This window comes from Streptomyces sp. Ru72 (assembly GCF_002920635.1).
GTDB lineage: Bacteria > Actinomycetota > Actinomycetes > Streptomycetales > Streptomycetaceae > Streptomyces.
Genome location: NZ_PQSR01000005.1, coordinates 57,672 through 151,907, shown reverse-complemented (window position 1 = coordinate 151,907; position 94,236 = coordinate 57,672). Strand labels below are relative to the sequence as shown.

86 protein-coding genes, 1 tRNA gene and 2 pseudogenes (1 of these 89 cut by a window edge) are annotated in these 94,236 nt (G+C 71.8%); 41 read left to right on the top strand and 48 right to left on the bottom strand.

Annotated features, from left to right (window positions below):
• Positions 1-28: 28 nt before the first annotated feature.
• The 3 genes and pseudogenes from C3488_RS04430 to ssd form a co-directional block, all read right to left on the bottom strand.
• Positions 29-903 (bottom strand): annotated as a pseudogene (locus C3488_RS04430) (type II secretion system F family protein).
• 44 nt (positions 904-947) lie between these two features.
• Positions 948-2,210 carry a TadA family conjugal transfer-associated ATPase gene (locus C3488_RS04425; RefSeq protein WP_374955396.1) on the bottom strand — a complete coding sequence of 421 codons (1,263 nt, stop codon included), beginning with the start codon at positions 2,208-2,210 and terminating at the stop codon, positions 948-950.
• Entirely contained in the window at positions 2,207-3,304 is a 1,098-nt protein-coding gene (gene ssd / locus C3488_RS04420) for a septum site-determining protein Ssd (protein WP_103837955.1), read from the bottom strand. The genes C3488_RS04425 and ssd overlap by 4 nt, the downstream gene beginning before the upstream one ends.
• A 614-nt stretch (positions 3,305-3,918) precedes the next feature.
• On the opposite strand from ssd, the gene C3488_RS04415 reads away from it, so the two are divergent.
• Complete coding sequence (locus C3488_RS04415; RefSeq protein WP_103837954.1) at positions 3,919-4,743, top strand: HAD family phosphatase; 825 nt, start codon at positions 3,919-3,921, stop codon at positions 4,741-4,743.
• A gap of 379 nt (positions 4,744-5,122) precedes the next feature.
• Here C3488_RS04415 and C3488_RS04410 read toward each other — a convergent pair whose 3' ends face one another.
• A complete protein-coding gene (locus tag C3488_RS04410) occupies positions 5,123-5,947 on the bottom strand; it encodes a Fic family protein (RefSeq protein ID WP_103837953.1) in 825 nt (274 codons plus the stop codon).
• Between the two features lie 99 nt (positions 5,948-6,046).
• Here C3488_RS04410 and C3488_RS04405 point away from each other — a divergent pair, with 99 nt between their 5' ends.
• Positions 6,047-7,027 (top strand): ATP-binding protein, encoded by a 981-nt coding sequence (locus C3488_RS04405; RefSeq protein WP_103837952.1) that lies wholly within the window; start codon positions 6,047-6,049, stop codon positions 7,025-7,027.
• 16 nt (positions 7,028-7,043) lie between these two features.
• Here the strand turns inward: C3488_RS04405 and C3488_RS04400 are convergent, their stop codons facing one another.
• Positions 7,044-8,363: a hypothetical protein gene (locus C3488_RS04400; protein WP_258053288.1), complete on the bottom strand. Its 1,320-nt coding sequence runs from the start codon at positions 8,361-8,363 to the stop codon at positions 7,044-7,046.
• Between the two features lie 346 nt (positions 8,364-8,709).
• Here C3488_RS04400 and C3488_RS04395 point away from each other — a divergent pair, with 346 nt between their 5' ends.
• From C3488_RS04395 to C3488_RS04365, 6 genes are all read left to right on the top strand, one after another.
• Positions 8,710-11,094: a SulP family inorganic anion transporter gene (locus C3488_RS04395; protein WP_103837951.1), complete on the top strand. Its 2,385-nt coding sequence runs from the start codon at positions 8,710-8,712 to the stop codon at positions 11,092-11,094.
• A gap of 424 nt (positions 11,095-11,518) precedes the next feature.
• Positions 11,519-13,474, top strand: coding sequence for an acetate--CoA ligase (gene acs, locus C3488_RS04385; RefSeq protein ID WP_103837949.1), 1,956 nt, complete (start codon positions 11,519-11,521; stop codon positions 13,472-13,474).
• Between the two features lie 209 nt (positions 13,475-13,683).
• Positions 13,684-15,147: a Na+/H+ antiporter NhaA gene (nhaA, locus tag C3488_RS04380; RefSeq protein WP_103837972.1), complete on the top strand. Its 1,464-nt coding sequence runs from the start codon at positions 13,684-13,686 to the stop codon at positions 15,145-15,147.
• A gap of 64 nt (positions 15,148-15,211) precedes the next feature.
• Positions 15,212-15,691 (top strand): phage holin family protein, encoded by a 480-nt coding sequence (locus C3488_RS04375; protein ID WP_103837948.1) that lies wholly within the window; start codon positions 15,212-15,214, stop codon positions 15,689-15,691.
• On the top strand, positions 15,688-16,638 hold the full coding sequence (locus C3488_RS04370) for an alpha/beta fold hydrolase (RefSeq protein WP_103837947.1): 951 nt from the start codon (positions 15,688-15,690) through the stop codon (positions 16,636-16,638). The genes C3488_RS04375 and C3488_RS04370 overlap by 4 nt, the downstream gene beginning before the upstream one ends.
• Before the next feature lie 189 nt (positions 16,639-16,827).
• Positions 16,828-17,007, top strand: coding sequence for a hypothetical protein (locus tag C3488_RS04365; protein ID WP_103837946.1), 180 nt, complete (start codon positions 16,828-16,830; stop codon positions 17,005-17,007).
• Between the two features lie 39 nt (positions 17,008-17,046).
• On the opposite strand, the gene C3488_RS04360 is transcribed toward C3488_RS04365, so the two are convergent.
• The 3 genes from C3488_RS04360 to nth all read right to left on the bottom strand — a co-directional run bounded on the left by C3488_RS04360 (position 17,047) and on the right by nth (position 20,372).
• Entirely contained in the window at positions 17,047-18,246 is a 1,200-nt protein-coding gene (locus tag C3488_RS04360; protein ID WP_103837945.1) for a MarP family serine protease, read from the bottom strand.
• Between the two features lie 124 nt (positions 18,247-18,370).
• Complete coding sequence (locus C3488_RS04355; RefSeq protein ID WP_181138870.1) at positions 18,371-19,090, bottom strand: CoA pyrophosphatase; 720 nt, start codon at positions 19,088-19,090, stop codon at positions 18,371-18,373.
• 130 nt (positions 19,091-19,220) lie between these two features.
• On the bottom strand, positions 19,221-20,372 hold the full coding sequence (nth, locus tag C3488_RS04350) for an endonuclease III (RefSeq protein ID WP_103837944.1): 1,152 nt from the start codon (positions 20,370-20,372) through the stop codon (positions 19,221-19,223).
• Between the two features lie 275 nt (positions 20,373-20,647).
• Here nth and C3488_RS04345 point away from each other — a divergent pair, with 275 nt between their 5' ends.
• Positions 20,648-21,322, top strand: coding sequence for a Crp/Fnr family transcriptional regulator (locus tag C3488_RS04345; protein ID WP_103837943.1), 675 nt, complete (start codon positions 20,648-20,650; stop codon positions 21,320-21,322).
• A 96-nt stretch (positions 21,323-21,418) separates the two neighbouring features.
• On the opposite strand, the gene C3488_RS04340 is transcribed toward C3488_RS04345, so the two are convergent.
• The 4 genes from C3488_RS04340 to C3488_RS04325 all read right to left on the bottom strand — a co-directional run bounded on the left by C3488_RS04340 (position 21,419) and on the right by C3488_RS04325 (position 23,894).
• Positions 21,419-22,249, bottom strand: a complete 831-nt coding sequence (locus C3488_RS04340) for an MBL fold metallo-hydrolase (protein WP_103837942.1) — start codon at positions 22,247-22,249, stop codon at positions 21,419-21,421.
• 34 nt (positions 22,250-22,283) lie between these two features.
• Positions 22,284-23,153: an NUDIX domain-containing protein gene (locus C3488_RS04335; protein WP_103837941.1), complete on the bottom strand. Its 870-nt coding sequence runs from the start codon at positions 23,151-23,153 to the stop codon at positions 22,284-22,286.
• A 115-nt stretch (positions 23,154-23,268) separates the two neighbouring features.
• Entirely contained in the window at positions 23,269-23,736 is a 468-nt protein-coding gene (locus C3488_RS04330; RefSeq protein WP_103837940.1) for a RidA family protein, read from the bottom strand.
• Positions 23,733-23,894, bottom strand: a complete 162-nt coding sequence (locus C3488_RS04325) for a DUF4177 domain-containing protein (RefSeq protein ID WP_003981536.1) — start codon at positions 23,892-23,894, stop codon at positions 23,733-23,735. The genes C3488_RS04330 and C3488_RS04325 overlap by 4 nt, the downstream gene beginning before the upstream one ends.
• A gap of 199 nt (positions 23,895-24,093) precedes the next feature.
• Here C3488_RS04325 and C3488_RS04320 point away from each other — a divergent pair, with 199 nt between their 5' ends.
• Positions 24,094-25,071, top strand: a complete 978-nt coding sequence (locus tag C3488_RS04320; protein ID WP_103837939.1) for an ArsA-related P-loop ATPase — start codon at positions 24,094-24,096, stop codon at positions 25,069-25,071.
• Complete coding sequence (locus C3488_RS04315; RefSeq protein ID WP_258053286.1) at positions 25,068-26,534, top strand: ArsA family ATPase; 1,467 nt, start codon at positions 25,068-25,070, stop codon at positions 26,532-26,534. The genes C3488_RS04320 and C3488_RS04315 overlap by 4 nt, the downstream gene beginning before the upstream one ends.
• A 402-nt stretch (positions 26,535-26,936) precedes the next feature.
• Here the strand turns inward: C3488_RS04315 and C3488_RS04310 are convergent, their stop codons facing one another.
• The gene (locus C3488_RS04310) at positions 26,937-27,275 is read right to left on the bottom strand and encodes a WhiB family transcriptional regulator (RefSeq protein WP_181138869.1); all 339 of its coding nucleotides are present in this window, start codon (positions 27,273-27,275) and stop codon (positions 26,937-26,939) included.
• A 576-nt stretch (positions 27,276-27,851) separates the two neighbouring features.
• On the opposite strand from C3488_RS04310, the gene C3488_RS04300 reads away from it, so the two are divergent.
• Positions 27,852-28,466, top strand: a complete 615-nt coding sequence (locus C3488_RS04300; RefSeq protein WP_146067831.1) for a hypothetical protein — start codon at positions 27,852-27,854, stop codon at positions 28,464-28,466.
• Positions 28,467-28,471: 5 nt separating this feature from the next.
• Here the strand turns inward: C3488_RS04300 and C3488_RS04295 are convergent, their stop codons facing one another.
• Positions 28,472-29,710 carry an IS110 family transposase gene (locus C3488_RS04295; RefSeq protein ID WP_103837936.1) on the bottom strand — a complete coding sequence of 413 codons (1,239 nt, stop codon included), beginning with the start codon at positions 29,708-29,710 and terminating at the stop codon, positions 28,472-28,474.
• 587 nt (positions 29,711-30,297) lie between these two features.
• On the opposite strand from C3488_RS04295, the gene C3488_RS04290 reads away from it, so the two are divergent.
• On the top strand, positions 30,298-32,598 hold the full coding sequence (locus C3488_RS04290; RefSeq protein ID WP_181138868.1) for a transglycosylase domain-containing protein: 2,301 nt from the start codon (positions 30,298-30,300) through the stop codon (positions 32,596-32,598).
• An 82-nt stretch (positions 32,599-32,680) separates the two neighbouring features.
• Here the strand turns inward: C3488_RS04290 and C3488_RS04285 are convergent, their stop codons facing one another.
• On the bottom strand, positions 32,681-33,148 hold the full coding sequence (locus C3488_RS04285; RefSeq protein WP_103837934.1) for a GatB/YqeY domain-containing protein: 468 nt from the start codon (positions 33,146-33,148) through the stop codon (positions 32,681-32,683).
• A 155-nt stretch (positions 33,149-33,303) separates the two neighbouring features.
• On the opposite strand from C3488_RS04285, the gene C3488_RS04280 reads away from it, so the two are divergent.
• The 4 genes from C3488_RS04280 (at position 33,304) to C3488_RS04265 (ending at position 36,284) form a co-directional block, all read left to right on the top strand.
• Positions 33,304-34,242: a metallophosphoesterase gene (locus C3488_RS04280; protein WP_103837933.1), complete on the top strand. Its 939-nt coding sequence runs from the start codon at positions 33,304-33,306 to the stop codon at positions 34,240-34,242.
• Positions 34,243-34,309: 67 nt separating this feature from the next.
• Positions 34,310-35,086: a Pr6Pr family membrane protein gene (locus C3488_RS04275; protein ID WP_103837932.1), complete on the top strand. Its 777-nt coding sequence runs from the start codon at positions 34,310-34,312 to the stop codon at positions 35,084-35,086.
• A gap of 32 nt (positions 35,087-35,118) precedes the next feature.
• Positions 35,119-35,192, top strand: a tRNA-Pro gene (locus C3488_RS04270).
• Positions 35,193-35,888: 696 nt separating this feature from the next.
• Positions 35,889-36,284, top strand: coding sequence for a VOC family protein (locus C3488_RS04265; protein WP_103837931.1), 396 nt, complete (start codon positions 35,889-35,891; stop codon positions 36,282-36,284).
• Positions 36,285-36,377: 93 nt separating this feature from the next.
• On the opposite strand, the gene C3488_RS04260 is transcribed toward C3488_RS04265, so the two are convergent.
• Positions 36,378-36,788, bottom strand: a complete 411-nt coding sequence (locus C3488_RS04260; RefSeq protein ID WP_103837930.1) for a hypothetical protein — start codon at positions 36,786-36,788, stop codon at positions 36,378-36,380.
• A complete protein-coding gene (locus tag C3488_RS04255) occupies positions 36,785-38,758 on the bottom strand; it encodes a heavy metal translocating P-type ATPase (protein ID WP_103837929.1) in 1,974 nt (657 codons plus the stop codon). Before C3488_RS04255 ends, C3488_RS04260 begins: the two co-directional genes overlap by 4 nt.
• Positions 38,759-38,873: 115 nt before the next feature.
• Between C3488_RS04255 and C3488_RS04250 the strand changes: the two genes are divergently transcribed.
• The 7 genes from C3488_RS04250 to C3488_RS04215 all read left to right on the top strand — a co-directional run bounded on the left by C3488_RS04250 (position 38,874) and on the right by C3488_RS04215 (position 45,134).
• The gene (locus tag C3488_RS04250; protein WP_103837968.1) at positions 38,874-39,278 is read left to right on the top strand and encodes a metalloregulator ArsR/SmtB family transcription factor; all 405 of its coding nucleotides are present in this window, start codon (positions 38,874-38,876) and stop codon (positions 39,276-39,278) included.
• Between the two features lie 907 nt (positions 39,279-40,185).
• Entirely contained in the window at positions 40,186-40,377 is a 192-nt protein-coding gene (locus C3488_RS04240) for a hypothetical protein (RefSeq protein ID WP_146067830.1), read from the top strand.
• Between the two features lie 11 nt (positions 40,378-40,388).
• A complete protein-coding gene (locus tag C3488_RS04235; protein ID WP_258053285.1) occupies positions 40,389-41,738 on the top strand; it encodes a copper resistance protein CopC/CopD in 1,350 nt (449 codons plus the stop codon).
• Between the two features lie 60 nt (positions 41,739-41,798).
• Positions 41,799-42,878, top strand: a complete 1,080-nt coding sequence (locus C3488_RS04230) for a plastocyanin/azurin family copper-binding protein (RefSeq protein ID WP_103837927.1) — start codon at positions 41,799-41,801, stop codon at positions 42,876-42,878.
• Positions 42,879-42,989: 111 nt separating this feature from the next.
• Complete coding sequence (locus tag C3488_RS04225; RefSeq protein ID WP_103837926.1) at positions 42,990-43,541, top strand: hypothetical protein; 552 nt, start codon at positions 42,990-42,992, stop codon at positions 43,539-43,541.
• The gene (locus tag C3488_RS04220) at positions 43,529-44,254 is read left to right on the top strand and encodes a plastocyanin/azurin family copper-binding protein (RefSeq protein ID WP_181138867.1); all 726 of its coding nucleotides are present in this window, start codon (positions 43,529-43,531) and stop codon (positions 44,252-44,254) included. Before C3488_RS04225 ends, C3488_RS04220 begins: the two co-directional genes overlap by 13 nt.
• Before the next feature lie 40 nt (positions 44,255-44,294).
• Complete coding sequence (locus C3488_RS04215) at positions 44,295-45,134, top strand: EamA family transporter (RefSeq protein WP_103837925.1); 840 nt, start codon at positions 44,295-44,297, stop codon at positions 45,132-45,134.
• Positions 45,135-45,141: 7 nt separating this feature from the next.
• On the opposite strand, the gene C3488_RS04210 is transcribed toward C3488_RS04215, so the two are convergent.
• The 3 genes from C3488_RS04210 to C3488_RS04200 all read right to left on the bottom strand — a co-directional run bounded on the left by C3488_RS04210 (position 45,142) and on the right by C3488_RS04200 (position 47,309).
• Positions 45,142-45,552: a hypothetical protein gene (locus C3488_RS04210; protein WP_103837924.1), complete on the bottom strand. Its 411-nt coding sequence runs from the start codon at positions 45,550-45,552 to the stop codon at positions 45,142-45,144.
• A gap of 313 nt (positions 45,553-45,865) precedes the next feature.
• Positions 45,866-46,732 carry a zf-HC2 domain-containing protein gene (locus tag C3488_RS04205; protein WP_103837923.1) on the bottom strand — a complete coding sequence of 289 codons (867 nt, stop codon included), beginning with the start codon at positions 46,730-46,732 and terminating at the stop codon, positions 45,866-45,868.
• On the bottom strand, positions 46,722-47,309 hold the full coding sequence (locus tag C3488_RS04200; protein ID WP_103837922.1) for an RNA polymerase sigma factor: 588 nt from the start codon (positions 47,307-47,309) through the stop codon (positions 46,722-46,724). Before C3488_RS04200 ends, C3488_RS04205 begins: the two co-directional genes overlap by 11 nt.
• Positions 47,310-47,710: 401 nt before the next feature.
• Here C3488_RS04200 and C3488_RS04195 point away from each other — a divergent pair, with 401 nt between their 5' ends.
• Positions 47,711-49,837: a SpoIIE family protein phosphatase gene (locus tag C3488_RS04195; protein ID WP_103837921.1), complete on the top strand. Its 2,127-nt coding sequence runs from the start codon at positions 47,711-47,713 to the stop codon at positions 49,835-49,837.
• Positions 49,838-49,925: 88 nt separating this feature from the next.
• On the opposite strand, the gene C3488_RS04190 is transcribed toward C3488_RS04195, so the two are convergent.
• Positions 49,926-50,873, bottom strand: coding sequence for an MIP/aquaporin family protein (locus C3488_RS04190; protein ID WP_103837920.1), 948 nt, complete (start codon positions 50,871-50,873; stop codon positions 49,926-49,928).
• 254 nt (positions 50,874-51,127) lie between these two features.
• On the opposite strand from C3488_RS04190, the gene C3488_RS04185 reads away from it, so the two are divergent.
• From C3488_RS04185 to C3488_RS04175, 3 genes are all read left to right on the top strand, one after another.
• Positions 51,128-53,080, top strand: coding sequence for an NAD(P)-binding protein (locus tag C3488_RS04185; RefSeq protein WP_103837919.1), 1,953 nt, complete (start codon positions 51,128-51,130; stop codon positions 53,078-53,080).
• 131 nt (positions 53,081-53,211) lie between these two features.
• Entirely contained in the window at positions 53,212-55,062 is a 1,851-nt protein-coding gene (locus tag C3488_RS04180) for a prolyl oligopeptidase family serine peptidase (RefSeq protein WP_103837918.1), read from the top strand.
• Positions 55,063-55,111: 49 nt separating this feature from the next.
• Positions 55,112-55,939 carry an SURF1 family protein gene (locus C3488_RS04175; protein WP_103837917.1) on the top strand — a complete coding sequence of 276 codons (828 nt, stop codon included), beginning with the start codon at positions 55,112-55,114 and terminating at the stop codon, positions 55,937-55,939.
• Between the two features lie 60 nt (positions 55,940-55,999).
• Here the strand turns inward: C3488_RS04175 and C3488_RS04170 are convergent, their stop codons facing one another.
• From C3488_RS04170 to C3488_RS04150, 4 genes are all read right to left on the bottom strand, one after another.
• On the bottom strand, positions 56,000-57,352 hold the full coding sequence (locus C3488_RS04170; RefSeq protein WP_258053284.1) for a hypothetical protein: 1,353 nt from the start codon (positions 57,350-57,352) through the stop codon (positions 56,000-56,002).
• The gene (locus C3488_RS04160; protein WP_181138866.1) at positions 57,349-58,017 is read right to left on the bottom strand and encodes a SigE family RNA polymerase sigma factor; all 669 of its coding nucleotides are present in this window, start codon (positions 58,015-58,017) and stop codon (positions 57,349-57,351) included. Before C3488_RS04160 ends, C3488_RS04170 begins: the two co-directional genes overlap by 4 nt.
• A gap of 369 nt (positions 58,018-58,386) precedes the next feature.
• On the bottom strand, positions 58,387-59,466 hold the full coding sequence (locus C3488_RS04155; protein ID WP_103837913.1) for an aspartate-semialdehyde dehydrogenase: 1,080 nt from the start codon (positions 59,464-59,466) through the stop codon (positions 58,387-58,389).
• Positions 59,463-60,755, bottom strand: coding sequence for an aspartate kinase (locus C3488_RS04150; RefSeq protein ID WP_103837912.1), 1,293 nt, complete (start codon positions 60,753-60,755; stop codon positions 59,463-59,465). The genes C3488_RS04155 and C3488_RS04150 overlap by 4 nt, the downstream gene beginning before the upstream one ends.
• Before the next feature lie 337 nt (positions 60,756-61,092).
• Between C3488_RS04150 and C3488_RS04145 the strand changes: the two genes are divergently transcribed.
• Positions 61,093-61,827, top strand: a complete 735-nt coding sequence (locus C3488_RS04145) for a sulfite exporter TauE/SafE family protein (RefSeq protein WP_258053283.1) — start codon at positions 61,093-61,095, stop codon at positions 61,825-61,827.
• A gap of 54 nt (positions 61,828-61,881) precedes the next feature.
• On the opposite strand, the gene C3488_RS04140 is transcribed toward C3488_RS04145, so the two are convergent.
• The 3 genes from C3488_RS04140 to C3488_RS04130 form a co-directional block, all read right to left on the bottom strand.
• Positions 61,882-62,541 carry a DUF5063 domain-containing protein gene (locus C3488_RS04140; RefSeq protein ID WP_103837910.1) on the bottom strand — a complete coding sequence of 220 codons (660 nt, stop codon included), beginning with the start codon at positions 62,539-62,541 and terminating at the stop codon, positions 61,882-61,884.
• Complete coding sequence (gene recR / locus C3488_RS04135) at positions 62,534-63,133, bottom strand: recombination mediator RecR (protein ID WP_103837909.1); 600 nt, start codon at positions 63,131-63,133, stop codon at positions 62,534-62,536. Before recR ends, C3488_RS04140 begins: the two co-directional genes overlap by 8 nt.
• Before the next feature lie 139 nt (positions 63,134-63,272).
• Positions 63,273-63,611 (bottom strand): YbaB/EbfC family nucleoid-associated protein, encoded by a 339-nt coding sequence (locus tag C3488_RS04130; protein ID WP_103837908.1) that lies wholly within the window; start codon positions 63,609-63,611, stop codon positions 63,273-63,275.
• A gap of 388 nt (positions 63,612-63,999) precedes the next feature.
• Between C3488_RS04130 and C3488_RS04125 the strand changes: the two genes are divergently transcribed.
• The gene (locus C3488_RS04125; protein WP_103837907.1) at positions 64,000-64,764 is read left to right on the top strand and encodes an SLATT domain-containing protein; all 765 of its coding nucleotides are present in this window, start codon (positions 64,000-64,002) and stop codon (positions 64,762-64,764) included.
• Between the two features lie 12 nt (positions 64,765-64,776).
• On the opposite strand, the gene C3488_RS04120 is transcribed toward C3488_RS04125, so the two are convergent.
• Positions 64,777-66,678, bottom strand: a complete 1,902-nt coding sequence (locus C3488_RS04120) for a serine/threonine-protein kinase (protein ID WP_103837906.1) — start codon at positions 66,676-66,678, stop codon at positions 64,777-64,779.
• A 199-nt stretch (positions 66,679-66,877) separates the two neighbouring features.
• Here C3488_RS04120 and C3488_RS04115 point away from each other — a divergent pair, with 199 nt between their 5' ends.
• The 3 genes from C3488_RS04115 to C3488_RS04105 all read left to right on the top strand — a co-directional run bounded on the left by C3488_RS04115 (position 66,878) and on the right by C3488_RS04105 (position 69,849).
• Positions 66,878-68,233, top strand: coding sequence for an aspartate aminotransferase family protein (locus tag C3488_RS04115; RefSeq protein WP_103837905.1), 1,356 nt, complete (start codon positions 66,878-66,880; stop codon positions 68,231-68,233).
• 103 nt (positions 68,234-68,336) lie between these two features.
• Positions 68,337-69,041, top strand: a complete 705-nt coding sequence (locus C3488_RS04110; RefSeq protein ID WP_103837904.1) for a GntR family transcriptional regulator — start codon at positions 68,337-68,339, stop codon at positions 69,039-69,041.
• 157 nt (positions 69,042-69,198) lie between these two features.
• Complete coding sequence (locus C3488_RS04105; RefSeq protein WP_103837903.1) at positions 69,199-69,849, top strand: hypothetical protein; 651 nt, start codon at positions 69,199-69,201, stop codon at positions 69,847-69,849.
• Between the two features lie 45 nt (positions 69,850-69,894).
• Here the strand turns inward: C3488_RS04105 and C3488_RS04100 are convergent, their stop codons facing one another.
• On the bottom strand, positions 69,895-70,344 hold the full coding sequence (locus C3488_RS04100) for a hypothetical protein (RefSeq protein ID WP_103837902.1): 450 nt from the start codon (positions 70,342-70,344) through the stop codon (positions 69,895-69,897).
• Positions 70,341-70,607: a hypothetical protein gene (locus C3488_RS04095; protein ID WP_258053282.1), complete on the bottom strand. Its 267-nt coding sequence runs from the start codon at positions 70,605-70,607 to the stop codon at positions 70,341-70,343. Before C3488_RS04095 ends, C3488_RS04100 begins: the two co-directional genes overlap by 4 nt.
• A gap of 280 nt (positions 70,608-70,887) precedes the next feature.
• On the opposite strand from C3488_RS04095, the pseudogene C3488_RS41310 reads away from it, so the two are divergent.
• The 6 genes and pseudogenes from C3488_RS41310 to C3488_RS04065 all read left to right on the top strand — a co-directional run.
• Positions 70,888-70,989, top strand: a pseudogene (locus C3488_RS41310) (transcriptional regulator); the annotation flags it as partial.
• The gene (locus C3488_RS04085; RefSeq protein ID WP_103837901.1) at positions 70,986-71,189 is read left to right on the top strand and encodes a DUF397 domain-containing protein; all 204 of its coding nucleotides are present in this window, start codon (positions 70,986-70,988) and stop codon (positions 71,187-71,189) included. The pseudogene C3488_RS41310 and the gene C3488_RS04085, both read left to right, overlap by 4 nt.
• Positions 71,190-71,257: 68 nt before the next feature.
• A complete protein-coding gene (locus C3488_RS04080; protein ID WP_103837900.1) occupies positions 71,258-71,617 on the top strand; it encodes a hypothetical protein in 360 nt (119 codons plus the stop codon).
• Between the two features lie 8 nt (positions 71,618-71,625).
• A complete protein-coding gene (locus C3488_RS04075; RefSeq protein WP_103837965.1) occupies positions 71,626-72,150 on the top strand; it encodes a hypothetical protein in 525 nt (174 codons plus the stop codon).
• Positions 72,147-72,521 (top strand): peptidase inhibitor family I36 protein, encoded by a 375-nt coding sequence (locus tag C3488_RS04070; RefSeq protein ID WP_103837899.1) that lies wholly within the window; start codon positions 72,147-72,149, stop codon positions 72,519-72,521. Before C3488_RS04075 ends, C3488_RS04070 begins: the two co-directional genes overlap by 4 nt.
• A 117-nt stretch (positions 72,522-72,638) precedes the next feature.
• On the top strand, positions 72,639-73,370 hold the full coding sequence (locus C3488_RS04065; protein ID WP_146067829.1) for a TetR/AcrR family transcriptional regulator: 732 nt from the start codon (positions 72,639-72,641) through the stop codon (positions 73,368-73,370).
• Here the strand turns inward: C3488_RS04065 and C3488_RS04060 are convergent.
• Entirely contained in the window at positions 73,288-74,172 is an 885-nt protein-coding gene (locus tag C3488_RS04060) for a sigma-70 family RNA polymerase sigma factor (protein ID WP_258053281.1), read from the bottom strand. The genes C3488_RS04065 and C3488_RS04060 overlap by 83 nt on opposite strands.
• An 81-nt stretch (positions 74,173-74,253) precedes the next feature.
• Here C3488_RS04060 and C3488_RS04055 point away from each other — a divergent pair, with 81 nt between their 5' ends.
• Complete coding sequence (locus C3488_RS04055) at positions 74,254-75,051, top strand: SDR family oxidoreductase (protein WP_103837896.1); 798 nt, start codon at positions 74,254-74,256, stop codon at positions 75,049-75,051.
• Here C3488_RS04055 and C3488_RS04050 read toward each other — a convergent pair.
• Both C3488_RS04050 and C3488_RS04045 read right to left on the bottom strand, forming a co-directional pair.
• Positions 75,048-76,856, bottom strand: coding sequence for a bifunctional UDP-sugar hydrolase/5'-nucleotidase (locus tag C3488_RS04050; protein ID WP_103837895.1), 1,809 nt, complete (start codon positions 76,854-76,856; stop codon positions 75,048-75,050). The two genes, C3488_RS04055 and C3488_RS04050, sit on opposite strands and share 4 nt — an antisense overlap.
• Positions 76,857-77,003: 147 nt before the next feature.
• Positions 77,004-78,287 carry an adenylosuccinate synthase gene (locus C3488_RS04045; protein ID WP_103837894.1) on the bottom strand — a complete coding sequence of 428 codons (1,284 nt, stop codon included), beginning with the start codon at positions 78,285-78,287 and terminating at the stop codon, positions 77,004-77,006.
• 195 nt (positions 78,288-78,482) lie between these two features.
• Here C3488_RS04045 and C3488_RS04040 point away from each other — a divergent pair, with 195 nt between their 5' ends.
• Positions 78,483-79,355 (top strand): diacylglycerol kinase family protein, encoded by an 873-nt coding sequence (locus C3488_RS04040; protein ID WP_103837893.1) that lies wholly within the window; start codon positions 78,483-78,485, stop codon positions 79,353-79,355.
• Between the two features lie 11 nt (positions 79,356-79,366).
• Here the strand turns inward: C3488_RS04040 and C3488_RS04035 are convergent, their stop codons facing one another.
• The 14 genes from C3488_RS04035 to pyrE form a co-directional block, all read right to left on the bottom strand.
• The gene (locus tag C3488_RS04035; protein ID WP_103837892.1) at positions 79,367-80,587 is read right to left on the bottom strand and encodes a cytochrome P450; all 1,221 of its coding nucleotides are present in this window, start codon (positions 80,585-80,587) and stop codon (positions 79,367-79,369) included.
• Positions 80,588-80,646: 59 nt separating this feature from the next.
• Positions 80,647-81,321 carry a response regulator transcription factor gene (locus C3488_RS04030; protein WP_103837891.1) on the bottom strand — a complete coding sequence of 225 codons (675 nt, stop codon included), beginning with the start codon at positions 81,319-81,321 and terminating at the stop codon, positions 80,647-80,649.
• Positions 81,318-82,664 (bottom strand): sensor histidine kinase, encoded by a 1,347-nt coding sequence (locus C3488_RS04025; protein WP_103837964.1) that lies wholly within the window; start codon positions 82,662-82,664, stop codon positions 81,318-81,320. Before C3488_RS04025 ends, C3488_RS04030 begins: the two co-directional genes overlap by 4 nt.
• Before the next feature lie 163 nt (positions 82,665-82,827).
• Complete coding sequence (locus C3488_RS04020) at positions 82,828-83,502, bottom strand: response regulator transcription factor (RefSeq protein WP_103837890.1); 675 nt, start codon at positions 83,500-83,502, stop codon at positions 82,828-82,830.
• Positions 83,499-84,839, bottom strand: a complete 1,341-nt coding sequence (locus C3488_RS04015) for a sensor histidine kinase (protein WP_103837889.1) — start codon at positions 84,837-84,839, stop codon at positions 83,499-83,501. The genes C3488_RS04020 and C3488_RS04015 overlap by 4 nt, the downstream gene beginning before the upstream one ends.
• On the bottom strand, positions 84,839-86,047 hold the full coding sequence (locus tag C3488_RS04010; RefSeq protein ID WP_103837888.1) for an acyltransferase: 1,209 nt from the start codon (positions 86,045-86,047) through the stop codon (positions 84,839-84,841). The genes C3488_RS04015 and C3488_RS04010 overlap by 1 nt, the downstream gene beginning before the upstream one ends.
• On the bottom strand, positions 86,040-87,074 hold the full coding sequence (locus C3488_RS04005; RefSeq protein ID WP_103837887.1) for an alpha/beta hydrolase: 1,035 nt from the start codon (positions 87,072-87,074) through the stop codon (positions 86,040-86,042). Before C3488_RS04005 ends, C3488_RS04010 begins: the two co-directional genes overlap by 8 nt.
• A 156-nt stretch (positions 87,075-87,230) precedes the next feature.
• Positions 87,231-88,163 carry a S9 family peptidase gene (locus C3488_RS04000; RefSeq protein WP_103837886.1) on the bottom strand — a complete coding sequence of 311 codons (933 nt, stop codon included), beginning with the start codon at positions 88,161-88,163 and terminating at the stop codon, positions 87,231-87,233.
• A gap of 228 nt (positions 88,164-88,391) precedes the next feature.
• Positions 88,392-89,621, bottom strand: a complete 1,230-nt coding sequence (gene kynU, locus C3488_RS03995) for a kynureninase (protein ID WP_103837885.1) — start codon at positions 89,619-89,621, stop codon at positions 88,392-88,394.
• Positions 89,614-90,486 carry a tryptophan 2,3-dioxygenase family protein gene (locus C3488_RS03990; RefSeq protein WP_103837884.1) on the bottom strand — a complete coding sequence of 291 codons (873 nt, stop codon included), beginning with the start codon at positions 90,484-90,486 and terminating at the stop codon, positions 89,614-89,616. The genes kynU and C3488_RS03990 overlap by 8 nt, the downstream gene beginning before the upstream one ends.
• Before the next feature lie 153 nt (positions 90,487-90,639).
• The gene (locus C3488_RS03985) at positions 90,640-91,053 is read right to left on the bottom strand and encodes a DUF3151 domain-containing protein (RefSeq protein WP_103837883.1); all 414 of its coding nucleotides are present in this window, start codon (positions 91,051-91,053) and stop codon (positions 90,640-90,642) included.
• A 55-nt stretch (positions 91,054-91,108) separates the two neighbouring features.
• Entirely contained in the window at positions 91,109-92,614 is a 1,506-nt protein-coding gene (locus tag C3488_RS03980; RefSeq protein WP_103837882.1) for a DHA2 family efflux MFS transporter permease subunit, read from the bottom strand.
• Between the two features lie 126 nt (positions 92,615-92,740).
• A complete protein-coding gene (fbaA, locus tag C3488_RS03975) occupies positions 92,741-93,763 on the bottom strand; it encodes a class II fructose-bisphosphate aldolase (protein WP_103837881.1) in 1,023 nt (340 codons plus the stop codon).
• A 140-nt stretch (positions 93,764-93,903) separates the two neighbouring features.
• Positions 93,904-94,236: the 3' portion of an orotate phosphoribosyltransferase gene (gene pyrE, locus C3488_RS03970; RefSeq protein WP_103837880.1), read on the bottom strand. The gene runs 216 nt beyond the window's last position; the window shows 333 of its 549 coding nt (coding positions 217-549); its start codon lies off the right edge, out of view; it ends in the stop codon at positions 93,904-93,906.

Here is a 94,236-nt window from a genome sequence, read left to right as displayed (position 1 = left end):
ATCCCCAGCCTGTGGACAACGCCCTCGCTCACGCCGCCTCCGCTCCGCGAACGATCCGCAGCGCCCACCACAGCCCGGCCCCTCCAGCACTCCACCGGCCACCAGACACGCCAGCCCCGCCCCGGTGTGCAGCAGCACGTGCAGCGGCCGTGCGCCGAGCGCGGTGCCGAGCAGCAGTCCGAGGACCGGCAGCCCGGCGAGCAGGACCGCCGTCGACCGGGCGCCCGCCAATTGCGCCCGCAGATCGGCGCGCTGGTCGCGCTCCGCACGCAGCGCCGCCTCCAGCCGGTCAAGCCCGGCCGCCAGTCCCGCACCCCGGTCCACGGCCACCCGCCAGCACGCGGCGAGCCCCGACAACCCGTCGGCCCCCGGCTGTCGTGCCGCGTCCGCGAGCGCGCCCGGGACGTCGCCGCCGAACCGCGCAGCCGCCAGCACCGCCGCCTGGGCCTCGCCGAGCCCGCCCGAGTCACGAGCCGCCCGCAGCAGTGCCTCGCCCGGCTGACGTCCCGCGCGCACCTCCCCGGCGAGCGCTCCGCACAGCGCGATCACCCCCTCGCCACGCGCTTCCCGTGCCTGCCCCGCCTCCCGCGTCCGCCGCACCCGGCGCAACGCCGGCACGCCGGCGGCTCCGGCCACCAGGGGCAGCAGAGACGTCCCGAGCACCGCGACCACCGCGCCCACGGCCACCGACCACCACTCCACGGGCAACCGCCGCACCCGGAGCACGAACCGCTCCCAGAGCGGTGGACCGCCCCGCGTCGTGGCGCCACCGCCGGCGAACAGCGACCGGGCGCGGCGGGCCGCCGTGTTCGAGCCGCTCACCGTCCAGGCCGCCGCCCCGGCACACACCAGGCCCGCGCCGACCGCCAGATGACCGAGACCCGTCGCACCGCCGGCCGTCATCTGAGCGAGTCCCGCCCCACCGGCTGCCATCCGACCGATCCCGCTCACAGCACCTCCACCTCACTACTCCCCTCGCTTCCGTCCCGGAGCAGCTCCCGCAACCGCTCCCACCCCCGCTCGCGCGTGAAGGCCTCCGGGCCCCACCGCAGGGCGGGCACCGTCACCACGAGCCCCGACGCGTCCCGCTCCAGCACATGCACCTCGGCGATCCGGCGCCGCCCGGTCCGGTCGCGCACGAGGTGGAGGACCGCCGACAACGCCGCCGCGAGCTGGCTGTGCAGCGCGGCCCGGTCCAGTCCCGCCGCCGTGCCGAGCGCCTCCAGCCGGGCGGGCACCTGGGCCGCCGCGTTCGCGTGGAGCGTGCCGCAGCCGCCTTCGTGGCCCGTGTTCAGCGCGGCGAGCAGGGACACCACCTCGGGCCCGCGCACCTCACCGACGACGAGCCGGTCGGGTCTCATGCGCAGTGCCTGCCGCACCAGGTCCTGGAGCTCGACAAGTCCCACGCCCTCCTGGTTCGCGGGCCGCCCCTCCAGACGCACCACATGCGGGTGGTCGGGGCGCAGCTCAGCCGAGTCCTCGGCGAGCACGATCCGCTCGGTCGGCCCCACCACGCCCAGGAGCGCGCTCAGAAGCGTGGTCTTGCCCGAACCGGTCCCGCCACTGATCACATAGGAGAGCCGGGAGGCGATCAGCGCCCGCAGCACCCGGTCCCCGCCCGGCGGCACCGTTCCCGCCGCCACGAGTTCGTCGAGGGTGAACGCCCGGGGCCGTACGACCCGCAGGGACAGGCATGTCGAGCCGACCGCGACCGGCGGCAGCACCGCGTGCAGACGGGTGCCGTCCGGCAGGCGGGCGTCGACCCACGGCCGGGCGTCGTCGAGCCGCCGCCCGGCCACGGCCGCCAGCCGCTGCGCGAGGCGCCGTACGGCCGCGGCGTCCGGGAAGGACACCTCCGTCAGCTCCAGTCCGGCGCCCCGGTCCACCCACACCCGGTCCGGCGCGGACACCAGGACGTCGGTCACGGACGGGTCGGCGAGCAACGGTTCCAGAGGGCCGCTGCCGACCAGTTCGGACCGCAACTGCCGGGCCGCGCCCAGCACTTCCGCGTCCCCGAGCACCCTCCCCTGCTCCCGCAGCGCCTGCGCCACGCGCGCGGGGGTCGGCTCGGCCCCGCTCTCGGCCAGCCACTGCCGCACTCCGTCCAGCAGCCGCGAGCGCTCGTCGGGCCCGACCGCGCCGCCGGGCCCCACGTCCGCCCCGGCACCCGGCCCCGCTGTACTCGCCGTCAGGCCCCAGCCCGTGCTCATACGGGGTCACCCGCCTCGGCCAGCGCACGCTCCCAGAAGGCCGAGCAGAACCGGGCGAGCGACCCCCGCGCCGCTCCCCCGGGCGGTGACGAACCGTCCGCCGGCGATGTCTCGTACGGCACCTCGCCGACCAGCGGCAGCCCCAGCAGTCGCGCCACCTCCCGGTCGTCCAGCCCGGGCGTGTACGGCCCCCGTACCGCGATCCGCAGGTCACCGAGGACCATGCCGACCGCGGACGCCACCCGCCGCGCGGCCGCCATCCCCCGCAGTTCTCCGGGGACGACCAGGATCCCGACGTCCAGCTGCGCGAGAACCTCGGCGACCCCCTCGTCGACACGGCGCGGGAGATCGACGACGACAGCGCCGCCGCGCCGCCGCGCCGCGGCGAGGACCGCGCGGACCGCCTGGGGCGGGACGGCCACGGTGTCACCGCGGTCCCAGCTCAGCACCCGCAGCGCGTGCACCTGGGGCAGGGACTCCTCCAGGGCGCCGCTTCCCACCCGCCCCCGGGAGGCGGCGAACGCCGGCCAGCGCAGGCCCTCCGTGGTCTCCCCGCCGAGGAGTACATCGAGTCCGCCGCCCAGCGGATCCGCGTCCACGAGCAGGGTGCGCCTGCCCTCACGCGCGGAGGTGACGGCGAGGGCGCAGGCGAGCGTGGAGGCGCCGGCCCCGCCACGCCCGCCGATCACACCGACGGTGAGAGCGGGCCGGCCGACCCCCTCGGACACGTCGGCGATGCGGTCCACCAGCCACTGCTCGCCGTCCGGCAGCAGCAGGACGTGGTCGGCGCCGATTTCGACGGCGCGCCGCCAGACTCCGGGATCGTCCTGATCCCGGCCGACCAGCACCACTCCCCGTCTGCGTACGGCCCCGCGCACCCGGCGCGCCGCGTCGTCGCCGACCAGGACCAGGGGTGCCGCATCCCAGCCGCCCCGCTGCTCGGGCACTGCGGGGTGCACCTCCGCTCTGGCGCCCGCGGCCGCGCACAGGCGCAGCAGGTCGTCGAGGAGCTCGGCGTCCTCGGTGACGATCAGCGGTCCGCTCCGCCGCCCCTCGGCGGCGGCCGGTCCGTCGTGTGTGATGGCTCCCGCCACGGTTTCCAGCCCCCTTCGCTGCTTCCTTCGGGCGCGTCCGCAGGCCTGTCCGGCCCGCGCTTCCCAGCCCGGATGGAGAACCGGCAACCGGCCTCCATATGTCCGGCCGATACGAACCGGCCATACACGCCCGACAAACGGAACCGGCCGTGCACGGGCCATGAACTGGCTTGCCGTGAACCGGCGGGAACTCGCCGTCGGCCGGACGCGCTGGAATCAAGGTGCAGCGATCCCGGAAATCGTGTGGATCTTGGTCGATAACTGTGGACAACTCAGCGGTTGTGAATATCGCCTTCACCCATACCGGTGAGGGCTCGGCGGCATCCGCAGAGCAGCGCCATGACTACACAGGGTCACAGGTCGCGGACGTGCTCCATCGCGCTCGCAGCGCCGCCACAGGGCCGCGGAATCGCGTCGAAAAACAGAAAAACCCACCCGGACATGCGACGACCCCCGCCGGGGGGGAGAGCGGGGGTCGTCCCCACGGCCGACTCGGGGGGGAGGAGTCGGACCGGGTTAGCACGGTCGCGAACGATCCGTGACTTCCATGGTGTACCCGAGAGCCCTCTCAGGCAAACCCACACGCCCCACCTTACGCCGAATGGTGGGCCCCTATGCTCAGGCCCGTGGAAAACCACTCCTTGCCCCGCACAGCGGCCTTCTTTGACCTGGACAAGACGGTCATTGCGAAGTCGAGCACTCTCACCTTCGGCAAGTCCTTCTACCAAGGGGGACTGATCAACCGCAGGGCGGCGTTGCGTACCGCATATGCCCAGTTCGTCTTCCTGGTCGGCGGCGCCGACCACGACCAGATGGAACGGATGCGGGAGTACCTGTCCGCGCTGTGCCGCGGCTGGAACGTCCGGCAGGTGAAGGAGATCGTCGCCGAGACGCTCCACGACCTGATCGATCCGATCATCTACGACGAGGCCGCCTCCCTCATCGAGGAGCACCACGGCACCGGGCGCGACGTGGTGATCGTGTCCACGTCGGGAGCCGAGGTCGTCGAGCCGATCGGCGAACTGCTCGGCGCGGACCGGGTGGTGGCGACCCGGATGGTGGTGGGCGACGACGGCTGCTTCACGGGCGAGGTGGAGTACTACGCCTACGGGCCGACGAAGGCGGAGGCCGTCAGGGAACTCTCGGAGTCGGAGGGGTACGACCTGGCGCGCTGCTACGCGTACAGCGACTCGATCACCGATCTGCCGATGCTGGAGGCCGTCGGCCATCCGCACGCCGTGAATCCCGACCGGGCGCTGCGCCGCGAGGCACTCGCACGGGGATGGCCGATTCTCGACTTCCACCGCCCGGTGCGACTGAAGCAGCGGCTGTCGGTACCGCCACGCCCCGCGCTCCTCGCGATGGCGGCGATAGGCGCGGCGGCGGCCACCGCAGGACTCGTCTGGTACGCGAGCCGGCGCCGCACACCCCTCGTGTGAGCCTCCGGACGCCCCAGAGAAGCACAGTCACGCCCGAATCGCACCTCTTTGAACCTAAAAGTAAAGAACTGCATCAAGGGCTTCCGCTTGTCCGTGCCCTGGAGTACAAAGGGGTTAACGGCCCGCGAGACCAAAGGACATCCGAAAGGATCACCTTTTAAACGCAATTGGCCCCACGGGCCGAGCATGAACACCGGGCACCCACGCGACGTCGACCCGTCGATTACGGGCCAGCCGCACCAGGTGACGGGCAAAGTTCCCGACCTGATGGGCGACCATCGAGGACGCTTGGTAACTCGGTGAACATGCCAGCGGCGGTACGAGACTTCGTACCGCCGCAACCATTGCGAAAGGCCCCCGAGGGGGCCTTCTCCCATCCCTAGGCGGCCCCGCGCTGCAGCGCCTCGCAGACCGCCGTCGACTCGCGGACGCCGAGCTCCACCGCCTTCGCGCAGTGGGCGATCCAGGCCGCCATGCCCTCCGGGGTGCCCGACACATAGCCTTCCAGGGCGGCGACGTAGCCGGCCCGGCCCAGTTCCGCGTGGCCCACCTCCGCCGGGCAGATCGCCTTGGGGTCGAGTCCGCTCCCCACCAGGACGATGCGCTGCGCCGCGCGGGCGACGAGGCCGTTGTGGGACACGAAGGGGCGCAGGGCGAGCAGTTCACCGTGCACCACGGCGGCGGTCACCAGGGCGGGCGCGGAGCTGCCCGCGACGATCAGCTCCGACAGCCCCTCGAGACGGCCGGAGAGCTCGGCCGGGTCCGGCAGCGGCAGCTCGACGAGCGGCTCTTCGACGCCTTCGCCGTCCTGCCGGGGACGCCCCACACGCGGGTCGGGATCCGCCGCCGCCACCAGGTGCAGCCGCGCGAGCACCCGCAGGGGTGACTGCCGCCAGATGGACAGCAACTGCCCCGCCTCCGCGGTCAGCCGCAGCGCGGCGCCCACCGTACGGGCGCCGTCGTCACCGCTGAAGTCGGCACGCCGCCGCACCTCCTCCAGGGCCCAGTCGGCGCCGGACAGCGCGGCCGAGCCGCGCGCGCCACGCAGCGCCGCCTCGGAGGTGATCTCGTTGCTGCGGCGCCGCATGATCCGGTGCCCGTAGACCCGGTCCACGGCCTTGCGCACGGACTCCACGGACTCGGCGACCCCGGGCAGGGCCGCGAGGGCCGTCAGCGGGTCGGCGGACGCACCTGTCGTACTCATGGGTACGACCCTACGCACCCCGGGCCCCTCCTTCGAAGGGGTGGTCTTCTTTCCACAGGCATGCCACGCACAGCTACGACGACGCTACTCTTCGTGAATATGAAAATTGCTTTCGTCGGGAAGGGCGGCAGCGGCAAGACGACGCTGTCCTCCCTGTTCGTCCGCCATCTCGCCGGCGCCGGTGCACCCGTCATCGCCATCGACGCGGACATCAACCAGCATCTCGGGTCCGCGCTCGGGCTCGACGAGGACGAGGCCGCGGCGCTGCCGGCCATGGGCGAGCGACTGCCGCTGATCAAGGACTATCTGCGTGGCACCAATCCGCGGATCGCCTCCCCCGAGACGATGATCAAGACCACTCCACCCGGGGAAGGGTCGCAGCTGCTTCGGGTGCGGGAGGACAACCCGGTCTACGACGCCTGCGCGCGTCCGGTGGATCTCGACGGCGCCACCGTCCGTCTGATGGTCACCGGCCCCTTCACGGACGCCGACCTGGGAGTCGCCTGCTACCACTCCAAGACGGGAGCGGTGGAGCTGTGCCTGAACCACCTGGTGGACGGCCGCGACGAGTACGTGGTGGTCGACATGACGGCGGGCTCGGACTCCTTCGCCTCCGGCATGTTCACCCGCTTCGACATGACCTTCCTGGTCGCCGAGCCGACCCGGAAGGGGGTCTCCGTCTACCGCCAGTACAAGGAGTACGCGCGGGACTACGGGGTCATCCTGAGGGTCGTCGGCAACAAGGTGCAGGGCCGGGACGACATCGACTTCCTCCGCGCCCATGTGGGTGACGACCTGCTCGTGACGGTCGGCCACTCGGACTGGGTACGGTCCATGGAGAAGGGCCGCCCGCCCCGGTTCGAGTCCTTGGAGGACGCGAACCGCCACTCCCTCCGCGTGCTCCAGGCGGCCGCCGACGCGACGTACGAGCTGCGCGACTGGGAGCGGTACACACGCCAGATGGTGCACTTCCACCGGAAGAACGCCACCAGGTGGGGAAACGAGCGCACGGGTGCGGACCTTGCGGCCCAGATCGACCCGGGCTTCGTACTCAGCGAGGCCCTGACGGCCGCGGTGTGAGCGACGGCCGCCCCGTCTACCGCTTGGCCGGCGGTGCCCCCGGCACCCCCCTCGGTGCCGGGGCCGGTGACGAGGCCAGGAAACTCTCCCAGCCCTCGGCCGGGGCCTGCCCCACCTTCAGGGTGCGTAGTTTCTCCAGGACCTGCGGGTCCTGTGCGTCCAGCCAGTCGACGAGTTGGCGGAACGAGACGCAGCGCACCTCGGGCTCGTTGCAGACGTGCTCGACGACCTCCTGGACGGCACGCATGTAGGTGCCGCCGTTCCAGGACTCGAAGTGGTTGCCGATGACCAGGGGCGCGCGGTTTCCGTCGTACGCACGCCGGAAGCCCTGGTAGAGGCCGTCCCGCATCTGGTCGCCCCACTCCTCGAACTTGTCGGGGTCGCCCTGGGTCTGGGTGCCCGACTGGTTGACCATGAAGTTGTAGTCCATGGTCAGCTGCTCGTAGGTGTGTTCCGGAAACGGCACGAGCTGCATCGACAGGTCCCACAGCCCTTCCTTCTTCTTCGGCCAGACCTGCTCGTCGACGCCGGAGGTGTCGTAGCGGAAGCCCAGCTCCCGGGCCGCCTTCATGAAGTTCTGCTGCCCCTCCAGACACGGGGTGCGGCCACCGATGAGCTCCTTGTCGTAGTCGAAGGGCAGCGAAGGCTCCTGCTTCAGACCGGAGTTGGTCCTCCAGGACTTCACGAACGCCTTGGCCTGGGCGATCTCGTCCTTCCACTCCTCCACCGACCACTGACCGACCCCGCCCTCGGGGCCGCAGAAGTGGCCGTTGAAGTGGGTGCCGATCTCGTTGCCCTCGAGCCACGCCAGCCGCAGCTGCTCGACGGTGTCCTTGATTCCCTTCTCGTCGTTGAAGCCGATGTCCGAGCGGCCCGGCGAGTGCTGGGGCGGGCGGTACAGGTCGCGTTTCTCCTCGGGCAGCAGGTACACACCGCTCAGGAAGAACGTCATCGTCGCGTTGTTGGCCCTGGCGACCTTGCGGAAGTGCGAGAAGAGCTTCTGGCTGTCCTCACCGGCCCCGTCCCACGAGAAGACCACGAACTGCGTGGGCTTCCGGCCGGGCTTCAGCCGCTCGGGTCTCGGCAGATGCGGCTGGGCGCCCGTGTAGGCGGTGGAGCCGTCGCCGATCAGGCGGACCGCGCTGCCCGGAGGCCCGGCACCTGGGCCGGGCCCCTTCCGCGTTCCCGGCTCTGAACGGGCCGGTCCGAGGGAACAGCCGGCGAGCGCGGTGGCGCAGACGGCGGCCAGGGCGACGCCTGTGGAGGTCCTGCGGAAGGGTGTTCCGGTTCTCGGGGTGGCGGTTCTCGGAATGGCGGTTCTCCGGGTGGCGGTCATCTTCCACCCACCTTCTTCCTTCGGTCGGGCCACGCTGATCAGGTGTGGTGCGACGCGGCTGACACAAACAAACCCTGTGCTCCCGCGCGGCCGAATCAAGGTCACATGGACCACCGAAGGAATTTGTATGACAAGCCGATGAAATAGTCGGATTCACCCTTCTGGGTGATTTAATGCCCCGTTTGCCCCCATATCAGATACCTTTCCTTTACTGTCCATTACGATTCATTTACCGAAGCAGTGAGACATCCCGCCGCTTACGCCGTGACCCACGGCCGCGCCCGACCCCTGGCCCCCGCCGGGGCCACCAGATCCGCGACCGCGCCACACCGGAGGAGACGGGACCATGCCCGCCTGCATCCCAGCCCGCGCCGCCGACTCGACTCGGACGAAGCGCGTACACCCGCCCCACAGTCCCCCACCCACCCCGCCTCGACGCTTCCGCGTCGCGGGCGCCGATCTGTCCGCCTCCCTCGCCGTCTTCCTGATCGCCCTCCCCCTGTCCCTGGGCATCGCTCTCGCCACCGGCGCCCCGCTCCAGGCCGGCCTCGTCGCCGCGGCCGTCGGCGGAATCGTCGCCGGCCGGTTCGGGGGCTGCCCGCTCCAGGTCAGCGGCCCCGCCGCCGGCCTCACCGTGGTCACCGCCGACCTCATCCACCGCTACGGATGGCGTACGACATGCGCCGTCACCGTGCTCGCCGGCCTCGCCCAACTGGGCCTCGGCTGCCTGCGCGTGGCACGCACCGCGCTCGCGGTGAGCCCCGCCATCGTGCACGGCATGCTCGCCGGCATCGGCGCCACCATCGCCGTTGCCCAGTTGCACATCGTGCTCGGCGGCACTCCGCAGAGCGCCGTCCTCGACAACCTCCGGGCGCTGCCCGCCCAGTTGGCGCACCTGCACCCGGCGGCCGTGTCGGCGAGTGTGCTGACCCTGGCCCTGCTCCTGGCCTGGCCACGGCTTCCCGGACGGACCGGGCACCTGCTGCGCCGGGTCCCGGCCCCGCTCGTCGCCGTGGCCGGCGCCACCGCGACCGCCTCGCTCGCCGGGCTGACCCTGCCCAGGGTCGACCTGCCGTCCTGGGGCAGCCACGCACTGGCCGGGCTGCCCGAGGGCCCGGCGCTCGGCATCGCCGCCGCCGTCCTCACCATCACGCTGGTGTGCAGCGTGCAGTCCCTGCTCGGCGCCGTCGCCGTGGACAAGCTGGCGGCCCGGCGCCATCCGCACCTCGGCCGCTCCGACCTGGACCGCGAACTGCTCGGACAGGGCGCCGCGAACATCGTTTCCGGAGCGCTCGGCGGACTGCCGATCGCGGGCGTCGCCGTGAGAAGTACGGCGAACGTCAACTCCGGCGCCGTCAGCCGGAACTCCACGATGCTGCACGGCGTTTGGGTGGTGGTGGCCGCGCTCCTGATGGTCCCGGCGCTCGAGCTGATCCCCCTCGCCTCGCTCGCCGCACTGGTGATGGCCGTCGGCATCCAGATGGTGTCCCTGAACCACATCCGCACGGTCACCCGCCACCGAGAGGTGCTGGTGTACGCCGTCACCACACTCGGCGTCGTCCTCCTGGGCGTCCTCCAGGGCGTGGCGCTGGGCGTGGCAGCGGCCGTCGCCGTCGCCCTGCACCGCCTCACCCGCACCCGTATCACCCATGAGCAGCGGAAGGGAGTCCATCACGTACGGGTACGAGGCCAGTTGACGTTCCTCGCGGTTCCCCGGCTCAGCCGGGCACTGCACCTGGTGCCCGCCGGGGCGGAGGCCGTCGTGGAGCTGGACGGGTCGTTCATGGACCACGCTGCGCACGAGTCGCTGCAGGACTGGCAGCGCACCCACCGCGCGCGGGGCGGCACGGTCGCCCTGACCGGCCGGGACGGCTCCCCCGTCGCGGTGCCCTCGCTGAACTCGGCCCGGGCCGACTCGGGCGCGGAGCCCGCCGGGCCGGCGGCATGCCGGTGCCGGCCCTGGACACCGTGGCGCAACCACCAGTGCGAACGCCCACCGACCGCGCCTTCGGACGAGGGCCCGGAGGCACCGGGCGAGACCCCCGGACCGAGCGGGCGGCAACTCGCGCACGGCATCAGCGCCTTCCAGCAGAACACCGCCCCGCTGGTCCGCGGGGAGCTGGCCCGTCTCGCGCGTGAGGGGCAGCGGCCGTCGCAGCTGTTCCTGACCTGCGCCGATTCCCGGCTCGTCACCTCGATGATCACCTCCAGCGGGCCCGGCGACCTCTTCGTCGTCCGCAATGTCGGCAACCTGGTGCCGCTGCCCGGCGCGGAGAGCGGAGACGATTCGGTGGCGGCCGCCATCGAGTACGCGGTGGACGTGCTCAAGGTGCGCTCCATCACGGTGTGCGGGCACTCCGGTTGCGGCGCGATGCAGGCCCTGCTCACCTCGGACGCAGGGGGCGCCCAGACCCCGCTGAGGCGGTGGCTGCGGCACGGTCTGCCCAGCCTGGAGCGGATGGCCGACGACGAGCGGCCGTGGGCCCGGATCACCGGGCGTGAGCCGACCGACACGGCCGAACAGCTGTGCCTGACCAATGTGGTGCAGCAGTTGGAGCATCTGCGTGCGCACGAGTCCGTGGCCCGGGCGCTCGGCTCGGGCGCGCTGGAACTGCACGGGATGTACTTCCACGTGGGCGAGGCCCAGGCGTATCTGCTGGCCCCGTCCGAGGGCGGCGACGACGTCTTCAGCCGAGTGGGGGAGGCCGGGGACTTGCGCCACCCGGTGTGACACGGCATGGTGCGCGGCGCGGACCGGCCCGCGCCGCGCACCACCGCACCACCGCACCACCGCGCACCACCGCACCACCGCGCACCACCGCACCACCGCGCACCACCGCACCACCGCGCTCCACCGTGACGACGCCTGCTCCGGTCCCTCCCGATCCCTCCCGATCCCTCCCGATCCCCTGGATCTCCCCAGCCCCCGGATACCTCCTGGGGCTTCCGGCCGCCCTCCGGCGAGTGTGAGATGTGTCGCCGAACGAGCCCCCCATGTGAACCGGGCGGGCGGCCCGCACGTGACCTCGGGCAGAACGTCCGGCCGCGGACGCGACAGGTCTAAACCATTTTTCGGTCGGCCCTTGTCACCGGGCCCTCCGGTCTGGTGAGCTGTGGCCTGGGACACAACGGACACCCTGGGAAAGGGAGATGTCGTGAGCAACGAAAGCCTGGCCAACCTGCTCAAGGAAGAGCGCAGGTTCGCGCCCCCCGCCGACCTGGCCGCGAACGCCAACGTCACGGCGGAGGCGTACGAACAGGCCAAGGCTGACAGGCTCGGCTTCTGGGCCGAGCAGGCCCGCCGGCTGACCTGGGCCAAGGAACCTTCCGAGACACTGGACTGGTCGAACCCGCCGTTCGCCAAGTGGTTCAAGGACGGCACACTCAACGTCGCGTACAACTGCGTCGACCGGCACGTCGAGGCGGGTCTTGGCGACCGCGTCGCCATCCATTTCGAGGGCGAGCCCGGCGACAGCCGCTCGATCACCTACGCGGAGCTCAAGGACGAGGTCTCCAAGGCCGCGAACGCCCTCCTCGAGCTGGGTGTCCGCAAGGGCGACCGGGTCGCCGTCTACATGCCGATGATCCCCGAGACCGCGATCGCGATGCTGGCCTGCGCCCGCATCGGCGCCGCCCACTCCGTCGTCTTCGGCGGCTTCTCGGCGGACGCGCTCGCCACCCGCATCCAGGACGCCGACGCGCGGGTCGTCATCACCGCCGACGGCGGCTACCGGCGCGGCAAGCCGTCCGCGCTCAAGCCGGCCGTCGACGACGCCATCGCGCGCGTGGACAACGTCGAGCATGTGCTCGTGGTGCGCCGTACGGGTCAGGAGGTCGCCTGGAGCGAGGGCCGGGACGTCTGGTGGCACGAGCTCGTGGACCGGCAGTCCACCGAACACACGCCCGAGGCCTTCGAGGCGGAGCACCCGCTGTTCATCCTGTACACGTCCGGTACGACGGGTAAGCCGAAGGGCATCCTGCACACCTCCGGCGGTTACCTCACCCAGGTGGCGTACACCCACCACGCCGTCTTCGACCTCAAGCCCGAGACCGACGTGTACTGGTGCACGGCGGACGTCGGCTGGGTCACCGGGCACTCGTACATCGTCTACGGCCCGCTGGCCAACGGCGCGACCCAGGTCATGTACGAGGGCACGCCCGACACCCCGCACCAGGGACGCTTCTGGGAGATCGTGCAGAAGTACGGGGTCACCATCCTGTACACGGCGCCCACCGCGATCCGCACGTTCATGAAGTGGGGCGACGACATCCCCGCGAAGTTCGACCTGTCCTCCCTCAGGGTGCTGGGTTCCGTCGGTGAGCCGATCAACCCCGAGGCGTGGGTCTGGTACCGCAAGCACATCGGCGGGGACCGGACGCCGGTCGTGGACACCTGGTGGCAGACCGAGACGGGCGGCATCATGATCTCCCCGCTGCCCGGTGTGACCGAGGCCAAGCCGGGCTCCGCGCAGCGGCCGCTGCCCGGCATCTCGGCGACCGTCGTCGACGACGAGGCGAACGAGGTGCCGAACTCAGGCGGCGGCTACCTGGTGCTCACCGAGCCGTGGCCGTCGATGCTGCGCACCATCTGGGGTGACGACCAGCGCTTCATCGACACCTACTGGTCGCGGTTCGAGGGCAAGTACTTCGCCGGTGACGGCGCCAAGAAGGACGACGACGGCGACATCTGGCTGCTCGGCCGCGTGGACGACGTGATGCTGGTGTCCGGCCACAACATCTCCACCACCGAGGTGGAGTCGGCCCTCGTCTCGCACCCGTCGGTCGCCGAGGCGGCCGTCGTCGGCGCGGCGGACGAGACGACGGGCCAGGCGATCGTCGCCTTCGTGATCCTGCGCGGCACGGCCGCGGAGACCGAGGACCTGGTGGCGGAGCTGCGCAACCACGTGGGCACCACGCTCGGCCCGATCGCCAAGCCCAAGCGGATCCTGCCGGTGGCGGAGCTGCCGAAGACGCGCTCCGGCAAGATCATGCGGCGCCTGCTGCGCGATGTCGCCGAGAACCGCCAGCTCGGCGACGTCACCACGCTGACCGACTCCACGGTCATGGACCTCATCCAGGCCAAGCTCCCGGCGGCACCGAGCGAGGACTGAGGCTCCCGGCCTCGACGGGGCGCCCGGCAGTCCGGCCGGGCGCCCCGTTTTTCACGCCTCCCGCAGATCCCCACACCCGTCCCGGACCATTCAAGTGCAATGATCAGGTAAAATGGTCCATTCAAGGTGTGCCGGGAAGTCTGGTCGGCAAGCGGTCCTCACGTTCCCTGAGGCCGTCCGCCCGCCGTACCGATCCGGAGGTCCTCACCGTGGCTGCGCCCCGCACCCGCACCTTTCTCGGACGCCTGTCCCTGCCCGAGCGCACCTTCGTCGCGGACGCGCTGCGCACCGAGACCGTCGGCGGCGTGCTGCTCCTGCTCGCCGCGGTGATCGCCCTGGTGTGGGCGAACATACCCGGCCTCCACAGCAGCTACGAGAGCGTCGGCCACTTCCACCTCGGCCCCGCCTCTCTCGGCCTGAACCTGTCCGTGCAGCACTGGGCCGCGGACGGTCTCCTCGCGATCTTCTTCTTCGTCGCCGGGATCGAACTCAAACGGGAGCTGGTCGCGGGCGATCTGCGCGATCCCCGCGCCGCCGTCCTGCCAGTCGTCGCTGCGGTGTGCGGCATGGCCGCGCCCGCGCTCGTCTACGCCCTGACCAACGTGGCCGGCGGCGGATCCCTCACCGGCTGGGCCGTCCCCACCGCCACCGACATCGCCTTCGCGCTGGCGGTCCTCGCGGTCATCGGCACCTCCCTGCCCTCCGCCCTGCGCGCCTTCCTGCTCACCCTGGCCGTCGTCGACGACCTGTTCGCCATCCTGATCATCGCTGTCTTCTTCACGGACCACCTGGACTTCGCGGCCCTCGGCGGCGCCGCCGTGGGCCTCGCAGTGTTCTGGGTGCTGCTGCGCACGGGAGTGCGCGGCTGGTACGTGTACGTGCCGCTGGCGCTGGTCGTCTGGGGACTGATGCACCACAGCGGCATCCACGCCACCATCGCCGGTGTGGCCATGGGCCTGATGTTGCGGTGCCACCGGCGGGAGGGTGAGGAACGCTCCCCCGGGGAGCACATCGAACACCTCGTACGCCCGCTGTCGGCGGGACTCGCGGTGCCGCTGTTCGCCCTCTTCAGCGCGGGCGTCGCGGTCTCGGGCGGGGCGCTCGCGAACGTGTTCACCCGGCCGGAGACGCTCGGCGTCGTGCTCGGCCTCGTCGTCGGCAAGGCGGTCGGCATCTTCGGAGGTACGTGGCTGACGGTCCGCTTCACCCGGGCCTCGCTGAGCGAGGGCCTCGCCTGGGCCGACGTGTTCGCGGTCGCCACCCTGGCCGGTATCGGCTTCACCGTCTCACTGCTGATCGGCGAACTGGCCTTCGACGGCGATCCGGCGCTCGGCGACGAGGTGAAGGCCGCCGTCCTCATCGGATCGCTGATCGCGGCCGCCTGGGCGACCGTGCTGCTGAAGATACGCAACGCCAAGTACCGCGCCCTGTGCGCGGAGGAGGACCGCGACGACGACCTGGACGGCATCCCGGACGTCTACGCGGAGGACGACCCGGGGTACCACCTGCGCATGGCCGAGATCCACGAGCGCAAGGCCGCCGAGCACCGCAGGCTCGCGGCGCTGAAGTCGGCCGGGCGCGGCACGGACGCCGGTCCGCCTGCCGCGGGCGCTGACGGCACGCTTGCGGAAGTGGCGGGCAGGGCAAGCGAGCAGAACGAGCGTCCGGCATGATCTGACACATCACCACACTCCGCAGCGTCCGCGGAGCCCGTACGCAGAGAGCAGGGAGATCGCGATGAGCGCACCCGACGGCAGCCCGGTCGGCGCCGAACGCAGCATCGGCCAGCTGTTCGCCTCGGCGACGACCGAATTGTCCGCACTGGTGCACGACGAGATCGCGCTGGCCAAGGCCCAGCTCAAGCGGGACGTCAAGCGCGGCGCGATGAGCGGCGGCGCGTTCTCGGCCGCGGGCGCGGTACTGCTGTTCTCGCTGCCGATGCTGAACTTCGCGCTGGCGTACGGCATCCGGACGTGGAGCGGCTGGAACCTGGCCGTCTGCTTCCTGCTCTCCTTCGCCGCGAACGTGGTGGTCGCCGGCCTGCTCGGGCTCATCGGCCTGGTGTTCGCAAAGAAGGCGAAGAAGAGCAAGGGCCCGCAGAAGGTCGCCGCGTCGGTGAAGCAGACCGCGGGCGTCCTGCAGAACGCCAAACCGCACCCGCGTGAGCCCCAGCAGGCCGACAAGGCGGTCGAGCCTGTGGCACGCTCGTCCTCATGACGGACCCCGCCACCCCTTCGGCGCAATCCCCCTCGGTCGTACGACTTGACGTCCCCGGCGCGAGGAAGGTGACACACCGGGACGTGGCAGCCAATGGCGCGCGTTTCCACATCGCCGAACTGGGCGACGGACCGCTGGTCCTGCTGCTGCACGGCTTCCCCCAGTTCTGGTGGACCTGGCGGCACCAGCTGGTGGCGCTGGCCGACGCGGGCTTCAGGGCCGTGGCGATGGACCTGCGCGGGGTGGGCGGCAGCGACCGTACGCCGCGCGGTTACGACCCCGCGAACCTGGCGCTCGACATCACCGGGGTCGTACGGTCCCTGGGCGAGCCCGACGCCGCGCTCGTCGGCCACGACCTGGGCGGCTACCTGGCCTGGACGGCGGCCGCCATGCGTCCCAAGCTCGTACGGCGGCTCGCGGTCGCCTCGATGCCGCATCCACGGCGCTGGCGCTCGGCGATGCTCGGCGACGTCAAGCAGTCGTCCGCGAGTTCCCACATCTGGGGACTCCAGCGGCCCTGGATCCCCGAGCGCCGGCTCACCGCCGACGGTGCCGCCCTGGTGGGGCAGCTCATCCGGGACTGGTCGGGACCGCGGCTGCCGGACGACGAGGCCGTGGAGGTGTACCGGCGCGCCATGCTCATCCCGTCGACGGCGCACTGCTCGATCGAGCCGTACCGGTGGATGGTGCGCTCCCTGGCCCGGCCCGACGGCATCCAGTTCAACCGCCGTATGAAGCGGCCCGTACGGGTCCCGACCCTGCATCTGCACGGCTCGCTGGACCCGGTGATGCGGACCAGGAGCGCGGCCGGGTCCGGCGAGTACGTCGAGGCCCCGTACCGCTGGCGGCTGTTCGACGGTCTCGGGCACTTCCCGCACGAGGAGGACCCCGGCGCGTTCTCCGCGGAGCTGATCAACTGGCTGAAGGACCCCGAACCCGACCGCTGATCCGCCGCCCAGCCATCCGGAATCGGCCTGTCGGCCCGAACTCGCACGGACTCGGCCGGTGAGCCCGCACATCCGCCCGCTATCCGGACGAGAACCCCTGTTCCACGAACGGCCACATGCCCGACGCATAGGCCAATTGGACGGCCCGGATGCGGTTATCGACCTTGGGGCGGGGGCAGACGTCCGGGTATGGGCTGGACGCACGACTACAGTGACGTAGCACGCAACCGCCGCTCGGCCACCGCGCCGGGCTCCCACCAGAGGGGCACCCCGCAACTGGCGGGCACGGACACCCAGGTGGGGATCCCCCGCATTCTGCGCCGCCGGGCCCGCTGGGTCTCGGTCCGTCTGCGCCACCCGCGCGGCTGAACCGGCGCGCGTCAACGGCCGCTCCCGGCCCGCCGGGCATCACAGGGCGCAGTTGTCGCTGTCCACCTGCTGATTCGCCGCACGCCCCTGGGCGATGTCCTGACGGACCTCGTCCGCCGTCAGCGCGTACCCCGTGTTGGCGTCGTCCAGGGACTTCGCGAACACCACCCCGTAGACCCTGCCGTCGGGGGTGAGCAGCGGGCCGCCGGAGTTGCCCTGGCGGACGGTCGCATACAGCGAGTACACATCGCGGCGCACCGTGCCGCGGTGGTAGATGTCGGGGCCGTTGGCCGTTATGCGGCCGCGGACGCGCGCGGGCTGGACGTTGTACGACCCGTTCTCCGGGAAGCCCGCGACGATCGCGCCGCTGCCTCCGGTCGCGTCGGTGGACGCGAACTTCAGCGCCGGGGCGTCCAGGTCGGGCACGTCCAGTACCGCGATGTCGCGCCGCCAGTCGTACAGGACGACCTTCGCGTCGTACTTCCGTCCCTCGCCGCCTATCTGGACGGTGGGCTCGTCAACGCCGCCCACCACGTGCGCGTTGGTCATCACACGGCGGTCGCCGAAGACGAAACCGGTGCCTTCGAGGACCTTGCCACAGCTCTGCGCCGTGCCCATCACCTTCACGATGGAGCGCTGCGCGCGCACGGCGACCGCGCTCCTGGCGAGGGACGGGTCGGGCGGCTGGACCTCGTTGATGGGTTCGTTCGCGAATGGGCTGAAGACCTGGGGGAAGCCGTTCTGCGCGAGGACCGAGGAGAAGTCCGCGAACCAGGTGTCCGCCTGGGCGGGCAGGGCGCGGGAGACGCCGAGGAGCACCTTCGAGCCGCGGACCTCGCGGCCGAGCGTCGGCAGCGTCGTACCGGCCAGGGCGGAGCCGATCAGCCAGGCGACCAGGAGCATCGCCACCACGTTGACGAGGGCGCCGCCCGTGGCGTCCAGGGCGCGCGCCGGGGACCAGGTGATGTGTCTGCGCAGTTTGTTGCCGAGGTGGGTGGTCAGGGCCTGGCCGACGGAGGCGCAGACGATCACCACGACGACGGCGACCACGGCGACGGTCGTGCTCACCTTCTGGTCGCCCGTCGCCCGGTCCCACAGGAACGGCAGCAGATAGACCGCGACGAGACCGCCGCCCAGGAAGCCGATCACCGACAGGATGCCGACGACGAAGCCCTGCCGGTAGCCGACGACCGCGAACCAGACGGCGGCGACCAGCAACAGGATGTCCAGCACGTTCACTGCTTCAAGCCTCGCCTCGCCTCGTCACGTTCCGCTCGCCGTCGTCCGGCCGGGGACACGGCTCACCACGCGGCGGCATGGCGGCACGCGCTGCCCGGGAGAACACAGCACGGGGGTCACCTTGTCATGCGCGCCAGTCGAGCGGGACCTGCTTGTCGCGGTCCCAGGGGCGCTCCCAGCCGGCGTAGTGCAGCAGGCGGTCGATGACACCGGCCGTGAAGCCCCAGACGAGGGCGGATTCGACCAGGAATGCCGGACCTCGGTGGCCGCTGGGGTGGACCGTGGTGGCTCTGTTGGCCGGGTCCGTGAGATCCGCCACGGGCACGGTGAACACCCGCGCCGTCTCGTTCGGATCGACGACGCCCACCGGGCTCGGCTCGCGCCACCAGCCGAGGACCGGTGTCACGACGAAGCCGCTGACCGGGATGTAGAGCTTGGGGAGCACGCCGAAGAGCTGCACGCCGGCCGGGTCGAGCCCGGTCTCCTCCTCCGCCTCGCGCAGGGCCGCACGCAGCGGTCCCTCACCCTTCGGGTCGCCGTCCTCCGGGTCGAGGGCGCCACCGGGGAACGAGGGCTGCCCGGCGTGCGAGCGCAGCGAACCGGCACGCTCCATCAGCAGCAGCTCGGGGCCGCGCTCGCCCTCGCCGAACAGGATCAGCACGGCCGACTGGCGCCCCGCGCCGTTCTCCGGCGGCAGGAAACGGCTGAGCTGGAGGGGCTCGACGGTCCGTGCGGCCTTTACGACCGGGTCGAGCCAGTCCGGCAGGCCCTCCGTGCTCAGCCGCAGCCGGCCGCCGTCCGTGTCGTGTCTGTGGCCCGTGTCGCTCACGTGTGTCATCGCCATCCCCGTCCTGCCGATCCCAACGCCCGCGGTACCACGGATCGTTCCGCGCATCCCTCGTGTGGGTGTCGCGCCCCGCGGCCCGCCGCGACACGTCCCTCCCCCGGGTGGCGTGCCGCACCGCGCACGGCCGTCATCCGGCGCCCAGCGGCGGGGCCGGCTTTCCGCCCGCGTCCAGGTACGCCTGCGGGGGCTTGAGCCGCTGGCCGGGGAAGCCGCCCTTCTCGTACTTCAGCAGCCTCCTCGCCTTCTCCGGGTCGGTCTCGCCCTCGCCGTAGGCCGGGCAGAGGGGGGCGATCGGGCAGGCGCCGCAGGACGGCTTGCGGGCGTGGCAGATACGGCGGCCGTGCCAGATCACGTGGTGGGACAGGTCGGTCCAGTCACCCTTCGGGAAGAGCGCGCCGACGGCCGCCTCGATCTTGTCGGGGTCGGTCTCGTCGGTCCACTTCCAGCGGCGCACCAGCCGCTGGAAGTGCGTGTCGACGGTGATGCCGGGGCGGCCGAAGGCGTTGCCCAGCACCACGAACGCGGTCTTGCGACCGACACCGGGCAGTTTGACGAGGTCTTCGAGGCGGTCGGGGACCTCACCGCCGAACTGCTCCACCAGGGCCTTGGAGAGCCCTATCACCGACTTGGTCTTGGCCCGGAAGAACCCGGTCGGGCGCAGGATCTCCTCGACCTCCTCCGGATCGGCCGCCGCGAGGTCCTCCGGGGTCGGGTACTTGGCGAAGAGCCCGGGGGTGGTCTGGTTCACCCGGAGGTCGGTGGTCTGCGCGGACAGGACCGTCGCGACGATGAGCTGGAAGGGGTTCTCGAAGTCGAGCTCCGGATGGGCGTACGGGTACACCTCGGCGAGCTCGCGGTCGATACGGCGGGCACGGCGGACGAGGGCGGTGCGCGACTCGCTCGTGGGGGGCTTGGCGGACACGGTCTTCGCGGGTGTGTCCTTGACGGCGACGGTGCCGTCGGCTACGACGACCTCGGCGTGGGCGGGCTTCCTGGGGGCCCTCTTGGCCGGGGCCCTCTTCGCGGGGGCCGTCTTCGCGGGGGCCGTCTTCGTGGCCGTCTGCTTCGCCGGGGTGGTCTTCTTGGCGGGAGCCGCCTTCTTCGCCGTAGCGGCCTTCTTGGCGAGAGCCGCCTTCTTCCCCGCAGCGGCCTTCTTGGTCGCGGCCGTGGTCTTCCCGGTGGCCGTCCTCGCGGCAGGGCTCTGCTCCGGTGCCTCCTCGGGCGCCGTCTTCGCCGTCTTTGCCGTTCTCCTTCCGCCGCCGGAGCTCTGTTCGCCCATAGCGGAATCGCGACGCGCAACCACCCGTCCAGCCCCCTTGGCCTGTGCTCTCACCGGCGATTTGGACACCCGGCCAGCCTAAGGCCAGGCACCGACATCCGCCCCGCACCCGGAAGACCAGCATCCAATTGGACCCCTGCCGCGTACCCCGGCCCATCGGTGCGGCATCCTTGTGACAGATCACACTGTTTGGACCGTCCGGCAAAATGGGGAACACGGTCCCCTGGTATCCGGGGGAGCAAGATCCCCTGAGCAGGTCGACAAGGAGAGAACTCGTGGACGACGTTCTGCGGCGCGCCCCGCTCTTCGCGGCGCTCGATGACGAGCAGGCCGCGGAGCTCCGCGCCTCCATGAGTGAGGTGACCCTCGCCCGCGGCGACTCGCTGTTCCACGAGGGCGACCCCGGTGACCGCCTTTACGTGGTCATGGAAGGCAAGGTCAAGCTCCACCGCACGTCCCCCGACGGCCGCGAGAACATGCTGGCGGTCCTCGGCCCCGGTGAGCTGATCGGCGAGCTGTCGCTGTTCGACCCGGGCCCGCGTACGGCGACGGCCACCGCGCTGACCGAGGTCAAGCTGCTGGGCCTGGGCCACGGCGACCTCCAGCCGTGGCTGAACGCGCGGCCCGAGGTGGCCGCGGCGCTGCTGCGCGCGGTCGCCCGGCGGCTGCGCAAGACCAACGACCAGATGTCCGACCTGGTCTTCTCGGACGTGCCGGGCCGTGTGGCCCGCGCCCTGCTGGACCTCTCGCGGCGCTTCGGCGTGCAGTCCGAGGAGGGCATCCACGTCGTGCACGACCTCACGCAGGAGGAGCTGGCCCAGCTGGTCGGCGCGTCCCGCGAGACCGTGAACAAGGCGCTGGCGGACTTCGCCCAGCGCGGGTGGCTCCGCCTGGAGGCGCGGGCCGTGATCCTGCTGGACGTGGAGCGGCTGGCGAAGCGGTCGCGCTGACGCTCGGCCTCGGCCGTACGGCTCCGGGCCCCGCCTCCCGGTGAGGCGGGGCCCGTTGTCGTTGCCTCCATCAGGGCTGCCACCCCGCGGCAGGGCTCAGATCAGCCCGTGCTCCCTCAGGTAGTCCAGCTGTGCCCGTACCGACAGCTCCGCCGCCGGCCACAGGGAGCGGTCCACGTCCGCGTACACATGGGCGACGACCTCGCCCGGGGTGCGGTGGCCGTCCTCGACCGCCGTCTCGACCTGAGCCAGGCGGTGGGCGCGGTGGGCGAGGTAGTACTCCACGGCGCCCTGGGCGTCCTCCAGGACCGGCCCGTGGCCCGGGAGCACCGTGTGGACGCCGTCGTCGACCGTGAGCGACCTGAGGCGGCGCAGGGAGTCCAGATAGTCCCCCAGGCGGCCGTCGGGGTGCGCCACCACCGTCGTACCGCGGCCCAGCACGGTATCGCCCGTCAGCACCGCCCGGTCGGCCGGGAGGTGGAAGCACAGGGAGTCGGAGGTGTGGCCCGGCGTCGGCACGACCCTGAGTTCAAGGCCGCCGACCGTGATCACGTCCCCGTGGCCCAGCCCCTCCTCGCCCAGGCGCAGCGCCGGGTCCAGGGCGCGTACCTTCGTGCCCGTCAGCTCGGCGAACCGGGCGGCGCCCTCCGCGTGGTCGGGATGGCCGTGGGTGAGCAGGGTGAGCGCGACCCGCTTCCCGGACTTCTCGGCCGTGTCGATCACATTGCGCAGGTGGCCCTCGTCGAGCGGTCCGGGGTCGATCACCACCGCCTGCTCGCGGTCCGGCTCGGAGACGATCCAGGTGTTGGTGCCGTCCAGGGTCATCGCCGACGCGTTGGGCGCGAGGACGTTCACCGCGCGCGCGGTGGCCGGGCCGGAGAGGACCGCGCCGCGCGGCCGGCCGGGGAGGGCTGCGGCGTCCGTCATGCCAGGCCACCTTCCGTCGCGTGGGTCGCGTGGGTCATGCGGGCGCCTGGCCCGTCGGGATGTGCTTGGTGAACTCGTCGTGGCCGGGCCAGGACAGCTCGATCCGGCCGTCCTCCAGGCGGGCCGTGGCCAGGACGGGGGTCAGGTCGCGGCCCGGCGCGGCCTTCAGCGCCTCGGCGGCCGTCGCACAGCCGATCAGCTGGCGCAGGGTCGCGATGGTGGGCGGCATCATCAGCAGCTCGCCCTTGTCGTACGCGGCCGCCGCCTCGGCCGGGCGGATCCACACCGTGCTGTCGGCCTCCGTGGAGGCGTTGCGGGTGCGCTGCCCCTCGGGGAGCGCGGCCACGAAGAACCAGGTGTCGTAGCGGCGGGGCTCGAACTCCGGGGTGATCCAGCGGGTCCACGCGCCGAGCAGGTCGGAGCGCAGGACCAGCCCACGGCGCTCGAGGAACTCCGCGAACGACACCTCGCGGGCGACCAGGGCCGCGCGATCCGCCTCCCAGTCCGCTCCCGTGGTGTCGCCGACGACCGTGTCCGGGGCCGGGCCGGCGAGCAGCACGCCCGCCTCCTCGTACGTCTCCCGTACGGCGGCGCAGACGATGGCCTGGGCGGACGTCTCGTCGACGCCGAGGCGCTGAGCCCACCACGCGCGCATGGGACCCGCCCAGCCGATTCTCAGGTCGTGGTCGCGCGGGTCGACACCGCCGCCCGGGTAGGCGTACGCGCCTCCGGCGAACTCCATGGAGGCGCGTCTGCGCAGCATGTGGACGGCGGGTGCGCCACCGTCGTCCCTGAGGAGCATGACGGTGGCCGCGCGCTTCGGGGTGACCGGGGTGAGCGTGCCCTCCGCGAGCGCGCGGATCCGCTCTGGCCACTCCGGGGGAAACCACTGCCCATTCGCCATGGGCGGAGGCTATCCCGTAGTGAGCGGATGTTCGAGAGGCAACGATCGCCCGCCGAAGGACGTCGTCCGTGCCTTTCCGGGACGTCATCGCCCTCGCGTGGTCAGCGAGGGTCGATCACGCCTGCGTCAGCTCCACCTGGATCTCCACCTCGACCGGCGCGTCCAGCGGGAGCACCGCCACGCCGACCGCGCTGCGGGCGTGCACGCCCTTGTCGCCGAGGACCTCGCCGAGCAGTTCACTGGCGCCGTTGACGACGCCGGGCTGGCCGGTGAAGTCGGAGGCCGACGCCACGAAACCGACGACCTTCACCACGCGCGCGATGCGGTCGAGGTCGCCCGTCACGGACTTGACCGCCGCGAGAGCGTTCAGCGCGCACGTCCGGGCCAGTTCCTTGGCCTCCTCGGCGGTGACCTCGGCGCCCACCTTGCCGGTCACCGGCAACTTGCCCTCCACCATCGGCAGCTGCCCGGAGGTGTACACGTACGGCCCCGACTGCACGGCGGGCTGGTAGGTGGCGAGCGGCGGCACGACCTCCGGCAGGGTCAGGCCCAGTGCGGCGATCCGGGACTCGACCGCGCTCACGCCTGCTTCTCCCGCTTCAGGTAGGCCACCAGCTGCTCGGGGTTGTTCGGCCCGGGCACGACCTGGACGAGCTCCCAGCCGTCCTCGCCCCAGGTGTCCAGGATCTGCTTCGTGGCGTGGACGAGCAGCGGCACGGTGACGTATTCCCACTTGGTCATGGGGCCGACTGTAGCCGCTGTGGCCCAAGGGGCACTCGGTCGGCCACCATAGTGCCGACGACCTGGCGGAAAGCCGGGCGGAACGCCGCCGCGCGGGCCCGCCGGGACGGCGGAGGCGACCGGGCGGGAGGCCGACCGGAACCACGGTTGTCCACAGCCTCCCGCGTGGCCCGCGCGGGAACTGGTTAGGCTCGAGGACGTGAGCAGGCTCCAGGTCGTCAGCGGTAAGGGCGGGACCGGAAAGACCACGGTCGCCGCGGCACTCGCGCTCGCCCTCGCGACCGAGGGCAAACGCACCCTTCTGGTCGAGGTCGAGGGCAGACAGGGCATCGCACAGCTCTTCGAGACGGAGGCGCTTCCGTACGAGGAGCGGAAGATCGCCGTCGCCCCGGGCGGCGGCGAGGTGTACGCGCTCGCCATCGATCCCGAGCTGGCCCTGCTGGACTACCTCCAGATGTTCTACAAACTGGGCGGCGCGGGACGGGCCCTGAAGAAGCTCGGCGCGATCGACTTCGCCACCACCATCGCGCCCGGCCTCAGGGACGTGCTCCTGACCGGCAAGGCGTGCGAGGCCGTCCGCAGGAAGGACAGGAGCGGCCGGTTCGCCTACGACTACGTGGTGATGGACGCACCTCCCACCGGCCGCATCACCCGCTTCTTGAACGTGAACGACGAGGTGGCCGGCCTCGCCAAGATCGGCCCGATACACAACCAGGCCCAGGCCGTGATGCGGGTGCTGAAGTCGCCCGAGACGGCCGTGCACCTGGTGACGCTCCTGGAGGAGATGCCCGTCCAGGAGACCGCGGACGGGATCGCCGAACTGCGCGCGGCGAAGCTTCCGGTGGGCCGGATCATCGTGAACATGGTGCGGCCCACGGTGCTGGACCAGGCGGATCTCGACCTCGCGCACGCGGTGCCGCGGACGGCCATCGCCCAGTCCCTCTCGGGTGCCGGGCTCGGCGGCGCGCGGCGCGGCGGACTCGCGGAGCGGCTGGTGGACCCGCTGCTGAGGCAGGCCGGCGAGTACGCGGAGCGGTTCGGCCTGGAGCGCGAGCAGCGTGGCGTCCTCACGCGGCTGGGCCTGCCCCTGCACGAACTGCCGCTGCTCGCCGAGGGAATGGACCTGGCGGGCCTGTACGAACTGGCCACGGAACTGCGTCAGCAAGGGATCTCATGAGCTCGGACCCGGCCCCCACGCACGACGACCAGGCCCCCACCCAGGCCGACACGGCATCCACGCACGACGACACCGGCGACGACACGGCCCACCGGCACGCCGAGGCGGCCGATCCGGCCCACGACGCGCCGTACGCCCACGACACGGGCTCCACGCGCGTGTTGAACCCGGTACCTGTCCTGGAGATCGACCCGCTCCTGGACGACCCGCAGACCCGCATCGTCGTGTGCTGCGGCTCCGGCGGCGTAGGCAAGACGACCACGGCGGCGGCCCTGGGACTGCGCGCCGCCGAGCGCGGGCGCAAGGTGGTGGTTCTCACCATCGACCCGGCCCGCCGGCTCGCCCAGTCGATGGGCATCGACGCTCTCGACAACACCCCGCGGCGGGTGAAGGGCATCGACGACGCCGCGGGCGGCGAACTGCACGCCATGATGCTCGACATGAAGCGCACCTTCGACGAGATCGTCGAGGCGCACGCGGACCGCGAGCGGGCGGCCGCCATCCTGGGCAACCCCTTCTACCAGTCGCTCTCGGCGGGCTTCGCGGGCACGCAGGAGTACATGGCGATGGAGAAGCTGGGGCAGCTGCGGGCGCGGGACGAGTGGGACCTCATCGTCGTCGACACACCGCCCTCCCGCTCGGCGCTGGATTTCCTGGACGCCCCCAAGAGGCTCGGGTCCTTCCTGGACGGCAGGCTGATCCGGGTGCTGATGGCCCCGGCGAAGATGGGCGGCCGCGCGGGGATGAAGTTCCTGAACGTCGGCATGTCGATGATGACGGGCGCCCTGGGCAAGCTGCTCGGTGGTCAGCTCCTGAAGGACGTCCAGACGTTCGTGGCCGCCATGGACACCATGTTCGGCGGGTTCCGCACGCGCGCTGACGCCACCTACAAGCTGCTTCAGGCGCCCGGTACTGCGTTCCTGGTGGTGGCGGCCCCGGAGCGGGACGCGCTGCGGGAGGCCGCGTACTTCGTGGAGCGCCTGGCCGCCGAGGACATGCCGCTGGCCGGCCTGGTACTCAACCGGGTCCACGGCAGCGACGCCGCCCAGTTGTCGGCCGAGCGGGCGCTCGCCGCCGCGGAAAATCTTGACGAGTCCCGCATTGTGGATCAGCGGGGCGGGAAAGCTGGACTTCGTAACGCTCCCGACACGTACGGCAGTTCAGAATCGCCCTCTTCCGGAGCATCTGGCCCCGGCGCGGACTCCCCCACCGCCACGGACCAGGACCGGAGCGTCGAGCACCTCGCCGTGGGTCTGCTGCGACTGCACGCCGAGCGTATGCAGTTGCTCTCCCGAGAGCAGCGCACGCGTGACCGTTTCACCGCGCTCCACCCCGAGGTGGCCGTGGCGGAAGTGGCCGCACTGCCCGGCGACGTCCACGACCTCGCGGGGCTACGGGACATCGGTGACCGCCTCGCGGCCAACCAGCCCGATCGCCCCGAGGAGCGCGAGGCATACGCGTGAGGGGCCCGGCATGCTCGCCGGGACGCGGCGGAGACGGGTGTACGACCGCCGGGCGCCCGGGGCGCTCGGAGGACCGAGGCAGGCATACGGCCGAGTGTGAGCCCTTGGGCGCGGCTGTCAGCCTCGCAGGGTCGGGCAGGCAGGGCAGCTGACGCCCGCGCGCCGCCCGCGTCGGCGCACCCGCCCGGTCGTGCCGCGCCCCGCGTGGCACAGACGCGCGGTCCCGCAGGCCATGACACAACCGCGCCCGGCGGCGCCCTCCTTGAAGAGGGCCCTCGAACAGGACCGTCGAAGGACCCCTGCGAGAAGACCCAGGTCGGAGTGGATGGCACGCCGAGGGCACCATGAGGTGTCCGTTGCCCGCCGTCGGCGGCGGGCGCCCGCCTCGGACGGTGGCCGCCCTCAGCTCACCGCCGCGTAGTTCTCGTACGTCTCTTCCTCACCGAGGGGCAGCAGGCCCGCCCCGCGCTCGTATTCCGTACGCGCGGTCTCCAGCAGGCGACGCCAGGAGGTGACGGTCGGCCGCCTGCGCAGCAGTGCGCGGCGCTCCCGCTCCGTCATGCCACCCCACACGCCGAACTCGACGCGGTTGTCCAGCGCGTCCGCCAGGCATTCCGTGCGTACCGGACATCCGGTGCACACCGCCTTGGCCCTGTTCTGCGCTGCTCCCTGAACGAACAGTTCATCCGGATCGGTAGTGCGGCAGGCCGCCTGCGCACTCCAGTCGGTTACCCAGCCCATACCGGCGCCGTCCTCTCCCGAATCGAGGCTCCCCCACGGCGGCAGCGGCATATTCACCGCCGCCAGTTGAGGACGTTACGGAAGGAGGGGACAGCGCAACACCCCCTTCGGGCCCAATCTTGAATGGTCCGAACGGACTATGGGTAAACGGCAGATCACCCGTGGGAGTGAGCTGGTAACGAACGTTACTTTCCGGACAAACCAGGACAGTTCAGTGGCGTCACAACGGACGCCTGATGACACACAAGGCGAATCCGGGCACGCATCCGCCAAGAAAGTTCGAGGAACACCGGAACGATTCGGGGTCGCCGGACGTACTTGATACGTGGCCCTACCGCTGTGACAGTTGGGAGCAGCTTAGGCCAAGGCCTGTACGCGTGTCCGGCGAATGAGAACGTAGACACCTCACGTTGCTATGCCGTCAAGCCAGTCGGCCGTGAGGGCCGGGGGCTTCGAACAGCCCCGACCGCGCTTGGAGAGAATCCCGGCATGGTGATGGCACGGCACTGGTACTCCTCGTCGCCCGTCGTGGACGGGCACCCGCTCCTGGATGAGCCGGGGTTCTGGCCTGCGTACTTGGCGGACCTGGCCGAGGGGTTCGAGCCGGAAGCCTTCGGATCGGACGCGGGTGACGCGGACGCCATGCTCGACAGGCTCCACGACCCGTCGGCGTGGCCCATGTTCACGGTGCCATTGGCTGGCGGCTTCGCGATCGTCGTGCACTTCAACAGCGGCGAGGAGTTCACGACCACGGACTACTTCCTCACGCATCCCGACTGGAGCCAGGATCTCGTTCTGGCCAGCGACGATCAGGACCGCATCGGCCCGGGGCTGTGCTGGCCCGAGCTCGCCGCCCTGGTGGAGGCACCACCGGGTGCGGAAGGCGTCACCGACTCTCACGCCCGTCTCCTCCTGCTTCTGCCTGTTCTCGGCGACGCGGCGGTTCCGGACGAGGCAGTGACCGCCGTGGTCCAAGCGCTCATCGCTCAGGGTGCTCCTGAGTCGAGCGAGACGTTGGCCAGACACCTGCTCCAGGGACACCCGATGTGGGGCGCCGAGGACTGGTGGTTCGATGATGACGAACAGAGCTGGCTCTGCGAAGGCGAACACAGCCCCCGGAAAGTCCCCCTCGGCGACCACCTGCGCCCGCAACAGCGAGCCGCCCTCGAAGCCTGCCTCACTCCACGCTGACCAGCTCAAGCCGCTCTGACAACAGCCTCGGAGGAAGGGGCGCCGAAGGCGAGCGACTCGTCGTAAGTCCTGCCCTGCTTCAGGCAGTGGTAGAGCTGTCCGATCATGCGGTTGAAGAGGTTGCGCTGGGCGGCGGCGTGCCAGTCGCCTTGTTCGCGTCGGCGCCGGTAGTGGGCGTTGGCTCCGGTAGATGCCCGGAGTGAGGCGAAGGCCCAGAGGTAGCCGGCGTGGTTGAGGCGGTCGTTCTTCACCCAGCGTCTGGTGATGGCGGACTTCTTGCCGGAGGCGCGGGTGATGGGCGAGGAGCCGGCGTAGGCCTTCAGGCCGCGGGCGTCGGCGAAGCGGGTGCGGTCGTCGCCGATCTCGGCCAGGACGCGGGCGGCGAGCTGGATGCCGAGGCCGGGGAAGCTCAGCAGGATCTCGGCGTCCGGATGCTGGGGGAAGGCCTCTTCCACCGCCTCGGCGAGCTGGTCGGCGGCGGTGCAGGCAGCGTCCAGCTGGATGAGGAGGGCGAGCATCTGCTTGCCGAGCGCTTCCTCGATCAGTGGAGGCTGGTGGGCCCACTCGGCACGGAAGACTTCGCGGAGGCGCTCGGCCTCGGCTTCGATGCCGCGCTGGCGGCCGGCTCGCTTGAGCGCGGCCTGGATCTGGGTGCGAGTCAGGCGCGCGGCCCGGGCCGGGGTCGGGGCGGTCTTGAGGAGTTCGCGGGCCTCGGGACGGCACAGGCCGTTGGCCCAGGCGGCGAAGGCGGCCAGGGCGGCGGGGTAGTACTCGCGCAGCAGAGACCGGAGCTGGTTGGCGAGCTGCTGCCGGTTCCAGAGGGAGTCCTGCTGGGCGCGGGCCAGGACGCTGATCGCGCGGCCGATGTCGCTGTCGTCGGGCAGGGGCCGGTGGGCGTGCATGTCGGTGCGGAGGATGTTCGCCAGGACCAGGGCGTCGCCGGGATCGGACTTCTTGCGCGAGACGGAGTGCCGGTCGCGATAGCGGGCGGCGGCCATCGGGTTGATCGCGTACACCTTGCGCGTGCCGGTCCGCAGGACGGCCACCAGCAGGCCGCGGGAGGTCTCGATCGCGACCGGGATCGGGTCCTCCTCGCTGTCGCCGTACTCGGCGAGCAGTTCCAGCAGGATCTTGTAGCCGGCAGCGTCGTCGGTGATGTGTCGCTTGGCCAGCAGCTGGCCGGTGTCGTCGACCAGGGCGACATCGTGGGTTCGTTCCGCCCAGTCGATTCCGCAGTAGATCAAGGTTCCCCTCCCCAGAGTTCGGTGTTTGCGCTGGTCACGAGCGCATGCGGGCCACGCAGCGACCTAATCCCAGGCCTCGACCGCGTCGCGGTCGGGCCGCCACCTCACTAGCCGTTCGTGGCACCAGCGCATCCCACGGGCCTCGGTCTATGCGAGAGCTCAGACGGCTCGGGCGCATCGAGAGGTCACCGTGCGATGGGCTCGCACCACCACCACAAACGCGTGATCAAGTCGAGAGGTGTTGACGCGCGACGGCCCTGGACGCCGCCGCTCTCTTAATAGGCATCGATGCCGGGTGAGTTTTGGGCATACGTCCAGCGCCGACGGGCGCCAACACCGCTTGTGGTGGCGGCCACGGAGACGCCGGACGGCGCATTGTCTAGCCATAGGCATCTCGGGCCGGGCGCGTACGAAGCGTCCGCCCGGCGCCCACGTGACCGCCACCACAACTCGCACCAGACCGTGCACCGATCTACGTTGAGGCCTCCGCGGCCCGGCTGCACTTGGATGTCACGGTCTGGTACTCGAACGCCCCGAGAAGCACCCGCTCCGTCGGAACGCTCATAACTACGGATTAGGCTGCCCTCATGCCAAAAAAGCGCTCGGGCGGGGGGCAGTCCCCCGTGCAGCAGGCCGCCAAGTTCCTCGGAGTGAGTGTGCTCGCGGGGGCCGTGATGGCCGGCATCGCGCTGCCCGCCGCGGGTGCGCTCGGACTCGTGGCCAAGGGGTCGGTCCAGGGATTCGACGACATCCCGGCCAATCTGAAGAGCCCCCAGCTCAGCCAGCGCACCACGATCCTGGACAGCCAGGGCGGTCAGATCGCCACGGTCTACTCGCGCGACCGCACGGTGGTGGACCTCAAGGACATGTCGCCGTACGTGCAGAAGGCGATCGTCGCCATCGAGGACTCGCGGTTCTACCAGCACGGCGCGATCGACCTCAAGGGCGTCCTGCGCGCGCTGAACAAGAACGCGCAGAGCGGCGGAGTGGCCCAGGGCGCCTCCACGCTCACCCAGCAGCTGGTGAAGAACTACTTCATCGAGGAGGCCGGCGACGACCCGACCAAGGTCGCCCAGGCCACCCAGCAGACCCTCGGCCGCAAGGTCCGCGAGCTCAAGTACGCGATCCAGATCGAGGAGAAGCTCGGCAAGAAGAAGATCCTCGAGAACTACCTGAACATCACCTTCTTCGGCCAGCAGGCCTACGGCGTCGAGGCCGCCGCCGAGCGCTACTTCTCCAAGCACGCCAAGGACCTGAACCTTCAGGAGTCCGCGCTCCTCGCGGGCCTCGTCCAGTCCCCGACGCGCTACGACCCCGTGAACGACGCGGCGGAGGCCAAGCAGCGGCGCAACGTGGTGCTGCAGCGCATGGCCGACCTGCACGACATCTCTCAGGCGGACGCCGACAAGGCCAAGGCGACGGGCCTCGGCCTGCACGTGAGCCAGCCGAAGAACGGCTGCATCACGGCCGTCAAGGGCGCGGGCTTCTTCTGCGACTACGTCCGCGAGGTGTTCCTGAACGACCCGATCTTCGGCAAGACCCAGGCGGAGCGGGCCAAGACCTGGAACGAGGGCGGTCTGACGATCCGCACCACGCTCGACCCGCAGGCTCAGGACTCGGTGCAGAAGTCCATCAAGAACCACGTCAACAAGAGCGACGAGGTGGCCACGGCCGCGACCATCGTCGAACCGGGCACCGGCAAGATCCTCGCGATGGGCCAGTCCCGTCCGTACGGCTTCGGCAAGGACGAGACCCAGATCAACCTGTCCGTGGACAAGGACATGGGCGGCGGCGCCGGCTACCAGGGCGGTTCGACCTTCAAGCCGATCGTGGCCGCGGCCGCCATCGAGGGCGGCAAGCCGGCCACCCAGGAGTACTCGTCGCCGTACGAGATGGAGTACCCGAGCCCGGTCTCCGCCTGTGACGGCAAGCAGTGGAAGAACACGGACGGCACCAAGCTCACCAACGAGAGCAAGACGGAGCACGGCCCGTACCGCATGAAGGAGGCGACCGCCAAGTCGGTCAACACCTACTACGTGCAGCTGATCAGCGACATCGGCATCTGCCCGGTGATAGACACGGCCAAGAAGATGGGCTTCCACCGCGCCGACGGCGCGCCCATCGCCCAGGCCCCGTCGATCGCGCTCGGCACGCAGGAGGTGGCGCCGCTGACCATGGCGAGCGCGTACGCGACCTTCGCCGACCGCGGCACCTACTGCACGCCGGTCGCGATCGAGTCGATCACTCAGACCGTCGGCAAGCAGAAGAAGTCTCTGCCGGTCCCGAAGTCGACGTGCTCGCGCGCGATGTCGGAGACCACCGCGGACACGATCAACACGCTTCTGAACGGCGTGGTCGAGGACGGTACGGGTACGGAAGCCGGCCTCGGCAGTCGCCCGAGCGCGGGCAAGACCGGCACGACGGACTCCCGGTACGCGGCCTGGTTCGTCGGCTACACGCCGAACATGGCGGGCGCGGTCTGGGTCGGCGACCCGGCGCACAAGCGACAGATGTACAACATCACCATCGGCGGCGTCACCTGGGACAAGGTCTACGGCGGCAAGGTCCCGGGCCCGATCTGGCGCGACATGATGACGGACGCGCTTGCGGGCAAGCCGGCCCCGGACTTCAACCTCGTCGACATCCCGGACGACCACGACCGGGACAAGGGCAACGGGAACGGCGACGGCCACGGAAACGGCAACGCCAACGGCGGGCAGCAGACGATCGGCGGGCTGATCGGCGGCCTGACCACCGGCGGGGCGGCGGACAGCGGCGGTACCACCGGCGGACAGCTCCCGACGCCCACCTTCTCCTTCCCCGACGGCTTCATCCAGGGCACCGGAAACGGCGGCAACGGGAACGGCACCGGCGGGCGAAGGGGGTAGCCCCTCTCACGACAGCGGGGGCGCTCCTCTCGGTGAGAGGAGCGCCCCCGTCGGCTTGTGCGCCCGCGAGCGGGCGGCCGGTTCAGCCGCTCGCGAGGAGCTGCTTGACCACGGCGGCGACGCGGCCGCCCTCCGCCTGGCCGGCCACCTTGGGGTTCACGATCTTCATGACCTGCCCCATGGCGCGCGGGCCCTCGGCGCCCGCCGCCTTCGCCTCCTCCACGGCCTGCGCGACGATCTGCCGCAGCTCGTCGTCGGACAGCTGCTTGGGCAGGTACGCGGCGAGCACCTCGCCCTCCGCCTTCTCCCGCTCGGCCTGTTCGGCGCGACCGCCCTGAGCGAAGGCGTCGGCGGCCTCCCGCCGCTTCTTCGCCTCACGGGTGATCACCTTGGTGACCTCCTCGTCGGAGAGCTCGCGCTTCTCCTTGCCCGCGACCTCCTCCTTGGTGATCGCGGCGAGCGTCAGCCGGAGCGTCGAGGAGCGGAGCTCGTCGCGCTCCTTGATCGCGGCGTTGAGGTCTTCCTGGAGCTTCGACTTGAGCGTGGTCATGCCTCTGATTGTCGCAGGTGCGGTGGGGCGACTGCCCGTACATTTCCGGGGCGCGGTGGGTGACCGGGGCCGTGGGTGCCGATCGCGGGTGCCGCCGGGTCGGGGTTGTCCACAGGTGAACGCGGGGCGGCCGCCGGTTCTGACACGATGGTCGTATGCGCGCACGATACGGAGTACCCCTGGGAATCACGGCGGTTGCCGCCGCCGGACTGCTCTACTCGGCCGGCTTCGAGGCCCGTTCCTTCCGGCTGCGCCGGGTGACGGTCCCGGTGCTGCCCCCGGGGGCACACCCGCTGCGCGTCCTGCAGGTCTCCGACATCCACATGGTGAGCGGACAGCGCAAGAAGCAGCGCTGGCTGCGCTCACTGGCGGGCCTGCGCCCCGACTTCGTGATCAACACCGGCGACAACCTCTCCGACCCCGAGGGTGTGCCGGAGGTGCTGGACGCGCTGGGGCCGCTGTTGGAGTTCCCGGGGGCGTACGTCTTCGGTTCGAACGACTACTACGGCCCGAGGCTCCGCAACCCGGCCCGCTACCTGGTGGAGAAGGCGAGGGGCCACCACGGTCTGAACGGCAATCCGCCGGTGGTCGGCGCCATCCACAACCCCTGGGAGGAGCTGCGCGACAGCTTCGACGCGGGCTGGCTGAACCTGACGAACACCCGGGGCACCCTGAAGATCGAGGGCCTGGAGATCGAGCTGACGGGCGTGGACGACCCGCACATCAAGCGCGACCGGTACGCGCGCGTGGCGGGCGGCCCGTCCCCCTCGGCGGACTTCTCGATGGGTGTGGTCCACGCGCCGTATCTGCGCACCCTGGACGCGTTCACGGCGGACGGCTACCCGCTGATCCTGGCCGGCCACACCCACGGCGGCCAGCTGTGCATCCCCTTCTACGGCGCCCTGGTCACCAACTGCGACCTGGACACGGACCGGGTGAAGGGCCTGTCACGGCACACGGCTGAGGGCCGGACGTCGTTCCTGCACGTGTCGGCGGGCTGCGGCACGAACCGCTACACGCCGGTACGGTTCGCGTGCCCTCCGGAGGCGACGCTGCTGACGCTGGTGGAGAGGGAGGCGTCGCCCGAGGCGTAGCCCGAGCCATACCCCACCCGGACCATCCCGTATCGCCCCTTCTGCCCCATCCGCTTAGCGTGAGGGCATGATCGCGCCGATACCCAAGGAGATCCCGGACCTCCCCGCGGTGCCGGGCAAGCCGACGCTCGCACCGTCCATCGTCCCCGCCGCGGCCGTGGTCGCCCCCGTACGCCGCCCCGCAGCGGCCCGCTACCGTCTGCTGGTGGCGCTGACGGCCGCGGTGGCGGTGGCCGCGGACCTGGCCCTCGGCAGCCCCGCCCGGGTCCTGAGCTACTTCACCATCCAGGCCAATGTGCTGCTGGCCGTGACCTTCACCCTGTCGGCCTGGCGGGCCCGAACGGCCCGCTACCCGCTGCCTCCGCTGATCACCGGCGGCACGCTGTTCTACGCCCTGATCGCGAGCCTGGTCTACCACGTGCTCCTGGTGCACGAGCCGGGCCCCTTCTCGATGACGGACCGGCCCACGATCTGGTCCGCACTCGCCAACCAGGTGCTGCACACGGTCACCCCGATCGCGGCCCTTCTGGACTGGCTGCTGCTGACCCGCCCGGCTCCCCTGGGCCTGCAGCACGCCACGCGCTGGCTCCTCTACCCGCTGGCGTACCTGATCTTCACCCTGGCCCGCGGCGCACTGCTCCCACCGACCGCGCAGGCGCGCTACCTCTATCCGTTCATGGACGTCGCCCACCTCGGCTACAAGAGCACCCTCGCCAACGCACTCCTGCTCGGCCTGGCCTTCTTCGGTCTGGCCCTCCTGCTGGTCCTCGCCGACCACGTCCGCCCGGACCCGACGCGCCGCCGCCGGAAAACCGGATTTCGTCTCCAGCCACCAGTGGGCTAAAGTAAACGTCGTCGCCGCGACAGCAGCGACACCGGGGTGTAGCGCAGCTTGGCAGCGCGCTTCGTTCGGGACGAAGAGGTCGTGGGTTCAAATCCCGCCACCCCGACAGTGAAGTACCAGGTCAGGGGCCTGATCCGCAGTGCGGGTCGGGCCCCTGAGTGGTTCCTGGGGTCGTTTTGGGAGTCGCTTTCGAGCCGAGTTCGGATCTGACTCCCGGACACGCTCCGCAAGATCAGGCGCTGGGCACGCACTGCCCGGCAGAACGGCTTATCGCCTTTGTCAGGCCCGCGAGCTGTGGCACGGCGCAACGGTGACCGCCGCCCACCCAGCGCCCATGACCCGCCACAGTTCCGTAAGGGGGAGAGGAGCCACTCCGCGGCCCACGGCAGGATCGTGCGCGAAAGGGTGGCGATGAGGATGGACGGGGGCCGGCTGTCGCGCTCCTCCGCGAACATGATGGCTCAGCGCTCGGCCGGCTTGCCCTCAATGCCGCCATACCCGGGCGAGTGCGTCATCAGTGCCTGCCGCATCCCAGGCGGGATGTGGTCGTAACGCGAGCCGTCCTCATGCATGGCCCATGCGTTCACCATGAGCTTCGGTAGGGTTCGCGCTTCTGTCATTTTGAAAGGCGGGGCGTCGTGGCCGGGGTTCGCCTGGTGGCGACCAGTGGGCGGCAGTGCGGAGCCGCACCAGCCTCCCGAGAATCGTCCCCGTAATGAGGACAGAATCTGACCTAACCAGCGCCTACAGTCACGGCATCGGCCGGGATGCGGTATCCGCGGCGGGAGGGAAGGGGACATCCATGCTGAGAGGACTCACCACCGTCAGTTTCTGGGCCGCTGATCTGTCGGCAGCGAAGAACTGGTACACAGAACTGCTGGGTGTGGAGCCGTACTTCGAGCGGCCTGGGTACGCCGAGTTTCGTCTCGGCGACTACCAGCACGAGCTGGGGCTGATCGACAGCCGCTACGCGCCCGCCGGTTCGGGGACCGGGCCAAGCGGTGCTGTCGTGTACTGGCATGTCGACGATGTGAGCGCAACTCTCGCAAGGCTGCTGTCCCTGGGGGCAAAGGAGTACCAACCACTCACGGACCGCGGCGCGGGCTTCGTCACCGCCGCCGTGACCGATCCCTTCGGGAACATCTTGGGCTTCATGCACAACCCGCACTACCTCGATGTGTTGGGAACGCGCCGATAACAGCAGTGGGTGCGGCGAGAGGTGTCTGTCGGTCAGGCAGTGACATGAGAGGGGCCGTACAGGCTCCTCGGCCGAGGCCGCTACCAGGTCGGGTCATCCCTCGACAGCACGGCGAATACGCCGGGACGGTGTGAACGCGTACAGGTCGAGGATGCCGGGCGGGTCGGCCAGGCCGGGGCCGCCTGCGGTGATCCAGTCGGCGATGTCGGCGGTGGCGTCCGAGTCGTTGACCAGCCCCAGCCACACCGGCCGGCCGCCGGCCGCCCGTCCCGTGGCGGAGGGCTGGACGACCATCACGTTGCCGTGCTCGCAGGCGTCCAGGCATCCGGTCACCCGGACCTGTGCGGTGTCGGCGAGTGCCTGCCGCAGCCTGGCGAGTTGCTCGGCATGGTCCAGGCCAGGGATCTTCGAGGTGCCGCAGCAGCAGCCGCGGCAGACGGTGACCGTGCAGCGGGCCGGCTGCGCCGCTGCGGCCGGGCCGGTGGTGCGGACGCGGCGGCTCACTGGTCGATCCCCCCTCGGGCGCGGCGCCAGGCGCGGTCGGTCAGCAGGCGCAGGCCGTTGAGGCCGACGATGACGGTGGAGCCCTCGTGTCCGGCGACGCCCAGAGGCAGCGGCAGGGTGCCCGCGAGGTCCCAGAGGACCAGGCCGGTGATGAAGACGGCGGCGATCACCAGGTTCTGCACCACCAGGCTGCGGGCCCGGCGGGAGAGTGCGATCACGGTGGGGATGGTGGCGAGTTCGTCGCGGACGACGACTGCGTCGGCGGTCTCCAGGGCCAGGTCGGATCCGGCCCGGCCCATGGCGATGCCGGTGTGGGCGGCGGCCAGCGCGGGAGCGTCGTTCACGCCGTCGCCCACCACGAGCACCTTGCGTCCGGCGTGCTCCAGCTCCCGCACCGCGGCGACCTTTTCGTGCGGCAGCAGACCGGCGCGCACATCCGTGATGCCGACTTCCGCGGCAAGCCGGGCGGCGGCGCGCGGGTTGTCCCCCGTGACCAGCATCGGGGTGCTGCCGCTCAGGCGACCCAGCGCAGCGGTGGTGGCGGCGGCCTCCTCGCGCAGCCGGTCGGCGATGCCCATCACTCCCACCGGCGTGCCGTCAGCCGTGATCAGAACCGCGGTGCGACCCTCCTCCTCCAGGCCGGCGGCGACCGTCGCGGCCGGGTGAGTGCCGGCGTCCAGCAGGCGAGCGGGACTGCCGACCGCGATCGCGCGGCCGGCCACCGTCGCGGTGACGCCGGTGCCCGGAGCGGAGACGAAGTCATCGACCGGCGGAATGTCCAGACCACGGGTGCGGGCTGCGTCCACGACGGCGCGGGCCAGCGGGTGCTCGCTGGGATGCTCGGCCGCCGCCGCCAGCCGCAGGACCTCCTGCTCGCTCAGGCCGGACCCGGTCAGCGGGCGGACGTCGGTGACCCGTGGGGTGCCCTCGGTCAGGGTGCCCGTCTTGTCCAGCGCGACGGCGTCCACCTGGCCGAGGCGTTCCATGACGACGGCCGACTTCACCAGCACGCCATGGCGGCCGGCGGTGGCGATCGCGGACAGCAGTGGCGGCATGGTGGCCAGTACCACCGCGCACGGCGAAGCGACGATCATGAAGGTCATCGCGCGCAGCAGCGTGGACCGCAGGTCGGCGCCGAACAGCAGCGGCAGCACGAAGAGTGCCACCGTGCCCGCGACCATGCTCAGGGAGTAACGCTGTTCGACCTTCTCGATGAACAGCTGGGTCGGCGCCTTGGTCTTGGACGCCTCCTCGACCAGGGCGACGATCCGTGCGATCACGGAGTCGGACGGGTCCCGTTCCACCTTCACCCGCAGCGCGCCGGTGCCGTTCAGGGTGCCGGCGAACACCTCGTCCCCGGTCCCCTTGGCCACCGGCAGCGGCTCGCCGGTGATCGTGGCCTGGTCGACCTCACTGGCCCCGTCCAGCACCCGCCCATCGGCACCGATCCGCTCACCTGGCCGCACCAGGATCGTGTCACCCACCCGCAACTGCTCGGAGGGCACGGTCTCCTCGTGGCCGTCATCCATCAGACGGGTGGCGGTGGCGGGGGCCAGGTCGAGCAGCCCGCGCACCGAGTCCGCGGTGCGGGTGGTGGCGATCGCCTCCAGCGCACCGGAGGTGGCGAAGATGACGATCAGCAGCGCCCCGTCCATTACCTGCCCGATCGCGGCCGCACCGAGCGCGGCGACGACCATGAGCAGGTCCACGTCCAGGGTCTTCTCCTTCAGCGCCCGCAGGCCTGCCCAACCCGGCTCCCAACCACCGGTGACGTAGACGGCCCCGAACAACAGCCCCCACGACCACGCGGGTGCCCCGGTCAGGTACAGCGGCAGCGCGATCAGGAACAGCCCCAGCGCGGTCGCCGCCCACCGGGCCTCCGGCAGCGTGAAGACACGGGTGCGCCGCCGTGGCGCCACCGCCTCGCGGACCGCGCCGGGCGGCGCCGGGCGGGTGAGAGTGGAAGACATCGACACGGGGTCCTTCACGGATCGGGGGCGGAACACGGTCCGGCCCCACCACCGTAGCAGGAACGAATGAAGAGACATTCATGTGTTCATGGGAGGTGCCCCGTACCATGTGCGCATGGGTCATGGAGCCGCACCGCCAGCCGGAAGCGTCCCGCGCGGACACCTGGACGCCGCCAGCGCGGCGAAGGTCGCCACCACCCTCCAGGCACTGGCGACCCCCTCACGGCTGCTCATCCTCGCCCGCCTGCGGCAAGGCCCCCTGCCCGCGACCGAGTTGGCCGCCGAGGTCGGCATGGAACAGTCCGCCTGCTCCCACCAACTGCGCCTGCTGCGCAACCTGGGCCTCGTCGTCGGCACCCGAAAGGGCCGCTCAGTGGTGTACTCCCTCTACGACAACCACGTCGCCGAACTCCTCGACCAGGCCGTCTACCACGTCGAGCACCTCCGCCTCGGCCTGAGCGACACCGCCGGCACCGGCACTGAGCCGGAGCGGGAAGAGGCGCCCGTCGCGGGCGCCTGACCGACCCCGGTCGACAGCCGGGCGGTGATCATGACGATCGGTACGGCGGAGCGGGTGCACAGCCTGCCGCAGACGTCCGGGCCGCCCATGTCGGGCAGGCCGTCCGCGCCCCGGAACCCGGACGCTGCCGTGACTGTCGAGCGGGGCCGCACAGTCGACCGGTGACCGCCTCCGCATAAGGCAGAGCCCTGCATATGCATTCGCGGTGATTCCGTGAAGGAATAAATGAGGAATTCGTTCGAATTCACATGCCCTCCATTTTCTTCATGGAATGCGATGCACTGGTTTGGTACGGGGAGGTCCGTTCTCACAGTCCGGCAGGGGTCGACCCTGAGGCATTGAAACGGGCGATTAACTGACGCGTAGCTGGGGGGAATCCTCGTCCCGGTCCACTCCTGGGCACTGCCTTTCACGCACAGCGTCAGGAGGGGCCATGTCCTTTTTCGCCAGGGCGTCCTGGCCGGGAGACCATCGCGACGAGATCGTGGCGGGGGCGCTGGTCGCGGCGGTGATCGTCGTGCTCGGATACGCCTCCGGCATCGGCGCGCCGGCACCCACGGCCCTGGGCACCGCCACACCGCCCGCAGCCCCGGCTCCGTCCCCTCCCGTCGGCCCTTCCCAGGGTGCGGCCTCCGGGGATTCCGGAAATCCCGGTGGCGATATGGGGGCCGGTTCATCGGTGGGTTCCTGGGCCGAAGGCGGCGGTGCCGGAATTCCCGTCGTCAGCGACACGTCTTCTTCCGGTGAGCACGGCGGCCACGGCGGTTCCGACGCCGGCGGCGGGGACGGAGGCGGGATGCCCGTGCCCGGCCCCTCCGATTCGCCACCCGATCACCCTCCGTCCGCGCCTTCCCCCACTCCTTCTCCGTCGCCGTCGGACGGCTGCCGGAAGGGGGAGGTGCACCTCGTGCAGCCGCTGCTGAGCGGAACGCTCACCGCCGTGACCGGGCTGCTGGACGGTCTGCTCGGAGCGGACGCCTCCGCAGTCACGGCTTCCCCGACGCCCTCTCCGTCCTCGTCGCCGTCGGCCACCGGTCTCTCGTCGCTGTGCGTCGGCGTCGCACCGTCGCCCTCGGTGCTGCCGGAGGTGCTCCCGTGAGAGGTGCTCCCGTGAGAGGAGTGAGACACCGCGCCGTGTCCCTGTGGACGACTGCCCTGACCGCCGTCGCCGCCGTCGCCGTGTTGCTGCTGCTCGCGCCCGCCGCTTCGGCCCACACCGAACTGGAGTCCTCCTCGCCCAAGGACGGCGCTCGGCTCACGCACACGCCGGCCACGGTGCGCCTGACCTTCAGTGAGCCGGTCGACCTGCCCGACGTCCGCGTCAGTGCCGGTGGCAAGCGGCTCGTGGTGTCCCGTCCGGACCAGGGCGATGGCCACGGCAATGTCATCGTGGTGGCCGTTCCGAAGGCGACCGGGCAGGACCGGCTCGGCCTGGTTTGGCAGGTGCGCGACCTGGAGGACGGTCATCCGACCTCCGGGACACTCTCCTTCCCGCTCACCGCCAAGACGACGGCTCCGCCCGCCTCCGAAGACGCATCCGCACCCGCGCCTTCCGCCGACGTGCGCACGGCTTGGGCGACCGTTCGGTGGGCCGGATACCTCGCCCTCGCCCTCTACATCGGCGGCCTCGCCTTCCTCGCACTGCTCTGGCCGCAGGGCGCCCAGGATCGTCGTACCCGCCGCATCCTCACGCTCGCCTGGGCGGGTGGGCTCGCGACCGGCGTGGTGGCGCCGGGGCTTGAGGGCGCGTACGGAGCGATGGGAACGATCGGGGATGTCCTTCACCTGGCCACGTACCGGGATCTGCTGGGTACGGAGGTCGGCGTCGTGGCCGCCTGCCGGGTGCTGATGTGGGTGCTCGCCGCAATCGTGCTCGCCGCCCTCCTCCAGGGTGGTGAGCGGACCGCACGCTCGCCGGGCTGGCGGGTGGGTGCTCTCGCGGTCGCCCTCGGACTGCTCCGCACCACCGGCATGGCGGGCCACAACGCCGAGGGTACGCACCCGGGTTGGGGGGCGGTGGCCGACCTGGTGCACCTGCTCGGCGTGTCCGTGTGGCTGGGCGGGCTGACCCTGCTGCTCCTCGGGGTGCTGCCGCGACGGCGCCCGGATGAGCTGTCGGCCGCCGTGTCGGGCTACTCCACGCTGGCCGGCGTGTCCGTCGCGGCGATCGCTGTGGCCGGAGCGGTGCTGGCCTGGCAGATCCTCGGCTCGTTCGGGGCCCTGTTCCACACCGGCTACGGCCGCCTGCTGCTGCTCAAACTGGCCGTCCTGGCCGCCGTGCTGCTGATCGCCCAGGGCAGCCGGAGCTGGGTGCGCACCCGGCTCGACATCGCCGTGCTGCTGCGCGGGGACCGCGCCACCGTACGGCCCTTCGTCTACTCGGTCGCGGCTGAGACGGGGCTCGTCCTCGTCGTTCTCGCCGCGACGAGTCTGCTGGTCACGTCCGCTCCCGGCCGCTGACCGGCTTCCCCCTGTCCCACCCCACTCACCCTCTCAGCCGACAAGGAGAGACACACGATCATGCGTACCGACGACATCCCCGCTCCCCCGCCGCGCCACCGGCGCTCCCGGGTGGGAAACCGGGTACTGCTGGCCACCGGCGCGGGCGCCGGCCTCGCAGCCGTCGCCTGTCTGGGCCTGCTCCAGGCGTCCAGCGGCGCAGCCGCTCCGGCGACCGCCGCACCGGCCGCCGAAGCTCACTCCATGGCCCAGGCCCAGCCGGCCGCGTCCCAGGCCAAGGCGGCCGACTACACCATCAAGATCACGAACTACAAGTTCGCCCAGCAGGCCCTGACCATCAAGGTCGGCCAGACCGTGAAGTGGGTCAACGAGGACTCCGCGCCACACACGGTCACCACCACGAGCGGCCCCGCCAAGTTCGACTCCGGCACTCTGAACAAGGGCGACAGCTGGTCGTACACCTTCACCAAGCCCGGTACGTACAAGTACTACTGCGCCGTCCACCCGGACATGACGGCCTCCATCACCGTCGTCGCCGACAGCGGCGGCGGCACCGGCGGCGGTACGGGCGGATCGGGCTCCGGGGGTTCGACCGGAGGCTCCACGGGTGGTTCGACCGGAGGCTCCACCGGCGGGTCCACCGGCGGGTCCACGGGCGGATCCACGGGCGGTTCCACCGGGGGCGGCACGGGAGGCTCGGGCTCCGGCGGCTCCAGCGGCGGCTCGCACGGCGGCAGCAGCGGCTCGGGCGGTACGGGCGGCGGCAGCGGTGACGACGGCGGCGAGAGCTGCGTCAGCATCCAGCAGGTCCTGCTGCCGATCCTCCAGCACATCGACAAGGCCCATCTGGAGGAGTCCCCGGGACAGCAGGTCCAGGACGCGCTCAACCTCGACAACTACATCAAGATGCACACCGTCTGGGTGGAGTCCATCCTCACCCCGGCCGTGAACGGCGCCGGCTCCGTCGGCGACGACACCCTCACGGTGCTCCTCCAGCACATCGACTCCGCGCACCTCGAGGAGTCGCCGGGCCAGCAGGTCTCGGACATCCTCAACCCCGACGCCTACGTGAAGATGCACACCGTCTGGGCCGAGCACATGCTCGCCCCCACCAAGGACTACCTCACCAACTCCTGCTGACGGAAGGGCGACGAGACGTGGCGGGCCGGCCGAGTCGCAGTCGGCCGGCCCGCCACCACCGCCATTGTCCCGGATCCGTCAGGCGCCCCGTCACGAGCCCGAGGTACCGCCATGACCACCGAACTCCCGCCCACGCAACCGCTCCCGGTACACACGTCGTCCACCGCGACGCTGCCACCGCGTACCCACCACGACCGGCTGCCCCGCCCCGGCGCCTACACGGCCGCCGCCAACCGCCGCATCGCCGAACTCACCTACCGGATCGGCCCATTGGTCACCCTGCGCCGACGCGCCGACGTCGAGAAAGCGGCGCTGACCATCGCCCCCGACCCCGAAGACTGCGTCCTGAGCCTCGCGCTCGGCGGCGACGCGCTCGGCGGCGACCTGCTCACCTTCGTCAGTACCACCATCGAACCGGTGGCGGGCGGAACACGACTGCGCCTGCCCGGGAGCCTCGGCACGGGCGACGCCTCGCTGGAGCTCGTCCCCGCCACGCTGCTGCTGCGCGTCGTCGAACGCACCGACGGCCGCCTCCTCGTCCTCGGCACCGCACGCGTCCCCTACGGCCCGCTGCGCCGCACGACCGGTTTCGCCCTGTCCCGGACACGCCCCGCACGCCACCTCGGCCTGCTCCTCGCCGCGGAGTTCACATGCACCGCCTGACCGCCCCGCTCCGGCCCGCCCGTTCCGTACGCCTTCTGCTGGCCGCCCTGCTCCTGACGGGCACCGTCACGCTCCTCACCTCCCGCCCCGCGCACGCTGCCGCCTCCTACCGCGTCGTGATGTCGGGCTACGCCTTCAGCCCGCGCTCGCTCACCATCTCGGCCGGCGACACCGTGACCTGGGTCAACGAGGACCAGGCGCCCCATGACGTGAAGACCACCTCGGGCCCGGAGCCGATCCACTCCCCGATGCTGAACAAGGGCGCCAGCTGGAGCCACACGTTCACCAGTCCCGGCACCTACGGCTACGTCTGCACCGTGCACCCGGGCATGACCGCCCAGCTCGTGGTGAAGGCGGCCGCCGCCCCCACTCCCACCGCGCACCAGCACACCGGGGCCACCGCCGCGGCGCCGCAGCCCGCCCGGTCCGCCGCCGCGGCCGGCCCCACCGCGCACACCGGCCACAGCGCGGCAGCCGCCGCACCCGTATCGAGCAGCCCGTCCCCCTCCCCGGCAGCGGCGGCCCCCGCGACGGCACCCACCCAGCAGGCCGTCGAACCGACCGACAGCGCCGCCTCCGCGGCCCGCCCCCTCGACCCGCTGCTGCTCCTCGCCGGACTCGTCGCCGGGGTCGCCGTGCTCTGCCTGCTCCTGGTCGGTTCGCGCTCGTCCGCCCCGCACACCCCGCCGACGACCCCGCCGTCATCGACCTGACCGGGGGCGTCGAGCGCCAGCGCCTGGGAACTGTGGGTGGATGGGTGCTCTTCTCGCACTGGCCTCGGCGGTCTGCTACGGCGCCGTCGACTTCGCCGGCGGACTGCTGTCCCGCCGGGTCCACTTCACCGTGGTCACCTTCCTCGGGCAGGTCGGCGGCCTTCTGTTCGCGGTGGTGGCCGCGGCTCTGGTGCCTGCCGAGACGGTCCGGCCCGCGGATGTGGTGTGGGGCGCCCTCTCGGGGATGGGCAGCGGGACCGCCATGCACTTCCTCAACCGCGGTCTGAGCCGGGGAGCCATGAGCATCGTGGTCCCGGTGAGCGCCGTCACCGGGGTCGCCCTGTCCGTGCTGAGCGGTGTCTTCCTCCTGGGCGACCAGCCCACAGGGGCGGCCTGGCTGGGGATCTGCCTCACCGTGCCTGCCCTGTGGCTCGTCTCCGGCGGCTCCCGCCCCGGTGGCGGCGGGGACGGGAGGGAGGCGTCGGTGGACGGGCTGATCGCCAGTTCGGGGGTGGCCCTGCAGTACATCGGCCTCGCTCAGGCCGCTTCGGCGAGCGGTCTGTGGCCCGTGGCCGCCGGGCGTCTCGCCGCCGTCCTGCTCCTGGCACCGAGCGCCTTGCGGCAGGCTCCCCGGTTCCGGCAGCCCGTGCGGCGGCTGGCTGAGGCGGTCCTCGTCGGGGCGGGTGCGAGTTTCGGCCTCATCCTCTATCTGTGGGCGGCGCGTCGGCAGATGATGGCCATCGCCGTCGTCCTGGCCTCCCTGTATCCGGCGATTCCCACCGTCCTCGGGCTTGCGGTCCTGCACGAGCGGGCCACCCGGACGCAGGTGATCGGCCTGGTGGGCTCGGCCGTCGCCATCGTTCTGCTCACCCTGGGGTGAGGCGGGTTCACGCCCGGCGCAGCGCCACGAGCACGACCAGGAGCACGGTGGCGCCGGCGCTCGTCCCGTGTGCCACCACGGCCGCGAGGGGGAAGTGCCGTTCGGCGGTGGTGCCGCCGTGGGAGTGCCGTCCGGAGCTGGGCAGCCAGCGCAGCAGCATCATGAAGCCGAAGGCGGCCACGACCAGGACGACCGCGCACGCCGTCCAGGCCGAGGCCCCGGTCCCGCCCACGAGGTACACGGTCCAGGCCACGAGCCCGGCCACGGCGAGTGCCACATGGCCGAGGACCAGCCAGAGCGGCAGTCGCGTCACGCCGGGCGTGCGTTGCCGCAGTCCGCCGTGACGGATCCACACGGTGGCGAGGTAACCGCCCAAACCGGCGGTCAGCAGCCACGCGCACAGCACGAAGACCCGCATACGCTTCCCCCTCTTCTTCCCCTCTGCGCCGGTCCGGGCACGGCATGCGTGCCTCAGGACACCGCACCGAAGGGGGGCAGCCCGGACATCCATCCACTTGTTCACTCTTTGGGGTGAATCAGGGCTTGCGTACGACCGGGGAGGGCGCCGACCGGGCAGGGCCCGCGGGGCGCACGACCGGGCAGAGCCCGCAGGGCGCACGACCCGGCAGAGCCCGCAGGGCGCACGACCCGGCAGAGCCCGCAGGGCGCACGACCCGGCAGAGCGCACGGGACGCACTACCGGCACGGCACCCGCCCGTGAGGCGCCCGCCCTACGCCAGACCGGAGGCGCCGAACTGAGCCGTGGCCAGGACCGTCCCGTCGGGCGCCGTCAGCCGGGCGCCCGCCAGGGTCGAGGCATCGACGGGGGCGGGGCCGGCCCAGTAGCCGTAGCCCTTGTGCAGGGTCAACTCACCGACGCGGACCGTGCTGCCGTCGTGCCGCACCAGCAGACAGGAGACCTTGCCGTCGTACGGCGTCCCGGCGTCGGCCAGATCGACGGACATGTAGAGCCAGCCCCCGGGCCCGGGGTGGGCATAGATCTCGCCCGCCGACTTCCCGAAAGCCCGGGCCGAGACCAGTGCGGCCCTCAGCATGCCCGTCGGTGCCCCGGCGGGGCTCGAGGGTCCGGCCGTGAGCTCCTCGATCGCCGTGCCGACCGCCCAGCCGCCGAACCCGAAGGCCAGGGCGAGGGCGGCCGCGGCGGAGGCGGCCCGCAGCCGTACCCGGCGACCGCGCCGGCCCTGCCGCGGGATGCCTGTCTCATGGGCGCGCGAACGCCCTTCGTGCGCCGGCGTGCCCTGCGCCTGCGCGCCGTTCGTCCGCACGCACTCGACCCGCGGCGCACCCCCGACGTGCGCACCCCGGGCCCGCCCGTCCTCTGCCTGCGCACCCTGCCCCTGTGCGCTGCGCGTCAGCGCCTGCGCGACCCGGGTCTCGAACCCGACCGGCGGCTCACCGCACGGCAGCAGCCCGATCAGCCGGTCGCCGACGAGGGTGAGCTGCGCGACGTACTCCCGGCAGTCGGCGCACCGGTCCAGATGGGCGACCGCCCCGGCGCGTTCCCGGCCGGGAAGCACGCCGAGAGCCAGCTCGGGGCCGATCTCCCGCAGCTGCTCACAGGCCACGTCACCGGGCATGGTCGCTCCCCTGGGGAGGGGCGAGGGTGGTGCGCAACTTGCCCATCGCCGTCCTGATGCGTGTCTTTGCGGTGCCCAGCGGGATGTGCTCCCAGTCGGCGATCTGCTGGGCGGTCATGCCGTAGATACCCGCCATCACCAGTGCACGGCCCTGCTCGCGCGGGAGCCGTGCCACCGCGGCCCGCAGCCGCGAGGACGCCTCGTCGGCCAGGGCGTACTGCTCGGGCGTCTCGCTGACGACGCCCAGGACGGCCTCGAGGTCGTCGGGTGCCAGCGGCTCCGGCCGCCGGGACCGGACGGCGTCGATGGCGAGGTTGTGGGCGATGGTGGTCAGCCAGGTCGTCACCGAACCCCGGCGGGAGTCGTAGATCTGCGCATGGCGCCACGCCCGTTCGAACGTCTGCTGGGCGATGTCCTCGGCCAGCTGCGGGTCCCCGGTGACGGCGACGGCGACGCCGAAGACCTTGTGCTGGAACCTGCGTACGAAGGTGACCGCGAGCTCCGGATCGCCGGTGGCCAGCCCGGAGAGCAGAGCTTCGTCCGGGAGACGGCCCACGGGGAACCGGAACCTCTGCATACCGGTATATACGGCTCGCTCGCGCCGAGGGATTGCCCGGCCCCGCCAGGGGACTGCCCGCCCGTCACGGAAGGTCATGACCGTGTAGGTGTCGGCAGCCGGGGGCGGTGCCGACGGCTCGGTTGGAGTTCATGGCGACTCCGGCTGGGCTTGTGTACGGCGTCCCCGGATCACCACCCGCAGGTGGCACCTGCCTCAGATGGGATCCAGTCTCATAAATCCATCCTAATCGCCCATAACTTTGGGTGAAATCGACGATGGCCGACCGGCATGATCTTCAACCTTCCGGCCACCGGGCACCTGCCGTCCCGGGGGGGGCGAGGACGGTCCGGCAGTCCGCCCGAGCGGCGACGCTTGCGGTGTCAGTGACCTCAGATGGGCGTATTGTCCGGATTATGCCCATGGGCGGCGGCGATGAGCCGGAGGGCACGGTTCCGGCGCCGGCAGATGCCCCCGACGGACCTGACGATGCCCTCGACACGGTTCTGGCCACGACGGTGCGCCGCACCGGAGCCTCCGTCGGCGGTGTCTACCTGATCGAGGAGGCGGAGCCGGTGCTGCGGCTGGTGGCCATATGCGGCATGCCTCTGGAGTTCACCGCCCCATGGCGGCGGCTGTCGCTCAGCGCTCCCGTCCCGCTCGCCGACGCGATCCGCGAGGAACGGCTGGTGTGGGTCGCGGACCAGAGCGACATGGCCCGCCGGTACCCGCGTGTCGCCGCGGTCCTGCCCTACAGATTCCCGCTCGCCGCGCACGCCGTGACCGGAATGCGCCGCTGCTGGGGCGGGCTGGTGCTGATGTGGCCCGCCGACCACGCCCGGAGGCCCACCTCCCGCGAACGCCACCACATCACCTCCAGCGCCCGCCGTCTGGCCCATCTCCTGGACCAGGCCGCACGCCCGCCCACGCTTCCCGAGCAGCCGCGCCTCGTCCCCCTCGACGCCCCGCGCCACCCCGCCCACGCCGACCTCGCCGCCGTCGACTACGCCGAACGCCTCCCCGAGGGCGCCCTGGCCCTGGATCTCGAGGGCAGGATCACCTTCATCACCACGACCGCCGCCCGCCTGCTCGGCCGCGACGGCGGCCGACTGCTGGGAACCCGGCCCTGGCAGTCGCTGCCGTGGATGGACGACCCCGTGATCGAGGACCACTACCGCACGGCCGTGGTCAGCCGCGCCCCTCTGTCCTTCACCGCCCTGCGCCCACCGGACCAGTGGCTGAACTTCGAGCTGTACCCGGACACCAGCGGCATCAGCGTCCGCATCACCCCTGCCGGGGAGCAGCCCGCGCCGAGCACCCCTCCCCGGCCGGTCATGATGACCCCGACCGGCCGTCTGTACCAGCTCGTCCATCTGGCCGCCGCGCTCACCGAGACGGTGAGCGTGCGCGACCTGTTCGACCTGATCGCGGACCAGATCCTGCCCGCCTTCCGCGCCCAGGGCCTGGTGCTGTCGGCCGCCGACGCCGGCCGTCTGAAGATCCTCGGCTCGTTCGGCTACCCGCCCGAGGTCGTCGACCGCCTCGACGGGCTCATGCTGGACACCGACCTCTCCCCCGCCGGGCAGGTCCTCGCCACCGGCACCCCCGCGTTCTTCACCGGCCCCGCCGAGCTGGCCCGCAGCTACCCCGATGCACCCCTGCTGAGCGGCAAACAGGCCTGGGCCTTCCTCCCCCTCGTGATCACGGGACGGCCGGTGGGCTGCTGCGTCCTCTCCTACGTCCGACCCCACACCTTCTCCGCCGACGAGCGGGCCGTCCTGACCTCACTGGCCGGGCTGATCGCGCAGGCCCTGGACCGCGCCCGGCTGTACGACGCCCAGCACGGCCTCGCGCACGACCTCCAGCAGGCGCTCCTGCCGCGCGCCCTGCCGACCGTGGCCGGACTCGACGTGGCCGCCCGCTACCTGCCCGCGAGCCGCGGCGTCGAGGTCGGCGGCGACTTCTACGACCTGCTGCGCCTCGACGCCACCACCGCGGCCGCCGTCATCGGCGACGTCGAGGGCCACAGCATCGCCGCGGCCGCCCTCATGGGCCAGGTGCGGACCGCCATCCACGCCCACGCCACCGCCGGCGCACCCCCGGACCAGGTCCTGGCCTGCACCAACCGGCTCCTCGGCGACCTGAACTCCGGCCTGCTCGTCTCCTGCCTCTACGCACAGCTCGACCTGGCCGGCCGGGAGATCGCCCTCGCCACCGCCGGCCACGTCCCGCCGCTGCTGTGCGACGGCTCTCGCGAGGTCGGCCTGCTGGAGGTGGAGCCCGGGCCGCTGCTCGGCGTCGACGTCGACTTCCCGTACCCCGTCACCCGCGTGCCGCTCCCGGCGGACGCCCTGCTGGCCTTCTACACCGACGGCCTCGTGGAAGTCCCCGGCACCGACACCGGCCGGGCCACCGACGCCCTGGCGCGGTATCTGGCCGACGTCCGCGACCATGCGCTGGAGGACATGATCGACGGCCTGGTCCGCCACGCCTGGCCCACCGGCCGGCACACGGACGACATCGCCGTTCTCCTGCTGCGCGCGCCGTGAGGTGCCGGGCCCGGTGGATCGGTTCAGTGGCCGGGCCGGTCATCGGCTCAGGCGCCGGGCCGGCCATCGGCTCGGCGCCTGCCGCCGGTCACTCCTCGTCCGTGGTGTCCACCGGACGGGTCCGGCCCGGTTCCGGCGTCTCGGCACGCTGTGCCCGGATGTGCAGGATGTCACCGATGAACAGGTCGTAGACCAGGACCCCGACCACGCCGCCGACGAGTGGGCCGACGATCGGGATCCACCAGTAGTCGCTGAAGGAGCCGCGCAGCGTGCCGGGGAGCGCGAGGCTCTGCCAGCCCGCCAGCCAGGTGAACAGGCGCGGTCCGAAGTCCCGGGCGGGGTTGATGGCGTATCCGGCGTTCGCGCCGTACGACATGCCGATGGCTGCGACCGCGAGGCCGATCACGAAGGGTCCGAGGTTGGCCCGTACCCCCGTGTTGCGCAGGTCGACGACCGCCACGACGAACATGACCAGGAAGGCCGTACCGACGATCTGGTCCACGAGCGGGCCCCAGGTGCCGCCGTGGAAGAACGGTGCGGGGAACGTACCGAAGATGGAGAAGGTGGCGAGCGTGTGCCCGTTCGTCTTCGGCCCCGTCATGGCGTGGTCGAAGGTGTTGATCGCGTCGTGGTAGACGGCGTACACGAGCGCCGCCCCGACGAACGCGCCGGCCAGCTGTGCGAACCAGTACGGGACCACCCGGGCCCAGGGGAACCGGCGGCGCACCGCGAACGCCAGCGTGACCGCCGGATTGATGTGGGCGCCGCTGACGCCGCCCGCGACGTAGATGCCGAACGTCACGGCCAGGCCCCAGCCCCAGGTGATCAGGAGCCAGTCGCCGGAGCTCAGGAAGAAGGTGGTGGGTCCCGCGGTACGGCCGGATCCCGGCAGCGCGGCGACGGCCACGGCGACCGAACCGCATCCGAACGCGATGAGGACGAGCGTCCCCAGGAACTCCGCGAGGCATTCGCCCAGCAGGCCCCCTCGACGCCTGAGGCGGGAGGGTCTGATCAAGGGCGGGATTTCCACAGCCATGATGGCCCCCTCAGGGACTGGTCAGGCCGGTGACGGCTCGTCCCGCAGGCGCGGTCGAGGACGCCGGTCGAACTCACCACGAGTATGACTCAAGGGCGGCAGCCCCGCTCTTCACCGTTGTCACCGTCACCCGTGCGGACGAGGCCCGTTGCCTCACCGGCCTCTGTGGAACCAGCACCCCCGATACGGCAGTCTTTCTCCTCGTGGGGGCAGGGGTTCCGCAGCAGAACGGGTCGGGTGACGGCGTCCCGCACATGGTGGTGTGCGGGGACGACGGGCTCGCGCACCGGCTGGCCGCCGAGTTGCGCGGGGTGTACGGCGAGCAGGTGACGCTCGTCGTCCCGCCCGCCGTCCGGGTCGCCAGGCAGCCGGTGGTGGGCCGTGCCCGCTCCTCCACGCTGCTCGACCGGGTCTCCGCCGCGGTCACGCGCGCGGCGGGCAACGGCAGCGGCAACGGGAACGGCAACGGCGCAGACGGACGCACCAGCGGACCAGGCGGCGGCCACAGCACCGAACCCGCCGGTTCCGTACGAATGATCGAGGCCCCCGAGGCGTCCGAGGCCGTACTCGCGGAGGCCGGCGTGAACCGGGCGGCGGCACTGGCGCTCGTCTATGACGACGACGAGACCAACATCCGCGCCGCGCTCACCGCCCGCCGCCTCAACCCGCGGCTGCGGCTCGTCCTGCGCCTGTACAACCGGCGGCTCGGGCAGCACATCGAGGCACTCCTCGATCAGGCGGCGGCTCTGGCGTCCGGCGGGACCGGGGACGCCGAGGCGTTCGACGCGTCCACGACCGTGCTGTCCGACGCCGACACCGCCGCGCCCGCCCTGGCCGCGACCGCCGTCGCCGGCACCACCAAGGTGGTGCAGACCGACGGGCTGATGCTGCGGGCCGTCGAGCGGCCGCCGCCACGGCCGGGGCAGGTCGCCGACCCCGGGCTGTGCACGCTGGCGTTGCTGTCCGCGACGGGCAACGACCCTGCCGGGGCCGACGGTTCCGACGGTTCCGACGGCGAGCAGGGTCCCCGACTCCTGCCAGACGAAAGCACGGTGGCGGAGGCCACCGGACGCGGCACCATCGTCCTGGAGACCGTCTCGTACAGCGGCCCGGCGCTGCCCGCCGGGCGCAGTGTCGTACCGCTCGGCTCGCTGTTCTCGCGGCGGCTGCGCTGGTCGGTCGCCGGGCTGGTGGGCTGTGTGGTCGGGCTCGCGATCGCGTCGATGGCGGTCACCGGCGAACCCCCGCTGCACGCCACCTACCTGACGCTGCTGGACCTGTTCGCCATCGACGACCCGGCCATCGGTGAACCCGTCGGGCGGCAGATCCTGCAACTGCTGTCCTCATTGGTCGGTTTGCTGCTCCTGCCCGTGCTGCTGGCGGCCGTGCTCGAAGCCCTCGGCACCTTCCGCAGCACAACCGCGCTGCGCAGACCGCCGCGCGGGCTGTCCGGACACGTGGTGCTGCTCGGCGTCGGCAAGATCGGCACCCGGGTCATGACCCGGCTGCGGGAGCTGAAGATCCCGGTGGTGTGCGTGGAGGGCGACCCGGAGGCGCGCGGCCTCGCGACGGCCCGGCGGCTACGGGTGCCGGTCGTGCTCGGGGACGTCACCCAGGAAGGCGTGCTGGAAGCCGCCAAGATCCACCGGGCGCACGCATTGCTCGCCCTCACCAGCTCCGACACGACGAACCTCGAGGCCGTCCTGTACGCCCGTTCGGTACGGCCCGACCTGCGGGTCGTCCTGCGCCTGTACGACGACGACTTCGCGACCGCCGTCTACCGCACTCTGCGCGCCGCGCACCCGCACGCACAGACGCGCAGCCGCAGCGTGTCCCACCTGGCCGCGCCCGCGTTCGCCGGGGCCATGCTGGGCCGGCAGATCCTGGGGGCGATCCCGGTGGAGCGGCGGGTGCTGCTGTTCGCCGCCGTGGACGTGGCCGGGCATCCGCAGCTGGAGGGGAAAACGGTCGCCCAGGCGTTCCGCGCCGGGGCGTGGCGGGTGCTCGCCCTGGACACCGCGGCGCCGGAGGAACGCGGCCAGACGCCGGACCCGGAGACGCGCACGCCCGACCGCGCCTCGGGCCTGGTCTGGGACGTGCCGCCCACCTACGTCCTGCGCGCGGAGGACCGAGTGGTCCTGGCGGCGACGCGGCGCGGTCTCGCGGACCTGCTGGGGCGCAGGCGCCGGGAGCCGGCCGGGGCCTGACACCGCCCGCGTGCGTGCCAGAGGGTCGAGCCGGGTTGTCCACAGGCTCCGGACCTCGGCTGCGGGTGAGTTGTCCACAGGCCGTGGGCCTCGCCCGCGGGAAGTCGGCCCGGCCAGGCACTATGGGGGCCATGACTGAGAGCAACGGGTCCACCTCGCCCGAGCGCGGCGGGGACATGCCGGACTGGGAGAAGCGCTTCCGGGCGCCGCGGGTGTCACTGCCGGACTGGGCGGAGGACGCGCCGCACCGCTCACTGTTCGTCTCGAACGCGACGGGGACGTACGAGCTGTACGCCTGGGACCGCGTCACGGGCGAGCAGCGCCAGGTCACGAACCGGGCGAACGGCACGACTGAGGGCGTGCTCTCGCCGGACGGCGAGTGGATCTGGTGGTTCGACGACACGGACGGTGACGAGTTCGGGATCTGGAGACGCCAGCGGTTCGTGCCCGGAGCCTCCGGTGCGGGTTCCGGGCCCGACGAGCCCGCGGCTCCCGGACTCGAGCCGTCGTATCCGGCGGGGCTCGCGATCGGACGGGACGGGCGGACGGCGGTCGTGGGCCGCTCGACCGACCAGGACGGTTCCACGATCCATCTCGTGCGGGCCGGCCGGGACCCGGTGGAGATCTACCGGCACCGCGAGTCGGCCGGGGTGGGCGACCTCTCCCATGACGGTTCGCTGATCGCGATCGAGCACACCGAGCACGGTGACGCGATGCACTCGGCGCTGCGCGTGCTGCGGCCGGACGGTTCGACGGTGGCGGAGCTGGACGACACCAAGGACGGCACGGTGGAGCTGGGCCTCGAGGTCCTGGGCTTCGCACCGGTCGACGGGGACACCCGACTGCTCATCGGGCACCAGCGGCGCGGCCGGTGGGAGCCGCTGGTGTGGGACGTCGCCTCCGGCGAGGAGACGGACCTGCAGCTGGACCTGCCCGGTGACGTGGCCGCGGAATGGTATCCGGACGGCTCCGCGCTGCTGATCGTGCACGGATTCGAGGCCCGCAGCGAGCTGTTCCGCTACGACCTGGCCACACGAGAGCTGGTGCGGGTGCCGACACCGCCCGGCACGGTGTCCGGGGCGACGGCACGGCCCGACGGGACCGTGGAGTACCTGTGGTCGTCCGCGGCCGAGCCCCCGGTCGTCCGGTCCACCTCGGGCAGGGTGGTGCTGGATCCGCCCGGTATCAGGGCGCCCGGGTCGGTGCCGGTGGAGGACGTGTGGGTCGATGGACCGGGTGGCCGCATCCACGCGCTGGTGCAGAGGCCGGCGGGTGCTTCAGGCCCGCTGCCGACGGTGTTCGACATCCACGGCGGCCCGACCTGGCACGACAGTGACTCGTTCGCCGCGGGGCCGGCGGCCTGGGTGGACCACGGGTACGCGGTGGTGCGGGTCAACTACCGGGGTTCGACCGGGTACGGGCGCGAGTGGACGGACGCGCTCAAGCACCGGGTGGGGCTGATCGAGCTGGAGGACATCGCGGCGGTCCGGGAGTGGGCGGTGTCGTCCGGGCTGGCGGACCCGGAGCGGCTGGTGCTGACGGGCGGCTCGTGGGGCGGCTACCTGACGCTGCTCGGGCTGGGCACCCAGCCCGAGCTGTGGACGATCGGGATCGCGGCGGTACCGGTCGCGGACTACGTCACGGCGTACCACGACGAGATGGAGGCGCTGAAGGCGATGGACCGGACGCTGCTCGGCGGCACGCCGGAGGAGGTGCCGGAGCGGTTCGAGGCGTCGTCGCCGCTGACGTACGTCGATGCGGTGAAGGCTCCGGTGTACATCTCGGCGGGGGTGAACGACCCGCGCTGCCCGATCCGCCAGGTCGAGAACTATGTGAACCGGCTCGCCGCGCGAGGTGCGGTGCACGAGGTGTACCGGTACGACGCGGGGCACGGCTCACTCGTGGTCGACGAGCGGATCAAGCAGGTCCGGCTGGAGCTGGACTTCGCGGCGCGGCATCTGGGGGGTCGTGCCCTGGGATAACGGGGCCCCACGGGCGGGCACACGGGGATGGCACCGTACCGTTGAAGGCGTGTACCGGTTTCTGCTGACGCCCCGCTGGTGGGGGATCAACGTCTTCGTGCTGCTGGCCATCCCGTTCTGCGTCTTCATGGGGTCGTGGCAGCTGGGCCGGTTCGAGGCACGGGTGCACGAGCAGCGGGCGGCGAGCGAGCAGGTCACCGCGGGCCGCAAGGAGGCGGCCCGGCCGCTGGCCGAACTGCTGCCGGTGGACAAGAGCACGTCCGGCAGGCAGGTGACGGCCACCGGCCGGTACGGCAAGCAGTTGCTGGTGCCGGACCGTGAGCTGGACGGCAAGCGCGGGTTCTACGTGCTGACCATGCTGCGGACCGACGGCGGCAAGGCGCTGCCGGTGGTGCGGGGCTGGCTGCCGGGTGACGCCGACCCCGCGAAGGCCCCGGCCCCGCCGGCCGGGGAGGTCACCGTCACGGGCGCCCTGCAGGCCCCGGAGAGCCCCGGGTCGAACGGGGTGGGCGCGGCAGGCGGACTGCCGGCCGGGCAGACCGCGGACATCAGCACGGCGACGCTGGTGAACCTGGTGCCCTACGACCTGTACGAGGCGTGGATCACCCTCACCAAGGCCGACAGCGGGATGAAGGCGGTACCGGCGACGGCGCCCCAGGGGAGCGGACTGGACCTGAAGGCGTTCCAGAACCTGGGTTACACCGGCGAGTGGTTCGTCTTCGCGGGCTTCACGGTCTTCATGTGGTTCCGCCTGCTGCGCCGCGAGGTGGAATACGCCCGCGACGCACAGCTGGGCCTCGTACCGGAAGGGCCGGACACCGGCACGACCGGCGAGGAAGCCGCCGGCGAAAGCCCGACGCCGGCCGCCAGGGCCTGAGGCAGCGGCCGAGCGGCCCCTGAGGCAGGTCCGGCCGGCCGTGGTGCCGCTGCCTCGGGCTCAGGACCCCGCCAGCATCCCCGTGTGGTAGACCGTGCCGGCACAGGCGTTCGCGATGGTGGTCGAGGAGCTCGCGGCGCCGGTGCCCGGAGTGAGGGAGACGGTCACACTGCCGTCGGCCACGCCGTCCTCCGTCATGAGCTGCGGTGACGTGCCGCTGCTCTCCGGGCTCGAGCCGCCGCCGCTCGTGCTCGTACTGTCCGAGGGGCTGGGGTCGGGTGAGGCGCCCCCGCCACCCCCGGTGCCGCTGCCCGTGGTCGGGCAGGTCTCCGAGGGCACCCAGGCGAACTTGACCTCGTAAGCCGCTCCGGGCTTGAGCACCAGGGAGGAGACTTCCTGCGTCGGGTCGGGCAGGCCGGTGGCCGGGTCGCCGCTGACATGGTTCACCACGGTGATCTTCGCGGGGTTCGCCGCGCCCTGGGTGGCCGTGGTGACGGTGCCGCTGCCCGAGGCGGTACAGCTCGTGGTGGAGGTGTTCGTGACGCGGAACGTGCCGTAGACCGCGCCGGTGGAGTCCGGGGCGCCCGCGGTGGCGGTCGGCTGGCCGAGCTGCGCCGCGGTGCACGCGGGTGCGGTCTGCGCGGAAGCCGACGGGTTCGCCCCGCCGGTGGCACCGTCTGCCGTCCCCTTGCCCTTGTCCTCCTGGCCCTTCTGGCTCCCCTTGCCCGTCTCCTTGGACGTCCCGGCCGAGCCGGCTGAACCGCTGGAACCGCCGTCCGGGCCCTTGCCCTGGTCGGCGTCGCCCTGAGCCTGTGAGACCTGGCCGGCGATGGACGGGTCGGCGTTGGAACCCGTGGCGCTGGAGACGTGGACGAGGGCCGGGATCGCGGTGCCGACGAACAGGGCGGCGGCCGCCATGCCGACCACGGCCTGCCGCTTGCGGGCCCGCCGGGCGGGTACCGCACGCCGCAGATGGTCGAGGCCGCCCTCGCGCGGCTCGATGTCGCGCACGGCCTGGTGCAGCAACCGCCGCAGCGCCAGTTCGTCCGCACCGAGCCCCTCGGGCATATCGTCGTCGCCGGCGGGCAGATCCTCGCCACCGCCGGAGCCCGACCCGGCCCCGCCTCCCCCGAGCGCCGCAAGGAGCCGGTCCCTCCCCGCGCCGTGGCCGTCACCGGCACCGCCCGTGTCGGTGCCGAGGGCTTCGGAGAGGTGGTCCGCGGCGGCGCGGTCCCGTTCGGTGTCCGCACGGACGTGGTCGTCGGGGCGGTGGTTCACGGTTCCGTTCCCAGCGTGCTGCTCGTGGTCGGCCTCGAGGGACCGTGACCGGTCCGTCGGCTCGTGCCACTCGTACGGTTCGTGTCGTTCGTGGGAGTCGCGCCCCCAGGGAGTGCGCTCCTCGTACTTGCTCATGCCGATGCCCCCATGGCGACACGGAGCGCCGCGATGCCGCGCGAGCCGTACGCCTTCACCGAACCCAGCGATATACCCAGCGTCTGAGCCACCTGAGCCTCGGTCATATCGGCGAAGTAGCGCAGCACGAGGACCTCACGCTGACGGCGCTGCAGGCCCTTCATCGCCTTGATCAGCGAGTCGCGCTCCAACTGGTCGTACGCGCCCTCCTCGGCGCTCGCCATGTCCGGCATCGGCTTCGTCAGGAGCTTCAGACCGAGGATGCGGCGGCGCAGCGTGGAGCGCGACAGGTTGACGACGGTCTGGCGGAGGTACGCGAGGGTCTTCTCCGGGTCGCGCACGCGCTTGCGCGCGGAGTGCACGCGGATGAACGCCTCCTGGACGACGTCCTCGCAGGACGCGGTGTCGTCGAGGAGGAGCGCCGCCAGACCCAGCAGGGAGCGGTAGTGGGCGCGATAGGTCTCGGTGAGATGGTCGACCGTGGTGCCGGCGGCCGTCGTCTCCTCTGCGTCCTCGCGCTGGTTCGGTATGCGGGTGGGCCGCGCTGCGGGCATGGGGGCGATCACCGGCATGCCGCCGGGCGCGCCGGGCATCCGGGGGCGGCGGGGCGGACGAAGGGCCGCGCCCCTCGCCTGTACCGCGGTGAATTCGAGTACCTCTGCCACGCCAGTTGGACACGTCTGCCCCCGCCAGGGTTGTACGCGACAGGCATCACGTTCCCGTCGGACAGCACATCCGCCTGCACGCCCTCCCCTGCGCCCCCCAGCGCACCGGACCGTGCGTCAAGTGCCCTCATGCGTACCAGCTCTTCCCCTATGCCCCGTGTGTGGTGGTGCTCAGCCCCCCGAAGGGCGACCGCAAAGACGCTCCCCGCCCTGCGCGCGGTTGCGAGGGCGGGGAGTGAAATCTTCGAACGCCGAGAGACTTCGATTCAAGGTCCGGACCACGGGATGGTCCGTGCAACCCACATAGATCCTACAAACGTTTCAGCCACCGGCGAGGAGGTTTCCGGCCGCCGGCCGCCTGTCGGGGCACTACGCGGTGGCGCCCAGTTCCCCCGCCACCAGTTCGGCGATCTGCGCGGTGTTCAGTGCGGCACCCTTGCGCAGGTTGTCACCGCAGACGAAGAGTTCGAGCGCCGTGGGGTCGTCCAGGGCCCGCCGCACCCGGCCGACCCACGTGGGGTCGGTGCCCACCACGTCCGCGGGCGTGGGGAATTCGCCCGCCTCCGGATTGTCGAACAGGACGACGCCGGGCGCTGTGGCGAGGATCTCGCGTGCCCGGTCCACCGTGACCTCGCCCTCGAAACAGGCGTGGACGGTCAGCGAGTGCGTCGTGACCACCGGCACGCGGACACAGGTGACGGCCACGCGCAGCTGGGGCAGCCCAAGGATCTTGCGGGACTCGTCGCGGACCTTCATCTCCTCCGAGGACCACCCGTCCTCGCGCGGCGACCCGGCCCACGGCACGACGTTGAGCGCGACGGGCTCCGGGAAGGGCCCGGTGTTGTCGCCCACCACCCGCCGTACGTCACCGGGCTTGGTGCCCAGCTCCGTGCCCGCGACCAGCGACAGCTGCTGCCGCAGGGTGTCGATGCCCGCACGGCCCGCGCCGCTCACGGCCTGGTAGGAGGAGACGACGAGCTCGCGCAGCCCGAACTCGGCGTGCAGGGCGCCGAGGGCCACGATCATCGACAGCGTCGTGCAGTTGGGGTTGGCGATGATGCCGCGCGGACGCACCCGGGCGGCGTGCGGATTGACCTCCGGCACGACCAGCGGGACATCGGGGTCCATGCGGAACGCGCCCGAGTTGTCCACCACGATCGCGCCCAGCGCGGCGGCGATGGGCGCCCAGTGCGCCGCGACCTCGTCCGGTACGTCGAACATCGCCACGTCGACACCGACGAGCGCCTCTTCGGAGATCGCCACGACCTCGACCTCCTCGCCGCGCACGGCCAGCTTGCGGCCGGCCGAGCGCGGCGAGGCGAGCAGACGGATCTCGCCCCAGATGTCCGCGTGCTGGGACAGGATCTGGAGCATGACCGAACCGACGGCCCCGGTCGCACCCACGACCGCGAGCGTCGGCTTCGTCCCCCCGCGGGGGAGCCCGGTCATCGCCCGGTGCCTCCGTAGACGACCGCCTCGTCGCTCTCGGAGTCCAGACCGAACGCGGTGTGCACCGCGCGGACCGCCTCGGGCACGTCGTCCTTGCGCGTGACGACCGAGATGCGGATCTCGGAGGTCGAGATCAGCTCGATGTTCACGCCCGCGTCGGACAGCGCCGTGAAGAAGTCGGCCGTGACACCCGGGTTCGTCTTCATCCCGGCGCCGACGAGGGAGATCTTGCCGATCTGGTCGTCGTAGCGCAGCGAGTCGAAGCCGATCGCGGTCTTGGCCTTCTCCAGGGCGTCGATCGCCTTGCGCCCCTCGCTCTTCGGGAGCGTGAAGGAGATGTCCGTCAGGCCCGTCGACGCGGCCGACACGTTCTGCACGACCATGTCGATGTTGATCTCGGCGTCGGCGATGGCGCGGAAGATCGAGGCGGCCTCGCCCGGCTTGTCCGGCACGCCGACGACCGTGATCTTGGCCTCGGAGGTGTCGTGCGCGACACCGGAGATGATGGCCTGCTCCACCTTCGTTTCCCCTTGCTGCTGTGTCTTTCGAACGACTGGCTCGCTGCTGACCCACGTGCCCTGCAACCCGCTGAAGGAGGAGCGGACGTGGATCGGGATGTTGTAGCGGCGGGCGTACTCCACACAGCGGTGGAGCAGCACCTTGGACCCGGACGAGGCCAGCTCCAGCATGTCCTCGAAGGAGATCCAGTCGATCTTCCTGGCCTTCTTCACCACGCGCGGGTCGGCGGTGAACACGCCGTCGACGTCGGTGTAGATCTCGCACACCTCGGCGTCGAGGGCGGCCGCGAGGGCCACCGCCGTGGTGTCCGAGCCACCACGACCGAGCGTGGTGATGTCCTTCTTGTCCTGGCTGACGCCCTGGAAGCCGGCGACGATGCAGATGTTGCCCTCGTCCAGCGCGGTCCGGATGCGACCCGGCGTGACGTCGATGATCCGGGCTTTGTTGTGGACCGAGTCGGTGATGACACCTGCCTGGCTGCCGGTGAACGACTGGGCCTCGTGACCCAGGTTTTTGATCGCCATGGCCAGCAGTGCCATGGAGATCCGCTCTCCGGCGGTCAGCAGCATGTCGAGCTCGCGCCCGGCAGGGATCGGGGAAACCTGCTCGGCGAGATCGATCAGCTCGTCCGTCGTGTCGCCCATCGCGGAAACGACGACAACCACCTGGTTGCCGTTCTTCTTCGCTTCCACGATCCGCTTGGCGACGCGCTTGATGCCTTCGGCATCGGCTACGGAGGAGCCTCCGTACTTCTGCACGACAAGGCCCACGTGCGCTCCTCGCTCAGTCCGTCTCTTTCCGCGCCTGCGAGACGCAGGTGCGGTCGGCTCAGTCTATCGAGCGACCCAATTTCCCTTCCGGGATACCGCATGGTGAGATGTCCCGCTCACGCGGGGATCATCCCGGTTTTCTTCGGATGCACGACGGCCGTACGACGGTTTTTCACCACCGCTTCCCGTCGGCACCCGAGGCCGCTCAGCACGGCATCTGCCCCACGGCTGGGCCGGTACGCGAAACGTGCCGCGAGTCACAGCAGCGGGTGCGAACTCCCTGTCGGGCACGGATGTCATGGACGCCTTGAGCCGACGGGCGCCAGAATGCCGGCCTGTGACGCATGGGTGGGCGGGAGACGTGCTGCTGGCCGGGATCGTACTGCTCGGCGGGTGTGTGCAGTGGCTGACCGGGATGGGGTTCGCGCTCGTCGCCGTGCCCGCGCTGGTGCTGCTGCTCGGTCCGGCCCAGGGCGTCGTGCTCGCCAACTGCGCCGCGGGGGCCATCAGCGTCGTGGGGATCGCCGAGGGGTGGCGCAGGGTGCGGGTCCCGGTGATGGTGCCGTTGTGCGTCGCCGCCGTGATCACGGTGCCCGCCGGGACGTGGGTGGCCCGGCACCTGCCGGAACCCCTGCTGCTGGCGTCGATGGGGGCACTCGTCACCGTGGCGGTCGTACTGGTCGTGCGGGGCCTGCGGGTGCCGGCCCTGCGCGGCGGCCGCGGGGCCGTCGTCGCCGGCGGCCTGGGCGGTTTCATGAACTCGGCCGCCGGGGTCGGTGGACCGCCCGTCTCCCTGTACGCCCTGAACGCCGACTGGAGCGTGCGCGAGTTCGTGCCGAACGCGCAGTTCTACGGCGTCGTCGTCAACGTCGTGTCCGTGGCGTCCAACAAGCCGCCCCGGCTCACCGCGCCCGTCTGGGTCCTCGCCGTCCTCGCCCTGGCGACAGGAGCCCTGATCGGCAGGGCGCTCGCCGGACGCGTGCCCGAGCGGCGCGCCCGCGCCCTGGTCCTGCTGCTCGCGCTGGCCGGAGGTCTGAGCACCCTCGGAAAGGGAGTCGCCGGGCTGGTGTGACCACCCGGCTCGCGGACCGCCGGCCTACTGACCGCCGGCCTACTGACCGCCGGCCTACTTCACCGGACGCATCCCCAGCGGGTCCGCGATCTCCTTCGCCATGACCCGGCCGGCCTCCTCCGCGAGTATCTCGTCGCCGAGGTCCTGGTCGGTGTCGAGGCCGTCCAGTTCCTCCAGGGGCTGGTTCAGGCGGACGTGCGCTACCACGGACTGCAGGGCGCGGAGCGTGGCGGAGGCGGTGGCGCCCCAGTTGGAGAAGTACGAGAACTGCCACCACCACAGGGCCTCCGTGGTGCGGCCGGCCCGGTAGTGGGCCATGCCGTGGCGCAGGTCCGTGATGACGTCCGCCAGGTCGTCGGAGATACGGGCAGGGACCGGGGCCTTGCGCGGCTCGTACGGGTCGAAGACCTCGGAGTAGACGTCGACCGGCTCCAGCATGGCGGCGAGCCGTTCGCGCAGCTCGTCCACGTCCGCCTCCGGGCCCGGGTCCGGCTCGTAGCGCTCGTCGGGGACGATGTCCTCGTGCGCGCCGAGGCGGCCGCCGGCCAGGAGCAGCTGGGAGACCTCCAGCAGGAGGAACGGGACCGCCGAGTCCGGCTCGTCGCCCTTCGCGACCTCCGTGACGGCGACCAGGAAGCTCTCGATCTGGTCCGCGATCTGGACCGCGAAGTCGTCCGGGTCCTGCGTCGTCGCGTGCAGCGTGGCGTCAGACATCTAGGAGTCGTCTCCCCTCGAAGGCGCGGCCGAGGGTGACCTCGTCCGCGTATTCCAGGTCGCCACCCACCGGGAGGCCGCTGGCCAGGCGGGTGACCTTCAGGCCCATGGGTTTGATCATCCTGGCGAGGTACGTGGCCGTGGCCTCGCCCTCCAGGTTGGGGTCCGTGGCCAGGATCAGCTCGGTGACCGTGCCGTCGGCCAGTCGCGCGAGCAGTTCGCGGATGCGCAGATCGTCGGGTCCCACGCCCTCGATGGGGCTGATCGCACCGCCGAGCACGTGGTAGCGGCCCCGGAACTCCCGGGTCCGCTCGATCGCGACGACGTCCTTCGGCTCCTCCACCACGCAGATGACGGACGGGTCGCGGCGGGCGTCGCGGCAGATGCCGCACAGCTCCTCCTGCGCGACGTTGCCGCAGGTCGCGCAGAAGCGGACCTTCGCCTTCACCTCGAGCAGCGCCTGGGCGAGGCGGCGCACGTCCGTCGGCTCGGCCTGCAGGATGTGGAAGGCGATCCGCTGCGCGCTCTTGGGACCGACGCCGGGCAGCCGCCCCAGCTCGTCGATGAGGTCCTGGACCACGCCTTCGTACAACGGACTGCCTTTCCTGAAGAGCTTCGGTACGTACGGTAGCCGGGCTCGGTCTGCTCGTACGTACGGTAGTTGGCGCTTGCCTTGCGCAGAAGGGACGGTCCGGTGGACGTCCTTCCCCGGGCGGGACCGCCCGGTGGGCTCAGAACGGCAGGCCGGGGATGCCGCCGCCGAGACCCTGGGCCAGCGGGCCGAGCTTCTGCTGCTGGAGCGCCTGCGCGTTCTCGTTGGCCGCCTGCACGGCCGCGACGATCAGGTCGGCGAGCGTCTCGGTGTCCTCCGGGTCCACCGCCTTGGGGTCGATGACCAGGGCGCGCAGCTCGCCGGCGCCGGTGACCGTCGCCTTCACCAGGCCGCCGCCCGCCTGACCGTCGACCTCGGTCCTCGCCAGCTCCTCCTGCGCGTTGGCGAGGTCCTGCTGCATCTTCTGGGCCTGCTGGAGCAACTGCTGCATGTTCGGCTGCCCACCACCGGGAATCACGATCAGCTCCTGCCTCGTACGGTTTCGGCTTCGGATGTGCGTTTGTGCGTACGGATGTCGGGGCGGAGTTTGCCGCCTCGGCACGAGCCTACGTGGTCACCGGGGTGCGCGCTGGGGTAGCCCGTCCGGACTCGGTTCCCACCCACGGCGGCACTCTTTCGAGTGAGTTTGCCGAGCGTCGTATACCCGACCAAGGCCCCCTTCCGGGCGGAAAAGCCGCGAAACCAGGTTGCCCGCCACCCGCCCGGCGGTAGGAAGGGTGCGGCGCTTCAGCACCATGCGTCACGAGCACACTGCGGGGGTGCACGAAGTGAGCAGCGCACGTACCGCGGAACGTGCAGGGGATTGTGCATCGCGGAACGTCATAGCCGTAGGTAGGGAGTGCCGGGTGAGTCAGCCGGAGATGCAGCCCGAGGGTCCGCTCCAGGACGGGCGGGGCGACGGAGCGGCGGGGCTGCGGCCGGGCGACCCGGGCGACCCCGGCGCCCCCGGCGACCTCATGGGCCGGCCGTTCCCGCACGGCGACTGGGGGGAACCCGCGCAGCGGCTCGACGAGCTGTACCGGTGGGTGGAGCGGCGGGCGCTGGAGACGGCGGCCTGGTACCTCTCGAACCGGGTGTGGAAACGGCGTGGGGCGCAGGCGCTGCGCGCGGGCGCGGCGGTGGGGGCCGTGTGCGGGGCCGCGCTGCCGCTGCTGGATCTGACCGGGGTGGCGGACGGGGTGGCCCCGTGGGCGTATCTGTCGCTGCTGGTGGGGGTCGCGTGTGTGGCGGGGGACCGGTACTTCGGAGTGACGTCCGGATGGATGCGGGACGTGGCGACGGCACAGGCGATCGGCCGGCGGCTGCAGGCGCTGCAGTTCGACTGGGCGTCGGAGAGCGTGCGGGAGGTCCTGGGGCCGACGGAGGGGACCGCGGCGGAGGCGGCGGAGCGGTGCCTTTCGGTGCTGCGGCGGTTCTCCGAGGACGTGACCGAGCTGGTGCGCTCGGAGACGGCGGACTGGATGGCGGAGTTCCGCACGGGCTCGGCACCGCTGGCGATGCAGTCGTCGGGCGCGGCGGCGCCCCGCCCGGAGGGCACGCTTCCGGGGCGGTTCCCGCCGCCGGGCGCACGGCCCAACATGCCGCGGCAGCGGCCGCCGGAGGCGAGGTGACCAGCCCTGTGCCTACCCCGTCTTCGCGTAGGTCAGGGCCTCGCCGGTGGCCGTGTTCACGCGCTTGAGGCGGCCGTCCGGGAGCAGCGTCAGCTCTGTCGCGCCGCCCGGGGTGCAGGACGACGCCGGCCGGCCGCCGGTGACCGTGGACGGGCCGATCCTCAGCGGGCCGTTCGCGGCGGGCTGCCCGGCCAGCTCGGCCCGGAAGACGCAGTGGTACGTGTCGCCGTCGGCGGTCAGCGACAGCACCGTGTCGCCCACGCCGCCCTGCCGGATGACCAGGCGCCGGGTGTTGTGCCCGGTGGCGTTGTCGATCGCGGCGGTCCAGGTGCCGAGGTAGGCGTCGGGGACGGCACCCGGAGAGCCGGTGCCGGCCGAGGCCGACGCGGACGCCGAGGAGGACGGGGACGACTGCCCGGGCGTGCTCGGGCCGGGGGTCGTGGGCGCGGCTGAGGTCCGCGACGGGGTGCCGCCGCCGGTGGTGCCGGTCCCGTCCCCGCGCAGCACCGCGTACACCGAACCGCCCGCGCCGAGGGCGACGAGCAGGGCGACCACGATCAGCACGGCGGTGAAACGTCCACTGCGCCGCGCAGGCGCCGGATCACCGTACGCGGGCGGACCGTACGGCGGCGTGCCCCAGCCTCCGGGGGCAGGCGACCGGGGGTGCTGCGGCGCAGGCCCGAAGACGCCGGGCGGTGGCGGTACCGCGCCGTAGGGGGCGTCCGAGGCGGGGGGCGGCCCCGGGATCGTGGGAGCAGCAAAGGGTGCCGGAGCCGTGGGCGCGTCCGCGGCCCGCGCCGCCCCCTTCCCGGGACCCACCGGTCCCTGTGGCCCCTGGCCCGTCGGCCCCTGTGGCCCCTCGCCCACCGGCCCCTGTGGCCCCTGGCCCACCGGCCCCTGAGGTTCCTGCGGCTCCCGTGGGCCTCCCGAATCTTCCTGTCCCTCGGGGTCCTCCGGATCCTCCTCGGGATCCTCCGCGTCCAGCAACCGCACCGCATGGCGCCCCAGCTGGGCGACCAGGGGGCCCGGCAGCCACGGCTCGCGGCTGCGGCCCTCGCTGAGCGTGTCGTCGGCGCCCGTGCGTTCCAGGATCTGCGCCGGTGTCGGCCGCGCGGCCGGGTCCTTGCGCAGGCAGTCCCGTACCAGGTCCGCAAGCCCCTCCGGCAGGCCCTCCAGGTCCGGGTCCTCCTGCGCGATGCGGAACATCATGGCGTGCGCCCCACTGTCCGCGCTCCCGAACGGAAGGGTGCCCGTGGCGGCGTACGCGAGCACGGAACCCAGGCAGAAGACGTCGCACGCGGGGGTGACGCGGTCGCCCCGCACCTGCTCGGGCGCCATGAACCCGGGCGACCCGACGAGCGCGCCGGTGCGTGTGAACCCGGCGCCCGTGAGGGTCTCCAGCGCGCGGGCGATGCCGAAGTCGATGACGCGGGGGCCGTCGATGGTCACGAGGACGTTGGACGGCTTCAGGTCGCGGTGGATCAGCCCGGCGGCGTGGATGTCCCGCAACGCGTGGGCGAGCCCCGCGGCCAGCACGCGCACCGACCGCTCCGGCAGGGCACCGTGGTCCTGCGAGACGACGGTCTGGAGGGTCGGCCCGGCGACGTATCCGGTGGCGACCCAGGGGATGTCGGCCTCGGTGTCGGCGTCCAGGACGGGCGCGGTCCAGTACCCGCCCACCCGCCGCGCGGCCTGCACCTCCTGCCGGAACCGGGCCCGGAACTCCTCCTGCTCGGCCAGCTCCCGCCGCACGAGTTTCACCGCGACCGTACGGCCCCGGTCGGAGCGGGCCAGATACACGCTGCCCATACCGCCGGCCCCCAGCCGCGCCAGCAGCCGATAGCCCCCCACGCTCCCCCGGAGCTTGAAGCCCGGGGGGACCCCCAGTGGATCCCCGGCCCCCAGTCTCTCCATCGCCGCCTCACCTGCCCCCCTGTGCGTGCGACAGCCAGAGAATAGTGCCGCCCCGGATGGAGTCGACGGCAGCGGCGTGCACGGTTCCGTAACGGGCCGCGGCACGGCGCCCGGCACCCGACAACCTGTCGCGGAATACCCCGGACCGCAGACATCCCGCCCATGTCCCGCCCGCCTCCGCCGCTCCTAGCCTCGCCGCATGATCCCTCAGACCGATCCCCAGGCCGGCGCCGCCGTCAAGGCCGCGGACCGTGCGCACGTCTTCCACTCGTGGTCAGCGCAGGAGCTCATCGACCCGCTCGCCGTCGCCGGTGCGGAGGGGTCGTACTTCTGGGACTACGACGGCAACCGCTACCTCGACTTCACCAGCGGGCTCGTCTTCACCAACATCGGCTACCAGCACCCCAAGGTCGTCGCCGCGATCCAGGAGCAGGCCGCGACCCTGGCCACGTTCGCGCCCGCCTTCGCCGTCGAGGCCCGTTCCGAGGCCGCCCGGCTGATCGCCCGGCGCACCCCCGGCGACCTGGACAAGATCTTCTTCACCAACGGCGGCGCCGACGCGGTCGAACACGCCGTACGCATGGCGCGCCTGCACACCGGCCGGCCCAAGGTGCTGTCCGCGTACCGCTCCTACCACGGCGGCACCCAGCAGGCCGTGAACATCACCGGGGACCCGCGCCGCTGGGCCTCCGACAGCGGTGCTGCGGGCGTGGTGCACTTCTGGGCGCCGTTCCTGTACCGCTCGCGGTTCTACGCGGAGACCGAGCAGCAGGAGTGCGAGCGGGCGCTGGAGCACCTGGAGACGACCATCGCCTTCGAGGGGCCCGGCACGATCGCCGCGATCGTCCTGGAGACCGTCCCGGGCACCGCGGGGATCATGGTCCCGCCCCGCGGCTACCTCGCGGGCGTGCGCGAACTGTGCGACAGGCACGGGATCGTCTTCGTCCTGGACGAGGTGATGGCCGGGTTCGGGCGCACCGGCGAGTGGTTCGCGGCCGATCTGTTCGACGTGGTCCCCGACCTGATGACCTTCGCCAAGGGCGTGAACTCCGGCTATGTGCCGCTCGGCGGCGTCGCCATCTCGCCGAGGATCGCCGAGACCTTCGCCAGGCGGCCCTATCCGGGTGGTCTGACCTACTCAGGTCACCCGCTGGCCTGCGCCGCCGCGGTCGCCACGATCGAGGTGATGGCGGAGGAGGGCGTCGTCGCGAACGCCGCCGTGGTCGGCGCCCAGGTCATCGAGCCGGGGCTGCGGGCGCTGGCCGAGCGGCACCCGTCGGTGGGCGAGGTGCGCGGCGTCGGCATGTTCTGGGCCCTGGAGCTGGTCAGGAACCGTGAGACCCGCGAACCGCTGGTGCCGTACAACGCGGCCGGTGAGGCGAACGCCCCCATGGCCGCGTTCGCCGCCGCCGCCAAGGCGCACGGTCTGTGGCCCTTCATCAACATGAACCGCACCCATGTCGTCCCGCCCTGCACCATCACCGAGGCGGAGGCGAAGGAGGGCCTCGCGGCCCTGGACGCGGCGCTGTCCGTGGCCGACGAGTACACGGTCTGACCGGCCGCACCGCGCACGGGCGGCCCACGGGTCCCCCACCGCGTAAGGTGACGTGTCTCCGGCAGGAACACGCACCCGTACGCGGAGGGGGACCCAGACAACGATGCCCGGCAATGGCGCCGTCACTCGTAGCACCCTGCGGCAGCAGATCGCGGACGCGCTCCGCGACGAGGTGCTGGCCGGCCGGTTGCAGCCGGGGCAGGAGTTCACGGTGAAGGAGATCGCCGAGCAGTACGGCGTCTCCGCGACCCCTGTCCGCGAGGCGCTGGTCGACCTGTCGGCGCAGGGTCTCCTGGACGCCGTCCAGCACCGGGGTTTCGAGGTCCGTGCCTACTCCCTGGACGACTACCGAGGCATGATCGAGGCCCGCAGCCTGGTCACCGACGGCATCTTCCACCGCCTCATCGAGGACGGCGCCCGCACAGGCCACCGCAGGTCCGCCGCGGACGACCCGCGCCGCACCACCGCCCTCGCCGCGGTGCGCCGCCGCGGCGAGGAGGCCGAGCGCGCCGCCACCGCCGGCGACCTGAACGTCCTCATCGGCTACGACCTGCGCTTCTGGCGCGAGCTGAGCGCCCTGTACGGCAACCCCTACCTCGCCGACTTCCTGCACCGGCTGCGCGTGCAGTCCTGGGTGTGCGTGGTGCAGCACCTGCGCCGGGTCACCGATCTGAAGGGCCGGCTGTGGTCCGGGCACACCGAACTCGTCGACGCCCTGGCCCGCCGCGACCCGGCCGCCGCGCACGCCGTGGTCACCGCGTACAACGCGCACTCCCTCGCACTGCTGGAGCGGCCGGCCGCTGGTTGAGCACGCGACAGGCCAACTCCCGCTTCACCGCCGCCATGTAAGTGGGTGGGCGGGGTGTGGGTATGGGACCTGCACGGCTTGCACGGCTGAGCGCGACCGGCCGCCCGCACGCCCATTACGCTTCCTGCACCACACCGATAACCCGAGGAGCTTACTGTTGGCCTGTGACCTGTGGCTGGTCCCGCTCGTCGACGTGTTGTGCCACACCCCCGACAACCCGTTCGCCGAGGAACTCGCCCTCTACGACAACGTGCTGGGCGAGGCCGGACTGCCGCCGGTGCCGGTGTACCAGTACATGCCGGGCCTGACCGGCGAGGTGGCCCCGGTCGCGGGGTTCGACTACGACGCGCTGCACTTCCTGCGCCGTGCCTATCTGCTCCAGGTGTGCGGCCTCGCCGTGACCCCGGTCGACGAGCTGGGCGGCGACTACGAGCAGCTCCTGGAGATGTTCGAGTCGACGGCCCAGCAGTCGCACCTGGTGTGGCACTACGACCACGCCGGCGCGTACGTCCCGGTGGACTTCCCGCAGCCCTTGTCGAACGACGAACTCCTGGCGGGCGGCGGCCCGTTGGGGTCGTCGCAGGCGCTGCTGCGGGAGCTGGAGTTCGTGGCCCCGTCGATCGGTATCGACCCGTCGAACCCCCCGGCCGCCCCGGACCCTCCGCTCGCCCCCACGGCCCTGGAGGAACCCGCGCTTCCGGCCCCGTACGACCCGAGCCCGTTCGCCCGCGAACGCCATGTGTGGCTCGGCCTGCACGCGGCGGCCACGCGGAGCCTGGCGCAGGGGTCGATGATCGTGTTCAGCTGAGGCCGGGGAGAGGCTCCCGAGCGGGTGCCCCCCGCCGGCTCCTCGTCAGCTCTCCACGATCCGGATCGTACGGATGCCTGTACCGCGGTACCGGGTGGGCGTCCTGGTCAGGACGGGACGGCCGCGCGGCCACTCCACCGTGGGCAGGGCGAGGTGCAGCACGTGCGCACCGCTCCAGTCCGGCTCCAGCTTGCCGTCGTCCTCCGCTTCTGAGGCGGCCGCTGTCCGCAGACGCTTGCCCACGGCGGTTGCCGCAACGAAGTCGAGCGCCTCGATGTTCACGGACGGCAGCGCGCCGAGGTGCTCGGCGACTCCCGCCCGCTCCCGCTCGGCGGCGGCCAGGCTGAGCGCCGGGATGTACACGCGCAGGGCGGGGTCCTTCTCGGCCTCGACGACCAGGCGGGAGGCCATGCTGTTCCCTGCGCCGAGCGCGAGGGCGGCAGTGTCGTCGAAGATGACGGCACGCGGCAGCGGGTACTGGTCCTGCTCCCTCACTGGACCTCCCCGATGCGCCCGGACTGCAGGTCGGCCCACAACTTCTCGCCGGCCTTCTCGTCCTCCTCGGTGTACGGCCTGCCGAGGAAGTGCTCCTCGACGTACGCCTTTGTCTCCTCGTACCGCCTGCGCAGCTCTTCCTTGGTGGGCGTGGCCCCGGCCAGCTCCGCCACGAGGTCCCGCATACTCATCCCGCGGTCCCGGGCCAACTCCTGGAGGCGGTCTCGGACAGCGGGGTCGACCTTGATCGTGGTGTCAGCCATGAGCGGAGTATACCGTCGGTATACCGTCTCAGGGCGGTTCGAGTGTGACAGTCATCAGCACTCCCGTTTCTCTTGAAGGACTCGGCGGCACGGGCGTGCGGCCGGGAGTCTGTGCGTCTACGCGGGCGCGGCCTGGCCCCGCAGCAGTGCCCACGCCAGTGCGCCGCCCCGGCGCGCCGCCTCCCGGTAGGCGGACGCGCCAGGGGTGCGCGTCTCGACCTCGACGGTCGTGACCGGTCCGGCCGTCGGCGGCGCCGGGCGCTTGCGGCGCAGGCGGTTGGTGTCCCGACTGGCGCACCGCTATGCGAAGATCCGCGCACAGGCCCTGAGTCCCGACGACTCGCTGGACCTCATCGAGAGGTTGGCAGGAGAAGAACGATGACCGGCAACGGCACCCTTCGGTGGTTCAAGTCCAGCTACAGCGACGGCGGCGGCGGCAATTGCGTCGAAGTCGCCTATGAGGAACCCCACGGGCACGTGGCCGCCATCCACATCCGCGACTCGAAGAACCCCACCGGCCCCACCCTCACGGTCTCCCCCGGCGCATGGGGCGCGTTCCTCGAGGGTGCTCGTACCCCTTGATCCCCCGGAAGGGGTGAACCGGACACACCTGCCGCATACGGGCGGTAGCCCAAGGGCATGCCCCGGCCATGCGTCACCTTGTCATCGCCGCTGCCCTGGTGGCGGCCCTCGGGCCGGGCGCCGCGTCGGCCGCGCACGCTGTCGCCGTGCCTCCCGGGCATGTGTACTTCTGGCCGGAGCCGAACCAGATGGGACCCGGGGGTGCCTGGGACTACGCGCCGCCCGGGTATCGGGAGGCCGACGCCCGGGTGAAGCGGCACGCGTACTCCTTCGACTCGCATGCCTCCGTGACCGTGTACGCGATCAGCTACCAGCCCGGCGGCTGCCTGTACCGCGCCATCTACCCGGACGACTACTCCAACAACTGGGAGTGGGCGACGAAGTTCGACGGGGTCGGTGACAGCACGATGGGGTGCCGGCCGGGCTGATGCTCCAGATGCGTCCGCATGCGAAAACCGTTGCCGCACTTCTCGCCCCCGGGCTGCTCCTCACCGCCTGCACGGCGACGGGGAACGCACCGCCCAGCCCATCCCCCGACGACGTCATCAAGGCCGCCACCCAGAAGCTCACCGGCGGCTGCCTCGCCCGCCAGGGCCTGACCCCTCCACGTCCGGGGCAGCCGACGCCCTCGTCCGCCGAGCAACGGCGCGTCTCCGACGCCCTGTTCGGGTCGGGCGAGGCAGAACTGTCGATCCGCCTGCCCACGGGCTACGTGGTCCGCGCCCATACCGACGGCTGCCTCGCGGCGGCCCAGCAGCGGCTCTACGGCGACCAGCGCCGGTGGTTCCGTACGTCGGTGATCGTGAACAACCTTGAACCCGAGGCCGAGAAGACCCACCGTTCCCTGGCCGAGGTCCGTTCCCGGCATCGCACCGAGATCGCCGAATGGCAGCGGCTGCGCGCTCATGCCTTCGCCGAGGCCACATCTCTCCTCACCGCGAAAGGAAATCCATCAACATGAACAAGCGTCTGGCCGCCCTCCTCGCCGCCACCGCCCTGTCCGCGGGGGCCGTGCTCGCGACCTCCGCGTCCGCGCAGGCCGTGCCCTGTGGCAGCGGCAACTTCTGTGTGTGGACGGAGGCGAACTTCCAGGGCCTGAAGATCGAGCACAGCGGTGACGACCACTGGTGGGAGGGGGACATGGCCTGGCACGACTCCTCGTGGGCGAACCACGGCATCTCCGGCCCGGGCGTCAAGGACCACGTCAAGGTGTACTCCGCCCGGGAACGGCTGGGCCACGTGACGATCTGCCTGGCTCCGGGCCAGGAGGTCGGCTACAACGCCGCCGCCAACGACCAGGGCGCCTCGCACACCTGGACGATCGGCTGCTGACCATGGGGACGCCCACTGCCCCCGTCACCCAATAGCCGGAAAAACCGCAACACTTTCTCCAGATCTGTCGCGCTTTTCCGGCCAGGTACCCACCCCGCCCTCGCCATGCTGCCGGACGTGAGCCGATCGACCTCCTCCGTCTGGCAGCCCGGGACGGGCACGGTGTACCGCGCGACCCTGGACGCGCTGGCCCAGTACGGCCCCCAGCGGGTCGGCGTGACGCACATCGCCCGCCTGGCCCGCTGCAACCGCTCCTACCTCTACCGGAACTGGGCCGGCCCGCAGGCCCTGATCCGGGACGCCACGCTGACCGAACTCCGGCGTCTGCTGCAGGTGGCCCGCGAGGCACCCGGGCCGCTGCCGCCGCCACGGTGTCTCGCCGTCCGCGTCATGGTGCGCGCGGCGCGTCTGGTGCGCGAGCACCCCGCCACCAAAGCCATGGCGCTGACCGCCCCGGACCTGATGCACACCGCCGTACTGAGCCCGACCACCCTCTGGCACCGGACGGCCTGCGACTGGCTGCGCCGGCACGTGACCGGGCATCTGCCGAGGGGTGCCACGCAGGACGCGGTCACGCTCGCCGTCCTCACCACCGCCCTGCCCTACGCGCTCACACCACCGCCCGAAGACCGGGATCCCTCCGGCGAGCGCGAGGCCGTCGACCACAGGCTGAGCCTTGCCCTGCACTGCTGCCTCGGCCTCCCGCCCGCCTGCCCCGACTGTGCGGATCCGCCTGTCGGTGCGGATGAAGGGCACGCGAGCGGGCTCAGCCGACCACCGGCTCGTCCAGCACCGCCACCTCCACCTCCCGCAGCCGCTCCCGGTCCGCGATCACGTCGATCTCCGTGATCAGGCCGTCGGCGAAGGTGAAGGTCAGCACCAGCCGCAGCCGGCCCGCCTCGAGCATCGCGAGGCCGAGGCGGCCGTCCCCCAGAACCGCGGCGGTGCACCGGGCCCGGCCCATGGACGCCATCGCGCCCTCGGCCACCGGGTGGGCACCGGCGATGCGGAGGGGTTCGGGGGTCGGGACGACCGCGCGGTCGGCGCGCAGCACCACGTCGGGGTGGAGCAGCGCCAGCAACCCGTCGAAGTCGCCACCGCGCGTCGCGGCCAGGTAGGCGTCGACGACCCGGCGCTGCCGGGGCAGGTCGGCCTCGGGCGCCGGGGTGCCCCTGACCCGGCGGCGGGCGCGGCTCGCGAGCTGCCGGGCCGCGGCCGGGGTCTTCTCGAGCATCGTGCCGATCTCGTCGAACGGCACCGCGAACATGTCGTGCAGCACGAACGCGAGCCGCTCGTCGGGGGTCAGCGTGTCGAGGACGACCAGCAGTGCCAGGCCCACCGAGTCGGCGAGCAGCGCCTCCTCCTCCGGGTCGGCGACCGCAGCCGTGACCGGTGCCCGGGCCGCTTCCAGCGGCTCCTCGCGCCGGTTCTCGCGCGAGCGCAGCATGTTCAGGCACACCCGGGCCACCACGGTCGTCAGCCACGCGGCCGGGTTCTCCACGTCGGCCGCATCGGCGCGGTCGACGCGCAGCCACGCCTCCTGGAGGGCGTCGTCGGCCTCGCTGAGCGAGCCCAGCATCCGGTGGGCGACCGCCCGCAACCTGGGACGCTGCACCTCGAACCACTCGGTTGCCAGAGGAAGTTCGGGCACCGTGTCACATTCCTTCCGGGCGGCGGGTCGTCTCAGTAGATCACCCACTGAATGACGGATCGACCGCTTACGGAGAACATCATGAACACGACCACCGCCCCCGTTCTGGTCACCGGCGGCACCGGCACTCTCGGCCGGCACGTCGTCCCGCTGTTGCGGAAGGCGGGCCGCGAGGCCCGGGTGCTGAGCCGGCACGCGCACGACCCCGCGGAGGGCATCGAGTACGTGTCCTGCGACCTGCGGACGGATGAAGGCCTGGACGCTGCGGTGGCGGGCACGGAGACCGTCCTGCACCTCGCGGGCGGCCCCAAGGGCGACGACGAGGCGACCCGGAACCTGGTGCGGGCCGCGCAGGAGGCCGGGGTCCGGCACCTGGTGTACATCTCCGTCATCGGCGCGGACCGCGTCCCGCTGGCCTGGCTGCGTTCCAAGCTGGAGGCGGAGCGGGCGATCGCCGGGGCGGGGATCGCGTGGACGACCCTGCGGGCCGCCCAGTTCCACGACCTGGCGCTGCTCATGGCCGAGAAGATGACCAAGCTGCCGGTCATACCGGTCCCCGGCGGGCTGCGGATGCAGCCGGTCGACGTGGGCGAGGTGGCCGCCCGGCTCGTGGAGCTGACGCTCGGCGAACCGGCCGGCCTGGTCCCCGACCTGGCCGGACCGGCGGTGTACGACCTCGCGGACCTGCTGCGCACCTACCTCACGGCACGCGGCAAGCACCGCCCGATGCTCCCGGTCCGCATGCCCGGCAAGGCCGGCCGCGCCTACCGGTCCGGGGCCAACCTGGCCCTCGACGGCGCGGAGAGGGGCACCCGGACCTGGGAGGAGTTCCTGGCGGGGCGAGTGAACGGCCCCGCCAGAGAGAAGGCGGGGGCCTAGAACACCGGCGTCCCGCCCTGCGTCAGCTTCCAGTTGACGTCCGCGAAGTCCGCCGGGTTCAGGGTGCCCTTGGACGTCACGTAGTCGATCATCAGCTGGCGGATCTCGTTGGTGGAGCTGTAGGCGATGGGCGCGGACGCGATGTGCGGGTAACCGGAGCCGCCGTTGGCCCGGTAGTTGTTGACGGCGACGACGAAGACCTGGTCGTCGGCGACCGGTGCGCCCTTGTAGGAGAGGTTCTTGATGCGCGAGCCCTCGGGCTGCGCGATGTCGATCTCGTAGTCGACCCCCGCGGCGGTGTCGTACATGTAGTCCCAGAAGTTGTTGGCGTTGGTGAGGGTCGCGGTGTCGACCTTCGTGCCGGACGGGACCTGGTGGTAGTACTTCGCCGCGTACTCCAGGTAGTCCTTGAGCTGGGCGCCGGTCAGCTTCTTGCCGTAGAGGGTGTTGTCGTAGATGTAGAGGCCGGCGATGTCCTTGATCGTCACGCTGCCCGCGGGGATGTCGGCGGTACGGCTGAAGGGCGCGGCTACGGAGATCAGGGGGAGCGCGGCGTCGGCGGAGGACAGCCCGGAGGCGACCGTCGCCATCTGCACCTGGTGGATGAAGTCCATGATGGGGACGTCCTTCCAGCAGGACTCCGCCGCCGACAGGTCCGCCGTGCAGGTGCCGACGGGCGTGTTGACGTACTTCACCACCAGCTCGTGGTCGGCCTGAAGGAGCCGCTTGATCTCCGGGTCCTCGTCGACCGTGTTGGGGTTGAGGGTCCGGGCCGTCTTGCTCGTCACCTTCCACCGGCCGCAGTGCAGTTCGAGCTCGAAGTCGAAGACGCTCAGGCGGTAGCCCCAGCAGTAGGGCTCGGAGAGGAGGACCTCCTCTCCGGTCTCCTCGTTCTTGACCGTGTAGGAGGGGACCTCGACGTGGGTGTGGCCGACCAGGATCGCGTCGATGCCCGGTACCTGCTCGGCGACCAGGTTCGACGCGTTCTCCACGTACGGGAGTTCGTCTCCGTACGAGGAGGAGCCGTCGAGGCCGGAGTGGTCCGTCAGGAACACCACGTCACAGCCCAGCGCCCGCAGCCGTGGCACGTACTTCTTCGCCTGCTCGACCAGGCCCGGGAACACCATCTTCCCGCTGACGTTGTCCTTGTCCCACAGCGCGATACCGGGGTTGGTGAGTCCGAGGATGCCGACCTTGATGTCGGGGGCGCCGGGGACGCGGATGCGCTTCACGGTGTACGGGCGGAACGCGGGGCGCAGGGTCCTGGCGTCGAGGGCGTTGGCGCCGAGCAGCGGGAAGTGGCACTGGCTCTCGAACTTCCGCAGCACGTCGATGCCGTAGTTGAACTCGTGGTTGCCGAGCGCGGCGGCGTCGTAGCGCATGGCGTTCATGGCGACGGCCATGGGGTGCTTGGGCGCGTCCTCGCCGGTGATCGGATCGACGCGGGCGAAGTAGTACGCCAGCGAGGTCCCCTGGATGATGTCGCCCGCGTCGACGAGCAGCACCCGGTCCTCGCCCTTGGCCTCGCGCTGCTGCTTGATGAGCGTGGCGACACGCGCGACACCGACGGAGTTGCCGGCCTTGTCGCTGTAGGCGGCGTCCTTGTAGTAATCCCAGTCGAAGACGTGGCTGTGCAGGTCGGTGGTGCCGAGGACGGAGAAGGACCAGGTGCGCGGCGTCTTCTCGGGCTCGTGGTCGGCAGCCGCGGCCGTGCCGCTGCCGACCGCTCCCGCGACGGCGACCGCCGCCGAGGTGACGGCCGACTTCTGCATGAACTCGCGTCGGTTCATGGGACTGACGGGCATACAAGGCTCCTGGGACTGGAGAGCGAAGAGGGACGGCACTACCCGCGTAGATAGTTCCGGTCCCTACCTCCGCACGGAACCAGGAGCAGCCCATGGGCCGGTCAAGGATGTCCATGACCGGCCCAACTGGACGAGGATATAAGGGACTTACAGGAACGAGTTGATCTCGATGGTCTCGTCGCGGCCCGGGCCGACGCCGATCGCGGAGATCGGGGCGCCGGACATCTCCTCCAGCGCCTTGACGTAGTTCTGGGCGTTCTTCGGGAGGTCCGCGAAGGTCTTGGCCTTCGTGATGTCCTCCTGCCAGCCGGGCAGCATCTCGTAGACCGGCTTCGCGTGGTGGAAGTCCGTCTGGGAGTACGGGAGCTCCTCGACCCGCTTGCCGTCGATCTCGTACGCGACGCAGACCGGGATCTGCTCCCAGCCGGTGAGCACGTCGAGCTTGGTGAGGAAGAAGTCGGTCAGGCCGTTGACCCGGGTCGCGTAGCGGGCGATCACCGCGTCGAACCAGCCGCAGCGGCGGTCGCGGCCCGTCGTCACGCCCCGCTCGCCGCCGATGCGGCGCAGCGCCTCGCCGTCCTCGTCGAACAGCTCGGTCGGGAAGGGGCCCGAGCCGACGCGGGTCGTGTAGGCCTTGAGGATGCCGATGACGCGGCTGATCTTCGTGGGGCCGACGCCGGCACCGGTGCAGGCACCGCCCGCGGTCGGGTTCGACGAGGTCACGAAGGGGTACGTGCCGTGGTCGATGTCCAGGAGCGTGCCCTGGCCGCCCTCGAACAGGACGACCTTGTTCTCCTCCAGGGCCTGGTTGAGGATCAGGACCGTGTCGGCGACGTACGGCTCGATCTTCTCGGCGTAGCCCAGCAGCTCCTCGACCACCTGGTCGACGGCGATCGCGCGCCGGTTGTACAGCTTGGTGAGGATCTGGTTCTTGACGTCGAGGGCCGCCTCGACCTTCTGGGTCAGGATCGACTCGTCGTACAGGTCCTGGACCCGGATGCCGACGCGGTTGATCTTGTCGGCGTAGGTCGGGCCGATACCGCGGCCGGTCGTGCCGATCTTGCGCTTTCCGAGGAAGCGCTCCGTGACCTTGTCGACGGTGACGTTGTACGGCGTGATGATGTGGGCGTTGCCGCTGATCAGCAACTTGGAGGTGTCGACACCGCGCTCGTTCAGACCGCTCAGCTCGGAGAGCAGGACCGACGGGTCGACGACGACGCCGTTGCCGATGACGGGCGTACATCCGGGCGACAGGATTCCGGAAGGGAGGAGGTGGAGCGCATACTTCTGGTCACCCACGACCACCGTGTGGCCGGCGTTGTTGCCGCCCTGGTAGCGCACTACATAGTCCACCGAACCACCGAGCAGGTCGGTGGCCTTTCCCTTGCCTTCGTCACCCCACTGAGCACCGAGCAGCACAAGTGCGGGCACGCGCGTACACCCCTTCCGGGCGGGGCATGTCCAGGGTCGGGGGCGTACGCGGAGGGTCCACCGCCGCGTGCACCGCGACCGTCGTTGGCCGCAAACCGTCGGACCGGATGCCCCGGAATAGACGAAGCCCCTGACGCAATAGCGCAAGGGGCTCTTGCACAGAGATGCTACCCGAGGAAGTGAGGCAGGACCGAGGTGGCGACTTCCGACCAGCTCCTTGTGGTCATCGACCCGGTCGCCCGTCACAGCGACGGTGAGTCGGTACGGATCGCGAAAGACGTGCTCAGCGCGGGTGCGGCCACCAAGGTGTGTCTCCCGCAGGGGCCGGAGGAATTCGCCCGGGCGCTGGATCGCCGGGGGTCGCGGCGGCCGGTGGTGGTGGGCGACGACCGGGCGTTGCTGCGGGCGGTGACGTTCCTGCACCGGCGCCGTGAGCTGGGCACGACGGCCCTGTCACTGGTGCCGGTGGGCGCCGCCCAGTCGCTGGCGCGGTCGCTGGGGGTGCCGGCGGGGGCTGTGGCGGCGGCCAGGGCCGTCCTTGAGGGGGTGGAGCGGCGGCTGGACCTGCTGGTGGACGACAGTGACGGGGTGGTGCTGGGCGATCTGCGGATTCCTCCGGTTCCGGCACGTGAGGGGGCCGGGACCGAACCGATGCCGGCCGCGGCGCCGGGCTCGGGGCATCCGTGGCTGCGGACGTGTCAGTCGCTGGTGCGGACGCTCGCGGCCCGTCCGACGCGGGTGCCGCCGCCCCGCCCGGCGGCGCCCGGGCCGTCCCGGCTGCGGGTGGAGGTCGACGGGGAGACGCTGGTCGACCTGGATCAGCCGGTGGAGGGCGTGTCCGTGACGCCGGGGGATCCGGGGGTGGCCGAGGTGGAGGTGCGGCCGGTCTCGGTGGGCGCGGAGGCGTCGCCGCTGCTGGCGGTGGGGCGCAGAGTGACGGTGTCGGGAGCCGATTTCCGCTATCGCGCCGATGCGGTGGTGTCGGGGCCGGTGCGGACGCGGACGTGGGTGGTGCGGGAGGGGGCCTGGGCGCTGACGCTGCCCGTGGGCCGCCCTCCCGGAGCGTGAGGGCGCGGCGGTCAGCCGATCTCCACGCTCAGCCCCTCCAGGCCCCGGATCACGAAGTTCGGCTTCCGCTTCGGCTCCGCCGCCGGCCGCAGCGTCGGGGCCCTCTCCAGCAGCGCCGTCATGGACGCCGCCAGCTCGATACGCGCCAGAGGTGCGCCGATGCAGTAGTGGATGCCCGCGCTGAAGGAGATGTGCGGGTTGTCCCGGCGGGTCAGGTCCAGCCGCTCGGGGTCCGTGAAGACCGCCGGGTCGTGGTTCGCGGAGCCGAACAGCATGGCGATCTCGGCGCCCCGCGGGATCACCGTTCCGTCGATCTCGATCTCGTCCAGCACCCAGCGCTCGAAGAGCTGCAGCGGGGTGTCGTAGCGCATCAGCTCCTCCACCGCCGAGGGGACGAGCGTGTGGTCCGCGCGCAGGGCCGCCAGCTGGTCCGGGTGGCGGAACAGCGCCCACCAGCCGTTCACGGTCGCGTTCACCGTGGCCTCGTGTCCGGCGTTCAGCAGCAGCACACAGGTCGAGATCATCTCCTGCTCGGTGAGCCGGTCGCCCTCGTCGTAGGCGGCGATCAGCCCCGAGATCAGGTCCTCCCCCGGCTCCTTGCGGCGCTCGGCGATCAGCTCCCGGAGGTACTCCGAGAACTCCACCGACGCCCGCACCGCCCTGCGTGCCGTCTCCTCGGACGGACCCAGCTCGTACATCCCGCAGATGTCCGCCGACCAGGGGCGCAGCTGCCCGCGGTCCGCCTCGGGGATGCCCAGCATCTCGGCGATCACCGCGACCGGCAGCGGCTCGGCGACGTCCGTCAGCAGGTCGCCGCCGCCCGCCTCCACCAGTCGCGCCACCAGCTCGCCGGCGAGGTCCCGCACATACGGCTTCAGCTGCTCCACGGTCCGCGGCGTGAACGCCTTCGACACCAGGCGCCGGATGCGCGTGTGGTCCGGCGGCTCCAGGTCGAGCATGCCGTGGTCGTTGAGCGTGTGGAACGGCTCGTGCTCGGGCGGCGGCGCGGTCCGGCCGAACTCCTCGTGCGTGAACCGGTGCTGGTAGGTCCGGCCCAGCCGCCTGTCCCGCAGCAACGCCGACACGTCCGCGTGGTGCGGCACCAGCCACTGGCCGGTGGGCTCGAACCAGTGCACGCGGCCCCGCGCACGCAGCTCGGCGTAGGCGGGGTACGGGTCGGCCACGAACGCCGGGTCCCAGGGGTCGAACGCGAGAGCGGAGGGAGCTGCCATGCCCGGACGCTAACCGAGCGGACGCCCGCTGACCAGGGGGGTCTCACACGAAGGCCGGCTCATCCCGGGGTCACCAGTCTCGCCTCGTACGCGAACACCGCCGCCTGGGTGCGGTCGCGCAGCCCCAGTTTCACCAGGATGCGGCTGACGTGCGTCTTGATCGTGGACTCGGCGACCACCAGCCGCTCCGCGATCTCCGCGTTCGACAGTCCCTGGGCGATGAGGACCAGCACCTCCGTCTCCCGTTCCGTCAGGTCCCCGTACGCCGCCCGGGCCGCCGGCGGGAGCGCCGGCCGGTCCGCCAGGCGGGAGAACTCCGTGATCAGCCGCCGGGTGACCGAGGGCGCCAGCAGCGCCTCGCCGGCCGCCACCACGCGCACCCCCTCGGCGAGCTGCTTGGCCGACGCGTCCTTGAGCAGGAAGCCGGAGGCTCCCGCCCGCAGCGCCTGGTAGACGTACTCGTCGAGGTCGAAGGTGGTCAGCACCAGCACCTTCGCCGCACCGTCCGCGGCGACGATCTCCCGGGTCGCCTCGATGCCGTTCAGCTCCGGCATGCGGATGTCCATCAGCACGACGTCCGGGGCCAGTTCCCGGACCCGCTCGACCGCCTCCCTCCCGTTGACCGCCTCCCCGACGACCTCGATGTCCGGCATCGCCCCGAGCAGCACCGAGAAGCCCTCCCGGACCATCATCTGGTCGTCGGCGATCAGTACGCGGATGGTGCCCTCGGTCACGCGGTGCCCTCCACGGTGGCCACCGGCAGGAACACCGTCACCTCGTAGCCTCCGTCGTCCGTCTCCCCCGCCGTCATCTCCCCGCCCAGCATCGAGACCCGCTCGCGCATGCCCGTCAGGCCGTGCCCCGCGCCGTGCGTCGACTTCGTGAGCGTGACCTGCGGCGCCGGGCCGTTGAGGATGCGCAGGCCCAGCCCGCCGAGCACATAGCCGATCTCCACCCGTGCCGGGGCGCCCGGCGCGTGCCGCAGCGTGTTGCTGAGGGCCTCCTGGACGATGCGGTACGCCGACAGCTCGACGCCCTGCGGGAGCTCCCGCACCGCGCCCGTGACCACCTTGTCGACGCTCAGTCCCGCCTCGCGGACGTTCGCCAGCAGGGCGTCCAGGTCGGCCAGGGTGGGCTGGGGCGCGTCCGGGGCCTCGTAGTCCTCCGCCCGTACGACGCCGAGGACGCGGCGCAGCTCGGTCAGGGCCGCCACCGCGTTCTCCCGGATCGTGGCGAATGCCTTCTCCAGCTCCGGCGGTGGGTTCTCCACACGGTAGGGCGCGGCCTCCGCCTGGATCGCGACCACCGACATGTGGTGGGCGACCACATCGTGCAGTTCGCGGGCGATCGTCGTGCGCTCCTCCAGCAGGGTGCGCCGGGAGCGCTCGTGCGCGGTCTCGCTCTGCTGGGCGGTCACCTCCTGCTCGGCCTCGCGGCGTATGTGCCGGACGGTGACCGCGAGCAGTGCGAGGGCGGAGACGACCAGCATGGCCGGGGCGTCGCCGTCGTAGTGGCCCCACCCGAAAGCGGTCTCGGCGACGAAGGCGTAGGCCGCGGTGGCCACCCACATCCACGCCGCCGTACGCGGCCGGGTGCGTATCGCCACCACCGTCAGCACCGTCAGATGGGCTATGAAACTGCTGGGCAGCCACGGCCAGGAACCCCAGGAGGAGCCCAGGACCGCGGTCCCGGCGGTCCCCGCCAAGGACGTCCAGAAGGCTCCGACCGGGCGCACCAGCGTCAACAGCACCGGGATCAGAGCGAACAGACCGCTCAGCAGGTCCGTCAGTCCGCCGCCGTCGTTCCGCTGGGCGACCAGCATGGCCACCAGGCCGGCCCCGGCCACCACGGCGTGCGGGGTCCAGGCCGCGTACTCGCGCATGCGCCGCGGCAGCCGCCTGGTCACGGGGCCGTCGACGCTCATGCGGGGCAACGGGCGGTAGGCGAAGGCGTCGTGGAACAGGTCCTGCCGCATTCTGCGCAGGGCGTCCGCGGCCAGCCGGTACTCCGGGCTGCGCGGCGTGTACGGGGCGTACGCGCCGTCCGGTGGCGTCTGCCTCTGGGTCGTCTCGGTCACGTGGAAAAGGTAGGCCCGGTCGGGGGGCGCGGTCGTCACCAGTGAGGGGGGTCCTCCAGAATCCTTCTCAAGTACTACGGGTAGGGGTGGGGGGCGGCTCCCGGGTGCCTCCCCGGGGGCTTCCGGCTGCCTCCCCGGTACCTCCCGTCCGCGCGGCCGCACATCAGTAGCCCGACGGCCGCACCAGCCCCGACTCGTAGGCGAAGACGGCCGCCTGGGTGCGGTCGCGCAGGCCGAGCTTCACCAGGATGCGGCCCACATGGGTCTTCACGGTCTGCTCGGCGACCACGAGGCGCTCGGCGATCTCCGCGTTCGACAGGCCCTGGGCGATGAGGGCGAGGACCTCCGTCTCCCGCTCGGTGAGGTCGCCGACGCGCTCCTTCAACGGCGCCCGGGGCGTGCTGTGCATACGGGAGAACTCGGCGATCAGGCGCCGGGTGATGCCGGGCGCGAGAAGCGCGTCGCCCGCCGCCACCACCCGTACCGCCTCGGCGAGCTGGTCGGCGGAGGCGTCCTTGAGCAGGAAGCCGGAGGCGCCGGCGCGCAGGGCGTCGTAGACGTACTCGTCGAGGTCGAAGGTGGTCAGGACCAGGACCTTGGGGTGCGGGGTGGCCTCGGTGATGCGACGGGTCGCCTCGATACCGCCCAGCTCGGGCATGCGGATGTCCATCAGGACGACGTCCGGGGCGAGTTCGGCGACCTTGGCGATCGCGTCCCTGCCGTCGACGGCCTGGCCGACGACCTCGATGTCGGGCTTGGCGTTGAGCAGCACCGTGAAGCCCTGCCGGACCATCATCTGGTCGTCGGCGATCAGTACGCGGATGATGCTGCTCGTCATCGGTTCTCTTCTCCTGTCGGGTCGGCGGGATCGCCGTCGGTCGGGGCGTCCTCGGGGCTGGGCAGAAAGCACGACACCGCGAAGCCGCCGCCGGCCGTCCCGGTCGCGAAGAGGGTCCCACCGAGCATCACGGCCCGCTCCCGCATGCCGAGCAGTCCGTGGCCCGCACCGTGTGACGGCGGAGCCGGGCGGGTGGGCCGGGAGTTGGCGATGTGCAGCTGAAGACCCCGCGGCACGTAGGTGAGTTCGACGCCGACGGTGGAGCCGGGGGCGTGCCGCAGCGCGTTGCTGAGGGCCTCCTGGACGATCCGGTACGCGGACAGCTCCACACCGGGTGACAGCGGGCGCACCTCGCCGACGATCTCCGTCCGCACCTCCATGCCGGCCGCGCGGGTGTTCTCCACCAGGGCGTCGAGCCGGTCGAGGGTGGGCTGCGGGGAGTCGGGGGCGGCGCCGGTACCGCTGCCGCTCCCCAGGCCGTAGGGGTCGGCAGGGTTCTCCGAGCGCAGGACGCCGAGGACGCGGCGCAGTTCGGTCAGGGCCTCCAGCGCGTTCTTGCGGATGCCGTCCAGGTTCTCCCTCAGCTCGGCGGAGGGGTTCTCCACCAGGTGGGGGGCGACCTGGGCCTGGATGGAGATGACCGACATGTGGTGGGCGACGACGTCGTGCAGTTCGCGGGCGATGCGGTTGCGCTCCTCCAGGAGGGTGCGGCGGGCGCGTTCCTCCGCGGTGAGCGTCGTCTGCTGCACCAGCTCGGCGCGGGCCTCGCGGCGGCCGCGCAGGGCGACGCCCAGCACCACCACGGCCGCGGACAGGGCCGTCGTGAGCACGCCGGTGGACTGGTAGTTCGCCGCGCCCCACAGCCCCTGCAGGACGTAGGTGACCAGCATGGTCAGGACCAGCGCCTCCACCGCGACGCGGGTGCGGACCCTCAGGGCGAGCAGCAGCAGCACGAACAGCTGGGCGACGATCCCGGCCGAGGTCCACGGCCAGGTGAAGCCGTCCGCCTCTCCGGCGAGCAACGGGCCGTGCACCGCGACCGCCCCGAGTGCCGTCGCCCCCGTCGACAGCCACCACGCCGGGATCGGCCGCCACAGGGCCAGCACCACCGCCCCGCTCTGGCCGAGCCCGATGAGGTAGGCGTATCCGAGGGCCAGATGGCCGTGCTCGTGGAGCTGGGGCACAGCGCCGACCAGGACACCGAACGCGGTCAGCCACACGATTCCGTGCGGCAGCCAGCGCAGCCAGACGGACGGGGGCAGCGGATCCGCCCGCACGGTCCACAGGTCCTCGCGCAGCACCCGCAGCCCTCGCCGGACGCGGTTCCCCCCTTGCATCACGCGTCCACCCTAGGACCCGAGGTGCGGCCGGCCCCGGGGCGGTGTGACCGGACCACCCGGGAAGGGCGCCGGGTGCCGCCCTGTTCGCAGGCGCGGAAGGCCGCCCAGCAGACGGTCAGGGCGGATGCGAAGACCGGCAGCCAGGCCAGGCGGGCCGCCACCCACGTCAAGTTGTCGGGGACGGTGTGCAGCCCCGGCAGGCGGCCGGCGAGCAGGCCCGTCGCGGTGGTCGCCATCAGTGCCGTCTGGTGCCACAGGAAGATCGTCATCGCGGAGAGGTTCACCAGGGCCACCGCCGTCCAGGCCAGCGGGCCGCGCATCGCGCGGCGCAGCCGTTCGCGCAGCAGCAGCGCCAGTCCGCACTGGGCCAGGCCGAAGGTGACGGCGGCCAGGGTCGGCGGGTTCAGGTTGGAGACCGGTTCGCCCGGGACGCCGACCATCGACGCCGGGTAACCCGCCCACGTCACCAGTACCGCCGTCGCCGCCGCGCCGCCCGCCAGCAGCACCCGGCCCGCGCGGCGGCTCTCCAGCTCGCCCCGGGTCCAGGCCGCGCCCAGGGTGTACGGCACGAGCCAGCCCGCCGGCAGGTTCACCCAGCCCAGCCAGGACGGCCCGCCGAGTCCGAAGCGGACGATGTCCACGTGGAGGACGACGGCCAGCGGCCAGAGCGGGTTGAGGCGCGTCAGCAGCGGGGTCGCCGCCGTCAGGGCCGCGAACACCAGCAGGAACCACAGGGGCGACAGGGCGAGCTTCACCAGGGTGTGGACCGTGCCGGCGTCCGCCCCGGTCGCGAGCAGGCCGCACGCCGCGACCGTCCACAGCGTCACGACCGCCGCGACCGGCTTGAACAGCCGGGTCAGGCGGGTGCGCAGCCACTGCCCGTAGGTGACGCCCCGGGCACGCGCCGAGGCGTAGCCCTTCGTCGCGACATGGCCGCCCACCAGGAAGAACACGGCGAGCGTCTGGAACACCCAGGAGATCGGGGCAAGCCACGGCATGAAGTGCAGCGGGCTCGCGGTGCGCAGCGAACCGCCGTCCGCGACGAGGGCGGTCACCAGCCAGTGCCCCAGGACGACACCGAGGATCGCCAGGGCCCGCAGGGCGTCGACCGCGCGGTCCCGCTCGGCGGGGGTGGCCAGGTCGGTGCGGTGGGCGGCGGTGCGTATCGCGTTCAGGGTCCGCTGCCGCACGGTCGTGTCACGCACGGGTCACCTCCGCCGTCTCGCCGAGGACGATCCGGGTCAGGTTGGCCAGGGAGTCCGAGCCCGGCTTGAAGTAGTCGCTGTGGCCGCCGTCGCCCGCCGCGAACACCCGGGCGCCGTAGGCCGGGGAGACCGGGTCCGTGCCGAAGCCGACGGTGGTGCCGAACAGGTCCACGCGGTGGTGCGGCACGTCTGCGATCCAGTCGTCGGCGCCGCGGGCCGCCCAGACACGGGCGCGGGTGTGCAGGGCGGCGGCGGAGTCCACGCCCGTGCCCGGGCTGCCGACCAGGACGATGTCCTGGGCGTCGACGCCGGCTCCCGCGCGGGCGCACACGACCGTGCCGTAGGAGTGGCACAGCAGGGAGATGTGGGGCGCGGGGCCGAACGCGGCCCTCAGCTGCCGTACGAACCGTTCCAGGGCCGGGGCGGCGCGCGCGGCGCGGGACGTCGTGAGGACGCCGGTGCTCAGCGTCCGGGGTGTGTCGTAGCCGAGCCAGGCGATCACCGCCGTGTCCCGGCCGGTGTCGCGGTGCAGGGCGAGCGCGGTGGCGCGGAAGCGGCCGTAGGTGTCCAGCGTGGTGTCGGAGCCCGGCACCAGGACCGCCATGTGCCGTGCGGTGGCCAGGTCGCCGAAGACCTCGGTCACCCGGCCCGTGCCCCGGCCGTCGAAGGCCAGCAGATCGCTGGCGGGGGAGGCCAGGGCCCGCTCCGCCGACGCCCGGCTCCGGTCGCCGTGGGCCGCCGCCATGCGGGACGCCTCGGCGGCATCCGCGCGGTTCGCCCGGTACGTCCCGGTGAGCGTGGCCGCCGAGAGCGGGACGGGCACGGCCGGCGGCGGGGCCGGGATGCGGGGCCGCGCGGCGGCCGACAGCGGGACGACGACGGCGACGGTGACGAGGACGGCGAGCAGCGTGCGACGGACGCGGCCGAGGCGCCGTCGGCGAAGGCGCCGCCGCTCTTCCCCTCCCCCGGTCCCGTCCCGTCCGTCCGCCTGCTCGACCGCGGCCGGGCGCCTCCCCCGAGAACCCATGACGTCCTCCCCTTCCGCTGCCGCGCTGATCGGGCAGTCACGGAGAGGAAGCTACGGAGCGTCACCCGTCGTCGGCGTCATGCCGCGGAGCTCACTTGGGAGGTAGCTCTCAGGTATTACGGGTATGACCGGGTCCACCCGGGGGCGGGGCCCCGGCTACCACGCCAGCTGTGCGATCTCCTCGGCCACCACCGCGCACGCGTCCGCCGCCGGGTCGATCAGGGGGAAGTGGCCGACGCCCTCCAGGAGCGTGAGGCCGACCACCTCGCCGGCCTTCGCCGCCGCCTCCGCGTACGCCTCGGCGACCGCCTGCGGGACCACGACGTCCGTCCGGCCCTGGACCAGGGTGGTGGCGATACCGGTGGGCAGCAGCAGCGCCGGGTCCGCGTACGGTCTGCGCTCCTCGAACCGGTCCCTGCCGCCGAGGAGCTGGACCGCCGCGCCGCCGCACACCTCCAGCTTCTCGGCGACGTGGAAGTCCGCGATCGGGGCGAGCGCCACCACACCGCGCAGCGGGGCGGGGCGGTCCGTGCGCCACGGGCAGTCCGGCGGCAGGACGTGCCGGGCCGCGGTCCACAGCGCCAGGTGACCGCCCGCCGAGTGCCCGGTGATCACCGTGCGACGCGGATCGGCCTGCGGCAGCGCCTCACGCACCAGCCCGGGAAGCGCGTCGATCGCGGCCGCCACGTCGTCGAACGTGTCCGGCCAGCGGCCCGCCACCGGCCCCGTAGCGCCGCCCGCACCGGACTCCGCGTCCGCGGAGCCGTCGGCCTGGGACGGGATGAGGGCGCCCCGGCGGTACTCGACGCTCGCGACGGCGAAGCCCCGGCGGGCCAGGAAGTCCGCGAACGGCGAGATGTGCCGGCGGTCGTAGGGCGCACGCCACGCGCCGCCGTGCAGGAGGACGACCAGGGGGGCGGGTCCCGGGGCGCCCGCCGCCCCGGCCGGCTCGGTCTGCCGCGGGGCGTAGAAGTCGATCACCTGGTCGGGGTGGTCGCCGTAGACGGCGGTGGAGTCGGGGTCCACCGGCGGGTGCGAGAAGGCGGACGCCTCTTCGGCGGCATCGCGGGGGGCGGCGTCGTCCGGCATGCTCCAACCTCTCAGCGGCAGAACGGGATTCGTGCGCGGCGGCCGGAGAGTACCGGCCGCTGGCGGGGACGGTATCAGGCGGATGACGTGCGTCAGCACGGGGTTGTCACTCTGGGTGAGGAGCAACCGGTTCTGCCGAGCCGCCCCGGTGGGCGGTGGCCGGGGCCCCGGCCACGGGGTTCGCGCCCGCACGGGGGGCGGGTCGCCCCGCCCCCCGTGAAACGCCCGTCAGGCCACCACCTCCGCCAGCACCCGGGCCGCCCGTTCCACGTCCCCGAACCCCACGTACAGCGGCGTGAACCCGAACCGCAGCACGTCCGGCGGCCGGAAGTCACCGACCACCCGGGCTGCGATCAGCCGCTTCATCACGTCCCCCGCGTCCGCACATCGCAGCGAGATCTGGCTGCCCCGTTCCCCGTGCGCGGCGGGGGTCAGGGACTCGACCGTGCCCGGCGGGACGTAGGCCGCCACGCACTCGAGGAAGAAGTCCGTCAGGGCCAGCGACTTGGCGCGGACCGCGTCGATCGAGACGCCGTCCCACACCTCCAGCGCCGCCTCCAGGGCGAGCATCGACAGGATGTCGGGGGTGCCGACGCGACCGCGCACGGCGCCCGGCGCCGCTTCGTAGTCGCTCCGCATGCCGAAGGGTTCCGCGTGCGAGTTCCAGCCCGGCAGCGGTGAGTCGAAGCGGTCCTGCAACTCCCGCCGCACATACAGGTACGCGGGCGAGCCGGGGCCGCCGTTCAGGTACTTGTAGGTGCAGCCGACCGCCAGATCGACCCCGTGTTCGTCCAGGCCCACGGGCAGCGCGCCCGCGCTGTGGCACAGGTCCCAGACCGAGACCGCGCCCGCCGCGTGCACGGCGGCCGTCAGCCCGGGCAGGTCGTGCAGCCTGCCGGTGCGGTAGTCGACGTGGTTCAGCAGCACGGCCGCCGTACGGCCGGACAGCGCCCCCGGCACGTCCGCCGGGGCCACAGGACGCAGCGTGCAGCCCGTCATCCGTGCCGCCGATCCGGCGATGTACCCGTCCGTCGGGAACGTCGTCGCGTCGACCAGGATCTCGTCCCGGCCGGCGTCCGTCTCCCGCGCCATCCGCACCGCCGCCACCAGCGCCTTGAAGACGTTCACGCTGGTCGAGTCGCCCACCACGATCTGCCCGGGCGCGGCCCCGACCAGCGGGGCGATCCGCTCGCCGATCCGCTCCGGCGCCGTCCACCAGCCGCTCTCGTCCCAGGACCGGATCCGCAGCGATCCCCACTGCCTGCGGACGACGTCCTCCATCCGGCCCGGCACGACGACGGGCAGCGCGCCCAGCGAGTTGCCGTCCAGATAGACGCCCGCGGCGTCAGCCGCATGATCGGACACGGTGTCGAGGACGAACTCCGAGCGCTTCGCGGCGAGTTCGTCGGCCGCGTCCAGCTTCTTCGCCCTGACGGCGAGTTCCGACGGCTCAGACATGGGACCGCGCCGTCCACAGCTCGGGGAACACGTTCTTCTGGGCCCGCTTCTCCAGCCAGGCCACCCCGGCGGAGCCGCCCGTGCCGGGCTTGGCGCCCATCGCGCGCCGGGTGGCGAGAAGGTGGTCGTTGCGCCAGCGCCACACCAGTTCCGCGACATCGGTGAGCGCTTCGCCCAGCCGGGCGAGTTCGTCGTCCGGGTCCCCCGCGTAGACGGCCGCCCAGACCGACTCGACCTCCTCCGAGGGCTCGTAGCGCTGCGAGACGTCACGTCGCAGCACCGCGTCCGGGACGGCGTGCCCGCGCCGGGCGAGCAGCCGCAGCACCTCGTCGTACAGGCACGGCTCGTGCAGCGCCTTCTCCAGTTCGGCGTGGACGCGGGGCGCGCCGCGGTGCGGGACCAGCATGGACGCGGACTTCTCGCCGAGCAGGAACTCCATGCGGCGGTACATCGCCGACTGGAAGCCGGAGCCCTCGCCGAGGGCGGAGCGGTAGGAGTTGAACTGGACGGGCGTCAGCTGTGCCAGGGGCCGCCAGGACGCGTTCAGCGCCTGGAGCTCCCGTACGGACCTCTTCAGCGCGTCGATCGCCACCGGCACCCGGTCCTCGCGCAGGGCGCGCGCCGCGGTCTCCCACTCGTGGACGATGACGGTGAACCACAGCTCCATCACCTGGGTCGTGACCAGGAAGACCATCTCTCCGGGGTCGTCGGAGAGGGGGTGCTGGAGGTGGGTGAGCACGTCCGCCCGGACGTAGTCCTCGTACGGGGTCGTGCCCTGGCTCCAATCGATTTTGGGGGCGAGATGCGGGGTCTCGGGCTCAGAGCCCTCGGGAGAGGGAGGAGTCGGGTGAGCCTGTTGGGACATCGCTGTCTCCTGCATGTACTCCGGGTAGCGGTCCGCCCCTGCCGATGCCGGCACGGGGGCCCCGGTCCCCACAGGCATCCTGCGCAATGCCCCCGGACACCGCAAGGCCCGCCTGGTCACAGGCGGGCCTGACACGCACGGGGCGCGGGGGTACTAGCCCAGGGTCTGGGCCGCCGCCGGCGAGGAGTCCTTCAGGAACTGCGAGCAGCGCTCGTACTCCTCCTGCTCGCCGATGCCGTGTGCGGCCCGCGCGAGGGCGTGCAGGGCGCGCAGGAACCCGCGGTTGGGCTCGTGCTCCCAGGGGATGGGTCCATGGCCCTTCCAGCCGTTGCGGCGCAGGGCGTCCAGGCCGCGGTGGTAGCCCGTACGGGCGTACGCGTACGACTCGACGACCGCGCCCCGCTCGAACGCGTCGTCGGCGAGCTGCGCCCAGGCGAGCGAGGAGGCGGGGTACCGGGCGGCGACCTCGGAGGGCGCCGTGCCGCTCGCGAGGAGCTCGCGCGGCTCCGGGTCGTCGGGGAGGTGCGTCGGGGGCGGGCCCCCGAGAAGGTTCTCGTGAAGGGTCATGGGATCAGTGTGCGCCATCGACCGTGCCCGCAGATCGCTCGCCCTCGGCACCTGCTCAGGAGGCCGGACCGGCCCCGGACCCCGCCGAACCGCGCGGCGGCTCGAGCGGTGGCGCGGTCATGGAACAGTGCGTACGGCACTCGGGGTGGCGGCACTCCGGGGCCGGGCGGCGTACGGTCGCGAAGGCGAGCACCGCGCCCGCGACCAGGACGCCCGCGCACAGCGGCATCGCCCGGCGGAAGGCGGCCTCGAACGCGTCCGGAACCCGGTACGCCTCCGGTCCCATCCCCGTGAGCAGCGGCAGCGCGGCCACGGCGATCAGACCGGCCGCGCGGGCCGCCGCGTTGTTGATGCCGCTGGCCAGGCCGGCCCGGTCGGTGTCCACCGAGGCGAGCACGGTGGCGGTCAGCGGGGCGACCAGCGTGACCATGCCGGCGCCCATGACCAACACGGCGGGCAGGACGTCGGCGGCGTACGCGGCGCCCTTGCCGACGCGCAGCATCAGCAGCATGCCGGCCGCGCAGAGCAGGGGGCCGACGGTGAGCGGGATGCGGGGGCCGATGCGTTCGGCGAGGGCGCCGGAGCGGGACGAGAACAGGAGCATCAGGACGGTGGTGGGCAGCAGGGCGACGCCGGCCCGCAGGGGCGAGTAGCCGGAGACGACCTGGAGCTGGAGCGCGGTGAGGAAGAAGAAGCCGCCGAAGGCCGCGTAGACGCAGAGGGTCACCAGGTTGACCGCCGTGAACTGGCGGGAGGCGAAGATGTCGAGCGGCATCATCGGGTCGGGGCGGTGCCGTTCGACGTGGATGAAGGCGATCCCGGCGGCGAGGCCCGCGACCGCGGTGAGGGCCGCCGTGAGCGAGCCGCCGTGGGCCTCGATGAGGGCGTACGTCACCAGGGCGAGGGAGAGGGCGCCGAGGCTGGCGCCGAGGGCGTCGAAGCGGCGGCTGTGGGTGCCGCCGGCGGAGGACTCGGGGACGTGGCGTACGGCGATCGGCGCGCAGAGGAGGGCCAGGGGGACGTTCAGGAGGAAGACCCAGCGCCAGCCCGGGCCGGCCACCAGCCAGCCGCCGAGGAACGGGCCGACGGCGGCGCCGATGCCGCCGAAGCCGGACCACAGGCCGACCGCCCTGCCACGGTCGTCGGGGTGGAAGGTGGCCTGGATGAGCGCGAGCGACCCCGGGGTGAGCAGGGCACCGCCGACACCCTGGAGGGCGCGGGCGACGATGAGGACCTCGGAGGTGGGGGCCAGGCCGCACAGGAGGGAGGCTGCGGCGAACCACAGGACGCCGAGGACGAAGATCCTGCGGCGGCCGTAGCGGTCGCCGAGGGCGCCGCCGAGCAGGATGAGACCGGCGAGCGTGAGCATGTACGCGTTGACGGTCCACTGGAGAGCGGCGAGGCTCGCGTCGAGGGCGTGGCCGATGCGGGGGAGGGCGACGTTGACGACGGTGGAGTCCAGCAGGGCCATGCTGGAGCCGAGCACCGTTGTCAGGAGGATCCACTTCCCCTGCGGGGTGCTGAGCCTGACAGCGTGGGTCGGCTGTGCGGTAACCGCCATGCTGGGATCATCCCGCGCCGGGAGCGCTCGAGCCAGGTGTGCGGCACGCGGAGGCGGGGTGCCCGGAGGCTTGCGCAGCCGGGCGGTGGCGGGGTGCCGCAGCGACGGGCACCCCGCCCACCCCTGTTACTTGATCTTCGTGCCCGTGGAGCGGAGGTTCTGGCAGGCCTCCAGCACTCGCTTCGACATCGACGCCTCCGCCAGCTTGCCCCAGGTGCGCGGGTCGTAGGTCTTCTTGGAGCCGACCTCGCCGTCGACCTTCAGGACGCCGTCGTAGTTCTTGAACATGTGGTCGACGACCGGACGCGTGAACGCGTACTGCGTGTCCGTGTCGATGTTCATCTTGACCACGCCGTTCTCCAGGGCGGTCAGGATCTCCTGCTCCGTGGAGCCGGAACCGCCGTGGAAGACGAAGTCGAACGGCGACTCCTTGCCGAACCGCTCGGCCACGCCCTCGTTCAGCTCCTTCAGCAGCTCGGGGCGCAGCACGACGTTGCCCGGCTTGTACACGCCGTGCACGTTGCCGAAGGAGGCGGCCAGCAGGTAGCGGCCCTTCTCGCCGAGGCCCAGCGCCTCCGCCGTGCGGAGCGCGTCGTCGACCGTCGTGTACAGGCTGTCGTTGATCTCGTGGGAGACGCCGTCCTCCTCGCCGCCCGTCGGGGTGATCTCCACCTCGAGGATGATCTTCGCGGCGGAGGTGCGGGCGAGCAGTTCCTGGGCGATCGCCAGGTTGTCGGCCAGGGTCTCGGCGGAGCCGTCCCACATGTGCGACTGGAACAGCGGGTTCTGGCCGGCCTTGACGCGCTCCTCGGAGATCGCGAGCAGCGGACGTACGTACCCGTCGAGCTTGTCCTTCGGGCAGTGGTCCGTGTGCAGGGCGATGTTGACCGGGTACTTCTCCGCGACGATGTGGGCGAACTCGGCCAGGGCCACCGCACCGGTGACCATGTCCTTGCTGTACTGGCCGCCCAGGAACTCGGCGCCACCCGTCGAGATCTGGACGATGCCGTCGCTCTCCGCCTCCGCGAAACCGCGCAGGGCCGCGTGCAGGGTCTGGGAGGAGGTCACGTTGATGGCCGGGTAGGCGAACTTGCCTGCCTTCGCCCGGTCGAGCATCTCGTTGTAGACCTCGGGGGTTGCGATGGGCATCTGTCCGCTCCTTGTTGTGCGGGTTGCGTTCTGCGTGCTTACGGCCCTGACCTAGGGAGTGACGTCATCGTCGGCCCCATCTTTCCAGACGTGACCGGATGCTTCGGACACCCCGTCCAGCCTGTGGATGGCCCCGTGTCTCAGTCCAGACCCAGGTCGTCCTTGGAGTAGGCGAACAGGTAGGGCACCTGGGCCTTCTCCGCGATCGCCTCGGCCGCGCCCGTCGCCCGGTCCACGATCGTCGCGACCGCGACGACCTCGGCGCCGGCCTCCCGCAGCGCCTCCACGGCGGTCAGCACCGAGCCGCCGGTGGTGGAGGTGTCCTCGACGGCCAGCACACGGCGGCCCGCGACCTCCGCGCCCTCGATACGGCGCTGCAGGCCGTGCGCCTTGCCCGCCTTGCGGACGACGAAGGCGTCGAGCGTCGTGCCCCGGGCGGCGGAGGCGTGCAGCATCGCGGTCGCCACCGGGTC

What these genes read in the sequence shown, in the direction of transcription:
- C3488_RS04425 (WP_374955396.1), bottom strand. Translation starts at nt 2,210, where the DNA reads ATGAGCACGGGCTGGGGCCTGACGGCGAGTACAGCGGGGCCGGGTGCC.
- C3488_RS04415 (WP_103837954.1), top strand. Translation starts at nt 3,919, where the DNA reads ATGCTCAGGCCCGTGGAAAACCACTCCTTGCCCCGCACAGCGGCCTTC.
- C3488_RS04410 (WP_103837953.1), bottom strand. Translation starts at nt 5,947, where the DNA reads ATGAGTACGACAGGTGCGTCCGCCGACCCGCTGACGGCCCTCGCGGCC.
- C3488_RS04405 (WP_103837952.1), top strand. Translation starts at nt 6,047, where the DNA reads ATGAAAATTGCTTTCGTCGGGAAGGGCGGCAGCGGCAAGACGACGCTG.
- C3488_RS04400 (WP_258053288.1), bottom strand. Translation starts at nt 8,363, where the DNA reads ATGACCGCCACCCGGAGAACCGCCATTCCGAGAACCGCCACCCCGAGA.
- C3488_RS04395 (WP_103837951.1), top strand. Translation starts at nt 8,710, where the DNA reads ATGCCCGCCTGCATCCCAGCCCGCGCCGCCGACTCGACTCGGACGAAG.
- C3488_RS04375 (WP_103837948.1), top strand. Translation starts at nt 15,212, where the DNA reads ATGAGCGCACCCGACGGCAGCCCGGTCGGCGCCGAACGCAGCATCGGC.
- C3488_RS04370 (WP_103837947.1), top strand. Translation starts at nt 15,688, where the DNA reads ATGACGGACCCCGCCACCCCTTCGGCGCAATCCCCCTCGGTCGTACGA.
- C3488_RS04365 (WP_103837946.1), top strand. Translation starts at nt 16,828, where the DNA reads ATGGGCTGGACGCACGACTACAGTGACGTAGCACGCAACCGCCGCTCG.
- C3488_RS04355 (WP_181138870.1), bottom strand. Translation starts at nt 19,090, where the DNA reads ATGGCGATGACACACGTGAGCGACACGGGCCACAGACACGACACGGAC.
- nth (WP_103837944.1), bottom strand. Translation starts at nt 20,372, where the DNA reads ATGGGCGAACAGAGCTCCGGCGGCGGAAGGAGAACGGCAAAGACGGCG.
- C3488_RS04340 (WP_103837942.1), bottom strand. Translation starts at nt 22,249, where the DNA reads ATGACGGACGCCGCAGCCCTCCCCGGCCGGCCGCGCGGCGCGGTCCTC.
- C3488_RS04335 (WP_103837941.1), bottom strand. Translation starts at nt 23,153, where the DNA reads ATGGCGAATGGGCAGTGGTTTCCCCCGGAGTGGCCAGAGCGGATCCGC.
- C3488_RS04325 (WP_003981536.1), bottom strand. Translation starts at nt 23,894, where the DNA reads ATGACCAAGTGGGAATACGTCACCGTGCCGCTGCTCGTCCACGCCACG.
- C3488_RS04315 (WP_258053286.1), top strand. Translation starts at nt 25,068, where the DNA reads ATGAGCTCGGACCCGGCCCCCACGCACGACGACCAGGCCCCCACCCAG.
- C3488_RS04310 (WP_181138869.1), bottom strand. Translation starts at nt 27,275, where the DNA reads ATGGGCTGGGTAACCGACTGGAGTGCGCAGGCGGCCTGCCGCACTACC.
- C3488_RS04290 (WP_181138868.1), top strand. Translation starts at nt 30,298, where the DNA reads ATGCCAAAAAAGCGCTCGGGCGGGGGGCAGTCCCCCGTGCAGCAGGCC.
- C3488_RS04285 (WP_103837934.1), bottom strand. Translation starts at nt 33,148, where the DNA reads ATGACCACGCTCAAGTCGAAGCTCCAGGAAGACCTCAACGCCGCGATC.
- C3488_RS04280 (WP_103837933.1), top strand. Translation starts at nt 33,304, where the DNA reads ATGCGCGCACGATACGGAGTACCCCTGGGAATCACGGCGGTTGCCGCC.
- C3488_RS04275 (WP_103837932.1), top strand. Translation starts at nt 34,310, where the DNA reads ATGATCGCGCCGATACCCAAGGAGATCCCGGACCTCCCCGCGGTGCCG.
- C3488_RS04265 (WP_103837931.1), top strand. Translation starts at nt 35,889, where the DNA reads ATGCTGAGAGGACTCACCACCGTCAGTTTCTGGGCCGCTGATCTGTCG.
- C3488_RS04255 (WP_103837929.1), bottom strand. Translation starts at nt 38,758, where the DNA reads ATGTCTTCCACTCTCACCCGCCCGGCGCCGCCCGGCGCGGTCCGCGAG.
- C3488_RS04250 (WP_103837968.1), top strand. Translation starts at nt 38,874, where the DNA reads ATGGGTCATGGAGCCGCACCGCCAGCCGGAAGCGTCCCGCGCGGACAC.
- C3488_RS04230 (WP_103837927.1), top strand. Translation starts at nt 41,799, where the DNA reads ATGCGTACCGACGACATCCCCGCTCCCCCGCCGCGCCACCGGCGCTCC.
- C3488_RS04225 (WP_103837926.1), top strand. Translation starts at nt 42,990, where the DNA reads ATGACCACCGAACTCCCGCCCACGCAACCGCTCCCGGTACACACGTCG.
- C3488_RS04220 (WP_181138867.1), top strand. Translation starts at nt 43,529, where the DNA reads ATGCACCGCCTGACCGCCCCGCTCCGGCCCGCCCGTTCCGTACGCCTT.
- C3488_RS04215 (WP_103837925.1), top strand. Translation starts at nt 44,295, where the DNA reads ATGGGTGCTCTTCTCGCACTGGCCTCGGCGGTCTGCTACGGCGCCGTC.
- C3488_RS04210 (WP_103837924.1), bottom strand. Translation starts at nt 45,552, where the DNA reads ATGCGGGTCTTCGTGCTGTGCGCGTGGCTGCTGACCGCCGGTTTGGGC.
- C3488_RS04205 (WP_103837923.1), bottom strand. Translation starts at nt 46,732, where the DNA reads ATGCCCGGTGACGTGGCCTGTGAGCAGCTGCGGGAGATCGGCCCCGAG.
- C3488_RS04200 (WP_103837922.1), bottom strand. Translation starts at nt 47,309, where the DNA reads ATGCAGAGGTTCCGGTTCCCCGTGGGCCGTCTCCCGGACGAAGCTCTG.
- C3488_RS04195 (WP_103837921.1), top strand. Translation starts at nt 47,711, where the DNA reads ATGGGCGGCGGCGATGAGCCGGAGGGCACGGTTCCGGCGCCGGCAGAT.
- C3488_RS04190 (WP_103837920.1), bottom strand. Translation starts at nt 50,873, where the DNA reads ATGGCTGTGGAAATCCCGCCCTTGATCAGACCCTCCCGCCTCAGGCGT.
- C3488_RS04185 (WP_103837919.1), top strand. Translation starts at nt 51,128, where the DNA reads ATGGTGGTGTGCGGGGACGACGGGCTCGCGCACCGGCTGGCCGCCGAG.
- C3488_RS04180 (WP_103837918.1), top strand. Translation starts at nt 53,212, where the DNA reads ATGACTGAGAGCAACGGGTCCACCTCGCCCGAGCGCGGCGGGGACATG.
- C3488_RS04170 (WP_258053284.1), bottom strand. Translation starts at nt 57,352, where the DNA reads ATGAGCAAGTACGAGGAGCGCACTCCCTGGGGGCGCGACTCCCACGAA.
- C3488_RS04155 (WP_103837913.1), bottom strand. Translation starts at nt 59,466, where the DNA reads ATGACCGGGCTCCCCCGCGGGGGGACGAAGCCGACGCTCGCGGTCGTG.
- C3488_RS04140 (WP_103837910.1), bottom strand. Translation starts at nt 62,541, where the DNA reads ATGTCTGACGCCACGCTGCACGCGACGACGCAGGACCCGGACGACTTC.
- C3488_RS04120 (WP_103837906.1), bottom strand. Translation starts at nt 66,678, where the DNA reads ATGGAGAGACTGGGGGCCGGGGATCCACTGGGGGTCCCCCCGGGCTTC.
- C3488_RS04115 (WP_103837905.1), top strand. Translation starts at nt 66,878, where the DNA reads ATGATCCCTCAGACCGATCCCCAGGCCGGCGCCGCCGTCAAGGCCGCG.
- C3488_RS04110 (WP_103837904.1), top strand. Translation starts at nt 68,337, where the DNA reads ATGCCCGGCAATGGCGCCGTCACTCGTAGCACCCTGCGGCAGCAGATC.
- C3488_RS04095 (WP_258053282.1), bottom strand. Translation starts at nt 70,607, where the DNA reads ATGGCTGACACCACGATCAAGGTCGACCCCGCTGTCCGAGACCGCCTC.
- C3488_RS04085 (WP_103837901.1), top strand. Translation starts at nt 70,986, where the DNA reads ATGACCGGCAACGGCACCCTTCGGTGGTTCAAGTCCAGCTACAGCGAC.
- C3488_RS04080 (WP_103837900.1), top strand. Translation starts at nt 71,258, where the DNA reads ATGCGTCACCTTGTCATCGCCGCTGCCCTGGTGGCGGCCCTCGGGCCG.
- C3488_RS04075 (WP_103837965.1), top strand. Translation starts at nt 71,626, where the DNA reads ATGCGTCCGCATGCGAAAACCGTTGCCGCACTTCTCGCCCCCGGGCTG.
- C3488_RS04070 (WP_103837899.1), top strand. Translation starts at nt 72,147, where the DNA reads ATGAACAAGCGTCTGGCCGCCCTCCTCGCCGCCACCGCCCTGTCCGCG.
- C3488_RS04055 (WP_103837896.1), top strand. Translation starts at nt 74,254, where the DNA reads ATGAACACGACCACCGCCCCCGTTCTGGTCACCGGCGGCACCGGCACT.
- C3488_RS04050 (WP_103837895.1), bottom strand. Translation starts at nt 76,856, where the DNA reads ATGCCCGTCAGTCCCATGAACCGACGCGAGTTCATGCAGAAGTCGGCC.
- C3488_RS04035 (WP_103837892.1), bottom strand. Translation starts at nt 80,587, where the DNA reads ATGGCAGCTCCCTCCGCTCTCGCGTTCGACCCCTGGGACCCGGCGTTC.
- C3488_RS04020 (WP_103837890.1), bottom strand. Translation starts at nt 83,502, where the DNA reads ATGACGAGCAGCATCATCCGCGTACTGATCGCCGACGACCAGATGATG.
- C3488_RS04015 (WP_103837889.1), bottom strand. Translation starts at nt 84,839, where the DNA reads ATGCAAGGGGGGAACCGCGTCCGGCGAGGGCTGCGGGTGCTGCGCGAG.
- C3488_RS04005 (WP_103837887.1), bottom strand. Translation starts at nt 87,074, where the DNA reads ATGGGTTCTCGGGGGAGGCGCCCGGCCGCGGTCGAGCAGGCGGACGGA.
- C3488_RS04000 (WP_103837886.1), bottom strand. Translation starts at nt 88,163, where the DNA reads ATGCCGGACGACGCCGCCCCCCGCGATGCCGCCGAAGAGGCGTCCGCC.
- kynU (WP_103837885.1), bottom strand. Translation starts at nt 89,621, where the DNA reads ATGTCTGAGCCGTCGGAACTCGCCGTCAGGGCGAAGAAGCTGGACGCG.
- C3488_RS03990 (WP_103837884.1), bottom strand. Translation starts at nt 90,486, where the DNA reads ATGTCCCAACAGGCTCACCCGACTCCTCCCTCTCCCGAGGGCTCTGAG.
- C3488_RS03985 (WP_103837883.1), bottom strand. Translation starts at nt 91,053, where the DNA reads ATGACCCTTCACGAGAACCTTCTCGGGGGCCCGCCCCCGACGCACCTC.
- C3488_RS03980 (WP_103837882.1), bottom strand. Translation starts at nt 92,614, where the DNA reads ATGGCGGTTACCGCACAGCCGACCCACGCTGTCAGGCTCAGCACCCCG.
- fbaA (WP_103837881.1), bottom strand. Translation starts at nt 93,763, where the DNA reads ATGCCCATCGCAACCCCCGAGGTCTACAACGAGATGCTCGACCGGGCG.